Source organism: Luteibacter sp. Sphag1AF (assembly GCF_014192715.1).
In the GTDB taxonomy this organism is placed as follows: Bacteria; Pseudomonadota; Gammaproteobacteria; order Xanthomonadales; family Rhodanobacteraceae; genus Luteibacter.
Window position 1 is genome coordinate 1 of record NZ_JACHYH010000002.1, and the last position, 113877, is coordinate 113877.

The window sequence follows — 113877 nt, forward strand, 5'->3', positions numbered from 1 at the left end:
CCAGTCGACAAACCCCGCCCGAACGTCCGGGTCGCGTAGCGACCGCGCGACGTGCTCATGGGGAGGGCGGCGGGGGCTTTCCCTCGACACGCCACGCTGTGCCGGCCTCGCGAGAAGCTAAAGGACGCTAGCCGAACCGCCTGGAACCCGTCGACAAACCCGCCCGAACGTCCGGGTCGCGCAGCGACCGCGCGACGTGCTCATGGGGAAGACGGCGGGGGCTTTCCCGCGACACGCCCCGCTGTGCCGCGCTTGCGAAACACACCCACAGCTCGCTCACACAGCATCCATAAGGTTTGCAGGCAGGTTTATTCGACCTCGTCGGACCCCTCATTGACCCCTTCAAAGAGGAACGTCGACAGATAACGCTCGCCGGTATCCGGAAGCATCGCCAGAATCACCGCACCCTCTTGCGCCGTCTTCGCCACCTCCAGCGCAGCCGCCAGCGTCGCGCCAGCCGAAATGCCCACAAAGATGCCTTCCTTCTGCGCGAGCGCACGCGACGTATCGCGGGCAAGCACATCGTCCACGGGCACGATCCTGTCCGCCACGGAACGGTTGAGCACCGCGGGCACGAAGTCCGGCGTCCAGCCCTGAATCTTGTGCGGCTGCCACTCGGCGCCCGACAACAGCGCCGCGCCCGCAGGCTCGGTCGCAATGATCTTCACCTCCGGCCGCGCCACCTTCAGCACCTCGCCCACGCCAGTCAGCGTGCCGCCCGTACCCCAGCCCGTCACGAAGTAATCCAGCCGGCGTCCGGCGAAATCGCGCAGGATTTCCGGGGCAGTGGTGTTGCGGTGATAAGCCGGATTGGCCGGATTCTCGAACTGGCGCGCAAGAAACCAGCCGTGCTTCTCCGCAAGCTCCTTCGCCTTTGCGACCATGCCGCTGCCACGTGCCGCTGCCGGCGTGAGGACCACCCGGCCGCCATAGGCGCGGATGAGCTTGCGGCGCTCGATCGAGAAGGTTTCGCTCATGACGGCCACAAACGGATAGCCGCGCGCGGCACACACGGCCGCCAGCGCCACTCCCGTATTGCCCGAAGTGGCCTCCACCACCGTCTGCCCCGGCTTCAGCGCACCCGTGCGCTCCGCATCCAGAATGATGGCCAGCGCCAGGCGATCCTTCACCGAGCCGGCCGGATTGAAGGCTTCCACCTTGACGAAAATCTGGCAGTTGGCGGGCGCCAGACGGTGCAGGCGGACAACCGGCGTGTTGCCGATGGTGTCGAGAATGCTGTCGTAGATCATGGGTTAGCTCCGGACGGCCGTATGGACGGCTCATGATGCACCCCCGCGAGGCCGATGACGACCGCTTCCGTGGCTACAATAGGGAATGGCCATCTCCCAACCCTCCCGCAAGCCCCTCCCCATCGAAGTGCGCGGCAGCGCGAAGCAACCGCTCGGCATGAGCCCGGCGCAGTTTCTCCGCGACTACTGGCAAAAACGCCCGTTGCTGATCCGCAACGCGTTTCCCGACTTCGAGCCGCCCATTCAGCCCAACGACCTCGCCGGCCTGGCCTGTGAAGAGTCGGCGCTCGCACGCCTTATCTTTCACGATGAAAAGCGTGACCGCTGGACCGTGAAAACCGGCCCGTTTGCAGAGGAAGAGTTCGGCAAGACCCCGAAAAGCCACTGGACCCTGCTGGTTCAGGACGTGGACAAATGGGACGTCGACGTGGCGGCCCTGCTGGAATCGTTTGATTTCCTGCCCACCTGGCGCATGGACGACATCATGGTGTCGTACGCCGAAAACGGTGGCGGCGTCGGTGCGCACGTTGACCAGTACGACGTATTCCTTATTCAGGGCATTGGCGAGCGCCACTGGGCGATCAGCGATGATCCGGAAGCCCCGCTGGAATTTCGCAACGATGTGGAACTGAAGCAGCTCAAAGTCTTCGAGCCCACACACGAGTGGGTGCTTGAACCGGGCGACATGCTGTATCTGCCACCGGGCGTCCCTCACGACGGCGTGGCACTGGGCGACTGCATGACCCTCTCGGTCGGCATGCGCGCCCCCTCGCAGGCAGAGCTGACCGGCGATCTGGCCGACTTTCTCGCCGAGCGCATGCCCGAAGAGCTGCGCTATGCCGATCCGGACCTGACCCCGGCCAAACATGCGGGCGAGATCGACCTCTCCGCCATCAACCGCCTGCGCCAGGCCCTGCCCTTTGCCGTCGCACTGGATCGCGAGCTGCTGGCCGACTGGTTCGGCCGCTTCATCACCCGCTACCGCAATGCGCAGATGGCCGCCGCCCCGGCGAAGGCCACCACCCGCGCCGCCCTGGACAAGGCACTGGACGGCGGCGCGCGCATCCTGCGTCATCCGTACGCGCGTCTGGCCTGGGTGCGCCAGCGCAAGGGCGCCACACTCTATGTCAGCGGGCACGGCTATGCCTGCCCGGCCGACCTGGCGGAGCGTCTGTGCCAGCGCCGCATCCTGGACGAGGTGCCGGTCGCCGACCGCGAACTCGTGCTCACCCTCATCAATGACGGCCACCTGGCCGTTCAGAAGGGTCGCCGCCGTTGAGTGCCCCGGACGATGCCGCCCTGATCGCGCAGGATCGGGCCAGCCTCGCGCTGGCTTACCAGCGCGTGCTCGATCAGGCCCGGCATCGTCTGTGCATGTATCTGCCAATATTCGAGGCGGGGCTGCTGGATTCGGAAGATGCCCTCGCCGCGCTGCGTCGCATCGCCACCAGCGGGCGGCGCGCATCCATCCGCATCCTGACCCACGATGCGGCCCGCGCACTGCGCGAAACCCATCGCCTCATTCCATTGGCCCAGCGGCTGCCGTCGGTCATTCAAATACGCATGCCCACCGATGAAGACGACCTGCGGTACACAGGATCGTTTGTCACCGACCACGCCAGTGGCTTTCTGTTCAGGCCACAGGCCTCCCGCTTCGAGGCTCGCGGACACCTCGACGCTGCGGGCGAAGCCTCGCATTTACAGTCATATTTCGACGAAGTGTGGGATCGCTCGGAAGCCGCGTGGGAAATAAGACCACTTGGCATCTGAATGTGAATAGAAGTTGGCGCGACGCAGCACCGGGGGGCTATAATTAACGAATTCTTTGCCACCATCCATCCTCTTTCGATGGTCGGCAAGCCATTTCCCCGTGTGTGCCGGTGGTGACGTGAGCGCAAACCTGATCCGCGAGTTTTCTGAATCCTCCCAGCTCGCCGGCGGCAACGCCGACTACGTCGAGCAGATTTACGAGTCCTGGCTGGCTGACGCCGCCTCGGTCCCCACCGAATGGGACGCGTATTTCAAATCGTTCAAGGGCCGCGAGGCCGGCGACGTTCCCCACTCGGACGCCATCGCCCGCATCGAAGCCGCACAGCGCCAGCGCCGTACGGCAACCGTAGCCACCGCTCCCGGCGATGATGTCTACGCACAGAAACAGGCCGGCGTTCTCCGCCTGCTTACCGCTTATCGTTCGCGCGGCCATCTTGCCGCCGACCTCGATCCGCTCGGCCTCACCGTTCCTTCGGTGGATGCCCCGGATCTCGGCCTGGCTTTCCATGGCCTCAGCGAAGCCGATTTCGATACCGAATTTGACGCAGGCACCTTTGCCGGCGGCGGCCAGCGCCTGAAGCTGCGCGAGCTGCTGACTCGCCTGAAGAAGATCTACACCGGCACCGTCGGTGCCGAGTTCATGTACATCAGCGACCACGACCAGCGCCGCTGGATCTACTCGCGCCTGGAGAAGGCCGGTGGCAACCCGGGCCTGGATACGAAAGAAAAGGTCCGCGTCCTCGAAGCCCTGACGGCAGCCGAAGGCCTTGAGCGATACCTGCACACCAAGTACGTCGGCCAGAAGCGTTTCTCGCTGGAAGGCGGCGACAGCCTCATCCCGATGGTGGATGACGTGGTGCGCGCCGGTGGCGACAACGGCGTGAAGGAACTGGTCATCGGCATGGCCCACCGCGGCCGCCTGAACGTGCTGGTCAACATCCTTGGCAAGCCGCCCGGCCAGCTCTTCAATGAGTTTGAAGGCAAGTTCGAGCACGTGGACGACGCCATCCACTCCGGCGACGTGAAGTACCACATGGGCTTCTCGGCCGACGTCAAGACGCCCAAGGGTGGCGTGCACGTCGCGCTGGCGTTCAACCCGTCGCATCTGGAAATCGTCAATCCGGTGGTCGCAGGCTCCGTGCATGCGCGCCAGTGCCGCCGCGGCGACACCACCCACGACAAGTCCATCGCCATCCTGATCCACGGCGACGCCGCCTTCGCCGGTCAGGGCGTCGGCATGGAACTGATGCAGATGTCGCAGGCCCGTGGCTTTGCCATCGGTGGCACGCTGCATCTGGTGGTCAACAACCAGGTGGGCTTCACCACGTCCAAGCGCGATGACGCGCGTTCCACGCTGTACTGCACCGACCTGGCCAAGATGGTCAACGCCCCGGTCTTCCACGTGAATGGCGATGACCCGGAAGCCGTCATCCAGGTCACCCGCCTCGCCTATGAGTTCCGCAAGGAGTTCAAGAAGGACGTCGTGGTCGACCTGGTCTGCTACCGCCGCCACGGCCACAACGAGGCTGACGAACCGTCGGCCACGCAGCCGCTGATGTACCAGGTGATCCGCAAGCGTCCGACCACCCGTGATCTGTACGCGCAGCGCCTGGTCAAGGAATCGGCCATCGGTGCGGACGACGGCCAGAAGATGCTCGACGCTTATCGCGCACGCCTCGAAAAGGGCGAGCCGCTGATCGCGATCGACCCGAATCCGACCCGCGACATCCCCGTCGACTGGACGCGCTTCCAGAAGAACAAGCTGTCGATGGTGGTCAACACGGGCGTGCCGCGCACCGAGCTGGCGAAGATGCTCGACGTGCTGCTGGACATCCCGGCCGACGTCACACTGCACCCGCGTGTTGCGAAGATCTACGAAGACCGTCGCAAGATGGCTGCCGGCGAACTCCCGGGTGACTGGGGCTTCGCGGAAAACCTCGCCTACGCCACGCTGATCAACGAAGGCAACGACCTTCGCCTGGTGGGTCAGGATTCCGGCCGCGGCACGTTCTTCCATCGCCACGCCGTGCTGCACGACCAGAGCACCGACAACACGTTCATGCCGCTGTCGAACGTGCGCAAGGACGCCCGCGTCGAAATCGTCGACTCGCTGCTCAGCGAAGAAGCGGTCATGGCATTCGAGTACGGCGAATCCACCACCTCGCCCGACCAGCTCACCATCTGGGAAGGCCAGTTCGGTGACTTCGCCAACGGCGCCCAGGTCGTGATCGACCAGTTCATCAGCTCCGGCGAAGCGAAGTGGGACCGCCTGTGCGGCCTCACCCTCTTCCTGCCGCACGGCTACGAGGGCCAGGGTCCGGAGCATTCGTCCGCACGCCTTGAGCGCTTCCTCCAGCTGTGCGCGGTCGACAACATGCAGGTCTGCGTGCCGACCACCCCGGCGCAGGCGTTCCACATGATCCGTCGCCAGCAGGTGCGCCCGGTGCGCAAGCCGCTGATCGTGATGACGCCCAAGTCGCTGCTGCGCCACAAGCTGGCGGTGTCCTCGCTGGACGATCTGGCCAACGGCAGCTTCCAGCTGGTGATCCCGGAGCATCGCGACCTGGCCGCCAAGAAGGTCAAGCGCGTGGTGTTCTGCTCGGGCAAGGTCTATTACGACCTGCTGGAAGAAGCGACCAAGAGCGACATCAACGATGTGGCCATTGTCCGCGTCGAACAGCTCTATCCCTTCCCGCGCGCTGAAGTATCGGCCGAACTGGACAAGTACACCTCCGCGAAGGAAGTGATCTGGTGCCAGGAAGAGCCGATGAACCAGGGCGCATGGTTCCAGATTCGCCACCACCTCCAGGCCTGCATCAGCGCCAAGCACAGCCTCTCGTACGCGGGACGCGCCCGCTCGGCCGCACCGGCCGCAGGTCATCTCAATTCTCATGTCGCCGAACAGGCGGCGCTCGTCGAGCAAGCGCTCACGGCGCCCGTCGGCACCGATCACGCAGCGGAGTAAGACAAGCATGTCCATCGAAGTCAAAGTCCCGGTCCTGCCCGAGTCCGTCTCCGACGCTCTTATCGCCACGTGGCACAAGAAAGCCGGTGAAGCGGTCAAGCGCGACGAAAACCTTCTCGATCTTGAGACCGACAAAGTCGTGCTCGAAGTGCCGTCGCCGGTCGACGGTGTGCTGAAAGAAATCAAGTTCGCTGAAGGCTCCACGGTCGTCAGCTCGCAGGTCATCGCCGTGATCGAGGAAGGCGCCGCTGCTGCCGCCCCGGCCGCTGACGCGAAGACCGCCGAGGCTGCTGCGCCGGCCGCCGCGAAAACCGAAACCAAGTCGGCTCCGGCTGGCGTCGAAGACCTCTCCCCGGCTGGCCGTCGCGTGGCCACGGAAGAGAACATCGACCCATCGAAGGTCGCCGGCACCGGCCGCGATGGCCGCGTGACCAAGGAAGACCTGGTCAACTACGGCAAGGGTGGCGCCGCTGCTCCCGCCGCTTCGTCCGCGCCGGCTGCCAAGCCGACGCCGGGTTCGCGCCCGGAAGAGCGCGTGCCGATGACGCGTATCCGTACGCGCATCGCCGAGCGCCTGATGCAGTCGAAGAACTCCATCGCCATGCTCACCTCGTTCAACGAAGTGAACCTTGCCGAAGTGGTGAAGCTGCGCAAGTCGCTGGGCGAGCAGTTCGAGAAGGCCAACGGTGTGAAGCTGGGCTTCATGAGCTTCTTCGTCAAGGCTGCTACCGAAGCGCTGAAGCGCTACCCGGTCATCAACGCCTCGGTGGATGGCAGCGACATCATCTATCACGGTTACCAGGACATCTCGATCGCCGTGTCGACCGAGAAGGGCCTCGTCACCCCTGTGCTGCGCGACGTGCAGGACATGAGCTTCGCCGATGTCGAGAAGGGCATCATCGGTTACGCCAAGAAGGCGCGTGACGGCAAGCTCGGCCTGGACGACCTCCAGGGCGGCACGTTCACCATCACCAACGGCGGCACCTTCGGTTCGCTGCTGTCCACGCCCATCGTGAACCCGCCGCAGAGCGCGATCCTCGGCATGCACACGATCAAGGAGCGTCCGGTGGTCGAGAACGGCCAGATCGTTGCCGCGCCGATGATGTACATCGCACTCAGCTACGATCACCGCATCATCGACGGCCGCGACGCCGTGCTGTTCCTGGTGGACATCAAGAACCAGCTGGAAAATCCGCAGCGGATGCTCCTCGGCCTGTAAGGCCGGTCAGTTCCTCAGACGGGAGTCGGCAACGACTCCCGTTCTGGTGTTTTGACCCCCGATTTTCGACCCCACATACATCGGTATTCCCCTATACCGAAGCTTCCCGGAGTGATCATGAGCGACACATTCGACGTCATTGTCATCGGTGCAGGCCCCGCGGGTTACGTGGCAGCGATTCGCGCCGCGCAGCTGGGCCTCAAGACCGCCGTGGTCGACGCTTTCGTCGGCAAGGATGGCAAGCAGGCCCTCGGTGGCACCTGCCTCAACATCGGCTGCATCCCGTCCAAGGCCCTGCTCGATTCGTCCAAGCAGTTCCACAACCTGACGCACAACTTCGCCCTGCACGGCATCACTGCCGATAACCCGAAGATCGACATCCCGACCTTCACCGGTCGCAAGGACAAGATCGTCAAGCAGTTCACCGGCGGCGTGGCCCTGCTGTTCAAGGCCAACAAGATCACCTCGTTCTTCGGCAAGGGCAAGCTGCTGAAGGGCAACCAGGTGGAAGTCACCGGCAACGACGGCACGAAGCAGACCATCGCCGCGACCAACGTCATCCTCGCGTCGGGCTCCGTGCCCATCGAGCTGCCGTTCGCGAAGTTCGATGGCAAGCACATTGTGGACAACGCCGGCGCACTCGACTTCTCCGAAGTGCCCAAGCGCCTGGGCGTCATCGGCGCAGGCGTGATCGGCCTTGAGCTGGGCAGCGTCTGGAAGCGCCTGGGTTCGGAAGTCACCATCATCGAAGCACTGCCGGAATTCCTGGCAGCTGCCGACACCGACATCGCCAAGACGGCTGCGCGTGAATTCGCCAAGCAGGGTCTGGACATCAAGCTCAACGCCAAGCTGTCCAAGGCCGAGATCAAGGGTGACGAAGTCCACCTCACCTACAACAGCGAGAAGGACGGCGAGCAGTCGCTGGTCGTCGACAAGCTGCTGGTAGCCGTGGGTCGCCGCGCCTATACCGACGGCCTGCTGGCCGACGACACAGGTGTGAAGGTCGATGAGCGCGGCCGCATCGTGGTCGATGAGCATTGCCACACCGGCGTGGATGGCGTGTGGGCCATTGGCGATGCCGTCCGCGGCCCGATGCTTGCGCACAAGGGTTCCGAAGAAGGCGTTGCCGTTGCCGAGCTTATCGCTGGCAAGCCGGGCCACGTGAATCTCGACATGGTGCCGTGGGTCATCTACACGGAGCCGGAGATTTCCTGGGTCGGCAAGACCGAAAAGCAGCTCAAGGACGAAGGCGTGCCGTACAAGACCGGCTCGTTCCCGTTCGCTGCCAACGGCCGCGCGGTCGCCATGAACGAAGGCGTCGGCATGGTCAAGGTCATTGCCCACGCTGAAACCGACCGCATCCTCGGCGTTCACATGGTCGGCCCGGTCGTTTCGGAGCTGATCCACGAAGCCGTGGTCGCCATGGAGTTCAAGGGCTCGTCGGAAGATCTGGCCCGCATCGTTCACGCTCACCCGGCCCTGTCCGAAGTGGTGCACGAAGCGGCGCTGGCCGTCGACAAGCGCGCCATTCACAAGAGCAACTGATCGCCCTTGTGACACGAAAGCCCGTCCATGTTCTGCATGGGCGGGCTTCTTCTTTTGAGGTATCACGGAGTATCCATGCGCAACATCAAGTCCCTGTGCGTCTACTGCGGTTCCAACAGCGGCACGCACCCCGAATACGCCGAACAGGCTGCTGCCTTTGGCAAGCGCCTCGCCGATGAGGGCATCGCTCTGGTTTACGGCGGTGGCAAGGTGGGGTTGATGGGCGTCGTCGCCGATGCCGTGCTTGCGGCCGGTGGTCGTGTGATCGGCGTGATTCCGCGCCAGCTGGTGGAAAAGGAAGTGGCCCACCAGGGCCTGACCGAAATCCACGTGGTCGAGACCATGCATCAGCGCAAGACGCGCATGTATGAGCTGTCCGACGCATTTGTCGCCCTGCCCGGCGGCTTCGGCACGATGGACGAAATGTTTGAAATGCTGACGTGGGCCCAGCTCGGCCTGCACACCTTCCCCTGCGCGTTCCTCGACGTACGCGGCTTCTACACGCATGTGGCCGCTACCATGGACCACATGGTCGCCGAGGGTTTCGTGCGGGCAGAACAGCGTGAAGGCGTGTGGTTTGGCCCGTCCATTGATGCGCTGTTCGACTGGATGAAGTCCTATGAATCGACCTATGCGCCGAAGTGGATCACGTCAAACACGGTCGGGGCGTAAGGCTCCTGACCCACGTAAATACCCGCCAGCGCACGGATTGAGCCATTAAGCATTGATGTACGGGCGGGTCACAGTAGAATGGCCCCTCGCTACAGGGGTGTCGCCCGGGCGTTGGACCCAAGGTGTTCCGCGCGGCGACACGGCACACGAAGTCAGCCCACTGATGGGCGGCGAAGAATAACTGACGGGCTCAGGCCCGGGGGAAAGTATGGCGCGTATCCTGATCGTCGACGATTCGCCGTCGCAGTTGCTTGGCATCAAGCGAATTGTCGAGAAACTGGGACATGAGGCCGTCACGGCCGAAGACGGCGCCGCAGGTGTCGAAGCGGCGAAGCGCGAGCTTCCCGACCTCATTCTCATGGACGTGGTCATGCCGAACCTCAACGGGTTTCAGGCAACGCGTACCATCAGCAAGGAAGCCACCACCGCGCACATCCCCATCGTCCTGGTCACCACCAAGGATCAGGACACCGACAAGGTGTGGGGCCTGCGTCAGGGCGCCAAGGCGTATGTGGTCAAGCCGATCAAGGAAGAAGAACTGATCCGCACCCTGAAGGAACTGCTGCCGGCCTGATGGCCCGCAGCCAACGGGGCTCGCCGCAAGGGCCAGCCCCGTCCGCCTCGCATCAGCGACGCGGGTCGAAATCCGGAAACGCGTCCTTCAGTTCTTCGAACGCCGCCTTTTCCTCGTGCGTGTCGGCGACCGGCACGCGGATTTCCAGCATCACGATCTGATCGCCCGGCTCCGAACCCGGCAATCCACGCCCCTTCAGACGCAGCTTGCGGCCCGACTGCGAGCCCGCCGGAATGCGCAGGTCAACGTGCCCACCCAGCGTCGGCACCGGCACCGTGGCACCCAGAGCAGCCTCCCAGGGGGAAATGGGTAGCGTATGCAGCACCGTGCGGCCTTCCAGACGGAAGCGTGCGTCGTCGCGGATGCCCACTTCCAGCAACAGGTCACCCGACGGTCCACCCCCCGAGCCCTGATGTCCCTGCCCGCCCAAGCGGATGACCTGGCCGGACTGGATGCCTGCCGGGATCTTCACTTCCAGCACGCGCTCGCCACCGGCCGAATCGTTGAGCACCACCCGGGTCTTGCCGCCGTTGTAGGCCGTTTGCAGGTCGGTTTCGATACGGGCCTGAATGTCACGACCGCGACGCGGCTGGGCCTGCCCGCGCGCGCCCGCGCCGCGACCGCCGCCAAACAGGCTTTCAAAGAAGTCACTGAAGTCGCCGCCACCGCCGCCACCGCCGCCAAAATCGAAGCCCTGGCCCTGCTGCTGGCCCCAGCCCGGCGGCGGACGGAACTGCTCGCCGGAGCGATAGCCGCCAGCACGTACCTGATCGTACGCACGGCGCTTTTCGGGGTCCTTCAGGACCTCGTTCGCTTCGTTGATGGTTTTGAATTTCTCTTCCGCCCCGGCTTCCTTGTTTTTGTCGGGGTGGTATTTGCGCGCAAGCTTGCGGTACGCCGACTTGATCTCGGCATCCGTCGCTTCAGGCTTCACGCCCAGCGCATCGTAGTAATCCTTGAACTCCACAGGCTCTCCCGGGCTTGTGTCACACCATCAGAAACAGAAACACCCGCGGCGAAACAGCTTCGCCGCGGGTCAGGTCAACCAAGATAAGGCATTCAGCCCGCGGCGTTAATCGAAATTCGACGCGGAGCGGGTTCCGCCTTCCTCGGAATGGCGATTTCGAGCACGCCGTGCTTGCCCGTGGCCGTGATGCCCTCGGCATCCACGCCCTCCGGCAGGGCAAAGCGGCGGTGGAATGTACCGTATGAACGCTCGATGCGGCTCAATTTGCCGGATTCATCGGCTACCGCAGCAGGACGCTCACCCTTGATGGTGAGGACGTTCTTGTCCATCTGGATGTCGATGGTGGCCGGATCGACGCCCGGGATGTCGGCCAGGATCAGGAAACGACCGGCCTCTTCGCGAATGTCGACGCGGGGCGCCCACGACGGGTTGGCCTGCGCGGCGGGCGCTGCCTCTTCCTGGCTGAAGAAACGGTCGAACACCTGGCGGATATCGCCCGGAAGGACCTGCGCGTGGCGCCACGAAGCCTGACGAGAATGACTCATCGCATTGTCTCCAAAAGATTTTCCGGTCCCACGACCGTCTGCAAAACAAGATTGGTTCGCCGCGCCACGATTCAAGGGAGCGCCTTCGTGCGCATGTGATTGGTTGCCTTTCCTTCAGCCACACGGGCGGCCTACACTCGACGCATTTCCACCCAACCGATGAGTACCCCATGACGATCCAGACCGGCGACCGTATTCCGGACGCAGTACTGAACATCTTCGACGATGGCGTGAAGCAGGTTTCCAGCAGGGAGTTGTTCGACGGCCGCAAGGTGGTGCTGTTTGCGGTGCCGGGCGCGTTCACGCCCACCTGCTCCAACCGCCACCTGCCCGGCTTCGTTACCCATCGCGAAGACTTCCGTGAGCGCGGCATTGATGTGCTGTGCATGTCGGTCAACGATGCATTCGTGATGCATGCGTGGGGTGAGTCGCAGGGCGTGCCCGAGGACCTGGTGATGCTGGCCGATGGCAATGCCGAGTTCACCCGCGCACTTGGGCTGGAGCTTGATGGCAGCAAGCACGGCATGGGCGTGCGCGCGAAGCGCTTCGCACTTTATGCAGAAGACGGCGTGGTAAAGGTGCTGAACATCGAAGCGCCCGGTGAGTTCCGCATTTCCGATGCAGAGACGATGCTGGCCGCCGTAGCCGACTGAGCTGCGTGAGTGACATTGAAAAGGCCCGGCATTTGCATGCCGGGCCTTTTGTTTTCATCTGCGAAGCCGCTTATTCCTGCGGCTCGCCGTCCGTCGATGTGTCCTCTGCCGCTGCGTCGAAGGTGCTGTCTTCGACAGCCTCTGACGGGTTTGCCACGACATCTGCACCCGCCTCGACATCCGCCTCCACTTCCTCGTCGGCATCCAGACGCACAACACTGACCAGCGTCTCGTCCTTCGGCAGGCGGATCAATGTGACGCCCTGGGTGTTGCGACCCAGCTGCGAGACTTCTGCAACGCGCGTGCGCACCAGCGTGCCCTGATCGGAGATCAGCATCAGCTCCTGCGAATCACCCACCTGGGTGGCCGCCACAAGGTTGCCGTTGCGCTCCGAGCACTGGATGGCGATGACGCCCTGCGTGCCACGCCCCTTCTTCGGGAATTCGCTCAGCACCGTGCGCTTGCCGTAGCCACGCGCCGTGGCCGTGAGAATGTCGCCCTCGGCGGCCACGATCAGCGAAACCACTTCCGCATCGTCAGCCAGACGCATGCCGCGCACACCCGTGGCCGTACGGCCCATGGAGCGAACGGTGTCTTCATCAAAGCGAACCGACTTGCCGTTGGAGGCAAACAGCAGCACGTCGCTCTTGCCGTCAGTGAGCGCCACATTGACCAGCGCATCACCCTCATCGAGGTTGATGGCGATCTTGCCCTTCTGTAGCTGGAACGCGAACTCGGTAAGCGGCGTCTTCTTGACCGTACCGCGACGCGTGGCGAAGAACACGAAGCTGTCTTCGGTGTATTCACGCACCGGCAGCACGGCCTGGACCTTTTCACCCTCGCCCAGCGGCAACAGGTTGACGATGGGCTTGCCACGCGCGCCCGGGCCCGCTTCAGGCATCTGGTACACCTTCAGCCAGTACACGCGGCCCGTGCTGGTGAAGGTCAGCAGCGTGTCGTGCGTGTTGACCACCCACAGCTGCTCGACGACGTCTTCGTCTTTCAGTGCCGACGCCGAACGACCCTTGCCACCACGCTTCTGCGCGCGGTACAGGCTGGCCGCCTGACGCTTGACGTAGCCGGTGTGCGACAGCGTGACAACCACGTCTTCCGGAGCGATCAGGTCCAGCGCATGCAGATCTTCCTGCGAATGCAGGATCTCGGTGCGACGCGCGTCGCCGTAATCGGTACGGATCTGTTCCAGCTCGCCGCGGATCACTTCAAGCAGACGCACGGGGTTCTCAAGGATTTCGATGAGGCCGCGGATCGTTTCGAGAATCTGGCGGTATTCGTCGGAAAGGCGATCCTGCTCCAGACCCGTGAGGCGATGCAGACGCATGGCCAGAATTTCGAGCGCCTGTGCTTCGGACAGCTGATAGCCATCCGCATGCAGACCGTCGCGCGGGTCCATTTCTTCCGGACGCGACGAGGCTGCGCCCGCGGCCGACAGCAACGCGCTGACCAGACCCGGATCCCAGCGACGCTGCGTGATGCGTTCACGTGCTTCTGCCGGCGAGGCCGAGGTCTTGATGAGCTCGATCATCTCGTCGATGTTGGCCAGCGCAACGGTCAGGCCTTCGAGGATATGCGCGCGGGCACGTGCCTTGCGCAGCTCGAAGATGGTGCGGCGCGTGACCACTTCACGGCGGTGACGGATGAACGCCTCAAGGATGTCCTTGAGGTTGAGCAGACGCGGCTGGCCATCCAGCAGTGCCACCATGTTGATGCCGAACGTGACCTGCAGCTGGGTCTGCTGGAACAGGTTGTTCAGCACCACATCACCCATCGCATCGCGACGGATTTCGATGACGACGCGCATGCCGTCCTTGTCGGACTCATCGCGCAGGGCACTGATGCCTTCGAGTTTCTTTTCCTTCACCAGCTCGGCGATCTTCTCGATCAGGCGAGCCTTGTTCACCTGATAGGGAAGCTCGTGAACGATGATGGTTTCGCGACCGTTGGCCTCGGTTTCGATCTCGGCGCGTGCGCGGACCAGAATGCGGCCGCGGCCCGTGCGATAGGCTTCGATGATGCCCGACGAACCATTGATGATGCCGCAGGTCGGGAAATCCGGACCCGGGATGAAGGTCATCAGGTCATCAATGCTGAGCGAGGGCTCATCAATGAGCGCAAGCGTCGCATTGATGACTTCGGTCATGTTGTGCGGCGGAATGTTGGTGGCCATGCCCACCGCGATACCGGCCGAGCCATTGACCAGCAGGTTAGGCACGCGGGTGGGAAGCACCAGCGGCTCGTGCTCGCTTTCGTCGTAGTTGGGACCGAAGTCGACGGTTTCCTTGTCGATGTCGGCCAGCAGCTCGTGCGTGAGGCGCGCCATGCGCACCTCGGTATATCGCATGGCTGCGGCGCTGTCGCCATCGACGGAACCGAAGTTACCCTGGCCATCCACCAGCATGTAGCGCAGCGAGAACGGCTGGGCCATGCGGACGATGGTGTCGTAAACGGACGCGTCACCGTGCGGGTGATATTTACCGATGACGTCACCGACCACGCGGGCCGATTTCTTGTACGGCTTGTTCCAGACGTTGCCGAGCTCGTTCATCGCGAACAGGACGCGTCGGTGCACCGGCTTCAATCCGTCGCGCACATCGGGTAGTGCGCGTCCCACGATCACGCTCATGGCGTAATCGAGGTAGCTCTGGCGCATCTCGTCTTCGATGTTGACGCGGATGATTTCTTTGGCGAGTTCTGCCATCAATCGGCTTCCCTTAAGTCCATGAATGACCCCCCGGGCCACGCGGATCGCGTGATCTGGTCGGAGGGTCCACGCAAGCGATCAATAGTACCACAAAGCCGCCTTTTAAGACAGTCTTTTGTGCTTTATAAACAACAACTTACGCGGGGGTTTTGGTGCCCCTGAAAAGCAGCGTGCGCGCGAGGCCATAATTGGCGATGGCACCGGCCAGCGAGCCTGCTGCCACGGCGACCACGGGCCAGGGTTTCAACGACGGAATGCCCTGCAGCAGCGCCACGTAAACGCCATTGTTGAGCACGGCGCCCAGAGCCATCAGCCCCATCCAGCGCAGCCACTCAGCCTGCGCGCCCATGCCGCTGTCGCGCCCCTTGAACGTATGCCGGCTGTTCCACCACCACGTGGAGGTCGCGGCGGCCAGGAAGGAGACCGCACGCGCCGCGTAGACATTCCAGTGCGCCAGGCTGACCAGCGATTGCGCGATGCCGCCGTCCACGACGAAGCCGATGAGGCCACCCGCCGCGAAAAGGAGGATTTCGCGCCCGATCCGCATCAGCCGAAGAGTGCGCGCATCTGGGTTTCGTCCGGTCGCAGGATCACGCCGCGCTCGGTGACAATGGCGTCGATAAGCGCGGCCGGGGTGACATCGAACACAGGGTTCCACGCATCGGCACCTTCGATCACCGTGCGCGTGCCCGCCACGGACAGGAGCTCGGTCGCTTCGCGAAGTTCGATCTCGATGTCTTCACCGGTTTCGGTCGCCATGTCGACCGTGGTGGACGGAGCCACGACCATGAACTTCACGCCGTGATGGCGCGCCGCAATGGCCAGCTGATAGGTGCCGATCTTGTTGGCCGTGTCGCCATTGGCGGCAATGCGATCCGCACCCACGATCACCCACTTCACCTGACCATGCTTCATCAGGTGCGACGCGGCGGAGTCGGCGACGAGTTTCGCGGGAATGCCATCACGCACCAGCTCCCACATGGTGAGACGCGCGCCCTGCAACCAGGGGCGCGTTTCACCCGCATAGACCTGGCTGACGCGGCCCGCTTCCACGGCTGCGCGAATCACACCCAGCGCGGTGCCGTAGCCGGCCGTGGCCAGCGAACCGGTATTGCAATGAGTCAGCACGTGGGAGCCCGGCTCGATCAGCGCAGCGCCGAGTTCACCCATGCGACGATTGGCAGCCAGGTCTTCGTCCTGGATAGCCTGAGCTTCACGCTCCAGCGCAGCGGCGTCAGCCTCTTCGGCGATGCGCGCACGCATGCGATCCAGCGCCCACATCAGGTTGACCGCCGTGGGTCGTGCGGCGCGCAGCGTGACGAGCACAGGTTCCAGCGGAATACCGGCTTTTGCTGCGAGCACAACGCCCCAGGCCGCAGCGATGCCGATGGCCGGCGCGCCGCGAACAGCCAGCACGCGGATGGCGTCAGTCACTTCGTCGGCGGTGGTGCAGTTGAACCAGCGCTCTTCAAAGGGAAGTAGCCGCTGATCCAGCAGCGCAAGGTGATCGCCATGCCATTGCACGGCGCGAATGGTGTCGTGAGAAGCGTGTTCGTTCATCCCCGCATTATCGCGCAAATCCCGGGATGGGTGCGGGATGTGACGGCAAGGGCCTTGCGAGTGCCTGAAACGAAGGGGCGCGGTCTGGAGCCGCTCTTTCCGGCAAAGTCTGGCGGTTAGCCTTGCAGCCGGGCAAGCCCGCGCCGGCGTTACCGCTCGGCCAGCCACTCATGAATGGCCGGAGGCACTTCACGCTGCGCGCGACCGGACACATAGATGCCGATGTGCCCGCCCTTGAAGGCAATGGCGGTGTAGTCGTCGCTGCCAATCAACTCACCCATCGGCCGCGACGCTGCCGGCGGAACCAGGTGGTCCTGTTCGGCAAAAATATTGAGCACTGGCTGATGAATGTCGCCCAGGTCGATGGTGCGCTGGCCAATCGTCGCGGTGCCTTTCATCAAACGGTTCTGCTGGAAGAAGTCCTTCGCAAACTGCCGGAACGCCTCGCCCGCCTGGTCGGGGGAATCGAAGATCCACTTCTCCATGCGCAGGAAGTTCTCGACCTCCTTCGGGTTATCCAGGATGTCGACAAGACCCACATATTTCTGCTGATTGAGGCGCACAGGCTTCAGTGTGAGGTAGGCCCAGTTCATGATGTCGGCAGGCACATTGCCCACCGTGTCCACGAACAGGTCGATGTCCACGCCACGCGTCCAGTGCGAAAGCATATTGTCTGGCGTATGGAAGTCGACGGGCGTCACCATCGTGATGAGGTTGCGCACCTTGTGCCCGTGCAAAGCCGTGTAGCAAAGCGAGAACACGCCACCCTGACAGATGCCCAGCAGGTTGATCGCCTCCAGATCATGGCGCGTGCGCACCACGTCCACGCAGCGATCCAGATAGCCGTCTATATAGTCTTCCAGCGTCAACCATCGATCTGCCCCATCGGGGTAACCCCAATCGATGAGATAAACATCCTCGCCCTGCTCCAACAGATTGCGCACCATGGAGCGATCCGCCTGAAGGTCGATCATCCAGGGCGTGTTGACCAGTGCGTAGCAGATCAGGATCGGCACTTTGGCAGTGGGCTTCTTCTCGCCAAGGAAGTGCCAGAGCGTGAGCTTGTCTTCGCGATACACCGCTTCGCGAGGCGTCACGCCCAACTCGATGGGGCCAACCTCGCGCAGCGTTTGCATGCCCGATTCGAGCTTGCGACGGAAGGTTTCGACTTCATCGCGCGCGCGCTGCGGGTCAATGTTGAAAGGATTGGGATTCACTTCCCGGCCTTTTTTGTTGCTGGCTTGCGCGGCGCCGACTTCTTCGCCGCAGGTGCGGCTGCTGCCGCACGCAAAGCGGCCACTTCGGCACGCAATTGCCGGACTTCCTCGGCGAGGCCACTCATGTGCCTGACTTCGCGACGCATCGCCTGAAGGCGTTCACCCATGCTGTCCACTTCCTTGCGCGTGGGCATGCCCATCTGCTGGGCCAGCTTTTCTACCTGGCGCTGTTGCAGCACTTTCAGCCGCATCTGTGCATTGACCACAGCGGCATACACTTCACGGAATTCATCCGAGAGGGCGGCCTGAGCGTGAGCCTGCTCTGCCAGGTTGACCCAACGGTCGTAGAGGGCGCGCAATGTTTCCGGGTCCGAAGGAGTGCCCATCGGACCCTGCGCCTTGAGTGCTTCGACAGCGCGTTCATGCACGCGACCCAGCAGTGCCTGATAACGCGCGTAATGTTCCGCATAATCCAGCGCCGCACGCAGCAGAGCCTGCTGTTCCTCGTGCTGCTCACGCCCCACGCCGAGGCCGGGCATGCCCAGCGCATCGCGGGCGCTTTTCAGCCACTCTTCAAAGCGCTGGGTGATGACTTCGGGTGAGTCGCCCAGCGGGGGCGCGGCAAACGGGGGAAAACCACCCATGCCCGCGGCCATACCGGGACCCGCGCCCTGCGGCATGCCGCTGAACGGGCCGCCGCCGGCCATGGAGCGCAGCCACTCGCCATAGCCGTCCAGACCGCCAAACAGACGCCCCATCGCCTCGCTGCCAGGCAGTTCGGCCCCGGGGCCTTTTTGCATCTGGCGTGACCAGGCATCCCAGCCCTCGCGAACGAAGTGCTGATACTGATCGACGAAATCGGGGCCCTTCTCCGACATGTGCTTACGATCCAAAGTGTGGGTTGCCTGGATGATCCTACATGGCCCCTGCCCTGCAATCACGCAAGGAGCCACAAAAACGCGAAGCCCGGCATCTCGCGATGCCGGGCTCCGGAGCTACACAGTGGTCCTCAAGGATCAGCTGGCGGCGTTTTCATCTTCGGTAACAGCCTTCATCGACAGGCGGATGCGGCCCTGCTTGTCAACTTCCAGCACCTTCACCTTGACGATGTCGCCTTCCTTGAGCTTGTCCGAGACCTTCTCGACACGCTCGCTGGAGATCTGCGACACGTGAACCAGACCGTCCTTGCCCGGCATGATCGTCACAAATGCACCGAAGTCCATCAGCTTGGCGACCTTGCCCTCGTAGATGCGACCCGGCTCGACGTCGGAGACGATCTGCTCGATGCGCTTACGGGCGGCTTCAGCGGCTTCACGGTTGACCGAGGCGATAACGACGTTGCCGTCGTCCGTGATGTCGATCGTGGTGCCGGTCTCTTCCGTGATGGAGCGGATGGTTGCGCCGCCCTTGCCGATCACTTCGCGGATCTTGTCCGGGTGGATCTTGATCGTGAGCAGGCGCGGTGCGAACTCGCTCATTTCCGAGCGGGCTTCAGTGATGCACTTGGCCATTTCGCCGAGGATGTGCAGGCGACCACGCTTGGCCTGGGCCAGCGCCGTGCGCATGATTTCTTCGGTGATGCCGTCGATCTTGATGTCCATCTGCAGCGCGGACACGCCATCAGCAGTACCGGCCACCTTGAAGTCCATGTCACCGAGGTGATCTTCGTCACCCAGGATGTCGGAGAGCACGACGAAGTCGTTGCCTTCCTTGACCAGACCCATGGCGATACCGGCAACCGGCGACTTCAGCGGAACGCCCGCGTCCATCATGGCCAGCGAGGAACCGCAGACCGAGGCCATCGACGAGGAACCGTTCGACTCGGTGATTTCCGAGACGACGCGAACGACGTACGGGAACTCTTCGATCGTCGGCTTGACAGCCTGCACGCCGCGCTTGGCGAGACGGCCATGACCGATTTCGCGACGCTTCGGGCTACCAACGCGACCGGTTTCGCCCACCGAGAACGGGGGGAAGTTGTAGTGGAACAGGAACGTGTCCTTCCACTCGCCTTCCGGCGCGTCGATGATCTGCGAGTCACGGGTGGTGCCGAGCGTGGCAACGACCAGCGCCTGGGTTTCGCCGCGGGTGAACAGCGCCGAGCCGTGCGTGCGCGGCAGGACGCCGACGCGGACGGAGATCGGACGCACGTCGTCCAGCTGACGGCCGTCGATGCGGATCTTGGTAGCCAGGACGCCGTCACGCAGCGTGCGGTACTCAACTTCAGCAAAGGCAGCGCCGATGTCGCCATCGGTCCAGCCATTGGCTTCGGACTGGGCAGCCAGCGCGGCCTTCACTTCGGTCTTCAGCGCACCGACGACGTCGCGACGGGCCAGCTTGTCGCGGATCTGGAAGGCTTCGACGAAGCGGTTGCCGACAGCCGCCTTGACGGCGTCGTACAGCGCGGTCTTGGCAGCCGGAGCTTCCCACTTGAAGGTCTTCTGACCGGCTTCGGCGACGAAAGCATTGATCGTGTTGATCGCGGCCTGCATCTGCTCGTGGCCGAACACCACGGCGCCGAGCATCACCTCTTCGCTGAGCAGCTTGGCTTCGGACTCGACCATCAGCACCGCACCGGAGGTGCCGGCGACGACGAGGTCGAGGTCCGAGGTCTTCAGCTGGGTGGCCGTCGGGTTCAGGATGTACTGACCCGCAGCGTAACCGACGCGGGCAGCGCCGATCGGACCCTTGAAGGGAACGCCAGCCAGGGCCATGGCGGCCGAGGCACCGAGGAGCGCCGGGATGTCACCGTCGACTTCCGGGTTCAGCGACATGACGGTCGCAATCACCTGGATTTCGTTGCGGAATTCTTCCGGGAACAGCGGACGAAGCGGACGATCAATCAGACGCGAGGTAAGCGTCTCCTTCTCCGTCGGACGGCCTTCACGCTTGAAGAAGCCACCCGGGATGCGACCTGCGGAGTAGAACTTCTCCTGGTAGTCGACCGTGAGCGGGAAGAAGTCCTGGCCTTCGCGCGCCTTGGGGGCTGCGACAACCGTGACCAGGACGACAGTGCCGCCCATGCTGACCATCACTGCGCCGGACGCCTGGCGGGCAATTTCGCCCGTCTCCAGTGTGACTTCGTGACTACCGTACTGGAATGACTTGGTTACTTTCGCCACTTTGATCTCCTCGGTTCTGTTGCTTAGCGGCGCAGGCCGAGGCGTTCGATCAGGCTCTGATAACGACCCAGATCGTTTTTCTTCAGGTATGCGAGAAGGGACTTGCGCTTGTTGACCATTTCCAGCAGACCACGACGCGAGTGGTGATCCTGCTTGTGATCCTTGAAATGGTCCTGCAGACCCGTGATCTTGGCGGAAAGCAGAGCGACCTGGACTTCGGTCGAACCGGTGTCGTTGGGCTTGCGACCAAATTCTTCGACGATCTTGCTGGACTGTTCAGCGGTGAGCGACATGTGTATCGATTCCTTAAAAGCAGGTGCGAAGCTTGCGCAACCTCAGCACGGGGATGAAGTTGCGCAAGCTTCGCTTTTGAGTGAAAAGCATGTAACGAGCAAACTATTGTAACGGTGTGACCACCACCGCAACAAGCCCGTCACGACAAGCGGTTAGGAGGTCTCAATCGGCGGGCAGGTTGAAGCCCCGGCTCACTTTGAGCAATCCCTCATCCGAAATGTCTGCCAATGCCATGAGACGACCGTCCGAACCCCACGCCGCGCAGCGTCCGCGCACGTGGGTGGACGGAAGCGGCACCGGCTGGCCAAAGGCCAGAATGCGGGACTGCTCAGGGTCCAGGTCGATACGGGGGATGTGCTCAAGGCCAGCAGAAATGGGCAATATCGCGGCCTCCAGCGCATCGGGGCCGGTTTCGGCCACCCCTATCAGGTCATCCAGCGTGACCATCCGGGGCGTCATGAAGGGTTCGACCCACAGCCGGCGAAGGCCCGTCAGGTGAGCGCCGCATCCCAGGTGCTCACCCAGGTCCACGGCCAGACTGCGCACATACGTACCTGAACCGCATTCCACGAAAAGGCGCAGGGTGTCGCCGTCCCGGCTGATGACCTCCAGCCGGTAAACGTCCACCTCACGGGCAGGCACATCCACAACTTCGCCACGGCGAGCACGGACATACAGCGGCACGCCGTCCTGCTTGATGGCCGAATAGGCGGGCGGAATCTGCACGATATGACCACGCAGCGGCGCCAGCGCGGCCTCAATGGCTGCATCGTCCAGCGCAGGCACGGGTCGGGTTTCGACCACATCGCCTTCCAGGTCCGCCGTGGTCGTGGTCACGCCCAGGCGCACCTGCGCCTCATAGGCCTTGCGCGAACCCAGCAGCCAGCCTGCAATTTTGGTCGCCTCGCCGAAGCACAGCGGCAGCAAGCCGGTCGCCAGGGGATCGAGACTGCCCGTGTGACCGCCCTTGGCGGCGCCCACAAGTCGCCGCGCCGTCTGCAATGCCTGGTTGGAACTCAGGCCAAGCGGCTTGTCGAGAAGAAGGATGCCGTGAATGTCACGAAAGGTTCGACGGGACATGGGTACCTGAAAACAGGGCGGACCCGCCCTGCCGTAATGCTGAAGATGAGACGAAGAGCGCTTACTGCTCTTCGTCGTCCTGCTTGATGACCGGGCCACCATCGCGCAGAAGAAGCTCGATGCGCTCGCCCTTGTCGACCGAATCGTCGTACTTGAAGCGAAGCTCGGGCACACGACGCAGCCGCATGACCTTGGACAGGGCATGACGGAACTCCGGACCCAGAAGCTTCAGGCCCTTGACGGCCTCGGCGGAACGTTCCGGCTGCAATGCGGTGATCCACACGGTCGCCCAGTCCAGTTCACGGGTTACTTCAACGTCGGACACGCTGACCGACGGGAGGTGATGGTCGCGCACGGCGGCATGCACCAGAAGACCGATCTCGCGGCGAAGTTCGGCCGAAACGCGATCGGTACGCTTGAAATCACGGGATGGCATAACGCCTCCTCAAAAAGTAACGCCGCCCCTGTCGGGGCGGCGTCTGTCGCTGTTACAGCGTGCGGGCGACTTCGATGCGCTCGAAGCACTCGATCTGATCGCCGGCCTTGACGTCGTTGTACTGCTTGACGGCGATACCGCATTCCATGCCGTTGCGTACTTCGTCCACCAGTTCCTTGAAGCGACGCAGCGATTCCAGTTCACCCTGGAAGACCACAACGTTGTCGCGGAGCACGCGGATCGGCTTGTTGCGCTTGACCACGCCCTCGACAACCATGCAGCCCGCGACCGCGCCGAACTTGGAGCTGCGGAACACTTCGCGAACCTGCGCCACGCCGATGATCTCTTCGCGCACTTCCATGCCCAGAAGGCCGGAAGCGGCCTGCTTCACCTGGTCGATGACGTCATAGATGATCGAGAAGTAGCGGACATCGAGGCCGTGGGTATCAATGACCTTGCGTGCCGAAGCATCCGCACGGACGTTGAAGCCGATGATGAGGGCCTTGGATGCGGAAGCCAGCGTGGCCTCCGATTCCGTGATGCCGCCCACGCCGGACGCGATGACGTTGACCTTCACCAGATCGTTGCCGATCTGGGTCAGCGAATCGCGCAGCGCTTCCACCGAGCCCTGGACGTCTGCCTTGACCACGATGTTGAGGGTCTGCTGGCCTTCACCCTGGCCCATCTGCGCCATGATGTCTTCGAGACGGTTGGTCTTGCTGACCATGCGCGTTTCGCGACGCTTCTGCTGACGCTCCTGAGCCACCTGGCGAGCCAGGCGCTCGTCTTCCACGGCCACGAAGTCGTCACCCGACTCCGGCACGCCGGAAAGACCCAGCACCTGCACGGGGATGGACGGACCTGCTTCGTTGACCTGCTTACCGGTTTCGTCGATCAGCGCACGCATGCGGCCGTATTCCACGCCGCACACCACAAAGTCGCCCTTCTTGAGGGTGCCCTGCTGCACAAGAACCGTGGCCACGGGACCGCGACCGCGATCAAGGCTGGATTCGATGACCACGCCCGAAGCGCGGCCATCGGCCACGGCGCGCAGTTCCATGATTTCAGCCTGGATGGAGATCGTGTCCAGCAGGTTGTCGATGCCGTCGCCCGTCTTGGCGGAGACCGGCACGAACGGCGTGTCGCCGCCCCAGTCTTCCGGCACGACTTCCAGCTGCACAAGACCCTGCTTGACGTTGTCCGGGTTGGCGTCGGCCTTGTCCATCTTGTTGACCGCAACAATCAGCGGCACCTTGGCGGCGCGCGCATGCTGCACGGCTTCGATGGTCTGCGGCATGACGCCGTCATCGGCAGCGACAACCAGCACCACGATATCCGTGGACTGCGCACCGCGGGCACGCATCGACGTAAACGCCGCATGGCCCGGGGTGTCGAGGAACGTGATGACGCCCTTGGGCGTTTCCACGTGGTACGCACCGATGTGCTGGGTGATGCCGCCGGCTTCGCCGGAAGCAACCTTTGCGCGACGGATGTAATCAAGCAGCGAGGTCTTGCCGTGATCGACGTGACCCATGATCGTGACCACCGGCGGACGCACGACCTTCTCGCCCTCAAGCTCGGCGGCCTGAGTCTGCGACTGGAGCGTGGTCTCGGCATCGTCAGCGGCGGCGCGAACCGGGTTGTGACCCAGCTCTTCCACCACCAGCGACGCGGTGTCGAAATCAATGACCTGGTTGATCGTGGCCATGACGCCCATCTTGAAGAGCGTCTTGACGACTTCAGCGCCCTTCACGGCCATCTTCTGAGCGAGATCAACGATGACGTTGTTATCGCCGATCACCACATCACGCACGACCGCGGCCGTGGGACGGGAGAAACCGTGCGGACCCGACGGGGCGCCGCCGCCACGGGGCGAATCCATGCGACCACGGACCTTGTTGCCACCGCCACGACGATTGTTGCTGGAGCGGCGTGCGCGATCGGCATCGGACAGATGCAGTTCGCCACCGGCAAAGCGCTTGCCACCCGCTTCGCGATCGCTGCTGCGGCCGCCGCCGGCGTTGTTGCCGCCGCCACCGCCGCCATGCTTCGGACGTGCGTTGCCGCGCGTGTCGTTGGCCGCAGCCACTGCACCCGGAGCCGGACGCGCCGCCGGAGCAGCCGGACGCGCAGCGGCAGGAGCCGGTGCGGGAGCCGGTGCCGGCGGGGGCGGCGGCGGAGCGGGTGCCGGAGCGGGCTTGGCGACGATGCGCTCGCGCTTACGCGGTTCGTGAATCGTCGGCAGGATCATGCCGAGCTTGCGGGTGTCGAGCTTGGCCGTGACATGCCCCGGACCATCGTCCGTGGACGTGGCGGCCGGAGTAGCCGGAGTAGCGCTGGCGGTCGTGCTGCCAGCCTGGGCGGCAGCCGCCGCTTCAGCTGCTGCGCGGGCCTGCGCTGCGGCAGCCTCGGCTTCCGCCTGGCGACGCGCTTCCTCGGCAGCGGCTTCCTTGCGGCGAGCCTCTTCCTCGGCATCGCGACGAGCCTGCTCAGCCTGACGCTGCTCAGCTTCTTCGCGACGTGCGGCTTCCTCACGCTCGCGCTGCTCGTTGGCCTCAGCCAACTGACGCGCGGATTCGTCGTGCTCGGATTCTGGCGCGCCCGCATCGTTTTCGATGGTGCCGCGCTTTACATAGGTACGCTTGGTACGGACTTCCACATTCACCGTCTTGGCAGCGCCAGCTCCGCGACCGGTACCCGAGCTGACTTTCAGCTCGCCTACGGTGCGGCGCTTGAGCGTGATCTGACGCGGGCTGGAATCATCCATTTCGGGAGAAGCCTCGCCTTTGCCATGCGTACGACGAAGGAAGCCCAGCAACTTCACCTTTTCGGTGCTGCTGATGACCTGACCTTCGTCGGAAAAATTCATTCCGGCCTCGCCAAGCTGACCAAGCAGCTTGTCGACCGGCATACCCAGAACCTGGGCGAGCTGTTTAATTGTGACGTCCGACATCTATATTTCTCCGCCGTTCCCGCGCGTAACCTTACGTGCCGACGATGACCCGTACGGCTGCCTCCATCCATGGCGGGAAACCTGACGGCTTCCCTCGGGGCGTCCGTCCAGGACGCCGCCGCCTACCGCGGTTAGCCGCCCTTCTCCAGCCGGGCGATCATCGGTGCGCGCGCTGCCATGATGATCTGCGCTGCGCGGTCTTCATCCATCCCCTCGATATCGATCATCTCGTCGACCGCGAGGTCGCCAAGATCATCCAGCGTGTCGATGCCGCGCTCCGCAAGAGCGTATGCGGTGGCCTCGTCCATGCCTTCGAGATTAAGGATCTCCTCGGACGGACGGTGATCTTCGATATCTTCTTCGACCGCAAGCGCCGCGGTAAGCAGAGCGTCACGGGCACGAGCGCGCAGTTCCTCGACGATGTCTTCGTCGAAGCCTTCCACCGCCAGCAGCTCCGCACTGGGTACGTATGCAATTTCCTCGACGCTGGAGAAACCTTCCTGCACGAGGATGCTTGCGATTTCCTGATCGACTTCCAGGCGCTCCATGAACAGCTTGAGCGCAGCTTCCTGTTCGGCGGCACTCTTGGCGGCGACCTGATCCTGCGTCATCACGTTGAGCTGCCAGCCGGTGAGCTTGCTGGCAAGACGAACGTTCTGACCGCCACGGCCGATGGCCTGGGAGAGCTTGTCTTCAGCAACCGCGATGTCCATCGAGTGCTTTTCTTCGTCCATGATGATGGACTGCACTTCGGCGGGCGCCATGGCGTTGATGACGTACTGGGCCTGGTTTTCGTGCCACAGGATGATGTCGACGCGCTCGCCATTGAGCTCGTTGGACACGGCCTGCACGCGCGAACCACGCATGCCGATGCATGCGCCGATGGGATCGGTACGGCTGTCGTGTGCGACCACGGCGATCTTGGCGCGGTCACCCGGATCACGGGCGCAGCCCTTGATCTCAACCAGACCCTGGCCAACTTCCGGCACTTCAAGCTTGAACAGTTCGATCATGAATTCCGGTGCGCTGCGCGAAACAAACAGCTGCGGACCACGGACTTCCGACTTCACTTCATAGAGGTAACCACGCACGCGGTCACCCACGCGGGCCGATTCGCGGGGAATCGTCTTGTCGCGCGGAATGAATGCCTCGGCGTTGCTGCCCAGGTCGAGGTAGACGTTGCCGCGCTCAACGCGCTTGACGATGCCCGTGACCAGTTCGCCGACGCGGCTCTCAAAAGCTTCGACCACCAGCGCGCGTTCCGCTTCGCGGATGCGCTGCACGATGACCTGCTTCGCAGCCTGCGCCGTGATGCGGCCGAAATCGGCGTTGGGAATCGAGCGTTCGATCGTGCCGCCGACTTCAACCGGGCCGCTGACGAAGACCGAGCCGGCGGCTTCCGCTTCGGCTTTGGCCTCCGCAACTGCATCCAACGCGTCCATGAGACGGAGGTGGGTGTGCGGCTCCATATCGCGCTCGTCGTCAGCCACGATGTCCCAGGTACGGAATGTCTCGTAGTCGCCGCTCTTGCGGTCGATCTCGACGCGGACCTTCGGCTCTTCGCCCGGATAGTTCTTTTTGGCAGCCGAGGCCAGCGCAGCTTCCAGTGCTTCGAAAATGATTTCGCGCGGCACGCCCTTTTCATTGGCGACCGCATCGACTACCTGCAACAGATCATGGGACTGGGACATCGCCGCTACTCCGGGGGCGCTCACTGCGCCCCATCGTTTCATTGTTTTGGTTTTTTCTCGCCGCCTTTCTTGGGCTGCGGGGCATAGCCCAGCGCCACCCAATCAGGCACCACACGGGCGCTTTCCACGTCCGCATGATCGAATTCGAATCGACCCGCTTCACCTTCAAGGACGATTTTCTCGCCAGCGACCTCAATGACATTGCCCTTGAGACGGCGACGTCCTTCCATCGGTGCCTTCAGCAACACCTTGACCACCTGACCGGACACGCGGGCGAACTGCTCCGCGGTGAACAGCGGACGATCAATACCGGGCGAAGATACTTCCAGTACATAGTTGCCAGGGATCGGATCTTCAACGTCAAGCATGGCCGACAACTCGCGGCTGGCAGCCTCGCAGTCTTCCACGGTGACTTCCCGCCCCTCTGCATCCAAATACACGCGAAGCGTGTTCTGGCCATCAGACGGACCATATTCCAGACCGAGTACTTCCACGCCGGTATCGACGAGAATCTCGGAAAAACGCTTTGCGAGTGCTTGGGTATCCACGGTGCCTTTACTTTTCCGGTCGCCAGAAACAAAAAATGGGCTCCAGCGGCCCATTCCCTTTCGTCGCCGATGTATCCCGACACTTTCCCGCCGTAGCCACTTCCATTCCTTGACGGAGAGGGAAGAAATACCACGCGACGCATCCTTGCGCCCAACAAAAAAGCCTCACGAGGAGGCTTTCTTGCGAAAGAAAGATCTGGGCAACGGGCCTGCCCGATGGTGCCTGGGCGAGCGTGTTTCCGTTACAGAAGATGCGCTGATTATAACGACCTCTGCGCGCCAGACGCAAGGCACGGGTTGGCTAAACGACTGTTCACAAAGCCCGGCCACCCGGGATGGATTCATCGCCGAACGCGGCAGCGCAGCCAGCACAACGCCCTTGGCGGGCAAGGTTGCGCCCTCTACCATGGCCGGCCGCCTGCCCCACCGATCACTCTCATGCGCTGCAAAGACTGCCAGTCGGGCTACCACGCCCCTTATGACCGCTTCGAGCGGCTGGGCCTGCGACCGGACGGACCTTCGTTTCTGATGAAGTGCCGTCAGTGCGGCGCCCTGTGGAGCGAAGCCCCGAAGGGTGCCACTCTCATCCATCGGGCGGACGCCCGGCTTCTGTATCCGGACGCCCGCCTCTGAGCCTGTCTCAGCGCTGCTCAGCAGACGCCTGCTCCTGCTGTATCTGAGCCTCGGCAAGCTGTCGGCGAACCACTGCCTCGAATGCCAGCGTCGGCCGCATGGGCTCGCCACGAAGCGCTCCGAACAGATTGCGGGTCACCTGAATGGGCGTGACGATGAGCCCCCAAGGCACACCCCACCAGCCCAGAAGGCCCGAATAGGCCAGACCAGCCAGCTGCGACTTGCGCCCGCAACTGCGGCAGCTTACTGCGCGCCGGCTGCTCCACTGGGTCATCAACAAAAACGAGTGGACGCGGTGCTGCGAGTAGACATCCACGCTCCCGGTGACCCGCTTGCAGCGGGGGCACGGGCCATTGCGCCACTTTTCCACGTACTGCTGCAGGACGTGGACAGGAATGCGATCGGCCACAACCAGAATGGGATGGGCCTGCGCGCAGTCACCGCTGCAATAGCGACGACCTTCAATCGTGTGCCGCGCGAAAAGCATGGTCTTTCCGCAATTACTGCATTCGCTCATGTTTCTTCCTTGTGTCCCCCCGGGGAGTCGCAAGGTAGCTGATACAGCTCAAATGTCCAGATCAGTAGTTGAGTCGCCACGCCAGCAGATGCCAGCCCACCGCGAAACACGACGCCGCCACGCAAGCCAGCAACAGCAGCACGCTCCCCACCTTCCCCGTGAACTGGCCCGGCATCCGCCAGGCCTGCCAGGCATGCAATGCGGCGGCCAGGGAACCGATCACTGCCAGAAGCGTCAACACCTGTACCGCTCGAATCCATCCGTCAGCGTGACCGGTGGGCTGCCACATCAGCAACGCCCAACCCGCCGCAGCCAGCAGGAACAGCAGCGCCACCACGCGCGTGGCCGTATACCAGCGCGACGCTACCGTAACGCCGCCATCAGCCTGTCGGCGGCGGCGCGCGGCCGTGATCGGCCAGAAAACCAGCGCCACCAGGAAGCTGGCCATGATGGCCCCCAGCGCGATCAGCATCGCGACGGATTTCGCACCAGACGTGGCGGGCAGAAACACCTCACCGGGCGCCAGTTCGTCAATCGACAGCCAGCGCACCTTGCCGTCAACCACCGAGGCGGCCAGGTGCGAACCGGTCGCGTCGTCAAGCCACACGAAGGGCCGCACTTCGCGCCAATGGCGCGGCTTGCCTGCGGCGTCGGGGAACATCGGGGTAATCAGCGTGCCATCGGCCGCCAGGTCGATGCGGTTCGCCGGGTATTGGGAGCGCGCGGCCAGCCAGCTGGCGCGAGGCTGTCGGCTGGACACCCAGAACCCTTCGAGAAGACGGCCATGCGGCACAGCCGTGCCCAGCGTCGGTGCCTTCTGTTGAGGCAGCGGGGGGAAGTACCGGTCGGCAAATCCGTCCAGCAGACGCTGGCGAAGACAGCAACTCGCGCGCCCGCTCACGGCAATGAAGAGGCCGGTATCTTCGGCCGGAAACCATGCCAGCTCGCTTTGCGCGCCAGCCATGTCGCTGCGCTGCCCCACGATCACCTGGCCGTTGCGATCCATGCGCTGAAGACCGAGCGCCATGGGCGACAGGCCGGGCACCGACACTGAGGCGAACTCGCGCATGGCCTGCGCGGTGCCGGGGCGAAGAAGGCCCTGGCTGCCGTCCATATGGGCAAGCACGAAACGCCCCATGTCCTCACCGCTGATCGACAGACCGCTGGCGGGCACGGCCGAGCGCACTTCAAACGAGGTGCCTGCCACGTGGGGCGCAAGCGCGGGCGGCAGGGGTTGCAGGAACGAAGCGTGCTGCATGCCCAGCGGACGGAAGATGTGTGTGTCCATGTACGCAGCGAAGGCCTGGCCGGAAACGCGCTCCACGATGTAGCCCGCCAACGCCACGCCATAGTCCGATTGCGCCGCGACCTCTCCCGGCGGATACACCCGCTCGGGCAGCGATGCCTTCACCCACTGCCCGAGCCACGCGGGGTCATTGGTGGATGCATCGGCGGCCGTGCGCACCACGTCCTTGCTGACGGCATCGAAGCCGGAGGTCTGCGTCAGCAACTGGCGCAGCGTGACCGGCTTGCCGTCGAACGCCGGGATGGAAAAATCCAGATACCCGTTGATGTCGGCATCCAGATCCAGCCGCCCATCACTCACCAGTTGCATCACGGCGGTGGCAGTGAATGCGGTAGACGTTGTGCCAGCACGAAACATCGTGATGGCCGGGTCCACAGGCGTCTTGCGTGATGGATCGGCCAGTCCGAAGCCGCGCGCCGAGATCACCTCGCCGTGTCGCACCACCACGATCACCCCGCCATCGGTGTGGGCGCGGCCGGGATCGCTCGCGATCAGCTCGTCCAGCCATGTGTCCAGATCGGCCTTTGCAAGCACATGCCCGCCCAGTGGCACGGCGACGGCCGCCTTCTGCTCCGGCAGCGGTCGTATCTGGATCTGCGCCAGCACGGGAACAGCAACACATGCGGCCACACCAGCCAACACTACGCTTAACGCCTGCTTGAGCACGGTCTCTCCTTTTCGCCGCAGCGGCGCGGAACGCATCGGGGTCGGAAAGAATGGTGCCATGCCCGTCGCCCTGAAAGGCGTGAAACAGATGAACGGGTGTGGACCGTGGCAAGGCCATCACATTCTCATCCGCTACCATGCGCGCCCACCACGCTCACTCAAAGGTTCCGCGCTCGTGCATCGTCTTGTTTTCCTGCTAGCCTCGCTGGCCTTTCTGGCCGGCTGCGAAGGTGGCAGCCAGAGTTGGTCCGTGGACAATCCAACTGGCGCGCCGCTGTCGCTGATGATCGACGACAACGACATTGATGTACCGCCACGCGGACATGTGGAGGTGAGCCTGTCGCCCGGCGAACACACGATGAAGGGCGCGACGACAGGCGCGCTGACGTTTATTGTTTATGTGCGTGGCAAGGGCGGCATCATCAATCCCACGCTTGGCGATTACGTCATTGCGCAGGAAGCGTACGTCACGGACGCCTCCAGGCTGAAAAACTTCGCACAGCTCAAAGACCGCATCACGCTGGACGGCGTGCCGTTCGAGGGCGGATTCCGCCAGTCCAATGCGCTTTTCATCGACAAGGCCTGGACGTTCGGCATCGATGAAGATTTCCCCGATAGCGTCACCGGATACGACGCAGGCAACGGCGGCAACTTCTTCGTCAAAGTATTTCGCGCATCCGATTTCGTCGCGTACTACCAGATGCGCTACGACGCGCCAGACTATGTGACGACCCATCGCCCGGCCGTACCGGCACCCATCGAGAAACGCCATCCTGAGCCGCCGCCGGCCACCCTGCCCGTTATCGGTGCTGCCGCTTACGACGATCACACAGGCCCGTTGCGCGCCATCTACACGCAATACCTTCAGGCGTCGGAACCTGCGCAACAGAAGACGTTGCAGAAGGCCGCGTTCGACGCGCAGATGGCCTATATCCACCAGATCGCCACGGCAGGTTCGCAGGAAACCCGCGAGGTCAACGAACGGGCCAACGCGTTTACCCAGGCGTTTGACAACGTGCTGGGCGCCTCTGCGCTCATCAAGCGCTGAGCGACGCGAAATAAATTGCGTGTCGAAGGAAGGCTCTTGATACCTATTGCGGTGCGGCACGATGGAAGACGAATCGGCGGCACGCCCCAATGCGCCCATGATGCAATGCAGCGAAAGCATCACTTACGGCCAGGCATGAGCAATATGCATAACTGAAACCCCGGGTTTTCCGTTGTTCCCATCGAGGGCCAACCGCAGCATCCGCTTCCATTGCGCCCATCCGGGGCGGTGTTTGTGGGGTTGCTGTCTGATGATCGTTCGTCGCGTCGCTATGTGTTCGTTTGCGCTGGCCTCCAGCTCGTTTACCCCTGCGGTGCTGGCTCAGTCCACTGCCGACTCGGTTGCATCCACCGGGTCCGCGAAAGGCCCCGTAGACAAGTTGCGTGACGAAGGCATCGCACTGCGCTTCGTGCTTTCCAATGACTATGCAGCAAGCGTGCGTGGCGGCGAACGCTTGGGCGGAACGAACGGCGGCGGTGCCGTTGGCGGCGCCGATCTGGACATGCAAAAGCTGTTCGGCATCACCGGCGGCAAGATGCACATCACCTTTTCCCGTTATTACGGCCACAGCGTGGCCGCCGATGATGTGGGTGTGTTGCAGAAAATCCAGGGTTACTGGTACCCGAAGCGTCAGTGGGAACTGGCGCAACTGAGCTGGGAACAGCAGTTCGCGCAAAGCCATCTGAACCTGCTGGTGGGACGCATCAACGCAACGTGGCAGTTCGCGCGCTCCACGTATGGCTGCCGCTTCGTTGCTGCACAGGACTGCCCCTTCCAGCTCACCAACACCACTGGCGGCTTCAGCGGCTTTCCCTATGTGAACTGGGGGGCCCGCCTGAAATACCAGCCTGACGCGCGCTACATTTCCATCGGTGCGTTTGAGGTCAACCCGGATCGGCGCAACAACAATGGCGTGAACTGGGGTCTGAACAACGCCACGGGCGTGATGATTCCGGTGGAAGTCGGTTATGAAACGACATTCGCCTCCGATCCGTATCCGCGCCACCTGAAGATCGGCGGCTGGTACAACTCGGCCGCGTTCACCGATCCGCGCTTGAATACACGGGGACTTCCGCGCGCACTGGCGGGCGGTACGGCGCGTACGTATGCCGGCGGCCGTTACGGTTTGTATGTGCTGGGCGACAAGGTCATCTACAAGCCAGATGCCAACAGCAACACACGCAACGTCGCGATCTTCGGCTCGGTGACCGGCCCGCTCGACAACGCGGAAACCTATTCGATGCAGGCCACCGGTGGCGTGATCTGGAACGGCCCCATGGCCAGACGCCCGAATGATTCGCTGGGCTTCCAGGCAACGCTGTTCCGCTTCAGCAAGAAAGAAGTGGGCTACGAGAACGACCTGATCGCGAAACAGGGATCAAGCGAGCGCTTCTCGCGCAACGAAACCATGCTGGAACTCAACTACAGCTACAAGCTGTTCCCGGTGGTGAGCATCGTTCCCAACGTGCAGTACATCATTCATCCGGACATCCTGGGCAACACCGCCGGCATGAACCGCGTACCAGCCAACGCGCTGGTCGTCGGCCTCCGTGCGATGCTGAACATGGGCGGCCCGGGCAGCCAGTGACATAATCGACTTTCCCATTCCAACGTGGCCTTCACGTGGACCTGAAACACCTTCAGAGTTTCATCCGCATTGTCGAATTCGGCAGCCTCACGCGTGCCGCCGCGACGCTGGATGTATCCCAGTCGCTGCTCAGCCGTCAGGTGCGCCAGCTGGAAATGGAACTGGGCACGCATCTGCTGGAACGCAACGGACGCGGCGTCAGCGCCACCGAGGCGGGGCGTCAGCTGGTTGAACATGGCCGCGGCATCCTGCGTCAGGTGGAAGTGGCCCGGCTTCAGCTGGGCCAGGCACGTGGTGCGCAGGGCGGCAAACTGGCCATCGGGCTTCCGCCCAGCGTGGGTGCGTTGCTGACCGTTGATCTGGTGATGCGCTTTCGTGAGCGTTATCCGGCAGCGCAAATCAGTGTGGTGGAAGGACTGAGCGCCAGCCTGCTTGAATGGTTGCAACTGGGACGCCTGGACTGCGCGCTGCTGTACAACCCGCCCGTGAATACCAACATGCGCTATCGCCATGTGCACTCCGAGCCGCTGTATCTCATCGGCAGTCCGCGTTCCGGACGCGATCTCCCCGACAGCGTGCCGCTGGCCACGCTGGGCGACTATCCCATCGTGATTCCGTCGCAACTGCATTCGGTGCGTCAACTGATCGAGGCAGACGCCGCGCGCTATGGCGTTTCCCTCGACATCACGCTGGAAATTGATTCGGTGCGTTCGCTGCTGGATCTGGTGGAACGTGGCGTGGGATACGGCGTGCTTTCGCGCAACGCCGTGCTGGCCCGACGCGGTGCGCATGGGTTGCGTGCCGCACCCATCGTGAAGCCGAACATCGTCACGCGCCTGGTGGTTGCCACGCCCACGCAGCGCCCGGTCAGCACCATCACGGAAAGAACGCTCGAACTGGTGGACGAAGCCATCGCCCGCGGCATTCTGGACCCCACGTTCGGCGCCATACCTGACGCGTGAGCGCCATTGTTGCGATGCAGCATATGCATGTCTCGCACCACGTCATGCAGATTGCGCATAGCAGATAGTTTGGCTATCGCGTTGTTCGACACGTACCGCCGGAACACCATCGACACGGTCACCCCTCCCCGGATCGTCGCGCGATGGCTTATGAAATTCCCTGCTGGTACATGCGTGGTGGCACATCGAAAGGGCCGTTTTTTCTGGCCCGCGATCTGCCCTCCGACACGGCGCTTCGCGACGCGGTCATCCTGGCGGCCATGGGTTCACCCGACGCGCGGCAAATCGACGGCCTGGGTGGCGCGCACCCCCTGACCAGCAAAATCGGCATCCTGTCACTTCCCACAGACGGCGTTGCCGATCTGGATTTCCTGTTTGCACAGGTAGGCATCGCAGAAGGCACGGTCGATACCACACCCAATTGCGGCAACATGCTGGCCGCCGCGCTGCCTGCTGCACTGGAAGCCGGCCTGCTCCGCGGTGACGAAGGCACGACGACGCGCCGCGTGCGCACCCTCAATACGGGCGTCATCGCCGAAATCGCCGTTCTCACTCCCGGCGGCACGCCCACGTACGACGGTGTGGCCAATATCGACGGGGTACCGCATCCCGGGTCACCGATCTCGTGCGGGTTCCTGGATACCGCAGGTTCGCTGACCGGCAGCCTGCTGCCCACGGGCAACACACGCGATGTAATTGATGGCGTGCCCGTCACGCTTATCGACAACGGCATGCCCGTGATGCTGATTGCAGCGGCCGACGTTGGCGTGACGGGGTACGAATCCCGCGAGGAACTGGATGCCAATACGCCTCTGAAAGCCCGCATCGAATTACTGCGTCTTGCCGCCGGTCCATTGATGAATCTGGGCGATGTGTCGCGCAAGCCGGTACCGAAAGTAACACTGGTCGCTGCGCCTCGTGCTGGCGGTGCACTTTGCACGCGCACCTTCATTCCTCACGACTGCCACGCCGCCATCGGCGTACTGGGAGCCGTCACCGTGGCCACGGCAGCCGTGATGAAAGGCTCCGTGGCGCACGACGTTGCGAAACTCGTCGATGACGTTGACCACGTCCGCACGCTGTCCATCGAACACCCCACGGGTGAGTTCAGCGTTGAGCTTGCGCTCGACGGCGACCGCGTCGTCCGTGCCGCTCTTTTGCGTACCGCTCGTCTTCTGATGCGCGGCGGCGTGCCTGTTTCCCCTTCCCTCTGGCGCGGCCCGCGCGCCTGACGCCATCTCTTCAAGGAGTTAACCGATGTCCGATCAAAAGACCGCGCTGGTCGTCAGCGCTCACTCCGCCGACTTTGTCTGGCGCGCTGGCGGAACCATTGCGCTGCATGCCGCCCAGGGATGGAAAGTCCATATCGTCTGCCTGTCGTTCGGCGAGCGCGGCGAGTCCGCCAAGCTGTGGCGCCAGCCCGGCATGACGCTGGAACGGGTGAAAACGGATCGCCGCCGCGAAGCCGAAGAAGCCGCCGCGATCCTTGGTGCGGAAGTGTCCTTCCTCGACATCGGCGACTACCCGATGCGGGCGGATCTGGACGTAGTATTCAGGCTGGCAGCGATCTACCGCGAACTTCGTCCGTCGTTCGTGCTCAGCCATTCACTGAAAGACCCGTACAACTTCGATCACCCGCTTGCCACACACGTGGCGCAGGAAGCGCGCGTGGTGGCGCAGGCACACGGCCACGAGCCGCAGCAGGCCGTGATCGGCGCACCGCCGGTGTTCCTGTTCGAGCCGCATCAGCCCGAGCAGTGCGAGTGGAAGCCCGAACTCTTCCTGGACATTTCGCCGGTATGGGAGAAGAAACGCGCCGCCTTCGAAACGATGCGTGCGCAGGAACACCTGTGGGAGTACTACACCCGCGTCGGCCTCCAGCGCGGTGCGCAGGCCACGCGCAACTCCGACTTCAAGATCCAGTACGCCGAAGCATTTCAGCGCATCTTCCCCCACGTCACGCAGGACACACTGGCATGACCGGCATCGTTGTCCGTCACCGTCCCGATGTGGCTGCCGGACAGGCCTCTGCCTTGTCCGCGCTGGGCGTCGCCACGGTACACGAAGCGCAGGGGCGCACCGGATTGCTGCATCCGCATATCCGTCCGATCCAGCAGAACGTCGCGGTGGCGGGCGCTGCGGTGACGGTGCTGGCTCAGCCGGGCGACAACTGGATGCTGCATGTCGCGGTCGAGCAATGTCGTGAAGGCGACATCCTTGTGGTGGCCTGCACCACCGAAAACCTCGACGGCATGTTCGGCGACCTGCTGGCCACCTCGCTCATGGCCCGTGGTGTGCGCGGCCTGGTGATCGACGCCGGTGTACGCGACACGGCGGAACTGCGCCGCATGGGCTTCCCTGTCTGGTCGCGTGCCGTCAACGCACGCGGCACGGTCAAGGCCACGCTGGGCTCGGTCAATGTGCCCGTAGTGATCGCCGGCCAGGTGATTCGTCCGGGCGATGCCGTGGTCGCTGACGATGATGGTGTGGTGGTCGTTCCTCACGAAGACATCGACACCACCATCGACGCCGGCCAAAAGCGCGAAGCCAACGAGACGTCCAAACGCGAACGCCTCGCCGCAGGCGAACTGGGACTGGACATCTACGACATGCGCCCGAAGCTCGAAGCCATGGGCCTGCGCTACATCGACCACCTTTCCGAAGAGAAGAACTCATGAAGAGCTGCCTTCCTCCCGATCCGAATCCGACCGCTCCACTGACCGCGCTTCCGGCAAATTCGTGCGATGCCCATTGCCATGTATTTGGCCCCGCCAACGTCTTCCCGTACGCGGATGACCGCAGCTATACGCCTCCTGATGCGCCCCTGGAACACCTTGTGGCGCTGCACGACTTCCTCGGATTCGACCGTGGCGTGATCGTGCAGGCAAGCTGCCACGGCACCGACAACACCGCCATGATGGATGCCATCGCGCGCGGCGCGGGTCGCTATCGCGGCGTGGCCATCGTGGACGATCACATCGACGAGCGGGGCCTGACCGCCCTGCACGACGGTGGTGTGCGTGGTGTGCGCTTCAACTTCGTCAAGCACCTCGGGGGCGCGCCGGACATGGCGGTGTTCTGGCGTGTACTGGAGCGCGTGAAAGCGATGGGCTGGCACGTGGTCCTGCATCTGGATGCCGGCGACATCGTGGAACTTCAGCAAGTTCTTTCGCGCATTGAAGTGCCGTTCGTGATTGACCACATGGGCCGCGTGCTGGCCTCGCAAGGCGTTGAACAGGAACCGTTCCGCCTGCTCGTGGCCCTGATGCGGGATAATCCGCTCGCGTGGGTCAAGGTATGCGGCGCTGAACGCGTATCCGTCGGCAAGCGTCCTTTCGACGATGCCATTCCTTTTGCCTCCACGCTTATTGAAGCGGCACCCGACCGGGTGCTGTGGGGCACGGACTTCCCCCACCCGAACATCTCCAAAGACATGCCCAACGACGGCGGCCTGGTCGATCTGATGTTCCGTTTCTGCCCCGACGAAGCCTTGCGCCAGCGCCTGCTCGTCGAGAATCCGGCACGTCTTTACGACTTCGCCTGATCGTTTCGCCTGACCCTGAAGAGAAAGCGCATGTCCGATATCGCCACGCCGCAAGTCACCCCTCCCCCGGTAAAGCCGCGAAAGCCCCTGTACCGGCAGCTGTATATCCAGGTGCTTGTCGCGGTAGTGATCGGCGTGATACTCGGGTATCTGTCGCCGCATTACGCCGTGGCGATGAAACCGCTGGGCGATGCCTTCATCGCATTGATCAAGATGGTGATCGGCCCGATCATCTTCTGCACCGTGGTGACTGGCATCGCCGGCATGCGTGACATGCGCAAGGTCGGGCGCGTGGGCGGCAAGGCGCTGATCTACTTCGAGGTCATCTCCTCGGTGGCCCTGCTGTTCGGACTGGTGGCAGGACACATCTTCCATCCGGGCAGCGGATTCAACGTGGACAAGACCACGCTCAACCCGGCCGATGTGGCATCCATTGCAGCTCAGGGGCACAACATCGAGTCGATCGGGTTTGTGCTTTCCATCATCCCCACTACCTTCGTCAATGCGTTTGCACGCGGCGATGTGTTGTCGATCCTGCTGATCTCCGTGCTGTTCGGCTGCGCGCTGGCATCGGTGGGTGAGCGCGGAAAGCCCGTGTTCGATGTGATCGAGGCCGGCGCACAGGTCTTCTTCAAGATCGTGCACTACATCACGGCCATCTCGTCCATCGGCGCGTTTGGCGCCATCGCATTCACCATCGGCAGCTATGGCGTGGTTGCCCTGTTGCCGCTGGTGAAGCTGATTTTCAGCTTCTATATGGTGTGCGTCATCTTCGTGCTGCTGATACTCGGGCTCGTGGCGCACCTCACGGGCTTCAGCATTCTTCGCTTCTGTTCGTACATCAAAGACGAGTTGCTGATCGTACTGGGCACGAGTTCCTCGGAGGTGGTGCTGGCTCCGCTCATGCGCAAACTGGAGGAGCTGGGTTGCCCGAAGTCCACCGTGGGCCTCGTGGTGCCGACCGGTTATTCATTCAACCTGGATGGCACCAACATCTACCTGACCATGGCCATTCTCTTCATCGCCCAGGCGCTCAACATTGACCTGACGCTGGAGCAGCAGATCACCGTGGCCATCGTGGGCATGCTCACGTCCAAAGGTGCCAGCGGCGTAGCGGGCGCGGCACTGGTGATGCTGGCCTCCACCCTCAGCGTGGTGCCGGTCGTGCCGGTGGCGGGCATGGTGCTCATCCTTGGCATTCACCGCTTCCTGGGAACCGGACTTGCCATGACCAACCTGGTCGGCAACGGCGTGGCCGCCATCGTGGTGTGCGCATGGGAGAAGGAACTGGACCGCGGCAAGCTGGCAAGCACGCTCGACGCCCGCACGTAACGCCTTTACCCAGCGCGCCTGCCTTCGAAGCCCGCCCCGCGCGGGCTTCGTTTTGTTTGGGCCGCTGTCCGGTACGTCGCGCGTACATGTCCGCGGACACATCGCCGGTTCGCGCAGCCCTGTGTTTATGCGGCATGCAAGGCACACGAGGCTTGGCACATCCGTTGCAGAGATGAATTCGCAAAGCCCGGGGGACCGGAACGAATTCGCCTCATGCCCACCGCTCGCCTCCGCGTGCGGCAAAGGACGCTCAACGATGCCACGCTTGACGCTGTTACCGCTCGCCGCTGCCTTGGGTCTGCTCTGCGCACCCGTCCACAGTGAAGACCTGCTCGACGCTTTTCGCCAGGCCGTGGCGAACGATCCCGTGCTTGCCACGGCACAGGCCACGCAGCGCGTCACGGCCGCCGGCGTTCCGATTGCGCGGTCGGCCCTGTTGCCGCAGGTGTCCGCCACCCTGGGCCTGACCCAGTACCACGGCGGCGACGGCTCGACCACGAGCACGGGCGGCACGGGAAACATCATTGACACGGGTGCGGGTGGACACGTTCGCGAACGTGCGGCCGGTGTAAGCCTCCAGCAGCCGATCATCAATCTGCCCAACATTGCCAACTTGCGCGCGGCGCAGTCGGCTCGCGATTCGCAGGATGAGACCGAACGCGCGGCGCTCCAGGCGCTGTACGTGCGCGTGGCCACCGCGTACTTCAATGTGCTGATTGCCGAGGATGAACTGGACGTCGCCAAGTCTTATGAAGACGCCTATAAGCAGGAGTTCGATCAGTCTACCGAGCGCTTCGCCGATGGCCTCGCCGCCGCATCCGACGTGGCGCAGTCGCGTGCTTATTACCACTACATCAAATCGCAGCGCGTCAGTTCGGAAACCGCGCTCAAAGATGCTAACCGCGCGCTCCAGCAGATCACCGGGCAGACCACGCCGGTGCTCAAGAGGCTGAAAGAAGACATGCCGATGGAACTGCCCGTACCCAACGATGCGAAGGCATGGGTCGACGCGGCCATGCAAAGCAACCCGAACATCCTGGCCGCCAACCACACCGTAGACGCCGACGAGCACCGCGTGAACGCTGCTCGGGCCGGTCACGCGCCAACGCTGGGCCTTGGTGTGGGCTACAACAAGTACGGCAGTTGGTCCAACGTGCGTGCCGGCGCGGCAGGTTATGGCCCGGGCACTACATCCATCGGGCTGAATCTGACCATTCCCATTTTCAGCGGCGGCCTGACCCAGGCGCAGGTGCATCAGGCGATCGGTCAGCGCGACGCCGACGCAGGCCTGCTCGAAACACAACGGCGCCAGGCCGCACGCGACGCGCTCAACTACTACAACCAGATTGTCGATGGTGTGGACCAGGTGGCGAGCGCCCGCGACGCCGTGGACGCCGCCGGCAAGGCACTGGAATCCATGCGCGCAGGTAACGACATCGGCACGCAGAGCCTGACCAACGTGGTCGTGGCCATTCAGCTGCTGGCGGAAGCGAAAAGCGAATACACCGTCGTCCGCCACAACTTCGTGCTCAATCACCTGCTGCTCAAGCAGGCTGCCGGCACTATCGAACTGAAAGATCTGGAGGACGTGAATCGACTGCTTCAGTAAAGCGAACGCTGACACGACGTGGCCCAATCAACCCCGATATTACGCTTGACGTAATACGTCAAACGAAATATTCTCGCCAGCACCAACAGCCTACGCATTCTGTCGAGGCGCATCGCCTCGTCCCACACGTGCAGGCCCCGTCCAATGAAGCCTCATTCAGGAAGAACGGGGCATCACATGATCAGGAGCTTCAAGGGCAAGCGCGCAGCCGAGTTGTTTGCGGGGCGATGCCCCAAAGTCATGGAGTCCTGCCGCGGCACAGCCGAGCGCAAGCTCGCTTACCTGGATGCGGCAAGCACGCTGGAGGACCTGCGCGCCCCACCCGGCAACGCGCTGCATGCACTGACGCACGACCGGGCAGGACAACATAGCATCCGCATCAACGGACAATATCGGGTGTGCTTTCGCTGGGATCAGGGCGACGCCTTTGACGTCGAAATCGTCGACTATCACTAGACAAGGAATTTACCGTCATGACCAAAAACACCATGCGCCCCGTGCATCCAGGCGAAGTGCTCCGGGAAGATTTTCTCCGCGCACTGGGCATCACCCCGAATGCACTTGCCCAGGCACTGCGTGTTCCCGCCACACGCGTGCACGAGATCGTGAAAGAGCGCCGTGCCATCACCGCCGATACGGCAGTGCGCCTGGCCCGCTATTTTTCCACCAGTGCAGAACTGTGGATGAGTCTGCAGACCACCTACGATCTGCGTCTGGCAGAAGAAAGTGTGGGCGCCAAAATTCTTCAGGAAGTGCAGCCGCTCAATCCCGCGTAACCGGTTCCGGCGCGCACACCAGGGAGCCCAGAAAGGTCAGCACGTGCTCCGCAGCCGCAACAGCTGCCACCTGCAACAGGAAATGCGGTGCCGTCACGTCAATCACCTGCGTGTCGGGCTTTGCCCGCAACACGGTATCCATGGCCACGGCCGGCACCACAGCATCTTCGGTCGCGCGCATGTAAAGCACCGGCACCATGGTGGCCTGAAATTCACGGGTAACGTCCACCTTCCCCACTGCCAGCAAACGATGCCGGATAACGGCCGGTCGTACCGTCTTCATGGCCCTCTGAAACAGCGCACGGCCCGACGCGGTAGAAAAGCGGCCAAAGAACGGACGTGAAGGCAACAACGGCAACGCCGGCGGCATCCACACGCGACGCACCACCCCAGCAAGGAACCCGAGCCGGGGACGCGGATTGCGCAGGAAGGTACAGCACAGAATCACCCCTCGCAGTGAGCGCGGCCGTTCGCCTGCAAGCAGTATGGCCACCGGGCCGGAGAATGATTCGGCAAGCAACACGAAAGGGCGATCCAGTGGCAACAGCGGGCGAACCACATCGGCCAGCTCTGGATAGCCCAGCAGCCTGTCTGCGGGGTAGCTGACGACCGTGACGTTCGCCCTGCCCCCCAGTGCATCAATAAAAGGCCCGAACAGCAGACCGGAGCCATCCATGCCGGGCAAAAGAATCACTTCAGGCAGATCGCCCGCCCCGTCCTGCGACAACCTATGCACCGCAAGCTCCTTCTCTTAGCATGGGTTCATTGTCACATTGAAGGCATCGCCATGGTCTGGTCGATCTTTGCCCGCTTTCACGAAAGGGCCGACATGACGCCGCACCTGCCCGTGACCACCGATTTTCCGCCAGGCGCTCAATTCATCATCAAGGAATTTGACGTACCGTTGGTTCACATTCCGGGCGAGGGCTACTTCAACTGGTTCGGGGGCAACCCACGAACATATGACCCAACCAACCTGAAGGTCGACAACCATTGGCCAGCCACATCCTTTGAAGAATGGGTCGCGTTGATTGCCGATTCCATGTGAGTTCGATGGTTAGCGAAACAGGTCTGGAGGCTTCACCATGACATGGTCCCGCACATCGCTGGTTGCCGCCCTGGCAATCCTTGCCCTGCCCCACACGGGCATGGCCCAGGAGAAAGCGACGCTTTCTGCCTCGCAGTCCGACCCGCAACGCATGGGATGGATGCAGGGTTCGCCTCCGCCTGACGACAAGATCATCCGATTCTCCGACCCGGACTATTTCAGCTTCCCGAAACTGCGCTGGACGGTATGCCATATCCGCCAACTCATGCCCACCATGGGGGTCAGCCGCGGTTCGGGCGCGCCCGTGATGCTGGAAAGCAGGAACGACCCGGCGATTGACGCGCTCACGTTCACACCGCTCGGCAACTCTGCAAAGATGACGTGGCACGAATCGCTTTCTGCCAACTACACCGATGGCATCGTTGTGTTGCACAAGGGCAAGATCGTTTACGAACGCTATTCGGGCTGCCTCAATGACGAAGGGCAGCACAGTGCCATGTCGGTGACCAAGTCGGTCACCGGCCTGCTCGGCGAAATACTGGTGGCCGAAGGCAAGCTGGACGACACTGCGCGCGTCAAAAGCATTGTGCCGGAACTTGCCAACAGCGCATTCGGTGATGCCACCGTCCGTCAGGTGCTCGACATGACCACCGGCCTGAAATACAGCGAAGACTATGCTGACCCCGACGCCGATGTCTGGACGTATTCAGCGGCCGGCAACCCTCTTCCCAAGCCAGCCGATTACACCGGACCACGCACGTATTTCGACTATTTGAAGACGGTCACTAAAGAAGGCACGCATGGCGCCGCCTTCGGATACAAAACCATCAACAGCGATGCACTTGGCTGGATCATTGCGCGGGTGTCCGGAAAGTCGGTTGCGCAACTGCTGTCCGAACGCATCTGGAGCAAGATGGGTGCCGAACAGGACGCCTATTACACCGTCGACTCCATCGGCACGCCGTTCGCTGGCGGCGGTCTCAATGCCGGCCTTCGCGACATGGCACGCCTGGGCCAGCTGATGCTCGGTGGCGGCGTCATCCATGGCCAGCGCCTCTTTCCGCAAAGCGTCGTTGACGACATTCGCCGGGGTGGCGATAAGGCCGCATTCAAGAAAGCCGGCTATCAGCCCCTGCAAGGCTGGAGCTATCGTGACATGTGGTGGGTGACGCACAACCCGCATGGCGCCTTCATGGCGCGCGGCGTGTACGGCCAGGCCATCTACGTTGACCCCGCGGCCGATATGGTTATCGCCCGATTCTCATCCCATCCGATCGCCAGCAATTCGGCGAATGACCCGACCTCGTTGCCCGCATATGACGCCGTGGCAAACTATCTGATGACACGCTGATGCGTGTATCGCGAACAAGCTCGCTCCACAAAAGGCGACTGCTCATTGGCGGGGAAACGCGCCCACCTTGATGCGGATATAGACGGCCATACCCAGGGGCACGTAGCTCCAGAAGAACACCGTCACCGGATACCCCGCATACGCGGTGGCCAAAACGGGCACCCATGGCATTACCAGTGCGAGCGGCCAGATCATTCCCAGATATCGGTTGAACGATACGAGCACAATCAACAGACCCACGGCCGTCGTGGATGCGTTGTCGGTGATGATGGCGCCCCAGTCCACGACACGCTCCTTCTGATGCGATGCAGAACCGAAGTTTATTGCGCGACGCGCTCCAGCTTCCAGCCACCGTAACCCATGGACGCCACGCTTGCATGAAGGATGGGCTTTGAGGTGCTGGACACATCAATGGCCAGTTCGTTGTCTGGCACGAGGGCTTCGGGAACGCCATCGTCGGGACCAACGCCAATCGAATGCCGCCCTTCTTCGATATACATCGTCACCATCTGACCACCACCCACCGTAGCAACGAGCTTGCGGTCAACGTAGACGCCCAGCGGAAGCGAATCCACACCCACCCACGTGCCCCGTTCAACGGTCACCGGGTAACGCCCTGCTGCCGGCGAAAGCATTGCCTGATCCTTGATCGAAGGTCGAACCGGCGCACACGCTGTCACCAGCATGGCCACTACCACGATCCATTCCTTGCGCATGTCGCCCCCCGCTCAGTGATCCGCAGAGCCTATCTTATGGCGACAGGCGAACTTGTTCCACGAGCGCCTGCGCTGCGGCCGCAACGTGGAAAATGGCGAGTCGATCACAAGCGCGCTTGTTGGGACGTTCGTGTGGACGAATATCGCGCGCAAAGAAAAAGGCGCGAACCGGTGGTTCGCGCCTTTTAGAAAACTGGTAGCGGGGGCAGGATTCGAACCTGCGACCTTCGGGTTATGAGCCCGACGAGCTGCCAGACTGCTCCACCCCGCATCAGATTCAGCAATTATAGGTAGGTGGCTCGATTGTTGCAAGCCATTTGTTGCGATTGCACGAAACTATTTTTGCGACGGTGTGGCGACGTTGCATCACGCATAAAAAGAAGGCGCCTTTCGGCGCCCTCCTCTCACTTTATACAAATGCTTTCTGACACCACGCGAACAGCGGACCCCAGGTAAAACCGAGGACCAGCAGCGCGAGTGCATTGAGCGAAAGCACCCAGCGAACCGACAAGTCAGACTGCGGACGAACGTCCGTGCCTTCGGTCGGCTTGTCGAAGTACATGACCTTGACCACGCGCAGGTAGTAGTACAGACCGATGATCGCGGCAACCGCACCCACGATGGCGAGCCACAGCATGCCTGCGTTGATGGCCGACTCCAGCACCAGCAGCTTGCCGTAGAAGCCAAACAGCGGCGGCACGCCAGCCAGCGAGAACATCACCAGCAGCATCAGGAAGGCGAACCACGGCGAACGCTGGTTCAGGCCCTTCAGGTCGTCGATCTCTTCGCATTCAAAGCCGGCACGAGCCAGGGCGAGAATGATGCCGAAGGCTGCGGCGCTGGTGAGCGCGTAGCTGATCGCATAGAACATCGCTGCCGAATAACCTTCCGGCGTGGCGTTGACCAGGCCGATGAGCAGGTAACCCATGTGCGAAATGGTGGAGTAAGCAAGCAGACGCTTGAGATTCGTCTGCACGATGGCCACGAGGTTACCGATGGCCAGCGAAAGCACCGCCAGCACGGCGATCATCAGCTGCCACTGGTGCACCAGCACTTCGCTGCCACCTGCCACGCCGACGCTGCCCATGCCGGTTGCCAGCAGGCGGTAGGCCATGGCGAATGCAGCGAGCTTCTGTGCCGAACCGATGAAGATCGTGACCGAGGTCGGGGCGCCCTGATAGACGTCCGGAATCCACATGTGGAACGGAGCCGCGCCCAGCTTGAAGCCGATGCCCACGATCATGAAGATCAGGCCGAAGGTCAGCAGCTGCGGCCATTCCGTGCTGCCAACGGCGGCATGGATGGTGGCCAGATCAAGGCTGTGCGTTGCGCCGTAAACCATCGACATGCCGTACAGCAGCGAACCGGAAGCCAGCGCGCCAAGCACGAAGTACTTGATGGCCGCTTCGGACGACAACGGGGAGTCACGATTCAGTGCCACCAGTGCATACGACGACAGCGTCAGCAGTTCCAGGCCCAGATACACGGTGACAAGGCTGCCAGCCGAAATCAGGAACAGGATGCCGACCGTCGCAAAGATGGTCAGCGTGTAGAACTCGCCGAACGGAATCGCACGGTCGCGCAGGTACGGACGGGCATAGACGAAGATCAGTGCCGTGACCAGAAGCGAGAAGACCTTCAGGATTTCGGCAACACCGTCGCGGATGAACATGCCACCAAAGGCGGTCACGCTCTGCGGCGGCTGGCCGTCGATCACCAGCCAGGCGGCGACCAGCAGGACAATGATGCCCAGCCAGTGGATAACGCCCTTCTGGGCAGGCTTGAGAAACGCGTCCAGTAGCAGCAGCACGCACGCTGCGACCACGAGATAAATCTCGGGGAGCAGGATCAGGATGTCATTGACGTTGGGCATGAATACTTCCTGCTCAGACTTTGGTCAGCGCCAGCTGCTCGACAATGCGAGCGACGGACGCGTCCATCAGGTGCACGAGGGGCTGCGGCCAGATACCGAACAGCAGGACGGCGGCGGCGAACGAGGACAGCACGAAGATCTCGCGACCGTTGATGTCCTTCATTTCCGCGACGTGCGGGTTGGTGATGTCGCCCCAGAGAACGCGCTTCACCATCCACAGCGTGTACGCCGCGCCAATGATCAGCGTGAACGCTGCAAACAGTGCAATCCACGGGTTCGCGCTGAACGCGGCCAGGATGACCATGAACTCGCCGACGAAACCGCTGGTGCCCGGCAGGCCGCTGTTGGCCATGGCGAACAGCACATAGAACAGGCCAAACCACGGCATCACGTTGATGACGCCGCCGTAGTCCTTGATCTGACGGGTGTGCAGGCGGTCATACAGCACGCCGATACAGGTAAACATCGCGCCGGAAATGAAGCCGTGCGAAATCATCTGCACCATGGCGCCCTGCATGCCGAGGCGCGCGGCCTCGGTGTTGCCGGTTTCGCGAACCAGCAGGAAGGCGATGAAGATACCCAGCGTCACGAAGCCCATGTGAGCGATGGACGAATAGGCCACCAGCTTCTTCATGTCGCCCTGCACCAGCGCAACGTAGCCGATGTAGACCACGGCCAGCAGGCTGAGCACGATGATGAGCCATGCATACGCTTCCGACGCATCCGGCACGATCGGCAGGCTGAAGCGCAGGAAGCCGTAGCCACCGATCTTCAGCATGATGGCGGCCAGCACGACCGAACCACCGGTGGGTGCTTCCACGTGGGCGTCCGGCAGCCAGGTGTGCACCGGCACCATCGGCACCTTGACCGCGAAGGCGATCAGGAACGCGAAGAACAGCCAGCTCTGCTCGGTCATGCTGAGCTTCACCTGCGCCATGTCGGCCAGGGCAAAGCTGCCGCCGGTCTTGTGGTGCAGGTAGATGAGGCCAACCAGCATGAAGATGGAGCCGAAGAACGTGTAGATGAAGAACTTCAGCGTGGCGTATACGCGACGCGGACCACCCCAGACACCGATGATGATGAACATCGGGATCAGCATGGCTTCGAAGAACACGTAGAACAGCAGCGCGTCGGTGGCGCAGAACACGCCGATCATCAGGCCTTCGAGCACCAGCATGGCAGCCATGTACTGGTGGGTCTTGACCTGGATGACTTCCCAGGCGCCGACGATCACGAGGATCGTGACGAAGCTGGTCAGCACGATCAGCGCGACGGAAATACCGTCAACGGCGAGCGCGTAGTGGATGCCAAGCGACGGAATCCAGCTGACGTTTTCCGCCAGCTGCATGGTGCCGGTGGCGGCGTCGTACCCGGGCAGCAAGGCCAGGCTGGCGGCGAACGTGGCAACCGAGACCAGCAACGCGACCCAGCGCGCCGCGGACGGACGGTTGGAGCCACATAGCAGGACCGGCACGGCGCCGAGCACCGGGAGCCAGATCAGCAGGCTGAGCAAATGATTCATAAAGCTCGTTTCCCTTATTGCCCGATCAGCCAGAACCCGCCGAGGAGCAGGATGAGACCGAGGATCATGGCGAACGCATAGTGGAAGAGGAATCCGGACTGCACCCGGCGGACACCGCCGGCGATGCGCTGCACCAGGTTTGCCGAACCATTGACGATGGCGCCGTCGATGATGGCGGCCTCGCCGACCTTCGACAGGCCCTTGCCCAGGGCAACACCGCCCCTGGCAAATACCGCGAAGTAGAGTTCGTCGATCCAGTACTTGTGGTTCAGCAGTTCATAGATCGGCTTGAGGCCGTTCTTGATCTTGCCGGCCAACGCGACATTGAACAGGTAGATATAGGTGGCGACGGCGAAGCCTGCAAAGGCCAGCCAGAACGGCCACGCGCTGAAGCCATGGATACCGGCCGCGAACGCGCTGTGGAATTCATGACTGAGCTCGGCCAGCACATCGTTGGCCTCGTTCACATGGATCGCCTTCCCGAACCACTTGCCGTAAAGCATCGGGCCTGCGGTGAGGAAGCCGATGGCGATGGACGGAATGGCCAGCAGCAGCAGCGGCAGCGTCACAACCCACGGCGACTCGTGCGGTGCATGTTCCAGCACGCCAGGCGTGTGGTGACCGTGGTCATCGTCATGGTGAGCGTCATGGCCGTGGCCATGCTTCTTGTGCTCGACCCTGAAGCGCTCCTTGCCGTGGAAGGTCATGTACAGCAGACGGAAGCTGTACAGCGACGTGACGAACACGCCGGCCATCACGCAGAAGTAAGCGTAGCCATGACCCCAGCGATGCGACTCGCCCACGGCCTCGATGATGGCGTCCTTCGAGTAGAAGCCCGAGAAGAACGGCGTACCGGCCAGAGCCAGCGAACCGATCCACATAGTGATCCAGGTGATCGGCATGTACTTGCGCAGGCCACCCATGTAGCGCATGTCCTGCTCGTGGTGCATGCCGATGATGACCGAACCGGCGCACAGGAACAGCAGCGCCTTGAAGAACGCATGGGTCATCAGGTGGAACACGGCACCGCTGTAAGCAGACACACCGAGCGCTACGGTCATGTAGCCCAGCTGCGACAGCGTGGAGTACGCGATCACGCGCTTGATGTCGTTCTGCACGATACCGATCAGGCCGGTGAACAGTGCCGTGGTGGCACCGATGACCATGATGAAGCTCAGTGCCGTGTCGGTCAGCTCGAAGATGGGCGACATGCGCGCCACCATGAAGATGCCGGCCGTGACCATGGTCGCGGCATGGATCAGCGCGGAGATGGGGGTCGGGCCTTCCATCGAGTCCGGCAGCCACACGTGCAGCGGAACCTGGGCGGACTTGCCCATGGCGCCGATGAACAGCAGGATGCCGATGACGGTGGCAGCGTCCCACGCATGGTTCTGCGTGATCTGCAGCGTCTTGCCCACCAGGGTGGGAGCAGCGTCGAACGCGGTCTGGTAGTCCAGCGTGTTCAGGAAGAACAGGATGGCCGAGATGCCCAGCAGGAAGCCGAAGTCACCCACGCGGTTGACCAGGAACGCCTTCATGTTGGCGAAGATCGCGGTCGGACGCTTGTACCAGAAGCCGATCAGCAGGTACGACACCAGGCCCACTGCTTCCCAGCCGAAGAACAGCTGCATGAAGTTGTTGCTCATGACGAGCATCAACATCGAGAAGGTGAAGAGCGAGATGTAGCTGAAAAAGCGCTGGTAGCCCGGGTCGTCGCTCATGTAGCCAATCGTGTACACGTGCACGAGCAGCGACACGAAAGTGACCACGACCATCATCATGGCAGTGAGGCGATCAACCATGAAGCCGACGCTGACGTGAAGCTTGCCGATTTCAAACCAGGTGTAGACATCCTGGTTGAAGTTTTCGGCGCCGCCCCAGACCAGCTGGTAAAGCACATACATCGACAGGCCACAGGCGATGCCCACACCAAGAATGGTGACGGTGTGGGACCCTGCCCTGCCGATCACCCGGCCAAGGAGGCCGGCCAGCACGGCGCCGGCCAGCGGCGCGAGTGCAATGATCAGAAGGATCGAAAGCGAGAGACTCATCGGTTCAACCCTTCATGCTGTCGATTTCGGCGACATTGATCGTGCTGCGATTACGGAACAGCAGGACCAGGATCGCCAGGCCGATGGCGGATTCCGCCGCAGCCACGGTGAGAATGAAGAACACGAACACCTGGCCGCCCACATCGCCGAAGAAGCGCGAGAAGGCAACGAAGTTCGTATTCACCGCAAGGAGCATCAGCTCGATCGCCATGAGCAGCACGATCACGTTCTTGCGGTTGATGAAGATGCCGGCGACGGCAATGCAGAACAGAATGGCGCCGAGCACGATGTAGTGGGAAAGCGTAATCACGGTGCGTTCTCCTGCGTCGGTTCGACGACCGGGGCCGGCAGCACGGAAGCGGGCTGCTCAACAGCCATCTTCACGACACGGACGCGGTCGGTAGCCCGGACGGCAACCTGCTGCGATGCGGTCTGGTGACGGACACCTGCGCGCTGGCGCAGCGTCAGCGCCACGGCGGCGACGATACCCACGGTAAGAATGAGTGCGGCGATTTCAAACGGCAGCAGGAACTGCGTGTACAGCGCCTTGCCCAGCCAGGCCACATTGGATGCACCTGCGGGGTTGGCACCCAGCGTGTGGGCGTGCATCGCACGGACGCCGATCATGGCCAGCATTTCGACCAGCATGACCACCGCCACCACGACACCCACCGGCAGGTAACGGATGAAGCCCTCGCGGACGACCTCCTGCTTGATGTCGAGCATCATCACCACGAAGAGGAACAGCACCATGACCGCGCCGACGTAAACGACGACAAGGGCGATGGCAAGGAACTCCGCTTCAGCCAGCAGCCAGACGCAGGCCATGCTGAAGAAGGTCAGCACCAGCGACAGCACGGCGTGAACCGAATTGCGCAGGGTGATGACCATCAGGGCGCCAATCACGGCGACGCCACCGAAGAGGTAGAAACAGAGGAGTTGAAGCAGGTCGGTATTCATCGGCTCTTATCCTCGGCGCTCAACGGTACGCCGCGTCTTGAGCGCGGGCAGCGGCGATGTCCTGCTCGAAACGGTCACCAATGGCCAGAAGCTGCGCCTTGGTGACGACGTTCTCGCCACGCTGTTCGAAGTGGTACTCGTGCACGGCGGTTTCGACGATCGAATCCACCGGGCAGCTCTCTTCGCAGAAACCGCAGAAGATGCACTTGAACAGGTCGATGTCGTAACGCGTGGTACGACGCTGGCCGTCCGACTCGCGCGGAGCGGAGTCGATGGTGATGGCCAGAGCCGGGCACACCGCTTCGCACAGCTTGCAGGCGATGCAGCGCTCTTCGCCATTGGCGTAGCGACGCAGCGCGTGCAGACCGCGGAAGCGGTTCGACTTCGGAATGTGCTCCATCGGATAGCGCACGGTGTACTTCGGCTTGAACATGTAGCGCATGGTCAGACCCATGCCCTGGAACAGTTCAATGAGCAGAAGGCTCTTAAAGTAATGAGTTACGCGGGACATGGCTTAATCAGGCTCCCGTGCCGATGGTGACCCAGCCGAAATACTTCATGCAGCCGGCGACGAGGACCCAGACGATGGTGATGGGAATGAACACCTTCCAACCCAGACGCATGATCTGGTCGTAGCGGTAGCGCGGGAAACTGGCGCGGAACCACAGGAAGAGGAAGGCAAAAAGGAAGGCCTTGATGAACAGCCAGTGGAAGCCACCGTGACCCAAATAGGGCACCGATGCGGGGATCGGCGACAGCCAGCCCCCCAGGAACAGGATCGAAGCCAGGAAGCTGATCAGGATCATGTTCGCGTATTCGGCGAGGAAGAACAGCGCGAACGCCGAACCCGAATACTCCACGTGGAAGCCGGCGACGATTTCCGACTCACCTTCGGCCACGTCGAACGGGGCGCGATTGGTTTCGGCCACACCGGAGATGAAGTAGATGACGAACACCGGCAGCAGCGGGATGAAGAACCAGTCGAGGATGCCCTTCGAGCCGGCCTGCGCGTCCACGATGGCCGTGAGGTTCAGGCTGCCCGTCAGCACCAGCACGCACACGATGGACATGCCCATTGCCAGTTCGTACGAGATCACCTGTGCCGTGGCACGCAGTGCACCGAGCAGCGCGTAGCGCGAGTTCGATGCCCAGCCTGCCAGAAGGATGCCGTACACGCCCATCGAGGTCATCGCGAGCAGGTAGAGCACACCGGCGTTGACGTCTGCCAGCACCACACCCGGGCTGAACGGAAGCACGGCCCAGGCAGCCAGCGCCGGCACCAGTGCCAGCATCGGTGCCAGGTAGTACAGGAACTTGTTCGCGTTGGTCGGAAGGACGACTTCCTTGATCAGCAGTTTGACGACGTCAGCAAAAGCCTGAAGCAGGCCGAGCGGGCCCACCTTGTTGGGCCCCATGCGCACGTGCATCCAGCCGAGGACCTTGCGCTCCCAGTACACGAACATCGCCACCGCAAGCACCAGCGGCAGAACGATGGCCAGGATGTAGACGACCGGGAGAAGTACGTGATCAATAAGTTGCGCGCCCATGGATTACGCCTTGCTCACAGTGATGGCCGCGCCGTACGGGGGCAGCATGGCGGTTTCGATATGTGCGCTTTCCAGCCAGATCGCGCCAGCCGGAACGGCCTTGTCGATGACAACCGGCAGCACCACGTTTTCGGCGATGCGGGCCTGACCACCATCCACCAGACCCAGACGCTGCGCGTCGTCCGCATTCATGCGGGCGGCGGCGGCGCGGTTAAGCGGGTGGGAGTTCAGGGCGCCGGCACGACGAAGCACAGCGTCAGCACGGTAGATCGGAAGCGTGGCCAGACGCGAGAACGTGACGTCGGCGCTACTGCGCGATGCCAGTTCCTGACGAGCCTGCGAGGGACGCTCGGTAAGGCCTGCACGCAGACCCGCCAGATCGTCGAACTCGAAGCCAGCCACGCCCAGCATGCCGCCCAGCGCGCGAAGCACGCGCCAGCCCGGACGTGCGTCGCCCGGGGCTTTCGCACCGGACTGCAGCGTCTGCACCGTGCCGTCGACGTTGACCAGGGTCGCGTCGATTTCCGGCGTGAGACCGATCGGCAGGATCACATCGGCCGAGTCCTTCAGTGCATCCGACGCGTAAGCGGCGAAAGCAACGACGGTCTGTGCCGAGTGCATGGCCTGCTGCGCAAGGGCGCCATCCGCGAAGTCATGCGGCGGCTCCACGTTGAACAACACATAGCCCTTGCGAGCCTGCACGAGCATGCCACGCGCATCCAGGCCGCCAGCCGTCGGCAGCACGCCCACCGAAGCCAGGCCCAGCGCGTTGGCGCCGACCGGAATTTCGTTGAACGCCGCGCCGCTGGCCGTGGCGATGAAGCGGGCGATGGCACGCAGCCAGGAGGCTTCCGGATGCGTGGCAGCGGCATGGCCGAACAGCACCACACTGCCCTCACCGGACAGCGCCTTGAACGCAGCGCGGTGAGCGTCGGTGGTTTCCACACCGGCGAATGCCGAAGCCAGCGACTCGGGCACCGACGAACCGGCCTCCGAAGCAGCCTTGCCGAGCAGGGCCAGTTCGCGTACCAGGGCGTGCGGCGCCGCGACGGATTCACCCGCCAGCGGATAGTTGAAGTTGAAGTGGGCCGGGTTGACCGCGAAGACCTTCGCGCCCTTCTTCACGGCCTGACGCAGGCGGTGGTTGAGCAACGGCACTTCGTGGCGCAGATCCGATCCGACGAGCAGCGCTGCGTTCACCTTGTCGATGGCGGCGACCGGCATCGCAAACGGACGCGCAAACGCGTTGTCGGCGAAGTCGAGCTGACGCAGGCGATGGTCAACGTGCGCGCTGCCAAGACCGCGGGCCAGGCGAACCAGCAGTTCACCTTCTTCGTTGGACGTGGCGCCGTTGACCAGGAAGCCGAGTTCCGAACCGGCAACGCTGCGCAGTGCTTCAGCGGCCACGCTCAGCGCATCTTCCCAGGTCGTTGCCGACCAGGTGCCGTTGCGCTTGACCATCGGCGACTTCACGCGATCTGCCGAGTACAGGCCCTGATGGCTGTAGCGGTCACGGTCGGAGAGCCAGCATTCGTTGATGTTTTCGTTGTCGCGCGGCACCGCACGCAGCACTTCGCCACGACGGGTGTGCATCCACAGGTTGGAGCCCAGCGCGTCGTGGTAGCCCACGCCCGGACGTGCAACGAGTTCCCAGGCGCGTGCCTGGAACTGGAACGGCTTGTTGGTCAGCGCGCCCACGGGGCAAACGTCGATGATGTTGCCCGACAGTTCGCTTTCGATGGTCTTGCCGATGTACGTGCCGATCTCAAGGTTTTCGCCGCGGCTCATGCCGCCCAGTTCGTACGTGCCGGCGATTTCGCTGGTGAAGCGGACGCAGCGCGTGCACTGGATGCAGCGGGTCATTTCCGTTGCGATCAGCGGCCCGAGGTTCTCGTCAGCCACCGAGCGCTTGCGCTCGTTGTAACGGGACACCGAACGGCCATAACCCAGCGACACGTCCTGCAACTCGCACTCGCCGCCCTGATCGCAGATCGGGCAGTCCAGCGGATGGTTGATGAGCAGGAATTCCATGACGTTGCGCTGCGACTTCAGCGCCTTGTCACTCTTCGTGAACACCTTCATGCCCTCGCCTACCGGCGTGGCACATGCCGGGGCCGGCTTGGGCATCTTCTCGATTTCCACCAGGCACATGCGGCAATTGGCGGCAATCGGAAGCTTGCGGTGATAACAGAAACGCGGGATGGCGATACCGACCGCATCAGCGGCCTGGATGATCATCGACCCTTTGGCTACCTGCACCGGAACGCCATCGATCTCGATGTTGACCAGATCCGGCGCGGTGTTGGCTACGGGCTGCGCACTCATGCAGCGACTCCACGGTTGGCTTCGGAGGGCGCGTCCACAATCGAGTGGCCGTGTTCGATGTAGTACTCGAACTCGCTCCAGAACTTGGCAAGCATGCCCTGCACCGGCCACGCGGCGGCTTCGCCGAACGCGCAGATGGTGTGGCCTTCGATCTGGCCGGCAATGGCTTTAAGACGGTGCAGGTCTTCCTGCGTGCCGCGGCCTTCCACGATGCCGGTAAGCACGCGGTACATCCAGCCGGTGCCTTCACGGCACGGGGTGCACTGACCGCAGGACTCAGCCTTGTAGAAGCGCGAAATGCGCTGGGTGGCGCGCACCATGCAGGTGGTGTCGTCCATCACGATCACAGCGCCGGAACCCAGACCCGAACCCGCCTTCTGCAGCGAGTCGTAGTCCATGGTGCAGGCCATGATTTCGTCGGCCGTCAGCACTTTCATCGACGAACCGCCGGGGATGCACGCTTTCAGCTTGCGACCCGGACGCATGCCGCCGGCCATGGCCAGCAGGTCTGCGAACGGCGTGCCGAGGCGGATCTCGAAGTTGCCCGGCTTGGCGACGTGGCCAGACACCGAGAAGATCTTCGGGCCACCGTTGTTCGGCTTGCCCAGATTGAGGAACCAGTCGGCACCGTTGCGCAGGATGGCCGGCACCGAAGCATACGTTTCGGTGTTGTTGATGGTGGTGGGACGGCCATACAGACCGAAGCCTGCCGGGAACGGCGGCTTGAAGCGCGGCTGGCCCTTCTTGCCTTCCAGCGACTCCATCAGCGCGGTTTCTTCGCCGCAGATGTAAGCGCCTGCGCCCAGTGCACCGTAGATGTCCACGTCAATGTCGGTGCCGTCGATGCCCTTGCCCAGCAGACCGGCTTCGTAGGCTTCCTTGAGCGCTTCCTCGAAGTGCTCGAACGGCTCGTGGTGGAACTCACCGCGCAGGTAGTTGTAAGCGACGGTCGAGCCGGTGCAATAGCACGCAATGGCCAGGCCTTCGATCACGGCGTGCGGGTTGAAGCGCAGGATGTCGCGGTCTTTGCACGTACCCGGCTCCGATTCATCGGAGTTGCACAGGATGTACTTCTGACCCGGCGCCGTACGCGGCATGAAGGACCACTTCAGACCGGTGGGAAAGCCTGCGCCGCCGCGGCCGCGCAGCGAGCTTTTCTTGATTTCTTCGATCAGGGCAGCCGGGTCCGGCTTCTCGGCCAGAATCTTGCGCCACGCCTTGTAGCCATCCATTTTCAGGTAGCTGTCGAGCGCCCACGGCTTGTCGAAATGCAGGGTCGTATAAACGACCTGGTGGTCTTGCGGTGCGGGACCGACGGGTCCGGTTGTCGTTGCCATTACCGTAACCTCACTTCAGACCGTCAAGAATCTCATCGACCTTCTGGGTCGTGAGATGCTCGTGGTAATGACCGTTGACGACCATCATCGGCGCGCCGCAGCACGCCGCAAGGCACTCTTCTTCCTGCTTGAGGTAGATGCGGCCATCGGCGGTGCTTTCGCCCGACTTGATGCCGAGCTTGCCTTCGCAGTGACGCACCAGGCCTTCCGCACCGTTCAGCCAGCACGAGATGTTCGTGCAGATGGCCACGTTGTTGCGGCCAACCGGCTTCGTCTCGAACATCGAGTAGAAGCTGGCAACCTCATAGGCCCAGATGGTCGGCAGGTCGAGGTACTTCGCGACGGCGGCGATCAGCTCGTCGGTGAGGTAGCCGTTGTTCTGCTCCTGCGCGCCCATCAGCGACTGGATCAGCGCCGAGCGCTTGCGATCCGGCGGGAACTTGGTCACCCAATGGTCGATGTGCTGACGGGTGTGATCGTTGAGCACGGCAAGAGGATCGACATCCTTGACCTGCTCGAAATTTCCGGTGGCTTTCATAGTCTTTTACTCCATCGCCTCAGCGATCGACTTCGCCGAAGACGAGGTCGTAGGTACCGATCATGGCGACCACGTCGGCCAGCATGTGGCCCCTGACGACAGCGTCCATGGACGACAGATGCGCAAAACCCGGCGCGCGCAGATGCACGCGGAACGGCTTGTTGGCACCGTCGGAAACGAGATAGCAGCCGAATTCACCCTTGGGCGCTTCGACAGCCGAATAGATTTCGCCGGCCGGCACGCCATACCCTTCGGTGAAGAGTTTGAAGTGATGGATCAGCGCTTCCATGTCGGTCTTCATTTCTTCGCGGCTGGGCGGCGCAACCTTGTAGTTCTGCACCATCACCGGGCCCGGGTTGGCCTTGAGCCACGCCACGCACTGCTGAATGATGCGGTTGGACTGGCGCATTTCCTCGACGCGGACCAGATAGCGGTCGTAGCAGTCGCCATTCACGCCAAGCGGAATGTCGAAATCCATATCCGCATAGGCGGCATACGGCTGCTTCTTGCGCAGATCCCATTCGATGCCCGAACCACGCAGCATCGCACCGGTCATGCCCCATGCCTTCGCCTTCTCCGGCGAAATGACGCCGATGCCGACCGTACGCTGCTTCCAGATACGGTTGTTGGTGAGCAGGCTTTCGTATTCGTCGATGCGCTTCGGGAAGTCCGCCGTGAACTCGGTCAGGTAGTCGAGCATCGAGCCTTCGCGCCATGCGTTCAGGCGCTTCAGATCAGCGCCCTTGTGCCACGGCGACTCGCGGTACTTCGACATCTGGTCCGGCAGATCGCGGTAGACGCCGCCCGGGCGGTAGTACGTGGCGTGCATGCGCGCGCCCGACACTGCCTCGTAGACGTCCATAAGCTCTTCGCGCTCGCGGAACGCGTAAAGCATCACGGCCATCGCGCCCAGATCGAGCGCATTGGAACCGACCCACATCAGGTGATTCAGGATGCGGGTGATTTCGTCGAACATCGTGCGGATGTACTGCGCACGAATGGGCGCCTCGATGCCCATGAGGCCTTCGATGGCGCGCACATAGGCGTGCTCGTTGCACATCATGGACACGTAATCCAGACGATCCATGTAGCCGATCGACTGGTTGAAGGGCTTGGACTCAGCCAGCTTCTCGGTGCCGCGATGCAGGAGGCCCACATGCGGATCGGCGCGAACCACGGTTTCGCCATCCATCTCCAGCACCAGGCGCAGCACGCCGTGGGCCGCGGGATGCTGCGGGCCGAAGTTCATCGTGTAATTGCGGATCTCTTGCATGGCTCAGTTCTCCCGCCAGCGATCGGCGGCTTCCGCCTTGGCCTGATCAAGATCGGCGTCGTTACGGATCGTGCGCGGGACAAGCACGCGCGGTTCGATCGAAACCGGTTCGTAGACAACTCGCTTCTGCTCGGCGTCGTAGCGCACTTCGACGTTTCCGATAAGCGGAAAGTCCTTGCGGAACGGGTGGCCGACAAAACCGTAGTCGGTAAGGATGCGGCGAAGATCGGGGTGACCTTCGAAGATGATGCCGAACAGATCGAACGCCTCGCGCTCGAACCAGTCGGCACCCGGCCAGATCGCGGTCACGGACGGAACGACCGGGAACGCATCGTCGTCGCAGAACACGCGAAGGCGGATGCGCTGGTTGTTGTCCAGCGACAGCAGATGAATGACGGCAGCAAAGCGGCGCGGCTGCTCGACGTTGCGCGGACGCTCCGCCCATGTGAAGCGACCGACGGTCTGGCCTTCAACGCCACGGGAGAAGCTGTCGCCCTGTGCGGTGTCGGTGTCCCATTCGGTCTGGCCGTAGCTCAGATAGTCGATGCCGCACACGTCAATGAGGGTGCTGAAGCGGAAATCCGCTTCATCACGCAGTGCGGTAGCGACGGCGATCAGGTCAGCGGCGGCGAGTTCGGCAGTGACTTCGTTGCGGGCAACGGTCACGGCCAGCATGTCGCCGAAACGCGCGGCAAGCCGTTCGACCAGCGAGGTCTGTGGAATAGCGCTCATGACAGCCCTTTATCGCGCGATCGTGTGGGTGCGACGGATCTTTTTCTGCAACTGCAGAATGCCGTGGATCAGGGCTTCGGCCGTGGGCGGGCAGCCCGGCACGTAGATGTCCACAGGCACGATGCGGTCACAACCGCGAACCACGGAATAGGAATAGTGGTAGTAACCGCCACCGTTGGCGCACGACCCCATGGAGATGACCCACTTCGGCTCGGGCATCTGGTCATAGACCTTGCGCAGCGCGGGAGCCATCTTGTTGACCAGGGTGCCGGCCACGATCATGACGTCGGACTGACGCGGGCTGGGACGGAAAATGACGCCGTAGCGGTCAAGATCCAGACGCGCAGCGCCCGCGTGCATCATTTCAACGGCACAGCAGGCCAGACCGAAGGTCATGGGCCACATGGAACCGGTACGCGCCCAGTTCATCAGCGCGTCGATGCTGGTGACGCCAAAACCGCGCTGGACGACGGGGTGCTCACCGTTCGGACGAAGGATGTCGTCAACGAGATTGAGCGGCTCCGGGTTGTGCATCACCCGGTCGATGCTGGACATCACTCCCATTCGAGCGCTCCCTTCTTCCACACGTAAGCAAAACCGACCACCAGCAGCGCCAGGAACAGCGCCATCTCAATCAGCGCAATCGCGCCGATCTTGTCGAAGACCACGGCCCACGGAAACAGGAACGCGATTTCGAGGTCGAAAATAATGAAGAGGATCGCTATGAGGTAATAGCGCACGTCGAACTTCATGCGCGCGTCTTCAAACGCCTCAAAGCCACACTCGTACGGCGAGAGCTTTTCAGCGTCGGGTCGGCGGGGACCGGCAAGCAAGCCGATCAGAAGCAGAACGATGCCCAGGCCGGCAGCAACGGCGATGAACAACAGGACGGGCCAGTATTGGGCAAGCACGATTCAGCGTACCTCCGCGCCATGCGGCGCATCAGTGACCGTCGGCGGGGGACGAGCGGTCCGGCTAGGGGCGCTGGAGTCGTCCGATCGGATCGATCCAAAAAAGGAACGACCCAGTCACGCGCCCTAGGCACGCTGACGGCTCCAGATATCCACAATCAAAGTTGGGAACCGATCTATTGTACCAGTCCGTGCAGGTATTCCGACAAGCCTTTAACGCGGAAAAAGCGCATCTTTTCTGCTGCAAATGCGTGATTGGCCAAACGTAAATGCGTCTGGCTCGCAACTACTCCGTGTTACACCTGCGGATGTGACGGAAACGGTTACATCGTCTGGGTCGGACGCTCGGAAGAAAGGGTGCCTGCAAGCAGGGCTTCGATGCGTGCGCGGGCCGCTTCGCCGTCGCCCGTTTCGTTGAACTGCACGCCAATTCCCGCAGTACGGTTGCCCTGAGCGCCAATCGGGGTGATCCAGACCACCTTGCCAGCCACGGAAAGTCGCTCGTTCTCGTCGATCAGGGTCACCAGCAGCACGACCTCATCGCCAAGGTTGTAACGCTGCGCCGTGGGTGCGAACAGGCCGCCACCCTTCAGGAAGGGCATGTAGGCAATGTAGAGGGCGTTCACGTCCTTGATCTTCAGGGACAGAATGCCCTGACGAGGCGCGGCTACTGGATGAGTCATTCGAAAGGGTCCCCGGGGTCACAGCCATCGTAGCGACGGGGCAGGCCTGCCGACAAGCGCCGCGTATCCCCTGCGCCGCCAGCCGGCCAGATCAGCCCTGCCCTTCGACCCAGCCAAAGTGGTCGAAGATCCAGGGCGAGGCGATGTCGGCGGTGAGCTTCACAAAAGAGGGCCCCGGGGCATCGCGCAACAGAAGCACCCAGTCCTCCCCTACCCGCTCCAGCGGTGCCTCGTGCCAGGCCATGTCGCGCACACCCAGATCGTCCGCAGCAATGAGGCGCAGCCGCTTCTGCCACCACGCCGAAGGCCGCCAGGGCAGCACAAGCCGCCGGTTCGCCTTCTGCGCGACGAGGCTGGCGAACGCCTCCGGCCGCCCGGCCAGGGCCAGCATGCGCCGACGACTGAGGGTGACCTGGCTGACGTGGGCAAGCACAGCCTGACGCTTGGCCGACTGAAGCGCTGCGTCATGCGGCAGCACCAGGGTGACCGGATCGGGCGTCTTGCCATGCACGTGGAAGGTAAGCACGCGCGCAGCCATGCCCTTGCGCGCAAGCGCCAGGCGGGCGAGCACGTGACCGGCACTGTGATCGGGGTGGGTGTCTTTCAGGGACGGCAGCACGATGAGGTCCGGCCGGATCGACTCCAGCAACCGCCCGATGGCGTCTACCGATTTGCCGTGGCGCTGGCGCAGCTCGGTCGTCACGCCCATGTCGTGCCAGCCAAGGGCATGCAGGGAGTCTGCCGACAGGCCAAGGGTCGCGAGCGCGCCCTCCACCTCGGCGCGCCGCCGCACGCCCCAGCGTTTGCGCGCAGCGGCATCGATGACCAGGCGGCGCTCCATCCAGCGCTGCGGCCATGGGTTGTCGTCCCCATCGGTGAGCAACAGCACGTCGACCCGACCGCCGGCCGCCAGTACACGCTGGATCAGCACACCAGCCGCCAACGACTCGTCGTCCGGATGAGGCGACACGACCAGCAGACGGGTCGAGGCGTCCAGCATGAGATCGGGAGTTGGCATCAATGCCAGGCCGCGAGCAATTCCAGCAGCACCAGATCCGCGCGAAGCGGGCCACGCAATGACTCACGCGCCCGGTTGGCGAGGCCATACCAGTCATCCAGCGCTTCGTCACTGAGGGCGCTGTCGAGCGGCGGTTTGCGCCCTTCGGCCCGGGCACGCAGTTCGTCGGTGGCCGCCTGTGCCGCAAACCAGAGGTAGCGTGCCGGATCGGCACCTTGCCAGCGCCTGGCCATTTCGACCGCGTCACCACGGCCCGTCGCCAGGGCCTGAAGGTCACCGCGCACTTCAGAACGCTGCTTGAGGGCGCCATCGGCAGCCCAGGCCTGCGCCAGCCCTGGATTGCCCCCCGCCGCGAGCAACGCCGCCGACGGATCGCGCACGCCCTGCGCCGTGAGCCACGCCAGCGATTCTTCCGGCGAGGGAGCAACAAAGTCGATGCGCTGGCAACGACTGCGGATCGTGGCAGGAAGCCGCGACGGCGCATCCGCCACCAACACCAGCAGGGTGGCCGTGGAAGGCTCTTCCAGCGTTTTCAGCAACGCGTTGGCGGCCGCCGCATTCATGGCGTCTGCCGGGTCGATGGTAGCGACCTGCCAGCCACCGAACTGGCTGGACATGGCCAGCCGCTGCGACAGCTCGCGAATCTGATCGACCACGATCTCGCTGCGCTGCACACCATCCTTGCGCAGGCCGAAGCTCAGGCGGACAAAGTCAGGATGCGTGCCTGCCACGAAGAAGTGGCAGCTGCGGCACTCCCCGCAGGGCATGCCGTCGTGCGGATTCTGGCAGAGCAGCCCCTGGACGAAGGCGGTCAGGAATTCGCGTTTGCCAAGCCCCGCAGGGCCGGCGAGCAACAAGGCGTGCGGCAGTGCATCGCGCTGGCGGCGCGCCTGAAGGCGCTGCCAGGCTTCGTCGTGCCACGGTCGCAATGTCACGGCGTTACCTCGTCAAAAAGTGGCGCCAGTGCCAGGGCTGCCTGCGAAAGCACGCCCAATGGCGTGTCGCTGGCGTCCAGCAGGCGGAAACGGGCGGGGTCGGCATGGGCGCGGGCGCGATAGGTTTCGCGGATGCGTTCAAAGAAGGAGTCGCCTTCCACCTCGATGCGATCCGCCTCACCGCGACCCGCAGCACGCGCGCGGCCGTCACTGACGGGCAGATCAAGCAGCAGCGTGACATCGGGCACGACGCCCGCCACTGCCCACTGCTCAAGATCGGCAATGCGCTGCACAGGCTGTCCGCGACCACCACCCTGATAGGCATAACTGGCATCAGTGAAGCGGTCGCAGAGCACCCAGTGGCCTGCGGCCAATGCCGGCTCGATGACCTCGCGAACCAGTTGCGCGCGCGACGCGAACATCAGCAACAGCTCGGCTTCGGCAAACAGGTGAGTCTGCGCCGCATCCAGCACGATGGCGCGGATGGCTTCGCCGACGGGCGTGCCGCCCGGTTCGCGGGTCATGACCGGCTCTACACCGTGAGCGCGCAGGTGCTCGCGCAGCCCCGCCAGCAGCGTGCTTTTGCCCGCGCCCTCGCCGCCTTCCAGCGTGATGAGACGACCGCGTGTGATGGATTTCGATGAATTCACTGGCAACGCTTCAACTGGAAACAGGCGACGGCCTTATTGTGCTCGTCGAGAGTGGATGAGAACACATGACTGCCGTCGCCTTTCGCGACGAAGTACAGCTCCGTGCCGTCAGCAGGATGCAACGCCGCCTCAATCGCCGCCTTGCCCGGCAAAGCGATGGGCGTGGGCGGCAGGCCCGCGCGGGTATAGGTGTTGTACGGCGTGTCGGTGGTCAGGTCGCGCTTGTGCACGTTGCCATCGTAGCTGGCGCCCAGTCCATAGATGACACTGGGATCGGTCTGCAACAGCATGTGCAGGCGCAGGCGCCGCACGAAGACGCCGGCGATGCGCGGGCGCTCGTCGGCCCGGCCGGTTTCCTTCTCCACGATGGACGCCAGAATCAGCGCCTCGTAGGAGCTGGCCAGGGGCAGGTCCTTGTCGCGCTTGTCCCACGCTGCATCCAGCGTTTTGGTCATGGCGACATACGCGCGCTTCATGATGGCCGATTCCGTATCGCCCTTCACATACGCATAGGTCTCAGGCAGGAAGCGCCCTTCGGGCATGTCACCTTCGGCACCCAAACGCTTCATGATCGCCGCATCATCCAGGCCAGCCGTGTCGTGAGCAATGGTGTCGACCGAGGCAAGCGCACGACGCATGTCGGCAAATGTCCAGCCATCCACAATGGTGAGATTGCGCTGCATGACCTTGCCGCTGGCCATGTTGGCCAGCAGGTCGCGCGGCGTCATGCCCGGCACCAGGGCGAACTCGCCGGCATGCAGGCGCCCGGATACATGCATCTGAAACGACAGTGCACGCCAGTACAGCGGCGAGGCCGTGGAAACATGGCGCTGGCGCAACTCGCGCACGATGTCCTTGAACGACGCGCCGCGCGGCACGTCAATGCTCTGCCCTGTCGTGCCAATGGCCAGCGGCGCCTGCGAAAAGCGATGCCAGTCGTAACCCAGCCACGCACCTGCGGCCACGAGGCCCAGGATCACCACTACTGCAACGACACGCCAGGCGGCGATGCCACGTACTTTCATTCGGTCAATCCCTGCGCTACGCCCGGTAACGGCAGGCCAAGATCCCCCCAGTGCGCCTGCAATCGACGCACCACGGAACCGGGCTGCCACTGTCGGGCCTCAAAAACCCGGACAGGGAGAATGCCCCGAACCGCCGACGTGAGGAAGACCTCGTCGGCATCGCGCAGTCGATCCAGGTTCAGATCGGCCACCCGGGCACCAGCCAGCGCGAGCACTTCAGCCCGCGCAACACCCGCCACACCGCAACGTTCAACCGGCGGCGTGACAATGTCATCGCCAAACACCGCGAAAATATTCGCTGCGGTGGCGCAGACAAGACGACCATCGCCATCAAGCAGCAGACCTTCGGTAACGGATGCATCGCTCCACTCGGAGCGGGCAAGCACCTGCTCCAGCCGATTGAGGTGTTTCAGACCGGCCAGTGCCGGCTGCTGCGCCAGCTTGAGGTCACACAGGCGAACGGCCACGCCGTTGCGGTAGTCGTCCGCCGAGGGAAGACGGGACGGCTCAGCGGAAAGAAACACGCCGGGCAGGGATGCCGGGGGAATGGCGTAGCCACGCGTGCCTTCGCCGCGGGTCACGGTCAATCGCGCCGTGGCATCGTCCCATCCACCGACCAGCGTCTTCAGTGCATCGCGCACCTCGCCGACATCGGGACACGGAATGCGCAATCGACGGCATCCCTCGATCAGCCGCTGTTCGTGGCGATGCCATAGCGGCGCTGCACCACGCACCACGCGTATCGTTTCAAACAAACCGTCGCCATACAGCAATCCGCGATCACGGGCGGATACCTCCGCCGCCATCCACAGCCGCGGCGCGTCGTCACTCACGACGTGTGGCCAAACGCGCGGAGCAATCCGCGCGCCTTCGCACGCGTTTCGGCGAGTTCGCGCGCCGGATCAGAGTCCGTCACGATGCCCGCCCCTGCCCGCCACGTAACCCGCCCTTCATCCAGCGTGAAAGTGCGGATGAGAATGTTCAGATCCATGTCGCCATTGCGATCAAGGTAGCCCAGCGCCCCCGTATACGCACCCCGCGGCACACCCTCGATGGCGCCGATGATTTCCATGCATCGCACTTTGGGGCAACCGGTAATCGTGCCACCGGGGAACGTGGCCGCGATGACCTGTCCCGGCGTGACATCCGCACGGGCCACGCCACGCACGTTCGACACGATGTGATGCACGTGGGCGTAGCTTTCCACGACCATCAGCTCGTCCACTTCCACCGTACCCGGCACACAGACGCGGCCCAGATCGTTTCTCTCCAGGTCGATCAGCATGACGTGTTCGGCGCGCTCTTTCGGGTGCGCAGTCAACTCACGGATGCGCGCGTCGTGATCGTCGCCTTCCACGCGCGGACGCGTGCCTGCGATGGGCCGTGTTTGCAGCACGCCGCGGCGTGATTCCACAAGACGCTCGGGCGACGAACTGACCACCGCCCAATGTGCGCCCTGAAGCATGCCCGCAAAAGGCGCGGGATTCGCCCGACGCAGTGCAAGCATCAATGCCGCAGGCGAAGGCGTCACATCAAACGAGGCGGACCATTGCCGGGACAGGTTGACCTGAAACACGTCACCGGCACGAAGGTGCTCGTGAATGCGCACGACACCATCAAGAAAAGCCTGCGGCTCATCTTCCGATACGGTTGGTGCGGGCACGTCGGCAGAAGGCAAGCGGGCCTCCTCCAGATCGCGCGCCATCACATCCAGCAGATCCTCCCTGCCCTCTTCGGCGATCAGGACCGTCATGTCACGCGCGTGATCCACGATCATCGCAGCGGGCGCACACAGCGCCTGCGCTACCGGCACCGAGCCGGTCGAACGCGGCAACGTCAGCGATGGCTCGATCTGGCCAATCAGCTCATAGGCCAGATACACCGCCCATCCGCCATGGAACGGCCACGCATCATCGGCCTGGGCGATGCGTTCGGCACTCCATGCACGATCCAGCGCATCAAGGAAGGAACCTTCGATGACCTCACCGCGCTCGTCACGCACCACGCCATCGGCATGAAGGGAAAACGAGCCACCATCGTGCAGAAGAAGGAGATCAAAACGCGCCTGCTTCGTGCCCTGCGTAACACTGGCCAGCAGGCACGGATAGCGCTCCGGATACGACGCGGCCGGCGCGAGGAGATCGCGCCGGCCGGCCAGTTCTTGCGTTACGAAGCCCAAGGGGCGATCAGACCCGCCTGAAGGCGAGCGTGCCGTTGGTGCCACCAAAGCCGAACGAGTTCGACACCACAACATCGAGCTTCGCGTTGCGCGCTTCGTTGGGTACGAGGTCCAGACCCAGCGCTTCGACTTCCGGGTCAACCTTGTTGAGGTTCATCGTGGGCGGGATAACGCCGTCGCGAAGAGCCATGACGGAGAAGATCGCTTCCACACCGCCAGCGGCGCCGAGCAGATGGCCCGTGACCGACTTGGTGGAGCTGACCGCGAACGAACCGTGGTTCCGGGCGTGCTCGCCAAACACATTGCTGATCGCGCGCGCTTCGCCACGGTCACCCACGGGGGTAGACGTGCCGTGGGCGTTGACGTACTGCACGCCGGACGCATCCAGGTGAGCGTCGTGCAGCGCATTGCGCATCGCCAGTTCGGCACCGTCGCCGCTCGGCGCGGTGATGTGAAACGCATCGCCGCTCATGCCGAAGCCGATGATCTCGGCAAGGATGTTCGCGCCACGTGCCTTGGCGAACTCGTATTCCTCAAGCATCAGCATGCCTGCGCCGTTGGACAGCAGGAAGCCATCGCGATCCACGTCCCACGGACGGCTGGCGTGCGTCGGGTCGTCGTTGCGAACAGACATGGCCTTGGCCGAGCAGAAGCCCGCCATCGCCGTCGGCGTGGTGGCGAATTCCGAGCCGCCCGCGATCATCGCATCGGCATCGCCGTACTGGATGAGACGCATGGCCATGCCGATGTTGTGCGCAGCCGTGGTGCACGCGGAAACCAGCGCAATGTTCGGGCCCTTCAGGCCGTGATAAATCGACAGGTTGCCCGCCACCATGTTGATGATGGAGCTGGGCACGTAAAACGGCGACACCTTGCGCGGACCATCCTTGGCCAGCTCAATCGCGGTAGCTTCGATCGTGTGCAGACCGCCGATGCCGGCGCCGGCAGCGACGCCGATGCGACCTGCATTGGCGTCCGTCACGACGAGGCCGGACTCGCGGAACGCATGAGTGCCCGCAACAATGCCGTAGTGGATGAACGGGTCCATCCGGTTGAAATCCTTGCGGATGGAGCGACGATCATCTTCCGGAGTATCGGTGCCCTGGAAATAGGCAGCCACGGGATCGAAACCCCGAACCTCACCCGCAATACGCGTTGCGTATTTTTCAGAGTCGAATTGAGTGACCGGGCCGATGCCGCTATGGCCTTCGACGACATTCTTCCAGGCGGTGGCGATATCGTTACCGACCGGCGAGACAATGCCCATACCGGTCACTACCACACGTCGTTTACTCATGCGTCTTAATCCTTCGAGGGAACCTGTACCCGGTCGCTGCGACCAGGAAACGCGGTAACCATACGCTGGCGCAGGTTACGGTATGCAGAAACGAAAACTGCGCCCTTATGGCGCAGCTTCCGCATGACTTCAGGGAGTGGAAGGAAAGCCCCCCGCTCCCTGACACCGATGTACATCAGGCCGTCGTATGCGACTTGATGTAGTCGATAGCCTGCTGGACATTCGTGATCTTTTCGGCGTCTTCGTCCGGGATTTCGCATTCGAACTCTTCTTCGAGCGCCATGACGAGCTCGACAGTGTCCAGCGAATCGGCGCCCAGATCGTCCACGAACGATGCGTTCGCCGTGACCTCATCTTCCTTGACGCCCAGCTGCTCGACGACGATTTTCTTGACGCGTTCTTCGATGGTGCTCATGTTGCAAATACCTCCCGAGGGAAAAAGCCGGCGGCATTGTAGTGGCTAGCCCTTGAGGCTGCCAATGCCACCGATGCGCAGTAAACGCTCCGACCGAATGGTCGGCGCGAAATGACGATTGTCTCCTAAAACCGTGCGGCTGGCGACTACCCCACCCTTACCTGAACGAATATTCGTCGGAAGGCGGGCGCCAGTCCACGGGACTTACGGCATGTACATGCCGCCATTCACGTGCAGAGTCTCGCCCGTGATGTACTTCGCCGCCGGCGAGGCCAGAAAGGCCACCGCGTCAGCAATGTCCTGTGCTTCACCCAAAGTGCCCAGGGCAATCTGCCCCAGAAGGCTCTGGCGCTGCTCTTCAGGCAGCGCGCGGGTCATGTCCGTATCAATGAAGCCCGGGGCCACCACATTCACGGTGATGCCGCGCGAGCCAATCTCACGGGCCAGCGATTTGGAGAAGGCGATGATGCCGGCCTTGGCGGCCGCATAGTTGGCCTGGCCCGGGTTGCCGGTGAGGCCGATGACCGAGGCAATGGAAATGATGCGCCCCCTGCGGGCCTTCATCATGCCGCGCATCACCGCCTTGGAAGTGCGGAATACCGAGGTCAGGTTGGTCTCGATGATCGCGTTCCAGTCATCTTCCTTCATGCGCATGAGCAGCTGATCGCGCGTGATGCCCGCATTGTTCACCAGGACGGACACCGCACCGAATTCCTTCGCAATACCGTCGACCAGCGCTTCAATGTCGGCCGGCCGGGTCACATCCAGCACCCGACCGTGGCCACCATGGGCGGCCAGGCGGGAACCGATGGCTGCGGCACCGCTTTCGCTGGTTGCCGTGCCGATGACAGTAGCGCCCTGGGCGGCCAGCGTGTCTGCAATCGCCGCACCAATGCCGCGACTGGCGCCGGTGACCAGCGCAATCTCGCCTTTCAAAATGCTCATCAGGTAATCCCGGTAAAAGTGACTCAGAGCGCCCAGTCGGCCAGCGCCGCATCCAGATCGGACGGCGCAGCCACAGGACGGGCCTCAATGCTCTTGTCGATGCGCTTGATCAGGCCCGACAAGACCTTGTTCGGACCACACTCGACAGCCTGGATCACGCCAGCGGCCGACAGTGCCTGCACGCATTCGGTCCAGCGCACGGGCAGGTAGAGCTGACGCTGCAGCGCCGAGCGAATATCGACGAGGTTGTCGTAAACACGTGCTTCGGCGTTCTGCACCACCGGAATCGACGGCAGCGTCCACGCGATGGACTCCATGCGCTCGCCAAGCTTGTCGGCGGCGCCACGCATCAACGCGCAATGGGAAGGAACGGAAACAGCAAGCTTCACCGCCTTCTTCACGCCCAGTTCGGCCAGGCGCGCCAGCGCGCGATCCACCGCAGCCACATCGCCTGCGATGACGAGCTGGCCAGGCGAGTTGTAGTTGGCCGGAGCCACCACTTCATCACCGGCCACTTCAGCGCACACCTGTGCGATCTGCGCATCGTCGCCGCCCAGGATGGCAGCCATGGCGCCCGTGCCCGCCGGCACCGCCGCCTGCATCAGGCGACCGCGCTCCGCCACCAGGGCAGCAGCGTCATGCAGCGACAGCGCACCAGCACAGACCAGAGCACTGTATTCACCCAGGCTGTGGCCCGACAGCAGGGCGGGACGCGGGCCACCTTCCTGCATCCACACACGCCAGACAGCAACGCTGGCGGCAAGCAATGCCGGCTGCGTATTGTCGGTGCGATTCAGCGCTTCCTCGGGGCCGTCCTGACTCATCGTCCACAGATCGACGCCCGCACCAGCGGAGGCTTCATCAAAGGTCTTTCGCACGATGTCGTGCGCGCCAGCGAGGTCGGCAAGCATGCCAACCGACTGCGAACCCTGGCCGGGGAAAACAAAGGCGAGCGAAGAAACGGATGAGGTCATCAGGTAGTCGCTGAAGCAGGAAAGCGCGAATGGTGCCAGCTAGGTGGCCGTACGTCACCATTCGTAGGCGTGTGGTGCACAGCACAAAACGCAAACGACCGCCACGGCAAGCCGGGGCGGTCGTCTTCGGGAGAGCGCATCGCTCGGTGCGATGCCCCGCCTGCGCCGGATCAGTAACGCAGCAGCGCAGACGCCCAGGTGAAACCGCCACCGAAAGCTTCCAGCAGCAGGTTATGGCCGCGCTGGACCTTGCCCGAACGCACGGCGTAATCGAGCGCCAGCGGCACGGAGCCTGCGGACGTATTGGCGTGCTTGTCGACGGTGACGATGACCCGATCCATCGACAATTTCAGCCTCTTGGCGGTGGCTTCGATGATGCGCAGGTTGGCCTGATGCGGAATCAGCCAGTCGATTTCCGACTCCTTCATACCCGCGGCCTGAAGCGTCTCATCCACCAGGGAGTCGAGTGTCTTCACCGCCACCTTGAACACTTCGCGACCGCTCATGTGGATGCGCACACCGTGGTTCGGCGCGTCGGTGAAACCTTTGGATACACCCACCGGGTTGAACAGCAGATCCTTGAAGCCACCATTGGCATGCATACGCGTGGCAAGGATGCCTGGCTCGTCAGAGGCTTCAAGCACCACGGCGCCAGCGCCATCACCGAACAGCACGCAGGTTTCGCGCTCCGTCCAGTCGACCATGCGGGTGAGCGTTTCAGCGCCAACCACCAGCACCTTCTTCGACTGGCCACTGCGGATGAAGCTGTTGGCCACGCCCAGGGCATAAACAAAGCCCGAGCAAGCCGCGTTGACGTCAAACGCAGCGCAGCCGTTGGCACCCAGACGATGCTGGATCAGGCAGGCGGTTGACGGAAAGATGATGTCGGGCGTGGTGGTGCCCAGGACAATGAGGTCGATCTCGGACGCTTTGACGCCAGCGGCTTCCAGCGCGCGCTGCGCGGCAAGAAAGGCCAGGTCGCCCGTGGTTTCGCCGTCGGCGGCAATGTGCCGCTCCTGGATACCCGTGCGCGAGCGGATCCACTCGTCGGTCGTATCGACGATTTTTTCGAGGTCGGCATTGGTGACCACGCGCTCGGGAAGCGCACTGCCGGTGCCGATGATGCGGGCATATTTCAGAACCGTTTCCCCCTGCAAGGGCGAAATGCCTGCTTCGCGGCGCAGGTGCTGCGACGACGCAGGGCCTTGATGAGATGGTGCTCTTGAAACGCAAAGCGGCGCGTTACCGCGCCGCCTGCGTGATCAATCATCGCAAGCGATGATTAGTCCTCGACTTCAACCGCACCGCGGGTGTCGATGACCTTCTTGCCACGGTAGAAGCCGTCTTTCGTCACGTGGTGACGCAGATGGACTTCGCCGCTGGTCGGATCGGTCGACAGCTGCACGGTTTGCAGCGCGTCGTGCGAACGACGCATGCCGCGGGTGGACGGGGTTTTGCGGCTCTTGGCAACTGCCATGACTCAATCTCCAGCGATTCTAACGATTCTTGAGTTCGCGCAGAATCGCGAACGGGTTTTCGGACGTATCCCGCGGGGCGTCTTCGGCCTCGTCGGGTCCAACGATGTCGTCGGGCAGCTCGGCATCCGGGTTGATCGGAACCAGGGGCAGCACCAACAGCAATTCATCTTCGATCACGGCAAGCGGATCGAGTTTCCCGTCTTCCTCGACGAGCAGCGGCTCGTAACCAGGCGGAAGACCGGCTTCTTCACTTTCCTTGACGATCAGACCGAGACGCGTATCAACGAGGACGGTCATCACGAACGGTTCGAGCGAGCGCTGGCAGATCAACGTCAAGGGAGCATCGATGCGGACGGCAACGTATCGCACGTTGAACTCGTCACGACCGAAATCCAGTTCGTAGCTGATTTCGCCTTCCGAAGACGCAATAACCTCGCCCAGTCGGGAAAAACCCGATACAGGAAGGTTTCCGGAAAACGAACGCCGCGCCGAAACCATGCGCCAAGCGTCCACGGACGAGGGCAGTGTCACGGACATAATCGCGAAATGGTAGGCATGAACACCCTTGAAGTCAACCGTTTAGCGTTACTGCACGGTCACGGGGAACGTTTTGCCTGCACACAGGGCTTTCGGGCAGACTGAACGCCTTGCCGCCGAGTGTGGGGCATCCTGCCGCCCGAGGGAAGCTTTCCGAGTGTTTTCTTATGCGATTTATGCACTTGCCGCCCTCGCCGTGCTGGCCATCGGCCTGCTTGTGTGGGTCACGGCAGGGCACCGGTCCCGTCGTCGGCACGGCGCCCTTCAGGATTTGCTGGACCACGCCGACCGCCTGGAAATTGATCTGAAGGACTGTCGCGACCGCCTGCAACGGGCGCATGCCGTGATGTCGGTGAGTCCGGACGTTCCTGCTGCAGGCGAGGTGGAGGCCCAGCATGCACTGGACTCCGGCCTGCGCGCCCTGCTCCAGCAGCGCCTGTGGATTCGCGACAAGGCCCCGGCCGCCAGCCAGCGCGAGCTGGATGACGCGGTGGACGCCCTTGCCCGCGCCCGCCAGCAACTGGAACCGCGCCTGCGGGCGCTGGACGATGCCCAGCACGCACTGGATGTCGCCGTCCGCGAACACATTCACAAGGATTTTCAAGCATGACCGCCCCACCCCGCGTGCTGCTGGCCTCCACATCACGCTACCGCGCCCAGATGCTGCAACGGATTCTTCCCCGCTTCGATCAGGCAGCGCCCGGTACTGACGAAACCGCGCTTCCCCATGAGGCACCCGCGGCGCGGGCAGCGCGCCTTGCCCGGGCGAAAGCCCGCGCAGCCGCCGACCTGCATCCCGATGCCGTGGTGATCGGCTCCGACCAGGTGGCTGACCTCGATGGACACGTGCTGGACAAGCCCGGCTCCATCGAGCGCGCCCACGAACAACTGGCAGCCAGCTCGGGGCGCCAGGTCGTTTTCCACACCGCCGTTTGCGTGCTGGGCCCTTCGGGTTTCGAAGAAACCGTGACCGACGAGACCCGCGTGTTCTTCCGAACGCTGTCGCGTGAAGACATCGAGCGCTACGTCGCGGCCGAGCAGCCGCTGGATTGCGCAGGTAGTTTCAAGTGCGAAGGCCTCGGCATCGTGCTGTTCGAGCGCATCGAAAACAACGATCCCAGCGCACTGATTGGCCTGCCCCTGATTGCCACCGCACGCATGTTGCGCGAGGCGGGCGTCACTCTTCTTTGACGCCCTCACCTGCGCGCCACGCATTCATCCAGATCAGGCAATCATCCGGCGACGGAGCATCGTGCACCGCAGGCGCGACAGTTCCGTCATAAAACGCCATGCGACGCCGGCCACCGAACAGATCAACGCGCGCCAGCAACACAGGACCATCCACACGCGCACACACCGACGTAAGCCACGGCTTGCGTTCGCGGTTGCGCAGTGAGGTTTCATCCACCGCCAGCAACACATGCTGACGCGCTGCCAATACACGCAGCGCGTTCTCGTCGATCTGCCAGATGGCCAATTGCGCCGCACGCCCGTGTTTTGTGTTGAGGGGACTGTCGAGCACATAGATCACCTGCTGTGCGCCCAACTGAAAACGCAGCTCGGCGGCCAGCATGAAATTGTCCGCGACGAGTACCGCACCGGGATGCCTGGCGAGCAGTGCTGCCGCTTCGCTACCGCTCTGGCGCCATCCGGTGAAGTTGGCAGGAAACGCCTTGTAGCGTGCAAGCATGGCCGGGCCTGTCGGCGATGCTGCCAGTGCCAGATAACCGAATCCGAGCGCCAGCCCGACACCCGACATCAACAACGCCACCATGGCGAAACGTCGCCATGCCACCGAAGCACTCGCCAGCAACGCCGGTAGCGCGGCACAGAGCACGAGGTAGCCTGGCAACGGCCAATGCGCGCGGAAGCGGACGTCGTCAGCAAATAGCCCCAGCACGAAATAAGCGACGACAAACGTACCGCCAATCACGGCGGCCGCATCCCATCCCGCCTGTTTCCGGCGACGCCATGCCTGATACATCGCCCACAGTAGAAGCCCATACATCAGCGGCGTGCATGCCACCGCCTGCTCCAGCGGCTGCACAAGCGCGCCGGGCTGAAACCGCCACGGATTGCGATCCACCACCTGGAAACCCACACCCACGCCGTGCTGCTGTACGTTGAAGACGATCAGCGGCAGTAACCCGATCGTGGCTACTGCCAGCGCCAGCCAGAGTCCCGGACGGCGCCACGCGGCGCGGCCACGCTCGGTGATGCAGAGAAACACGAGCCCGGCCAGCATCGGCATCGCCGCCCGGTAATGGGTGAGCCAGCACAGCGCCAGCGCCACGCCAAGCAACAGCCAGTCGCGCATGCGCCCCTCATCGAGCGCGGCGGCAAGCCCCATCGTGGCCAGCACGATGGCAAAGGTCAGCGGCACATCCGGGAGTGCCAGCACACCGAGACTTCCCGCCAGCGGAAGCAGCAGCGCAAACGTTGCCGCTTGCCATGCGTGGCCCGGCGAGCCAAGCCGTCGCGCCAGCGCCCACACCTGCCAGGGGATGGCCGCACCGATGAGAAGAAACGGCAGTCGCATGGCAAAGACGCCGTGCCCGGCCACGCTTTCACCCGCGCGAATCAGCCATGCTGTCAGCGGCGGAAGGTCGCTGTAACCCCATGCAGGCCGCAGGCTCTCCTGCCAGTAGAACGCCTCGTCACCAAAGGGCGACAAAAAGCACGCTATAGCGATCTTCGCCACGAAGACCGCGACGAACAGAACCACGAACACGGCTCGCCACACCGCGACGGGCGCCGCTACACTGGCCCGATGACGGAACGTCAAGTCCATGCCCCGGGGGCGCACGCATCAATCATGTCAGCAACGACTCCACTTCGTGATGAAACATTGCAGCAGCGCCTGGACAACGCACTGGCCCAGGTCAATGGCGTGCTTCTTGGCAAGCCCCGTCAGGTCAAACTGGCGTTCACCTGCCTGATCGCCGGTGGACATCTTCTTCTGGAAGACGTGCCAGGTGTCGGCAAGACCACGCTGGCCCATGCGCTGGCAGCCACGTTCGACCTCGAATTCCAGCGCATCCAGTTCACCAGCGACCTGCTTCCGTCGGACATTATCGGCGTCAGCGTGTACGAGCGCGAGACGGGCACCTTCCGCTTCCACCCCGGCCCGATCTTCACCAGCCTGCTGCTGGCCGACGAAATCAATCGTGCCACGCCCAAGACGCAGAGCGCGCTGCTCGAAGCGATGGCCGAAGGACAGGCAACGGTCGACGGGCAAACCCACGACCTGCCCCGCCCTTTCTTTGTGGTGGCCACGCAAAACCCACTGGATCTGGCGGGCACCTTTCCGCTGCCCGACTCGCAACTTGACCGCTTCATGCTGCGCCTGTCGCTGGACTATCCCGACCCCGCCGCCGAACGCGCACTACTGACCGGCACCGACCGACGCGACCTGATGGCCACGCTGCGCCCGCAACTGGATGGCGCGACCATTGCGGCCCTGCACGCGGCAGCGCAGAAAATCACGGCCAACAGCACGCTGCTGGATTATCTACAGGCACTGCTCACCGCCAGCCGCAAACATGCCGACGTGCGCGTGGGCCTGTCACCGCGTGCCGGCCTCGCCCTGCTGGCGGCCGCACGCGCCTGGGCGATGATCAGCGGTCGCGAGTTCGTGGTGCCCGAAGATGTGCAGACCTTGTTTGTTCCGGTGGCCGCGCATCGCCTCGTGCCGGGCAAAGGCAGCCATCGCGAAGCGATTGCTCGCGCCATCCTTGCCGAGGTGCCGGTGCCCTGATGAGGCCAGCCAGTCCCTGGCGCCGGATCATGGCGCAGGCCGAGCGCCGCTTGCCGTCGCTCACCCGCCTGCGTGCCCGCGAACCGCTGCCCATCGTGCTGACCCGGCGCCGCATCTATATCGTGCCAACGGCATTCGGGGTGGGCTTCACCGTGCTTCTGGGCGTCATGCTGATCGGCGCACTCAACTATGCGAACAATGCGGCACTGATGCTCTCCTGCCTGCTTGGCGCCGCCAGCGCGGGAAGCATGCTGGTCGCGTTTCGCGTATTGAACGGGCTGACCATCGGAACGCTGCGCAGCGACAGCGCCGTAGCCGGCAAGCCCATCCGCATTTCACTGGATGTATCCAGCAGCGACAGCGCCCGCCAGGGTGTGCACCTGGAAATCGGTGCGCGGATACTGGGCGCGCAGGTGCCCTCGCGCGGCGCCACCACACTGGAGTTCGAGCTGCCCACAGAATTTCGTGGATGGCTGACGCTGCCGCGTATGCGCATCTTCACCACCTGGCCGCTGGGCATGTTCCGCGCATGGAGCTGGCTGTCGCCCGATCACCCCGTACTGGTCTATCCGCGCCCCGAGGTGTTCGGGCCGCCGCCGTTCGAGCCGCAGGGTGATGCCGACCGTGGCCGACCTCGGCAAGGCGACGAACTGGCCGCGCTGCGCGACTACCGGCCGGGCGATCCACGGCGGCATATCGCGTGGAAGCTCAGTGCGCGGCATCACGGCCTGCTGGTCAAGGATCTGGAGCAACCGGCGCCCCAGCATGACTGGCGCCTTGCATGGGACAGCATTCGCAACCTGGACAGCGAGTCGCGCATCGCGCGCCTTGCACGATGGATCGACGAAGCACATCAAAGCGGCCGGCGCTGGAGCCTGCAACTTCCGGACGGCTATTTCGATATTGCCCAGGGCGACGAACACTATCACCGCTGCATGACTGCATTGGCCCTTCAGCCATGACCGGCTTCCGCCTGTCGTTGAAGTCCCGCGTCGCGCCAGGCCAACCGCGCCTGGATACGCGATCTTTCGATCTGGTCTGCCTGACCATGGCCGCCGTGCTGGCCAGCCATGCCATGCATCTTCCGTGGTGGCTGACGCTGGTGCTCGGGGTGATCCTGGCGCTGCGCTGGCATCAGCGCCGCACAAATGGCCGGCCGGTGTCCGCGTGGCTGAAACTGCCGCTGATCGCGCTCCTCATCAGCTCGATCGTGGCCACTTACGGGTCGATCTTCGGCCGCGATCCCGGCAGCGCGTTCGCTGTGGGGCTTCTGGTCCTGAAGTTGCTGGAAAGCGAACATGCACGCGATGCGCGCGTCAGCATCGCCTTCGCCTGCTTCGCCCTCATGAGTGCCCTGCTGTTTGACCAGAGCATGCTTGCCACCGCATGGGTTGCGCTGTCGCTGGTTCCCGCGCTGGCCGCCCTTCGCTCACTGGAAAGTGCGCGCGACGAACCACGCCGCATCAGCGGGGAATTCCGGGCGCCGCTGCTGATGCTGGCCCTGTCCATTCCCCTGGCCCTGTTCGCGTTCCTGTTCGTGCCGCGCCTGAGCAGCCCGCTGTGGGGTGCGCCGTCCAACACGCAGTCCACCACCGGGCTATCCAACCGGATGGCGCCGGGCGAGATGACGGATCTGCTGACCGACGACACGCCCGCCATGCGCGTCACCTTTGACGGCGGCCTGATGCCGGATCGGCCGCAGCGCTATTTCCGCGCGTACGTGCTCTGGAAGTTCGACGGCAAGGAATGGAGCGAAGGTGCCGCCCCGATGCGAAGCACCGCCGACACGCTGCAACCTTCGCTGACGATCTCCTACGAAATATCGCTGGAAGCCACCCACGAGCGCGTCATGCCCGTGCTGGATATGCCCGTTGCGCCGCCCGACGACGCACGCATGTCGGCCGATCGCACGGTCACGGCACGCCGGCGAATGGACGATACGACCCGCTATCGCGTGGTATCCAGCCCGCAATACCGCCTGGACGTCGACCTGCCGCAGGAGGTGCGCGACCGCGCACTGCGCCTTCCCGACAACGTGGGGCCGAAAGCGCGGGCGCTGGCGGCAAGCTGGCGCGCGAAGGAAGGCAGCGACGATGGCGCCGTGGCGCTGGCGGCCCTCGCGCTGTTCCGCAACGGCGGCTTCAGCTACACGCTCGCCCCCGCCCCGCTGGGCACAGATCGCATCGACGACTTTCTGTTCGGCACCCATGAGGGCTACTGCGAACACTACGCCTCATCGTTTACCTTCCTGATGCGCGCGGCGGGCATTCCGGCGCGCGTGGTCACCGGCTACCAGGGCGGGTACTGGAACTCGCTGGGCAATTACCTTCTTGTTCGCCAGTCCGACGCTCATGCGTGGAGCGAGATCTGGCTGGAAGGACGCGGATGGGTGCGTTACGACCCGACAGGGGCCGTGCGCCCTCAGCGCGTCAATCAAGCCGGAGCGTCAGCGGCGCAACCGGGCCAAGACACCTTCGGCGGCCAGTGGCTGCGCGACGTCCGCAACCGCCTGGACATCGTCAACCAGTGGTGGGGGCGCGGCGTTATCGGCTTTGACGCGTTCCGGCAACGCGGCCTGCTTCGCCCGTTTGGCGTTGAAAACGCGGATATTGGCAAGCTGTCGTTGATCCTCGTTGCCGGTTGCTCACTGCTGGTGGCCATTGCCCTGGCCTGGGCCCTGTTCCGTCCCCGCGACGGAGATGCACTGGACCGGACAATGCGGCGACTGGAATCGAAGCTGGCCCGCGCTGGTATAAAACGGCGCACCAGCGAAGGTCCCCGCCACTTCTTCGCGCGTGCCGCGCGGGCTTTGCCGGCCCAGCGCGAAGCGCTCGAAGAGCTGTCCCGCAGGTACTTGCGACTGCGTTATGGCTCTGACAAACCGCCGCCTGAACCGCTGCGTGAATTTTCTGGAAAAGTGAGGGAATTCACGACGCGTCGCGTGGTCAAATAGTTCAAAGCGCCGGGAATGCCCGGCGCGGTTCCGCTGGGAGATATCACATGTCGATGTACAAACCGTTGGCCATCGTTGCGGCAACCTTGGCTCTTGGCGCATGCGCCACGGTGCCGCAGCCGTTGCAGGGCCAGTTCAACGACGTATCCACGGCGGGCGCCCAGCAGGGCGGCGCGCCAGGTGCGAAAGTTCGCTGGGGCGGCGAAATCATCAAGACGGAGCCGGGTCCTCAGCAGACCTGCTTCTTCGTGCTTTCCGAACCGTTGGACAGCGAAGCGCGTCCGACGGCGCAGAAGAACGAAAGCCAGGGCCGTTTCGTAGCCTGTCGGGATGGCTTCTATGATCCGGAAGTCTTCACCCGTGGCCGGGAAATCACGGTTACCGGTACGGTGCATGGCGCCGTCTCGCAGAAGGTGGGCGACTTCGATTATGCCTACCCGCGTGTTGAGGCCGATGTGGTTTACCTGTGGCCCAAGCGCGTACCCATCAATCGTTACCCGCCAGGCTTCTATGACCCGTTCTGGGGTCCTGGCTTTGGTCCGGGCTGGGGCGGTTACGGTTATGGTCCGTGGGGCGACCCGTTCTGGTACCGCCCGCGTGTGATCGTGGTGCCGCGCCCGGTGGGTCCGCCGCCGCCGCGTCCGCACTGACGCATCAAGAAAAACGCCGGCTTTAAAGCCGGCGTTTTTTTGTGGGCAAACCTGCCACAGAAGATCAGCCTGGCGGCCAGTGCATCTGGCGGCCGGCAAGAAGATGCACGTGCAGGTGGAAAACAGTCTGACCGCCGTGGTCGTTGCAGTTGATGACCGTGCGGTAGCCATCCTTTGCCAGACCCTCGTTACGCGCATATGCAGCAGCGGCAAGCAGCAAGGTGCCGAGCAAGGCGGCGTCCGAAGGCTGGGCGTCATCCAGCGTGGCAATGGCCCGCTTCGGAATGAACAGCACGTGCACCGGCGCCTGTGGATTGATGTCGCGGAACGCCAGCACGTCGTCATCTTCGTAAACGATGTCGGCCGGAATTTCGCGCCGGATGATCTTGCCGAACAGGGTGTCGCCCATGGAGAAATCCTTGACGGGAGAAAAAGGTCAGCCCAGCGACTGCCGGCTTCCGAAGGCGTGGGCGAGCGTGCCGCGGTCAACGAATTCAAGTTCGCCGCCCAGCGGAACACCGTGCGCCAGACGCGTGGCCCGGATGCCTGCGGCGCGGGCCAGCTGGCCGATATAGTGCGCCGTGGCCTCGCCCTCCACGGTGGGGTTCGTGGCGATGATCATTTCTTCGATCTCGCCCTCCCCCAGTCGTTCGGCCAGCAACGGAAGGCCCAGTTCGTCCGGACCCAGGCCGTCCAGCGGCGACAGGCGGCCCAGCAGCACAAAGTAGTGCCCCCGGAAGCCTGTGGCCTGCTCGATGGCCGCCAGGTCGGACGCCGACTCCACCACGCACAGCACGTGCCTGTCGCGGCTGGCACTGGAGCACAGCGAACACACCGGCGTTTCACTGAAATTGCGGCAGCGCCCGCAGTTGCCCACATCGCGCATGGCAGATTCCAGCGCGGACGCCAGACGCAGGCCACCCTCCCGCTCGCGCTCAAGCAGATGGAAGGCCATACGCTGCGCACTCTTCGCCCCCACGCCCGGAAGGCAGCGGAGCGAGTCGATCAGTTCGCCCAGAAGGCGGGAGCCGGTGGTCATCGGTAACTCAGAACGGCATCTTGAAGCCGGGCGGCAGATTCAGGCCAGCGGTGACACCGCCCAGCCGCGTCTTGCTCACTTCGGCAATCTTGTTGACGGCATCGTTGACGGCGGCCGCCACGAGGTCTTCTGCCATTTCCGGATCTTCGGCAAACGTGGCGCGGTCAATGCTGACCTTGCGCACTTCATGGCCGCCCGTCATGGTCACGGTGACGGTGCCGCCACCTGCCGTGCCCGTGACTTCGAGCTTGGCGAGTTCATCCTGCGCACGCTTCATTTCGTCCTGCATGCGCTGGGCCTGCTGCATCAGCTGACCGATTTGTCCTTTCATGTTCTGGGCTCCACGGGTTTAACGGATTGCGGAATGACGCGCGCATCAAATTCGCGCTTCAGGGTTTGTATGAGCGGGTCGCTGTCGATGGAGGCCTCGGCGGCCGCCTGTGCATCATCGCGCTTCTGCGCAATGCGCTGCGCGGGTGTTTCGTGGGACGCCGCATCGGCCGCGGCCACGAAACGAAGGCGCACGCGACGGCCCAGCGCCTGGGTCAGCTTCTCTTCCATCTGACTGGTAAGCGGCTCAACCGCCAGATGCAGATGCGACGGCTTGAGCGCCAGCGTCATGCCTTCGCCGTCCACATCGCGCAGCGACGCATTCTGCGCCAGCTGCCCGATGGGGCCGCGCAGTCCGGCACGCTCCACCAGCTCGGCCCAGTCAGGCATGCCATTGGCATGCATGGTGATGGGTGCGGATGGACGCGGGGCGGGCGCGGGTGCAGGCGCTTCCACTGGCGCAGCGGCACGCGCAGGAGCTGCCTGCGGCATCGCCGGAGCGCTGCGGGGTGCGGGTGCTGCCGGGGTGGGCGACGGCGCGCGGGCCACCGGAGCCGATGCCGCTACGGGCGTGCCGCCTTCAGCAGGCCGGAAGGCCAGCATGCGCAACAGCGCCATTTCAAAACCGATGCGGGCATCGGGTGCCTGCGGCAGTTCCCGGCGACCGCTGGTTGCGATCTGGTAGTAAAGCTGCACGTCTTCGGGCGCGATGCGGCCGGCCAGTTCGGCCAGACCCGCGTCGCTTTCTTCGCCGCGATAACCCGGCACCAGTTGCATCAGCTGTACACGATGCAACACGGTGGCCAGGTCGTCCAGCACGCCGCCAAAGTCAGGCGAAAACGACGCGATGCGATCGCACTCGCCCATCAAGGCATTGCCGTCGCCGCTGGCCAGGGCATCGAGCAGGCCGAGCACCTGGCCACGCTCCACACTGCCCAGCATGGCGCGCACGTCGGAAGCGCGCAGCGAACCGCCGCCATAGGCGATGGCCTGATCCAGCAGCGACAGAGCATCGCGCAGCGAGCCATCGGCGGCGTGCGAGAGTTCGCCAATGGCCTCGCCTTCGTACTCGATGCCTTCCGCCGCAAGAATGTGGCGCATCTGCCCGGAAATCTGTTCCGGCAGCAGTCGCTTCAAATTGAATTTCAGGCAGCGCGACAGCACGGTGACCGGCAATTTCTGCGGATCGGTGGTGGCAAGCAGGAATTTGACGTGCGGGGGCGGCTCTTCCAGCGTTTTCAGCAGCGCGTTGAACGCCGGCTTGGAGAGCATGTGCACCTCATCGACGAGGTAGACCTTGAACCTTCCGCGCGACGGCGCGTACTGGGCGTTCTCGATCACCTCGCGAACGTCGTCGACGCCCGTGTTGCTGGCCGCGTCGATTTCCAGCAGATCGACGAAACGGCCCGCATCCACCGCCGTGCAGACCGCGCACTCGCCGCACGGATCAGCCGATTCGCCGCGCTCGCAATTGAGCGATTTGGCGAAAATACGCGCGATGGTGGTCTTGCCGACGCCGCGCGTGCCCGTGAACAGGTACGCGTGATGCATGCGGCCGGAGTCCAGCGCATTGGTCAGCGCGCGGACAACGTGTTCCTGACCCACCAGTTCAGCGAACTTGCGGGGGCGCCACTTGCGTGCGAGGACCTGATAGGACATGCGAGGATACCTTGGGGCGACGGGGGATTGTGCCAAGGTGCGCCGGGTCGCGGTAGCTTGTTTCGCCGCATGAAGCGTGCTGGACAATGGCGGGCCGGAAAAGCGGCGGCCCTGCCAGCCACACCCCGGCACCCGAGTCGTCTACTACCGTTGCTTCCTTCCGGACCTGGCGGGATTTGCAGACTATCGTCGCGGGGGGACCGACAGGGCCACCATAAGACAATTCATTGGAAGCTGGCGGAGAGAGAGGGATTCGAACCCTCGATACGTTTTACCGTATACACACTTTCCAGGCGTGCTCCTTCAACCACTCGGACACCTCTCCACAACTTCACTTCTTCCCTGCGGGACCATCCGAGTCCGGCAAAGAAGCGGAAGGATAACGTCAGCGGCGCATTCAGACAAGCGTCTTCACTTACCCGGCGCCATCCCGCGTGGGGGAGGGAGGCGGCAATGCCACGCGCTCGCCCGTCCGGGCCACACGATAGCCGCGCGCCTCAAGCGCCAGGCCGTCGGCGTGGCTGCCGTAGTGGTAAAGCACCATGCGCTGCCGGAATGCCGCGCCGTATTCGCGATCCACGTCGTCCACGCCGGTGTGAGATGGATTGCCCACCAGGCCGCAGTCGTGCGCGATCACTTCCCCGCCAGCCCCGAAAAGCGCCAGCGCTTCGGGGACCGGACGCGTATCGCCGGTAAATACGAAGCTTCCGCCGAGCGCGAGGCCGTAAGAAGTGCCCTGCACGTGGTGGCGCGTGGGGAATACGTCGAACCAGACGCCGTCGTGCCAGAAGCCGCGCGAACAGGGGATGAGATGGAAAGCTTCCCAGTAATTCACCCCGCCTTCGGCAAGCACCCCCGGATAGTCCGCCACCCTGCCCTGCAACCACGGCAGCAATGCCGCGTGCAGGTACAGCCGCGTCTTGCCCCGCAGGGCTTCGTCAAACCAAAGGCGGAAGAACAGCCGCTCCATTCCCGCGACGTGATCCATGTGAATGTGCGTGATGTACAGCGCGCGCGGCGGCTCGCCGTACGCCGCCTGATAGCGGTCCAGCGTGTCCGGGCCACAGTCGATCAGCAGGCTGGGACGCCCGTCCCGCTCGATCACGGCGGCGGACGACCCCAGTTCCACGGCATGGGCCGCGCCGGTACCAAGGAAATGCAGATGCCAGTTCATGCGGCGAACGCCCGTTCGTAGTGATCAATCAGCGCCGGCCACTGGGTGGCTTCAAAGGCGGGCTGCCGGCCGGCGCCCACCTTGATGAGCGAGCGCTTCAGACGCTGCAGGTTACCCCGCCGCCAGCCCTGCGCAGGCGTGCGCAGCTGGCCGCGATCAAAGTCGATCAGATGCAGGCCCTGCTGATTCAGCAACACATTGTGGGCATTCAGATCGGCGTGCCAGACGCCTTCACGGTGAAAACGCGCCACCAGCTCACCCACTCGCCCGGCCAGAGCCACGTCAAACTCGCCGCAAGCGACCTGATCGGCCAGCGTGGAGGCTCCCGGAATGGCCAATGTGATGAGGTCGGCGGTATAGCGCATGCCATGGCGCACATAGCGCGACGCAAGCGGTGGGGAGACCGGCAAGCCGCGACGCATCAGCTCGGCCAGCAAACGGAATTCACGCACGCTTCGGGTGCGATCACGCCCCGTCCACAGATATCTGTCGCCAAATAGTTTCGCAACCATGCCGCCACGACGATAATGGCGCAGGGCCGCCACGCCGGCAGGGGTGTCGATAAACGATACGCCGCCACGGCCACCAGACTGCACGCGCAGGCCACCGCGGGCTCGCCAGTAGTCGGCAAGGAACCAATGGGCATCGACTTGTGGGACCCGGGCGCCGTCGAACAGAATCGTTCCGCTGGCGTCCTCTTCAATTCGTTCGTTCGTCATCGCTTCGGTCGCCCTTCGCGGCCTTCCACCGGGTATTCATAAGATCGTGAGCAGTCTACCAAGCCGTCCGCTACCTTCGGGCGAATCCAGCATCTGCATTCTGCGCACATCGGCTATTGGCGACGTGACGCACGTTGTGCCGCTGATCCGCACACTGAAGGAAAAGGCGCCCCGGGTGGCCGTCACGTGGATCGTCGGCAAGCTGGAGCGCAAGCTGGTGGGCGACGTGGCGGGCGTGGACTTTGTGACGTTCGACAAGTCGCGCGGCCGTGAAGGCATGACCGAGGTGCGCCGCGCACTGGCCGGCCGCCGCTTTGATGCGCTGCTGCACATGCAGGTGGCGCTGCGCTCCAATCTGCTGAGCCTTGCGGTGAAGGCAGATCGGCGCATCGGCTATGATCGCGCCCGCTCAAAGGACCTGCACGGCCTGTTTGTCAGCGAACGCATCCCGGCGCGCAGCGGCGAACACGTGCTGGACGCCATGGGCAGCTTTCTGGAACCACTGGGCATTCGCCAGACCGAAGTGACCTGGGATATTCCCGTACCGGATGACGCTCACGCATGGGCCGCCGAGCAGTTGCCAGGCAACGCGCCGACGTTGCTGGTCAGCCCCACGTCGAGCCACGCCCTGCGCAACTGGCGACCGGAACGCTATGCGGCGGTGATCGACCACGCCATGGCACGCGGTCTGCGGGTGGCGCTTGTGGGAGGGCCGTCAACCGGCGAACGCGAGATGGCCGATGCCGTGCTGGCCGCCACGAAAACCGCGCCGATGGATCTGACGGGCAAGGACACATTGAAGCGGTTCATGGGCCTGCTGGGCCGCACCGCCATGATCCTGACCCCCGACTCCGGGCCGATGCACATGGCCAACACGCTGGGCGTCAAAGTGCTGGGGCTTCACGCGCCGAGCAATCCGCATCGCTCCGGCCCGTATTCCGACCGGCGCTGGTGCGTGGACAAATACGATGAGGCGTCACGCCGCTTTCTGCACAAGCCCGCTGCGGACATTCCGTGGGGCACGAAGATCGAGAAGCCCGGCGTGATGGACCTGATTGGCGTGGACGAGGTGGTCGACCGGCTGGAAGCCTGCGCCGCCCACCTCAGGTTGCCGCTGGGCGCTTAAACGCTGGGAGCGGCGCCTTCGGAGGAGTAATCCTGATAGGACTTCTCTTCCACCAGTTGCGAACCCAGAGTGACGTTGATGTCCTTCTTGGCCGCAGCGCGCTCGTCGTTGCGGAAGTACACGGCACGGGCCAGTTCAATGAACTCCTTGTCGAATGCCTGCGCGCGCTCTTTGACGCGGATGCGGTCTTCGATATCCCACAGCTGCTGGTTCACTTCGCGCAGACGGGTCCACTGGGCCGTGATGTCGGTCTCAGACGCGCTATTGTTGGCCCAGGTGGCCTTCAGCAGGTCAAGCTCGTTGAGGACGTTGGCAAGCTTGGTCTCGTCCTTGATCTGCTGGGACTTGATCTCAAGAATGGTGATCTTGTCGATGAGTTCCCCGTACGACACGGGAACCTGAATAAGGCTCATGGCATATCTCTCCGATGCGTTAGCCGCGCGAGGTTAACAGGTCTTTACATCCGCGCAACGCGCTTCCGGGGAGGCTGTTCACTCAAGGATTAGCTGGGGAGCGATACGTGTCCGACCCATCCATACTCATTGCAGGAGCAGGCCCCACCGGTCTGGCCGCCGCCCTTTTCCTGAAGCGGCTTGGCATCACGGCACGCATTGTCGACCGCTCACCTGAGCCTGCTGCGCACTCCCGCGCGTTGGTGGTCAACCCGCGCTCGCTCGACATGCTTAAAGCCTCCGGCGTCACCGATCGCATGCTGGCCGAGGGGCGCCCGGTCTCCGGGCTGACCTTCTACGACAACTGGAAACGCATCGCTGCGTTCGACACCAGCGCCATCCATCCGCGCTACCAGCTCACCGTGCTGTCGCAGGAGCGCAGCGAAGCATTGCTGACCGACGTGCTGGGCATTCTGGGTGTGCACCCGGAGCGGGGTGTCTCGGTGTCGGTAAAGGGACAGGCCGATACCGTGCGCGTCACACTTGAACACGGCAACGGGACGCGGGAAGAGGCCACCTTTGACGGACTGTTTGGCGCAGATGGTGCGCACAGCACCACGCGCGAAAATCTGGCCATCCCCTTCCCCGGCACGTCGTTCCCCGAGATATGGCCGCTGTTCGACATCGAGCTGGAAACATCACTGGCGCCGGATCGGGCGCATGTGGCCTTCTTTCCGAAGGGCCTGATGTTCATGATCGCGCTGGACAAACATGTGTGGCGAATCGTGTCCAACCTGAGCGACCCGCTGGACCATCTGCCGCCCGGCGCACACCCGGGCAAGACCATCTGGTCATCGTCGTTCCACATAGCCCATCGGGTAGCTTCGGTCTGCTCGCTGGGTCGCGTGGCACTGGGCGGCGACGCCGCGCATATTCATTCGCCGCTGGGTGCGCGCGGCATGAATCTGGGTATTGAGGACGCTTACGCTTTCGCGCTGCGCATGGCCGACTCGTCCCGCGACGTGCCGGCGCGTTTCGCGCGGTATGGCGCCGAGCGCCATCCGGTCCACGTGAATGTGGTGCGGCGGGTGCAGATGCTGACGACCATGGCCCGCGGGGACTCCCGGGCTACCCGGCTGCTGCGGCGCTATGGCATTGCGCTGATCGGCGAACTGGCGCCTATCCGGCACCTGATGATCGGCACGGCCGCCGGCCTGGATCATCCCAAACCCGCACCCTGAAACGCCAAAAAGCCGTGAGGAAGCGCGCCGGCCTGCAAAAACCGCCCTGAGGAGCCACTCCCGGGACGCACTTCGCGTGCAGGCGCGCTGCCGCACGACTCTTCCCAAAGGACGAGGGCCGGGCAAAGCGCCCGGCCCTCGTCGGGTCCGACGAACCTCAATCCCGGTCGCGACGGCACCAGGCAAGCAGGACGGCACCGGCCACGGCACCGATGGCCACTGCGGTAGCCGGCTTGCGACGGGCAAAATCGCGGACGCAGTCCAGCGCCTCGCCGTACATGCCAAGCGCCTTGCCGCCGGCCTCCCGGACGGCTCCTTCGGCCTTCAGGCCCTCGTCACCCGTCAGGGCGCCAGCAGCCTGCTGGACCTTGCCAGCCACATTTTCATACGCACCACGGAAGCGTTCTTCAGACATGTACTGCTCTCCCTAGGAAATGGCAGGGGTGAAGCTTAGGAACGGGGTTGTGAGGAAAGCGCAGGCAAGATGTTGGATTCGCGCTCACAGTTGCCTCCGGAACGCTGTACGAGCGGGGTCCATATGTACATAATCCCGCATGCCCGCCCCTACCGTACTTATTGTGGACCCCTACCCCGAGCTGGCCGACATGGCCCGCGAGGCATTGGCAAGCAAGGGGCTGACCGCACTTTCAGCGGAAACGTATAACGACGCCGTTTCCCTGCTGCGCACCACACCGTCACTTGACGTGGTGGTATGCCATGCACGCATGCCTGTGGCCGGGGACGATGAGTCCACCCGGTTTCTGGATCAGGTGGGCAACAACAATGCCATGGGCCTGGTCGTGATCTCGTCCCGCCCGTTTTCCGAAGTGGGCAGCTTGCCCGAGCGCGCAGTGCGCCTGATGAAGCCATTCGATGTGGCCGAGCTGATCAACGCACTGGTCAGCGCCGGCCTGGATGCCTCGGCAGCACGCGCCCTCCAGGCCACCAGCCAGCGTTAAGCCGGCTCTTCCAAAGCATCAGGCCTTGCCCGAGGTATGGACCCAGTCGAGCACGACTTCGTCCGCGCCGCGCCGGGCGGGACCGGTGAGTTGCGCCATGTGCGCGAACGCTGCGGCATTCTTCAATTGGGCCTGCCGCGCCTGATTGGACGCCTGTCGGGCAGCCGCCTGCCGCTGACGCATCTGCACCACGTGCGGCGAAGGTTGACCCGGCCGCGCAAATTTCTGAAAGCGACGAAGTTCGTCGGCCGCCAGTTCCGTATCAAAAGCGGCCTGTAGCGCGGCGTCCCGCGCCTTGAGAAAATCAACAAGCAACGACACCGCTTCCGTTGGCCGCCACTGGCCATCATCGCCTCGGGAAACAAGCATCGCGGGCAACCCGGGATCGTCCTCCGACGCACCCGCTTCCCGCAGTGCAAGCAACTGCGCGAGCAATGCCGCTTCGGGCAATGGTTTTCGGATGGCCATGCAAGTGATTTCCAGATGACCCGACAGGGGCCTCACGCTGGCGCATTCTAGGACCAAACACGTCCGGGCATTCACGCCTGCGGCATCGACACCATCACCACCCGGGGAGCCGCGCGCGGAACAAATGCCGTTTCCGCCGCAGCGCGAAGCATTACCGGGCTGACGTACCGCCTGTGCACGCCGTCGATCAGACGCAGGTACAGACGTCCGAACGTATTCTTGCAACGGACCCGCGTGCCCAGCATCAGGTCAACACGGCCATCCGTCACCCGCACGGCCACGCAGGAGCGGAAGCGCAGATGCTTGTCGTCAGCGCCGAGAATCACCTCAGCGTAGCGATCCTTGTCGCTCACGCGCTGATCAATGACCGGGAAACGACCCGCAAAGAGGGCACGGTCGGAATGACCGAGCAGTGACGATACCGGGCAAGCAAGTGACGAGGTGCGCAAACCCAGCGGGCGCACAAGCATATTGCGCAGCGCCATCATGCGCGAAACGCCCACGGGCGGGTGACTGACAAACGCGTCAAGCAACGAGGCCAGCAACGCCGACGCACTCGCATCCGTTGCCTGCTTCGCCGCCAGCGTCAGAACAAAGGCGTCTTCATGGTCAAAGCCTTCCGTGAACTGATCGCGCAACAACGAGCCATCCGCCGGATGATCCATCTCGATGACGGTCTGCCGGCCGCCACTCTCCCGAAGAAAGCCGCCGGCGCGACCAAAACGCGCCAGAGCAGCACGCGATGCACCCACCACCCGACGGGCAAAGCCGCACAACTTCCCCTGAAGGGAACCGGGAGCCGCCTCAAGCGACAGCGCAACAGTGGGAACATGTAGCTGTCCTGCCGACATGCTGGCCATCAGCTGGGTGACGCACTCGGGCAACACCTCGGTAAGCGCCGGAATCGACGCCTCATTGGCCATGACCTGACGCAGCAGCGATTCGGAAAGATCACCGCCCAGCTCGTTCGTATGGCACGACAGAGCGAAAAATGCCGGATGCGTCGATGCACCTCCCAGGGGTGCAAACTGATGCCACGTGCCACCACCAAAGCGCACCGTGAACAGAGAATCCGGTGGCACGTCGATAAAGCGCAGCGAGCGCAGGAAGTTTGCCGGATCCGCCGCCATGTCTTCCAGCGTGGCCGTGGAAAACCGGAGTTGTGCGCCTGCACTGCCCGACACCGCGGTAAACACGCGATGCCCTGCGTGCCGATGAAACGGATGGCCATTTGCTCCCACGGCGAAGGTATACAGCGACGTCGCGTCACCGTGCTCCAGATGCGTGCCGCCCAGTCTTGCAGAGGGCTCGTCCAGCTCATCAATGAAGTGCGCATGGGCCTGCTGACGCAAGAGCGACGACGCCACGAGCTGACTGCCCGCCCCATGTCCCAATTGGGCGATCAGGGAAACTTCCACCGGTAAACCGCCTGCCGGGGAAGAAATGCGTGCGGTAGGAAACGATGCGGTGACGTGCGAACGGTGCGACATGGAACTCCCCTGTATCCAGTGCGAAGAACGCCGGTCGATCAGGCGCCCTGTTTTTTTGCCGCGAGCTTGCGGCTCTCACGCTTCAACGGCCCGGCCTTCGGGCAGATTTCAAAGGCAAACCCCGTCAACGTGTTTACCAGGCTGTCCCGGTTCAGCCGGTAAACGATGAACTGCCCCTGCCGTTCGCTGGATACCAGCCCCGCTCCCTCCAGCACCGACAGGTGGCGGGAGATGGACGGCGCGCTCATCTCGAACCGGCTGGCGATCTCGCCCGCCGTCAGCTCCTGGGCAGACAGGTAGGCGAGAATTTCGCGGCGGGGGCGGGAAGCAAGCGCTTCAAAGAACTTGTCGGCGGCCATGATCTTCGTTAATTAGCTCAGTAGCTAATTATCTACTTATCGAAAGACATCACGTCAAGTGCCCACGCCCATGTCAGGGCGCGGCAGGCAATACCACGGTGAAGCAGGCACCCTGCCCCGGCGCGGAAACCACCCGGACCGTGGCCTGCAAGGCGTCTGCGGTCTGGCGCACAATCCACAGACCGATACCCAGACCTTCGGACGCCGCGTCCGCCTGACGGAACGCGCCGAACAGATCTTCAACTTGCGAGTCGTCCAGGCCAATGCCCGTATCCACCACGTCGATATGCACCGTATCGTCGCGCAGACCCGAGACGATGCGAACGCTGCCGCCCGCAGGCGTGTACTTGATGGCATTGGAAACCAGATTGCCAAGCAAGGTTTCCAGCAGGCCCGCGTGAGTGAGGGCCACAGCGTGCGACACTTCCGTCGCAAGCGTCACGCCCTTGCGATCCGCTGCGCGTTGCCAGGCCTCCTGCACCGACTCCACCACTCCTGACACGTGCACCGGGCCCAGTACCGGCTGCGCGCCACCGTGCGAGCCGCTGGCTGCGGCAACCAGTTCGCCAAACGTGGCATCAATGGTCAGCAATTCGGAAGCGGCCTGATCGAGGTGACGGATCTGCTCGGCACTGGCCTGCGCACGCGCCTTGGTCATGGAATACATCGCGGAGCGAAGCGGTGCTTTCAGATCGTGGCCGGCGGTGGCGAGCATGCGTGCACGATGCTGGCCAACGCTGTTGGCGGCCGCCAGCATCTTGCGCAATTCAAGCTGCACCATCACCTGACGTGCCAGCGCACGCAGCGTATCCACCTGCGTCTGATCGAGCACACGGGGAACCGTGTCCAGCACGCACACCGTACCCAACGGCAAACCATCGGCCGTCTTCAAGAGAGCGCCAGCGTAGAAACGCAGACCCGGATCGGACACGACCAGCGGATTGCTCGCAAAGCGCGGGTCGGTCGTGGTGTCGGGCACTTCCAGAAAGTCGTGCTGCAAGATGGCATGCGCGCAGATCGACGTGGCAAGCGGCGTTTCACGCACGCCCAGCCCGATTTCGGACTTGAACCACTGCCGATCCGCGTCAATCAAATTCACGACCGAGATCGGCGTGCCGCAGACCGCTGACGCAATACGCGTGATGTCGTCGAACGCAGATTCGCGCGGTGTGTCGAGAATGTCGTAAGCATGCAGGGCCCCCAGACGACGCGACTCTTCGTGTGCAGGCAACTTGGGGGCGGGATGGTGCACGCGATGCTCCGGTAAGAGCCTGGATTCTCGCATGTTCATGCGGAAGCAGCCTGAACGCGGCTTTTTAACCCCGCATCGGATCCCATCCAGGGAGCCGGCTTTCATGCAATGGCGTGATGAGCACGTTGCATCCGGATAGATGCATCAAACCAGCCTCCCAACGATTCGGCGCAGATCAGTAAATCGGTACAGGACAGGTTGAATCAGGCGCGGCCTGGCGCACGGTCATGGCCACGGCGAGGATCGCCTTCCGCTCTTGTTTGTCAGGAGGATGGCTGGCCGATAAGGCATCCATTACGGTGCAACGCGACTGGGCCATCCCCAGCGATTCTTCACCTTGCCCCGGCAGCGGTATCGCCGCAGCAAACGCCGGTGCCACGCTCGCAAGCTGCTCAATCGCCTGCTTTCGGGCAACAGCGTCCGGGGTGCGCAACTGGCGCAACAACACAGGCATGTCGGCCTGATAGTAAGCCGCCAGCGCAGGCGTTGCGGCCACGTACCACGCCCACTGGAGAGCCCGCTCGTACGCTTGCCGGCCCGGGTCGGACGAATCGGCCAGCCGGGACAGCAACACGGGCACAGCCCAAACGCCGGAACGGCCGAGCGCCAGCACGGCACGTGCGCTCCTCTGCGGGTCCTTGTCACCCACCAACCGTGCCAGCACGGGCAAACGCTGCGGTGCCGCGACATGACTGATGGACTCGATGGCATCCCGCGCAGCGCGCGGGTCATACAACGGAATGCGCTCCAGCACCTGCTGGAGAACAGGCAATGCCTCCGGCGGCAAAGGCCCGAGCGATGCGACGGTCGATATAAGCGCCTCTCCGTCCAGCGATGCAGGGTTCGTTTCTTCGAGACGTTTCAACAGCGTCGTCGTCAACGCGGGCGAACGCGGCTGAATGGTCGTCAGCGCATAGAGAACCATCGCACGCACCCTGCCACTGGGATCGTCCAGCGCGTGCTCAAGATCCGGTGCGGCGGATATCGCCTGCTCGCGCATGAGCCCGAGTCCACTCGCGGCATTGACGCGCCCCAGTTCCGAGTCCGAGCGCAACAACGCCACCAGCGGAGCCAACGCACGCTCACCAAACCTGGGCAACTGCATTTGCAGGCAATAACTCTCCCTGTCTCTGCTGCTGCGCAGCTTATCCATCACCTCTTCCAGCGAGGCATGACTGAAGGCGGGATAGACCGTCTCGCAGGGAGGCCACACGGGCCTCATCGCGCGAACTTCGCACGCATGAAACGCGCCGAGCAGGATGATCGCGACGAAGACAACCCACCGTCGCACCCCTACCCCGCGAACGTTCCGCCAGTCGCCGTGCCTGCTCATAGATTGCCCCCTTCCCCAGAACGTAAACCTAGCACCAAACGAGATCGCGGCGAGAAGAAAACAGAGCACTACAGTTCGTCCCACGTGATACATGCCTGGTCCCTGCAAGCGTGTATTCGCGACGACCTCCTGCGACGATCAGGAACCGGACACGCGGGCCCCTCGGCACGCCCCACACAGGAACGTTGCGATGCCCTTCTTCCTTGAACATGCCCTGCGAATCACCTGGCTTGCCGTTCTGGGCTACTGGCTATGGGCCGCACGCTCGGCGAAACCGGCCCAGCAACAGGAATCGGGGGCCAAGCGCCTGCTGATGTACTGGCTACCGCTCATCTTCGCCGCACTGCTGTTGGGGCCGAGCGAATGGTTCGCCGGAAACATACTCCGCGAACAGTTCGTACCGCACAGCACGCTGGTCTACTCCGTGGGTCTTGCTCTATGCGTATCGGGTGCCACGCTGGCCATCCTTTCCCGCGTGATGCTCGGCCGAAACTGGAGCGCCACCGTCCAGTTGAAACAAGAACACGAACTCATCACCCACGGCCCCTACCGCTGGGTCAGGCACCCCATCTACACAGGCTTCCTCCTTCTGTTCCTCGGCAACGCCTTCATGGTCGGCGACTGGCGCGGCCTGCTTGCCGTAGCCATCGTGCTCATTTCGTTCTGGCGCAAGCTCCGCCTCGAAGAGACATGGCTGGCTGCGCACTTCGGGCAGGTCTACCGCGATTACCAGAGCCACACCAAGGCGCTTATTCCTGGGGTTCTTTGAGGGGGCTGGGGGGATCGCTCGCTTGGCACGCTTACGTTCTTTGCACAGGCGATTCGATCACGCAGACCAACAATAAAGCGGGCTGCCAAAAATGCCAGGCGCGCTGAGGGCCTCCTGACTAGTGCCCCAAAAGCAACAAAAGCGATCATGTTCTGGCTGATAAACCAACCAGTAACCCGCACTTCGCGCGACACACAATCCCGAAATGACACTTCCGTCCTTTGCGTCCGGGAAACCTGGCGGTGCAACTACGGCGCTGACTTGAAATGGCTCGCAGACATGACGCCGAATATCATTAGCCAGATTGAAAAAATAAATTTCTGCGTCCTCTGACGCGTCAACGTAAACTCCCGACACATCGGAAAGAGCCGCTTCTAGCCTTTCGATTGGTGAAATATTGGTCATATCCTAAGGAAACTCTGATTTTGCCCCGCGGTTGAAACGAAGCTCCCACCCACAGAGTGTAGAAGATGCCCGATCAGCTGACGTTAGCCACCCAGGCAGACCGTGGTTTCGAAGCGCATCGCAAGCCCACGCCGCGGGACGGGTTCCTGGCCGAGATGGACAAGGTGGTGCCGTGGTCGGAGGTGTGCGCGGCGGTGGAACATCCCTTGCGGGTAGTCAGACGCCAGTTTGGCCATGTGAAAGCCCGCTATCGCGGCTTGGCCAGGAACGGGGCACCGATGTTGACCTTGTTTACGCTGAGCAATGTGTGGATGGTGCGCGAGCGTCTGCAAGCGCAGACAGGGTAAGTGCGCCTGCTGCAGACATCGCAGTGGTATCACGCAGCAAAACGGGGTGCGAAATCGCCTCGTGACGAAGCAAATATCCGTTGGTGATCGTCAAGCGAGAGCGGGCACGATCACTGCCGTCAAAAAAGCGGGATGATCAGACCATCCCTAGAACGCCTATTTGTGGCAAAGCGTCGATCGCGTCGTGATTCCAATCAAGGTCAGCGGTGAGCCATCGAGCTTATCCGGTGGCCCGCCGCAGGCCAGGCCTTTGCGCACCGAAACCGTGCAACGGTTCCCGTGCGGGATGCCGCCTCGGTCGTTATCATCGACCCATGCCCCATCGCCCATGCGATGCCTCACGGAATCAGGGATGCCACCCCGATGAGTTTGCGTTCCCTGGCCCGCTCCATCGTGCTGCTGACCGCTTCGGTGAGCTGCGCGTGTGCCGCCTCAACCCCGCCCCCTGCGCCTAGCTCCTCTACCGTGCGCGTGCCCGTTCAAGGACACCCCATGACCTCCGTCGCATCGTCGCACTCGCCGGCGGCTGCGCGCGTTGCGCAGCAGCTGATGACCTTCCTGACCACCGTGCCCTCCAGCGAGGCCCTGACGGCCGACTATGTGGGTCAGCAGTTCGGGGCGACGCTCGCCGGGGACGGCGAGCGATCCGTGTATCGCAGCAGCGACCTGGGCAGCGGCTGGAACTATGGTGTGGCGGTCACGCCGGGCAACCGGACTATGAAACGCGGGTTTGAGTTTTGGTTCTACAACCCAATGCCGGGCGCTGACCCCACGCCGATTTGCGCCCTCAATCTGGATGCACTGCGCCAGCAGCTCGTGGCACACGGGTTTGTGGAACGCGTGGTCCCCTCTGAGAGGGGCGGCACCGACGGGAGTGACTTCTTGAAAGGCGACCTCGTGCTGACAGTCACCAGCCGAGATCTGGTGAACGCGCCCAACGGCGACGAATGCATCACCCGCTTGCAAACCACGGACGGTCGCTGAGCGACACGGAGGGAACCATGGCTACGTCCCACCCCTCCCTCGAGGCGGCCGTTGCTCAATTTGCCCAACAAGCCGACGCTGCGGGACGTGTTCCTGGCCGAGATGGACAAGGTGGTGCCGTCGTCGGCGCTGTGCGCGGTGATCGAACCGTTCTATCCCAAGGCGCGTACTGAAGGTGGCCGTCGCCCGGTGGACCTGGAGCGCATGCTGCGCATACCACTTCTTGCAGCAGTGGTATGCGTTGAGCGACTCGGCCGTGGAAGAAGTCCTGTATGCCTCGGCGTAGATGCGCCGATTCGTGGGCATCGACGTGGGCCGCGAGCCGGTGCCGGACGAAACGACGGTGTGTAAATTCCGGCATCTGCTGGATAAGCACCGTCTGGCCGAGCGCTCACCACGCTGTGGCACACCCTCATCCATGATGCGATGAAAAACGGCGTCATCGCACCAGAGGATCGTCTTGCTATCCAGGACGCCAAGCGCAAGGACGTCACCGATACCACCGGCGAGCGCGCTGCGAAAAAGGCAGGCAGCGGACACAAGTCCGATTCGATGCTTGGCTTACGACAAGAGCGTGCCCCGCGTCAGCACGCCGGGAGGTGTGTGATGGCGGGCGACCTTTCCGGCTTATGGTTACTTTCGTACCGTCTGCGAGGACCGCGTTTCCGTGCCGGACAAGGTGCGCGAGGACGCACAGGCGCTGCACGTGGTGCCGCCAAAACGGCGCTGAATATTATGCGGATTATTATGCAACGCAAAAAAAACGAAGGCCCCGCATCGCTGCGAGGCCTCGTAACTTACTGTTTCTGGCGGAGAGGGAGGGATTCGAACCCTCGGTACGCTTACACGTACGCCTGATTTCGAGTCAGGTACATTCGACCACTCTGCCACCTCTCCGTGAACGGTCGACGGCAGGGGTTGAACCCTGCCGGGCCCGCAATGATACGGCGTGAAATGCTCCGTGACAACAGGGATCGCATGGGGCATGCTCACCGTCGCGGGCCGGGGGGTTCCGCGGCGCCCTTTTCCCTACGTTTTCAGGCAACGCCAGACATTCATGATCGAGTTCGGACACGGCACGCATGCAGGCCTTCGGCGCACGCGCAACGAAGATACATACTATGCGGACGCCTCCCTCGGGCTATTCCTCGTGCTGGACGGCATGGGCGGCCATCGCCACGGCGAAGTGGCGGCGGCGGTCGCGCGTGATGGCGTGGTTGAACAGGTCAACAGCGGGCAGTCGCTGGCCGATGCCATCCGGCTGGTCAACGAGCAGCTGATTTCGAGGTCGCGCGGCCTCAGCGAGCAGCGTCCCATGGGTACGACCATTGCCGCGGTACGCATCGACAACGGAAGTTTCGAGGCGGCGTGGGTCGGCGACAGCCGGATTTACCGCTTTGACAGTCAGCTGGAACAGCTGTCGCACGACCATTCGCTGGTCGAGGCGCTGGTGAATGCCGGTGAGTTGACCGAAGCCGAGGCGCGCAGCCATCCCCAGCGCAATGTGCTGACCCAGGCGCTTGGCATCACGGCGCCCGGCCAACTGCATATCGGCCTGTGTCGCGGAACGCTGGCGCCGGGCATGCGTCTGCTCCTGTGCACCGATGGCCTCACCGATGAGGTGAATGAGGCACGGGTGGCCGGCATCGTCTCCCGCACCGACATCGCGGCGCAGGAGTGTGTGGATCATCTGCTGCTGGAAGCGCTGTCGGGTACGGCGCGCGACAACATCACGGCCATCCTGGTACGCGCTGCCACCTGATTCAGGCCTGCACCACGTCCGCAGCTTCCGCCTCAAGCTTGCGCCACATGCTGGTGCCGCCTGCCGCCTTGTCCAGAGCATCCAGACGCGCCATGTGTGCCGCCAGCTCTTCGGCATTGGCGCGCAGCACGCGCGGACGCGCGGTAATGGCGATGTCGTCGAGCACTGCCGTGTTGTTCTGGTTTGCTGACGGGTCGAACGCGAGATCCAGGGCAACCTGCCCCGTGGTCATCGCGATATAGACGTCCGCCAGCAACTGGGCATCGAGCAAGCCGCCGTGCAGGTCACGATGGGTGTTGTCTACACCCAGGCGCTTGCACAATGCGTCGAGGCTGTTGCGCTGCCCAGGATAACGCTCGCGCGCCATCAGCAATGTATCGAGCACACTCGCATGATCGCGCACGCGTCCGTACGACGCACCCGCACGCTTGAGCTCCGCATCCAGGAAGCCGATATCGAAGCTCGCGTTATGGATGATGAGTTCGGCGCCGGAAATGAACTCGATGAAATCGTCGACAATGTCCTTGAAAAAAGGCTTGTCGAGAAGAAACGCATCCTCGATGCCTGTCACCGCACGCGCACCTTCGTCGATGGCGCGCTCAGGATTCAGGTAGGTATGGAATGTGCGACCGCTGGGGCGGCGACCCACCATCTCCACCGCACCGATTTCGATGATGCGATGACCCAGGTGCGCTTCAAGACCGGTGGTTTCGGTATCGAGAACAACCTGCCTCATGCCACCTGCCCCTTTGCTTTATAAGCGATGGCCTGGTCGCGCGCGGCGACGTCCACGCGTTCGTTTTCCACGTGGCCGTTGTGGCCTTTTACCCATTCCCACGTCACCGTGTGTGCAGCGGCAGCCGCATCGAGGCGAATCCACAGATCCTGGTTCTTCACCGGCTTCTTGTCGGCCGTTTTCCAGCCGTTCTTGCGCCACTTGGGAACCCACTCCTGCACGCCCTGGATCACGTATTTGGAATCAGTCATCAGGTGCACGGCGCACGGGCGCGACAGGGCTTCAAGCGCCGAGATGGCGCCCATCATTTCCATGCGGTTGTTCGTTGTATCAGCTTCGCCACCGGCCAGCATTTTTTCGACGCCCTTGGCCCGCAACAAAGCGGCCCAGCCACCGGGGCCGGGGTTGCCGAGGCATGCGCCATCGGTGAAAGCAGCTACTACGTCAGTCATGGATGGTGTGTTTCCTGAGTATCAACGCGCGTTGCGACGCGCGCCTGAAGCAAGAGAGCCCGGCATGGGGGTAGGCACCGCTGCCAGACGGGGGCGTAAGGGTACGGTAGATGGGCGGCTCTTGCGCGCAATCACCACATATCCACCGCCGAAAACGGATTCCCCCACCCGGGTACTGTCGCTGCGCGGCAGGAAATGGCCAATGCGCCGCACGGGCTCCAGCTTCATGTCGTCACTGGCGAGGCGCTGACGCCACCACCAGGGCCAGGTCAGTCGCGGCGGTGCGGCGCCACCACGCCAGTGCACCCACGGAGACCACGGGCCCAGCGGGTGGACGCCGGCAATGGCCAGGGTGCCACCGGGCTCCAGCACGCGGATGGCTTCCGCCAGGAGCGCCGACGGGCGGGCGCTGACTTCCAGCGCGTGGCGCAGCAGCACCACGCCAAAGGCATCGTCGGCAAAGGGCAAGGGCTCCAGCCCGCTCGCCTGGATGTCCCCACCAAGCCGGGTGCCCTGAACCTGCACGCTCGCCCAGTGGCCCAGCAGCGGCAACGGCGGCGGCTCGGCGGCCACGGCGGGCAGCAGATGCAGCCCGTGCTCGCCCGTGCACCGCGCAAGGACGGGGCTCAAGGCGACCGCCTCATCGGCAAACAGGGCCTTCAAAGGGGCGCTGGAGTAGATATCTGGTTCAAATTTCGGCATTGGCTCGCCGGCCCGAGCGTACATGACTGCCAGTGTAGTGGCCCTTGGATGTCGGTTGCACGGTTAACAACTCACTAACGATCGGGATATACCCGGCTGATATAGTCCGGCCACCCCGCCGGCCGGATCCCGGATCGCGGGCGCCCAAGGCAGGCGACAAGCGGATGCTTCTCGCCACCGATGCGCAGGACAGCGCGAACGCTGGAGTGCTTCATTGCAACTGTTACCCGTACCGGCCCTGGCCGACAACTACATCTGGCTGGCTGCTGACGACGCGGGCAACGCGCTGGTAGTAGACCCCGGTGAGGCCGCTCCCGTGGAAGCGGCCCTGGCCGCGCGCGGCTGGACGCTGCGCCACATCCTGCTGACGCATCACCACAACGATCATATTGGCGGCGTGTTCGATCTGGTACGCGATCACGACGTTGAAGTGCATGCCCCGTTTGATACGCGCATTCCCTACGCCAGCCTGCGTGTGGAAGACGGCGAGGAAATTGTGCTGACCGAGCCTGCGGCGCGCTTCCGGGTCATGGCCGTGCCGGGTCACACCACCACTCATATTGCTTATTACGGCGAAGGGCTGCTTTTTTGCGGCGACACGCTGTTCAGCCTCGGCTGCGGCCGCCTCTTCGAAGGCACGCCCGAGCAGATGCTTCATTCGCTGGACGCGTTCGCCGCACTTCCCGGCAACACGCTGGTCTGCTGCGCGCACGAATACACCGCATCCAATGCCCGTTTCGCGCTCAGCGTCGATCCGGAAAATCCGGCGTTGCTTGAACGCAGCGCTGAAGTCACCGCGTTGCGTGACAAAGGACTGCCCAGCGTGCCGGACACCCTGGAGCGCGAACGCGCCGCCAATCCGTTTTTACGAGTGGACAGCGATGCGCTGGCGCGATGGGCGCAGGCACGCGGGGTCACTCCCTCGCGTGTTGAACGATTTGCGGCATTGCGTGCCGCCAAGGACGACTTCCGATCATGACCTCCACGTCGCACCACCGCCTTCTTGGCTTGCTTGTTCCCTGCGTTCTCACGGCGTGCGCCGGCGCTCCTCAGCGTCCCGCCCACCCGCCGCAGGTCAAACCGCCAGAGCCCGTGGTCAGCGATGTGGATGTCCGCCCCAAAATGCTTCGCGCTGCGCCGCCGGAAGACTTCTGGGCTGGCATGCGCGAAAGCTTCGCCCTGCCAGGTTGCAGCGCCGATCCGGCCGTCATGTCCTGGGCGCGCACCTATACGCGCAACCCGGCACGCTTTGAACAGCAGGTCAATGAAGTGCTGCCGCTGATCGTCTATGCGCACAAGTCGGCGATGCAGCATGGCGTCGCGGGTGAGTTCGCTCTGCTGCCCTGGGTGGAAAGCCAGTACCGTCACGTACCGGGGGCAAAGAACCGGCCCGCAGGCATGTGGCAGATCATGCCGCAAACAGCGCATACGCTGGGCCTGCGCGTTGAAAAGAACTACGACGAACGCCTGGACATCGCCGTGTCCACCGAAGCGGTGATGAACATGATGCGCCGGTACTACGACGATCTGGGCGACTGGCGTCTGGTGGATGTGGCGTACAACGCCGGTGAGTTTGGCCTCAAGAAGAAGATTGATGTGCACGGCACGCCGCCGGAAGAACCCGCCATTCCACAGTTGCCGATGAAGGCCAACACCCGTGAGCACCTGGTCAAGCTGATGGCCATTTCCTGCGTGGTGCGCAATCCCGAAAAATTCAACGTGCACCTGCCGCAGCAAAGCCTGGACGATGCGTTGCAGGTGGTGAAGGTCGACAATCCGCAGTCGTTGCAGACAGCGGCACGACGCTCGGGCCTGTCGATGGATGACCTTCGCGAATTCAATCCCGCGTATCGCACCACCAAGGGCACTATCGCTTCGTCGATGCTGCTGCCGAACTCTGCCGCCGAGCAGTATCGCGACGCGGTCAGCAGCGGCGACAACGCGCCTGACGCCGCTGTTGCGGAAGCCGCGGCGCCTGAAATCACCGCACCGAAAAGCAGCACCGCGAAGAAGGCCAAGGCGGACATCGCGGAAACCACGCATCGCGTCGGTTCCGGCGAATCGCTATGGACCATCGCGCGTCGCCACGCGGTCAGCGTGAAGCAGTTGATGCAGTGGAACGATCTGCACACACAGAACGTGAAGCCCGGCCAGGTACTGCGCCTCACCGCTTCGCGCTGACGCATGCGCAGGCGCGCCGCCCCCCGCGCGCCTCATCTGTCATCGCCAACGTTAATCCGGAGAATCTGACCATGGGCTTTCTTCACGGCAAGCGCGCCCTCATTGTGGGCATCGCCAGCAAACGCTCCATTGCATGGGGAATCGCCGAGGCCATGCATCGCGAAGGTGCGCAGCTGGCTTTCACCTATCAGAACGAACGCCTGAAAGATCGCGTGGATGAAGCGGCCAATGAGTTCTCGTCCAACATCGTGCTGGAGTGCGATGTGGCCAACGACGAGCACATCGAGCGCGTATTCCGGGATCTGGGTACGCACTGGGATGGTTTCGACATCCTGGTGCACTCCGTGGGTTTCGCTCCTCGCGAAGCGTTGCAGGGCGAGTATCTGGACAACCTTACGCGCGAGAATTTTTCCGTCGCGCACGACATTTCCAGTTACAGCCTGGCGGCACTGGCCAAGGCCGCGCGCCCGCAGATGAAGGGACGCAACGGCGCGATCCTCACGCTGAGCTATCTCGGTGCGGAACGCGCATTACCCGGCTACAACGTGATGGGTCTGGCCAAGGCCAGCCTGGAAACGAACGTGCGCTACCTCGCTTATAACCTCGGGCCGGAAGGCACGCGCGTCAACGCCATTTCTGCCGGCCCCATCAAGACGCTGGCCGCGTCGGGCGTCGGTGGCTTTGGCGGCATCCTCAAGGTGGTCAGAGAGGTGTCGCCGCTTCGGCGCAACGTCACGCAGGAAGAAGTCGGCAACGTGGCCGCGTTCCTTTGCTCAGACCTCGCCTCGGGCGTGACTGGCGAAGTGACCTACGTGGATGGCGGATTCAATATTGTGGGGATGACCGGCGTTTCATAACGCCCCGACGCGCGTCACCGCAACAAAAAAAGACGCCCCTCGTACGAGGGGCGTCTTCTTATGTGACGCAGCAATTGCGAGGCTTACATGCGATCTTCAGCAATCTTCACTTCGGCCTTGGCCTTCAACGCATCAATGTATTCAAGCGTGGCGGCGTAAGCATTCAGGTCCATCATCTGGCCGCGAACAGCGTCGCGCTGGGCCTTCTCGACCTTGGACGGATCACCCTCGGTGACCTTGTCGACGGCCAGCACGGCGTACGTGCCGTTGCCCGTGGCCACAGCGGTCCAGCTCGGCTTGCCTGCCACCGGACGCGGAGCCGTGAACACCACCGGCAGCAAGGCGGGCGGAAGCGTGGCCGCGGTGGCGCGGTCACGGCGATCAAGCTCAGCAACGGTCTTGATCGGTGCCTTGATCAGCGTGGCAGCATCGCCACCCTTCTGCAGTTCGGCCAGCAGCGCGTCGGACTGCTTCTTCGCAAGCACTTCCACGCGCTCATCAAGGATGCTCTGGCGGACGGCATCGCGAACGTCGGCAAGCGCCTTGGGCGTGGCCGGCACGTGCTTGGCAAGATGCATCACGATGGCGTCGTCGTTGGACAACTGCACCAGCGACGAGTTGTTGCCCTGAACCAGCACGTCGTCCGCAAAGGCAACGGTCACGAACTTGGGATTGGCTGCCAGGCCTTCGCCGCCCGTACGGGCAAACATCGGCGAGGTCTGGATGGTCAGACCCATTTCCTTGGCGGTCGGCTCAAGCGAACCGGCGTTATGTTCGGTCGAATCGGCCAGCTGACCTGCACGCTCGTTGTACAGACGGGCACGCTCGGCCTTCGTCCAGTCAGCCGCCAGTTCACCGCGGACTTCTTCAAACGGCTTGGCGTTGCCGGTGCGCGCATCGCGCAGCCAGATGATGTGATAACCCTCGTCCGGCGACAGCACCGGCTTGGAAATCTCGCCCTTGTGCATGGAGAAAAGCGCGGTATCGAACGCGGCATTGGCCACGCCCTTTTCCAGCCAGCCCAGATCGCCACCAAGGCGACGGGAGCCCAGATCTTCGGAGTTGTCCTGCGCGAGCTTCGCGAAGTTTTCCGGCGTGGCTTCCGACGCGATCTTCGTCGCCTTGTCGAGCGCGGCCTTCTGCTGCTCCGGCGTGGCGTTCTTCGGCACGTTGATGAGGATGTGTGATACCTCGCGCTGTTCCGGCTGTGCGTAGCGCTGCTTGTTCTTCTCAAAGAACTCGTGCAGCTGAGCATCCGTCGGCTCATCCAGCTTCAGCTCCGAGCCCTTCACCTCCAGGTACTGGACCGACACCTGTTCGGGCGTGGTGTACTGGGCAATGTGGGACTTGTAGTACGCCTCAAGCTCGGCATCGGACACGTTGCTGTCCGGCAGTTCCGGACGCGGCAGCTCGGCATAGCGCAGGTCGCGCTTCTGACCGGCAATGCGGAAGTACGCATCCAGCTCGGCATCCGTGGCGATGGTAGTCGCCGAGATGGCGCCAGGCAGAAGGCTGACTTCCAGCGAGTTGCGGGTCTTGGTTTCGTAGCCAACCGGCGTGAGGCCCATGTTGGCCAGCACAGCCTGATACACCTTCGGACTGAAAGCGCCATCGACCTGGAAGCCCGGATCGCTGGCGATGACATCGCGCACGGCGTCATTGGTCACGACCAGACCGAGGTCGGTGGCTGCCTGGCGCAGCACCACCTGGTTGATCAGGCGGTCCAGCACCTGGCGCTTCATTTCCGGCTTTTCGAAATCAGCAGGCGTATAAGGCGAGTTCGGTGTCTGGGCAGCATTCTGTCGCGCGTCGTTCAGCGCCGACTGCATGTCTTGCTGGGAGATCTCGTGATCACCAACCTTGGCGACGAAGGTGTCGACACGGTTCATGAAGTACGACTCGATACCGAAGAAGGCGACCGCAAATACGCAGACGCCGAGCACCAGGATCGAGGGCCATCCGGACAGCTTGTTACGCAGTGCTTGCAGCATGATGCGACTCGCGGTTCATGCCATCGTTTTATCGACGGCTGTAGACAAAACAAAGGCGCCACACGGGCGCCTTTGCAGACTATGGCGGAGTGGACGGGACTCGAACCCGCGACCTCCGGCGTGACAGGCCAGCATTCTAACCGACTGAACTACCACTCCGCGTCCGTTGGTGGGTGCTGAGGGGATCGAACCCCCGACCAGCGCCGTGTAAAGGCGACGCTCTACCGCTGAGCTAAGCACCCAATAACGGGGAGCTGGTTAGTTTAGGTGATCCTTGAGCGCCTTGCCAGCCTTGAATGCCGGAACGTTGGACGCGTTGATCTTGATTTCTTCATTCGTGCGCGGGTTGCGACCCGTGCGGGCAGCGCGCTTGCGCGCCGTGAACGTGCCGAAGCCGACGAGAGCAACGTCTTCGTTATGCTTCAGGCGATCCTTCACGATTTCCATCAGGGCATCGAGAGCACGGCCAGCGTCCGCCTTGGTCAGCTCGGAGCGTTCTGCGATGGCGGTGATGAGTTCGGATTTATTCATTACGTGAGACTCCCTTGAACAGTGATTCGGCCCGCGTGGTTCGTTTGGGACGAGAAGACATCAGGTCGGATGAGCACGTGGCGGCAGATCCGACCCCGCTATCTGAAACGTACCGTTGCGATACGGCATGATTGCGGTGCCGCCTTTATACCAGCGCCCCGGAACCATCGCAATACGAGCAATGCCAAGGCTTTCAGCCCGGATGCATATATCGGCGGCCCTTGCGGCGAACGCAAAAAACGGTTAATGGCGCATTGCAACACGCACATCCAGATGCAAACGAGGACGTGCTGATACACGCCCTCGTTTGCTGATTACAACGCCATCAATGACGCACGGAAGGTGAGCGCTTTCCATCAGCGGGAGGCTCGTCACGTGCCACCTCGACCTTCTCACCCGATGCATTGGGGCTGAGCGGACGCTCCAGTGCCAGATCAAGCACTTCGTCGATCCAGCGTACCGGGTGGATGCTGAGCGAACCGGTGATGTTCTCCGGAATATCGACCAGATCCTTCCGGTTCTCGTCCGGAATGATGACCGTGGTGATGCCGCCACGATGAGCCGCCAGCAGCTTCTCTTTCAGGCCACCAATCGGCAGCACGCGACCACGCAGCGTGATCTCGCCTGTCATGGCCACCTCCGAACGCACAGGCACCTTGGTCAGGGCCGACACCAGCGCCGTGCACATGGCGATACCGGCACTCGGACCATCCTTGGGCGTTGCACCTTCCGGCACGTGGATGTGGATGTCGAACTTCTGGTGGAACTCCGGATCAATGCCCAGGGCATCGGCACGCGCACGCACCACGCTGAGGGCCGCCTGGATGGACTCCTTCATGACGTCGCCAAGCTGACCGGTATGCACCAGTCGACCCTTGCCCGGAACGATGGACGCTTCGATGCTGAGCAGATCGCCGCCCACCTGCGTCCAGGCCAGGCCCGTGACCAGGCCCACTTCGTTCTGCAGTTCCGCCCGACCGAAGTCGAAACGACGCACACCCAGGTAATGATCGAGGTTCGACGCATCCACCTTGACGGCGGCAGGTGCAACTACCTTGCTCTTCGCCGCGGCAGCTTTCGTTGCCTTCTTCGGCTTGGCCTTCGCATGTGCAGGCACCGTACCCAGCGCAATCTCCTTGACCACCTTGCGGCAGATTTTCGAGATTTCGCGCTCAAGGTTACGGACGCCCGATTCGCGCGTGTAGTAGCGCACGATGTCGCGCACGGCGTCCGGTGCAATGGACAGCTCGTCCGGATTCAGACCGTTGGCCTTCAACTGCTTCGGCAGCAGATAACGCTGCGCGATGGCCATCTTCTCGTCTTCGGTGTAACCCGGAATACGGATGACTTCCATGCGGTCAAGCAACGGGCCGGGAATATTCAGTGAGTTGGCCGTGGCAATCCACATCACTTCGGAGAGGTCGAGATCCACCTCAAGATAGTGATCGTTGAATGCGTTGTTCTGCTCCGGGTCCAGCACTTCCAGAAGCGCGGACGACGGATCGCCACGGAAGTCCATCGACATCTTGTCGATCTCGTCCAGAACAAAAAGCGGGTTCTTCGTGCCGACCTTCGTCAGATTCTGCACGATGCGGCCCGGCATCGAACCGATGTACGTGCGGCGATGACCGCGGATTTCAGCCTCATCGCGCACGCCGCCCAGGCTCATGCGAACGAACTTGCGGTTGGTTGCTTTCGCAATGGACTGACCCAGCGATGTCTTGCCCACGCCGGGCGGCCCGACGAGGCAGAGGATCGGACCCTTCATGGTGTTCACGCGCTGCTGTACCGCGAGGTACTCAAGGATGCGCTCCTTGACCTTCTCCAGGCCAAAGTGATCGGCATCGAGCACTTCCTGCGCCAAGGCGAGATCCTTGCGAACCTTGCTGCGCTTTTTCCACGGCACGCCAACCACCCAGTCAAGGTAGTTGCGCACGACGGTCGCCTCGGCAGACATCGGCGACATCTGCTTGAGCTTGTTGAATTCCTGGCGAGCCTTGGCCAGCACAGCCTTGGGCATGCCGGCAGCTTCAATCTTCTTCTGAAGCTCTTCAACCTCGTTCGTACCCTCTTCGCCCTCACCCAGTTCCTTCTGGATGGCCTTCATCTGTTCGTTGAGGTAGTACTCGCGCTGACTCTTTTCCATCTGCGACTTCACGCGACCGCGGATGCGCTTCTCGACCTGCTGCAGATCCATCTCGCCGTCGACCAGGCCGATCAGCAGCTCAAGACGCTGACCAACATCCGCCGTTTCAAGCACGCGCTGCTTGTCAGCCATGCGCACGGAAAGATGAGCCGCAATGGAGTCGGCCAGACGCGACGGATCGTCAATGCCGGACAGCGTGGCGAGAATTTCCGGCGGCAGCTTGCGGCTCTGCTTCACCAGTTGCTCGAACAACGACACGAGCGAACGCGATACGACATCCAGTTCGCGTTCGTTGCTGCTGTATTCCGGCTCAACCACGTGCGCTTTGCCGCTGAGCATGCCGGCGTCGTCCACGAAGGAATCAATCGCCACGCGCGCCTGCCCCTCGACCAGCACCTTGACGGTGCCGTCGGGCAATTTCAGCAGTTGCAGGACGCCCGCCAGCGTGCCGACCTTGTGCAGGTCGTCGATAGCCGGGTCGTCGATGTCGGGGCTCTTCTGCGCCACGAGAAGAATCTGGCGCTCACCCTCCATCGCGCTCTCAAGAGCGCGCATGGATTTGTCGCGGCCAACGAAAAGCGGGATCACCATGTGGGGGTAAACCACAACGTCCCGCAGCGGCAGCACGGGCAGCAGATCCAGTTCGTTGGCGGTCGACGTAACAGGCCGGTTCTTCGCCATGTGTATTTAATTCCCTGGGAATGATGGGCTCGCCCCGACACTGCGCCGGGGCCGCATAGACGTCAAGTGGTGGCGGCCAGTAATCGCATCAAGTGCGCGGCGCCATAAGAAAATTCGCAAAACAAAACGGCCCCGGAGCCGTGAAGCGCCGGGGCCGTTCATTCACGCTACAGCAGGACGCGGGATCAGGCCGCGTCACCACCCTCACCCGCCACACGCTGCTGTTGCAGGTTGCCGCGGTAGATGAGGTAGGGCTCTGCCTGGCCGTCGATGACTGCGTCATCCACAACCACCTTGCTGACATGCTCCAGCGAGGGCAGCTCAAACATCGTGTCCAGAAGCACCTGCTCAAGAATGGTGCGCAGACCACGTGCACCCGTCTTGCGCTTCAGGGCGCGCTTGGCGATGGCCGACAGGGCCTCGGGGCGGAATTCGAGCTCCGCACCTTCCATGTCGAACAGCTTTTTGAACTGCTTGGTGACGGCGTTTTTCGGCTCGGTAAGAATCTGCACGAGTGCAGCCTCATCGAGCTCGTCCAACGTGGCGACGACCGGCAGGCGACCGACAAACTCGGGGATCAGACCAAAACGCACCAGATCAGCCGGCTCCACTTCGGAAAGAAGCTTGCCCACATTCTCCGTGCGCTCCTTGCTGCGTATTTCCGCACCAAAGCCGATACCCGTGGTCTCGGAGCGCTGCTGAATCACTTTCTCAAGGCCAGCAAACGCACCACCCACGATGAACAGGATGTTGCGCGTGTCCACCTGCAGGAATTCCTGCTGCGGATGCTTGCGACCGCCCTGCGGCGGCACCGAAGCGAGCGTGCCTTCGATCAGCTTGAGAAGTGCCTGCTGCACACCTTCGCCGGACACATCGCGGGTGATCGACGGGTTTTCGCTCTTGCGCGAAATCTTGTCGATCTCGTCGATATAGACGATGCCGCTCTGCGCCTTTTCGACGTCGTAGTCGCACTTCTGCAGAAGCTTCTGAATGATGTTTTCGACGTCTTCGCCAACGTAGCCGGCCTCGGTCAACGTCGTGGCATCCGCAATGGTGAACGGCACGTTGAGCAGGCGCGCCAGCGTTTCCGCAAGCAGCGTCTTGCCCGAACCGGTCGGACCAATCAGGAGGATGTTGGACTTGCCAAGCTCGACGTCGTCGCTCTTCTGACGCGATTCCATACGCTTGTAGTGGTTGTATACCGCCACCGACAGAGCTTTCTTTGCACGAGTCTGACCCACGACGTACTGGTCGAGGGCTTCCATGATCTCGCGCGGCTTCGGGAGCTGGGTACGGCCAGAGGCCGCCTTCTCTTCGAGCTCTTCGCGGATGATGTCGTTGCACAGTTCAACGCATTCATCGCAGATGAATACGCTGGGACCCGCAATCAGCTTGCGCACTTCGTGCTGGCTCTTTCCGCAGAAAGAGCAGTAAAGAATTTTGCCGCTGTCGTTGGAACGGCCCTGCCGCTCGTCGCTCATGCTGTAGGCCCTACTGTCAATCTAGATGCGCTTTGAGAATAGCACAGCACTTCGCCCCTGGGGTTCAGGGGCGAAGTGCCGGATTGCAAAGCGAAAAGTGTCAAGCGGAACGGACGGTTTCGACCGGACGCTTGCCGAGAACCAAGTCGATCAGGCCATAAGCCTGAGCTTCTGCGCCGCTCATGAAGCGGTCGCGCTCGGTATCACGGGCAATTTCCTCGACCGGCTTGCCGCTGTGGTGCGCCATGATCGCATTCAGGCGCTCACGCATCGTGAGAATTTCACGGGCGTGAATTTCGATATCCGTCGCCTGACCCGAGATGCCGCCAGCCCAGGGCTGGTGGATCATGATGCGCGAGTGCGGCAGCGAATAACGCTTGCCAGCCGCACCGGCCGAGAGCAGCAACGCACCCATGCTGGCCGCCTGGCCGATGCACATGGTGCTGACATCCGGCTTGATGAACTGCATCGTGTCGTAGATCGCCATACCCGCGGTGACAGAACCACCCGGGCTGTTGATGTACAGATTGATGTCTTTGTCCGGATTTTCGGATTCGAGGAACAGCAGCTGGGCAACGACCACATTTGCCATGTAGTCGTCGACCGGGCCGACCAGAAAGATCACGCGCTCTTTGAGGAGGCGCGAGTAAATGTCGTACGAACGCTCGCCGCGTGCGGTCTGCTCGACGACGATGGGCACCAAATTGAGGTTCTGGATCGGAGCCATGGACATGTCACTCTCTCCTGGAGATGGGGCCCTGGGGATGGGGACAACCGGTGGAATTAACCACCGATCGGACGCATCACCTCGTCAAAGCTCAGGTTCTGGTCGGTGGACCTGGCATGATCTGCCACCCATTCCGCCACCTGATCTTCCATAACGCGATTCTGCAGTCCCGACATCAGTTGGGGGTCGCCGCTATAGAGTTCAATGACCTTTTCCGGCTCTTCATAGGTCGAGGCAATCGCATTGAGCATTTCTGCCATGCGCTTGCGATCAACGCGGATCTCGTTCTTGCGAGCGATTTCACCCATCAGGAGGGCGGCAGCCACGCGCTTGCGGGCAATCGGCTCTGCCTGGGCCACCAGCTCGGCCGGCGGGGTCTGGCCGCGCGGCACGTTGGAACCGGCAAGGCTCTCAGCCTCGGCCTGGACCATCAGCTCGGGAACGTCCAGATCCGAGTAGGCGCCGGCCAGCTTTTCAGCCACTTCGGACTTGAGGCGGGCCATCAGCGTCGCCTTCAGCTCACGCTCGAGGTTGGCGCGCACTTCCTTGCGGAAGGTCTCCAGGTCACCATCGACCACGCCGAAGGTCTTCACGAAGTCGGCGTCGACGGCCGGCAGGTTCGGCTCCTGCACCTTCACGATCTTGAAGGTGACGCTGGCGGTCTTGCCAGCCAGATCGGTGTTGCGGAAGTCAGCCGGGAAGGCGACGTCCTGCACCAGGTCTTCGCCGGCCTTGCGGCCAGTCAGGGCCTCGTCCAGCGCCTTGAACAGCGTGCCGGAACCCAGGACGCTGCCAGCGCGCTCCAGACCTTCGGCGGGGAAACGGTAGCCATCGGTCTGCGCGGCGTATTCGAACATCACGAAGTCGCCGTCCTTCGAGGCACGATCCACTTCGTCAAAGCTGCGGCGCTGCATGCGCAGGGTTTCGATCATCTTGTCGATGTCGGCATCTTCCACCGTCGCCTTCGGGCGCGCGATTTCCAGCGCAGCAACGTCGATAGCCGGGAATTCCGGCATGATTTCGAAGCTGGCGGTGTAGGAGATTTCGCCATCCACAGCCTGGCCGGTCGTGTCTACCGAGGGATTGGCGATCGGACGCAGATTTTCCTTTTCCACCGCTTCGCGCAGCGTGCTGCCGATCAGGTCCGAAAGGGCCTCACCGTGAACCTGCTGACCAAAACGCTGCTTCAGGACGGTGAGCGGAACCTTGCCCGGACGGAAGCCCTTCAGGCGCACCGTGCGACCCATTTCTGCAAAACGCTCGTCAACCTGCGCGTCGAGGCGCCCGGCGGGGATCTTCACCGTGAGCTTGCGCCCGAGCTTGCCGACCTTCTCAACCGAAACCTGCATGACATCTCCTGAAGCCGCCATCGACCTGGCGTGATGGCGACGTTCCGTCGCCGTAACCGAATATAGGGGATTGGTGCGAAGGGAGGGACTCGAACCCTCACGGGTTACCCCGCCAGAACCTAAATCTGGTGCGTCTACCAATTCCGCCACCCTCGCATACCAATGAGGAACGTCAGTGGTGACGGGAAACCCCCGCCCTCCACCTGGCGCCCCTCGCAAAACTCCGCCCAAGTGGATGATTCCCTTGAGCGAAAGCGGTCCATTTTAAGGCCCGCGCCTCACCCGGCACAAGCGGTGTGAAAAGCTAAAAAAAAACGCCGGTTGCGATGCAACCGGCGTTCTGATTGGTGGGCCGTGAAGGATTCGAACCTTCGACCAATTGATTAAGAGTCAACTGCTCTACCAACTGAGCTAACGGCCCTGGAAACGTTGAAGCACATTGTAAGTGGGGTGGACGATGGGACTCGAACCCACGGCATCCGGAATCACAATCCGGTACTCTAACCAGCTGAGCTACGCCCACCATAAAACGACATCTGGCGCGCCCGACAGGAATCGAACCTGCAACCGTCGGCTTAGAAGGCCGATGCTCTATCCGATTGAGCTACAGGCGCAAAGCGCTGTACGTAGAACGCCACTTGGTCGGGGCAGAGGGATTCGAACCCCCGACATCCAGCTCCCAAAGCTGGCGCTCTACCAGACTGAGCTATACCCCGTTACTCAAAAAACCTGACCGGCGTTACCACTGATCTAAGCCTTCAAAGGTTACGGGTCAAGCTCGAGCCCGTCAATCCGTAGAACACACACCACACTTTCAACTACTTCTGTTTTCAGGAAAGGCGCAATGCCTTTTTGAAAACCGACTCAATAAAACTGCGTTGAGCCGCTTTGTAAATGGTGCGCCCGGAGAGATTCGAACTCCCGACCACCAAGTTCGTAGCCTGGTACTCTATCCAACTGAGCTACGGGCGCACACTTAAAACTTTCCATTCTCTGCCGCGGCGCGTTTGCGTGTTGGCGTTGAATCGAGAAGCGGAATTATTCAGATATCGAGGGTGTGCGTCAACACTTTTTTGAAATTATTTTTCACATCGTTGTAGCAATTGATGTTTTGGACGGCTGAATCAGCACTCCGCTGCCACCCTGCCACGCTCAACGCACTTTCGCACTCGTCCACACCACCGCTTCCGACAAAAGAAAAGGCGACCCTCAAGGCCGCCCCTTCCCTCCACTCGCGACGCCTTACAGCTGCGTCGCGGGATTTCCCACCTTGTCCGTTGCCGAGCCTGCATCGCCCCGCGGAGGCGGCGGAGGCGGCGGCGTGGAACCGGGCTTCTGCCAATCCGCCGGCGGGCCGGGCTCACGATTGTTCATGATGTCGTCGATCTGTCGCGCGTCGATCGTTTCGTACTGAAGCAGCGCATCGGCCATGATGTGCAACTTGTCGATGTTGCTGGTCAGCAGCTCCTTGCTGCGCGCGTAAGCGCGATCAAGGATCGTGCGCACCACTTCGTCGATCTTGCGCGCCGTTTCATTGGAGACGCTCTTGTGCTGCGTCACCGAGCGACCGATGAACACTTCATCCTCTTCCTCGCCGTAGGTCACCGGGCCGAGTTCGTCGGACAGGCCCCACTTCGTCGCCATGTTGCGCGCCATCTTCGTGGCCCGCTCGATGTCGTTGGATGCGCCCGTGGTGACCTTGTCGTGACCGAAGATGATTTCCTCCGCCACGCGTCCGCCATACAACGAGCACAGCTGCGATTCGATGGCGACCTTGTTGATGCTGTAGCGGTCGCCTTCGGGCAGGTACATGGTGACGCCCAGTGCCCGGCCGCGCGGAATGATCGTGACCTTGTAGACCGGATCGTGCTCCGGCACCAGGCGACCGATGATTGCGTGACCCGCTTCGTGGTACGCCGTCAGACGCTTCTCTTCTTCGCTCATGGCCATGGAGCGACGCTCCGAGCCCATGAGGATCTTGTCGCGTGCACGGTCCAGATGGCTCATGCGCACTTCGCGTGCGTTCTCACGTGCAGCAAACAGCGCCGCCTCATTGACGAGGTTGGCCAGGTCCGCGCCGGAGAACCCGGGGGTGCCTCGCGCAATGGTCATCGGCTCGACGTCAGCAGCCGTGGGCACTTTGCGCATGTGCACTTTCAGAATCTGCTCGCGACCCTTCACGTCCGGCAGGCCAACTACCACCTGGCGATCGAAACGGCCCGGACGAAGCAGCGCCGGATCGAGCACGTCAGGACGGTTGGTCGCCGCGATGACGATGATGCCTTCGGTGCCTTCAAAGCCATCCATTTCAACCAGCAGCTGGTTGAGGGTCTGCTCGCGCTCGTCGTGACCGCCGCCCATGCCGGCGCCGCGATGGCGACCGACGGCGTCGATTTCGTCGATGAAGATGATGCACGGAGCGTGCTTCTTGGCCTGCTCGAACATGTCGCGCACGCGGCTTGCGCCGACGCCGACAAACATTTCGACGAAGTCCGAACCGGAGATCGAGAAGAACGGCACCTTGGCCTCGCCCGCAATGGCCTTGGCCAGCAGCGTCTTACCCGTACCCGGCGGACCCACCATCAGCACGCCGCGCGGAATCTTGCCGCCCAGCTTCTGGAACTTGCCCGGATCGCGAAGGAACTCGACAAGCTCGCCGACTTCTTCCTTTGCCTCATCGCAACCTGCGACGTCAGTGAAGTTGACCTTCACCTGGTCCTCGCCCTGCAACTTGGCGCGGGAGCGGCCGAAACTCATGGCGCCACGACCACCCGAGCCCGCCTGCATCTGGCGC

The 113877-nt window shown here is 62.9% G+C and carries 109 protein-coding genes, 11 tRNA genes, 1 other RNA gene and 2 pseudogenes (1 of these 123 only partly in view); 39 read left to right on the forward strand and 84 right to left on the reverse strand.

The features are described from left to right. Window positions 1-308: 308 nt before the first annotated feature. Window positions 309-1250 (reverse strand): cysteine synthase A, encoded by a 942-nt coding sequence (gene cysK / locus FHW69_RS06790; RefSeq protein ID WP_183422318.1) that lies wholly within the window; start codon window positions 1248-1250, stop codon window positions 309-311. An 85-nt stretch (window positions 1251-1335) separates the two neighbouring features. Between cysK and FHW69_RS06795 the strand changes: the two genes are divergently transcribed. The 7 genes from FHW69_RS06795 (at window position 1336) to pilH (ending at window position 9995) form a co-directional block, all read left to right on the forward strand. Then, on the forward strand, window positions 1336-2529 hold the full coding sequence (locus FHW69_RS06795) for a cupin domain-containing protein (RefSeq protein ID WP_183422319.1): 1194 nt from the start codon (window positions 1336-1338) through the stop codon (window positions 2527-2529). After that, complete coding sequence (locus FHW69_RS06800; RefSeq protein WP_183422320.1) at window positions 2526-3020, forward strand: hypothetical protein; 495 nt, start codon at window positions 2526-2528, stop codon at window positions 3018-3020. The genes FHW69_RS06795 and FHW69_RS06800 overlap by 4 nt, the downstream gene beginning before the upstream one ends. A 118-nt stretch (window positions 3021-3138) precedes the next feature. Beyond that, window positions 3139-5985, forward strand: coding sequence for a 2-oxoglutarate dehydrogenase E1 component (locus FHW69_RS06805; RefSeq protein ID WP_183422321.1), 2847 nt, complete (start codon window positions 3139-3141; stop codon window positions 5983-5985). Between the two features lie 7 nt (window positions 5986-5992). After that, window positions 5993-7204, forward strand: a complete 1212-nt coding sequence (gene odhB, locus FHW69_RS06810; protein ID WP_183422322.1) for a 2-oxoglutarate dehydrogenase complex dihydrolipoyllysine-residue succinyltransferase — start codon at window positions 5993-5995, stop codon at window positions 7202-7204. 117 nt (window positions 7205-7321) lie between these two features. Beyond that, the gene (gene lpdA / locus FHW69_RS06815; protein WP_183422323.1) at window positions 7322-8749 is read left to right on the forward strand and encodes a dihydrolipoyl dehydrogenase; all 1428 of its coding nucleotides are present in this window, start codon (window positions 7322-7324) and stop codon (window positions 8747-8749) included. 75 nt (window positions 8750-8824) lie between these two features. Continuing rightward, window positions 8825-9421 (forward strand): TIGR00730 family Rossman fold protein, encoded by a 597-nt coding sequence (locus FHW69_RS06820; RefSeq protein ID WP_183422324.1) that lies wholly within the window; start codon window positions 8825-8827, stop codon window positions 9419-9421. Between the two features lie 208 nt (window positions 9422-9629). After that, window positions 9630-9995, forward strand: coding sequence for a twitching motility response regulator PilH (gene pilH, locus FHW69_RS06825; protein ID WP_183422325.1), 366 nt, complete (start codon window positions 9630-9632; stop codon window positions 9993-9995). A gap of 52 nt (window positions 9996-10047) precedes the next feature. On the opposite strand, the gene FHW69_RS06830 is transcribed toward pilH, so the two are convergent. Then, window positions 10048-10962 carry a DnaJ C-terminal domain-containing protein gene (locus FHW69_RS06830; protein ID WP_183422326.1) on the reverse strand — a complete coding sequence of 305 codons (915 nt, stop codon included), beginning with the start codon at window positions 10960-10962 and terminating at the stop codon, window positions 10048-10050. A 92-nt stretch (window positions 10963-11054) separates the two neighbouring features. Next, a complete protein-coding gene (locus FHW69_RS06835; protein WP_183422327.1) occupies window positions 11055-11507 on the reverse strand; it encodes an Hsp20/alpha crystallin family protein in 453 nt (150 codons plus the stop codon). Between the two features lie 170 nt (window positions 11508-11677). Here FHW69_RS06835 and FHW69_RS06840 point away from each other — a divergent pair, with 170 nt between their 5' ends. Beyond that, complete coding sequence (locus FHW69_RS06840; RefSeq protein WP_183422328.1) at window positions 11678-12160, forward strand: peroxiredoxin; 483 nt, start codon at window positions 11678-11680, stop codon at window positions 12158-12160. A 70-nt stretch (window positions 12161-12230) separates the two neighbouring features. On the opposite strand, the gene gyrA is transcribed toward FHW69_RS06840, so the two are convergent. The 12 genes from gyrA to rimP form a co-directional block, all read right to left on the reverse strand. Then, window positions 12231-14876: a DNA gyrase subunit A gene (gene gyrA, locus FHW69_RS06845; RefSeq protein ID WP_183422329.1), complete on the reverse strand. Its 2646-nt coding sequence runs from the start codon at window positions 14874-14876 to the stop codon at window positions 12231-12233. A gap of 139 nt (window positions 14877-15015) precedes the next feature. Then, window positions 15016-15426 carry a GtrA family protein gene (locus tag FHW69_RS06850; protein ID WP_183422330.1) on the reverse strand — a complete coding sequence of 137 codons (411 nt, stop codon included), beginning with the start codon at window positions 15424-15426 and terminating at the stop codon, window positions 15016-15018. Next, on the reverse strand, window positions 15426-16457 hold the full coding sequence (gene mtnA / locus FHW69_RS06855) for an S-methyl-5-thioribose-1-phosphate isomerase (RefSeq protein WP_183422331.1): 1032 nt from the start codon (window positions 16455-16457) through the stop codon (window positions 15426-15428). Before mtnA ends, FHW69_RS06850 begins: the two co-directional genes overlap by 1 nt. A 131-nt stretch (window positions 16458-16588) precedes the next feature. Then, entirely contained in the window at window positions 16589-17656 is a 1068-nt protein-coding gene (phaC, locus tag FHW69_RS06860; RefSeq protein ID WP_183422332.1) for a class III poly(R)-hydroxyalkanoic acid synthase subunit PhaC, read from the reverse strand. Further along, window positions 17653-18534 carry a poly(R)-hydroxyalkanoic acid synthase subunit PhaE gene (locus FHW69_RS06865; RefSeq protein WP_183422333.1) on the reverse strand — a complete coding sequence of 294 codons (882 nt, stop codon included), beginning with the start codon at window positions 18532-18534 and terminating at the stop codon, window positions 17653-17655. The genes phaC and FHW69_RS06865 overlap by 4 nt, the downstream gene beginning before the upstream one ends. 138 nt (window positions 18535-18672) lie before the next feature. Beyond that, entirely contained in the window at window positions 18673-20778 is a 2106-nt protein-coding gene (gene pnp / locus FHW69_RS06870; RefSeq protein ID WP_183422334.1) for a polyribonucleotide nucleotidyltransferase, read from the reverse strand. Window positions 20779-20801: 23 nt separating this feature from the next. Beyond that, window positions 20802-21071: a 30S ribosomal protein S15 gene (rpsO, locus tag FHW69_RS06875; RefSeq protein ID WP_183422335.1), complete on the reverse strand. Its 270-nt coding sequence runs from the start codon at window positions 21069-21071 to the stop codon at window positions 20802-20804. A 163-nt stretch (window positions 21072-21234) separates the two neighbouring features. After that, window positions 21235-22152 carry a tRNA pseudouridine(55) synthase TruB gene (gene truB, locus FHW69_RS06880; RefSeq protein WP_183422336.1) on the reverse strand — a complete coding sequence of 306 codons (918 nt, stop codon included), beginning with the start codon at window positions 22150-22152 and terminating at the stop codon, window positions 21235-21237. A gap of 61 nt (window positions 22153-22213) precedes the next feature. Then, window positions 22214-22588: a 30S ribosome-binding factor RbfA gene (gene rbfA / locus FHW69_RS06885; protein ID WP_183422337.1), complete on the reverse strand. Its 375-nt coding sequence runs from the start codon at window positions 22586-22588 to the stop codon at window positions 22214-22216. Between the two features lie 52 nt (window positions 22589-22640). Next, window positions 22641-25541: a translation initiation factor IF-2 gene (gene infB / locus FHW69_RS06890; RefSeq protein ID WP_255494699.1), complete on the reverse strand. Its 2901-nt coding sequence runs from the start codon at window positions 25539-25541 to the stop codon at window positions 22641-22643. A gap of 131 nt (window positions 25542-25672) precedes the next feature. Beyond that, window positions 25673-27232 carry a transcription termination factor NusA gene (gene nusA, locus FHW69_RS06900; protein ID WP_183422338.1) on the reverse strand — a complete coding sequence of 520 codons (1560 nt, stop codon included), beginning with the start codon at window positions 27230-27232 and terminating at the stop codon, window positions 25673-25675. A 38-nt stretch (window positions 27233-27270) separates the two neighbouring features. After that, on the reverse strand, window positions 27271-27780 hold the full coding sequence (gene rimP / locus FHW69_RS06905) for a ribosome maturation factor RimP (protein ID WP_183422788.1): 510 nt from the start codon (window positions 27778-27780) through the stop codon (window positions 27271-27273). Between the two features lie 438 nt (window positions 27781-28218). Here rimP and FHW69_RS06910 point away from each other — a divergent pair, with 438 nt between their 5' ends. Beyond that, the gene (locus FHW69_RS06910) at window positions 28219-28413 is read left to right on the forward strand and encodes a hypothetical protein (RefSeq protein ID WP_183422339.1); all 195 of its coding nucleotides are present in this window, start codon (window positions 28219-28221) and stop codon (window positions 28411-28413) included. A 7-nt stretch (window positions 28414-28420) separates the two neighbouring features. Here FHW69_RS06910 and FHW69_RS06915 read toward each other — a convergent pair whose 3' ends face one another. Together FHW69_RS06915 and FHW69_RS06920 are read right to left on the reverse strand one after the other, a co-directional pair. Continuing rightward, a complete protein-coding gene (locus tag FHW69_RS06915) occupies window positions 28421-28930 on the reverse strand; it encodes a hypothetical protein (protein WP_183422340.1) in 510 nt (169 codons plus the stop codon). Between the two features lie 61 nt (window positions 28931-28991). Next, window positions 28992-30962: a serine hydrolase domain-containing protein gene (locus FHW69_RS06920; protein ID WP_183422341.1), complete on the reverse strand. Its 1971-nt coding sequence runs from the start codon at window positions 30960-30962 to the stop codon at window positions 28992-28994. A gap of 115 nt (window positions 30963-31077) precedes the next feature. Between FHW69_RS06920 and FHW69_RS06925 the strand changes: the two genes are divergently transcribed. The 11 genes from FHW69_RS06925 to FHW69_RS06975 all read left to right on the forward strand — a co-directional run bounded on the left by FHW69_RS06925 (window position 31078) and on the right by FHW69_RS06975 (window position 41761). Further along, window positions 31078-31950, forward strand: coding sequence for a hypothetical protein (locus FHW69_RS06925; protein WP_183422342.1), 873 nt, complete (start codon window positions 31078-31080; stop codon window positions 31948-31950). A gap of 250 nt (window positions 31951-32200) precedes the next feature. Continuing rightward, window positions 32201-33538 carry a carbohydrate porin gene (locus FHW69_RS06930; protein ID WP_183422343.1) on the forward strand — a complete coding sequence of 446 codons (1338 nt, stop codon included), beginning with the start codon at window positions 32201-32203 and terminating at the stop codon, window positions 33536-33538. Window positions 33539-33573: 35 nt separating this feature from the next. Further along, window positions 33574-34500 carry a LysR substrate-binding domain-containing protein gene (locus FHW69_RS06935; RefSeq protein ID WP_183422344.1) on the forward strand — a complete coding sequence of 309 codons (927 nt, stop codon included), beginning with the start codon at window positions 33574-33576 and terminating at the stop codon, window positions 34498-34500. Window positions 34501-34643: 143 nt separating this feature from the next. Continuing rightward, a complete protein-coding gene (locus FHW69_RS06940) occupies window positions 34644-35732 on the forward strand; it encodes a 4-oxalomesaconate tautomerase (protein WP_183422345.1) in 1089 nt (362 codons plus the stop codon). 25 nt (window positions 35733-35757) lie between these two features. After that, the gene (locus tag FHW69_RS06945) at window positions 35758-36480 is read left to right on the forward strand and encodes a PIG-L deacetylase family protein (protein WP_183422346.1); all 723 of its coding nucleotides are present in this window, start codon (window positions 35758-35760) and stop codon (window positions 36478-36480) included. Beyond that, on the forward strand, window positions 36477-37178 hold the full coding sequence (locus tag FHW69_RS06950; RefSeq protein ID WP_183422347.1) for a 4-carboxy-4-hydroxy-2-oxoadipate aldolase/oxaloacetate decarboxylase: 702 nt from the start codon (window positions 36477-36479) through the stop codon (window positions 37176-37178). Before FHW69_RS06945 ends, FHW69_RS06950 begins: the two co-directional genes overlap by 4 nt. Continuing rightward, window positions 37175-38044 carry an amidohydrolase family protein gene (locus FHW69_RS06955; protein WP_183422348.1) on the forward strand — a complete coding sequence of 290 codons (870 nt, stop codon included), beginning with the start codon at window positions 37175-37177 and terminating at the stop codon, window positions 38042-38044. The genes FHW69_RS06950 and FHW69_RS06955 overlap by 4 nt, the downstream gene beginning before the upstream one ends. A 30-nt stretch (window positions 38045-38074) precedes the next feature. After that, window positions 38075-39376 carry a C4-dicarboxylate transporter DctA gene (gene dctA, locus FHW69_RS06960; RefSeq protein WP_183422349.1) on the forward strand — a complete coding sequence of 434 codons (1302 nt, stop codon included), beginning with the start codon at window positions 38075-38077 and terminating at the stop codon, window positions 39374-39376. Window positions 39377-39632: 256 nt separating this feature from the next. Next, window positions 39633-40985, forward strand: a complete 1353-nt coding sequence (locus FHW69_RS06965) for a TolC family outer membrane protein (protein ID WP_183422350.1) — start codon at window positions 39633-39635, stop codon at window positions 40983-40985. Between the two features lie 177 nt (window positions 40986-41162). Continuing rightward, on the forward strand, window positions 41163-41441 hold the full coding sequence (locus tag FHW69_RS06970) for a type II toxin-antitoxin system RelE/ParE family toxin (RefSeq protein ID WP_183422351.1): 279 nt from the start codon (window positions 41163-41165) through the stop codon (window positions 41439-41441). Window positions 41442-41458: 17 nt separating this feature from the next. After that, window positions 41459-41761, forward strand: a complete 303-nt coding sequence (locus tag FHW69_RS06975; RefSeq protein WP_183422352.1) for a HigA family addiction module antitoxin — start codon at window positions 41459-41461, stop codon at window positions 41759-41761. Here FHW69_RS06975 and FHW69_RS06980 read toward each other — a convergent pair. Beyond that, window positions 41748-42497 carry an alpha/beta hydrolase gene (locus FHW69_RS06980; RefSeq protein WP_183422353.1) on the reverse strand — a complete coding sequence of 250 codons (750 nt, stop codon included), beginning with the start codon at window positions 42495-42497 and terminating at the stop codon, window positions 41748-41750. The two genes, FHW69_RS06975 and FHW69_RS06980, sit on opposite strands and share 14 nt — an antisense overlap. A gap of 51 nt (window positions 42498-42548) precedes the next feature. Here FHW69_RS06980 and FHW69_RS06985 point away from each other — a divergent pair, with 51 nt between their 5' ends. After that, window positions 42549-42809, forward strand: coding sequence for a hypothetical protein (locus tag FHW69_RS06985; protein WP_221195452.1), 261 nt, complete (start codon window positions 42549-42551; stop codon window positions 42807-42809). Between the two features lie 37 nt (window positions 42810-42846). Then, window positions 42847-44160, forward strand: a complete 1314-nt coding sequence (locus FHW69_RS06990; protein ID WP_183422354.1) for a serine hydrolase — start codon at window positions 42847-42849, stop codon at window positions 44158-44160. Window positions 44161-44202: 42 nt separating this feature from the next. Here FHW69_RS06990 and FHW69_RS06995 read toward each other — a convergent pair whose 3' ends face one another. From FHW69_RS06995 to FHW69_RS07145, 31 genes are all read right to left on the reverse strand, one after another. Next, a complete protein-coding gene (locus tag FHW69_RS06995) occupies window positions 44203-44445 on the reverse strand; it encodes a hypothetical protein (protein WP_183422355.1) in 243 nt (80 codons plus the stop codon). Window positions 44446-44480: 35 nt separating this feature from the next. Next, complete coding sequence (locus tag FHW69_RS07000; protein ID WP_183422356.1) at window positions 44481-44876, reverse strand: hypothetical protein; 396 nt, start codon at window positions 44874-44876, stop codon at window positions 44481-44483. Window positions 44877-45070: 194 nt separating this feature from the next. Beyond that, window positions 45071-45147 (reverse strand) — tRNA-Met (locus tag FHW69_RS07005). A 138-nt stretch (window positions 45148-45285) separates the two neighbouring features. Beyond that, complete coding sequence (nuoN, locus tag FHW69_RS07010) at window positions 45286-46749, reverse strand: NADH-quinone oxidoreductase subunit NuoN (RefSeq protein WP_183422357.1); 1464 nt, start codon at window positions 46747-46749, stop codon at window positions 45286-45288. A 13-nt stretch (window positions 46750-46762) separates the two neighbouring features. Continuing rightward, window positions 46763-48271 (reverse strand): NADH-quinone oxidoreductase subunit M, encoded by a 1509-nt coding sequence (locus FHW69_RS07015; protein WP_183422358.1) that lies wholly within the window; start codon window positions 48269-48271, stop codon window positions 46763-46765. Window positions 48272-48285: 14 nt separating this feature from the next. Further along, window positions 48286-50322, reverse strand: a complete 2037-nt coding sequence (nuoL, locus tag FHW69_RS07020; protein ID WP_183422359.1) for an NADH-quinone oxidoreductase subunit L — start codon at window positions 50320-50322, stop codon at window positions 48286-48288. A gap of 4 nt (window positions 50323-50326) precedes the next feature. Then, window positions 50327-50632: an NADH-quinone oxidoreductase subunit NuoK gene (nuoK, locus tag FHW69_RS07025; RefSeq protein WP_183422360.1), complete on the reverse strand. Its 306-nt coding sequence runs from the start codon at window positions 50630-50632 to the stop codon at window positions 50327-50329. Next, a complete protein-coding gene (locus FHW69_RS07030; protein WP_183422361.1) occupies window positions 50629-51282 on the reverse strand; it encodes an NADH-quinone oxidoreductase subunit J in 654 nt (217 codons plus the stop codon). The genes nuoK and FHW69_RS07030 overlap by 4 nt, the downstream gene beginning before the upstream one ends. Window positions 51283-51301: 19 nt before the next feature. Next, the gene (gene nuoI, locus FHW69_RS07035; protein ID WP_183422362.1) at window positions 51302-51793 is read right to left on the reverse strand and encodes an NADH-quinone oxidoreductase subunit NuoI; all 492 of its coding nucleotides are present in this window, start codon (window positions 51791-51793) and stop codon (window positions 51302-51304) included. Window positions 51794-51800: 7 nt separating this feature from the next. After that, window positions 51801-52829, reverse strand: coding sequence for an NADH-quinone oxidoreductase subunit NuoH (gene nuoH / locus FHW69_RS07040; protein WP_183422363.1), 1029 nt, complete (start codon window positions 52827-52829; stop codon window positions 51801-51803). A gap of 3 nt (window positions 52830-52832) precedes the next feature. After that, a complete protein-coding gene (gene nuoG / locus FHW69_RS07045) occupies window positions 52833-55154 on the reverse strand; it encodes an NADH-quinone oxidoreductase subunit NuoG (RefSeq protein WP_183422364.1) in 2322 nt (773 codons plus the stop codon). Next, window positions 55151-56491 (reverse strand): NADH-quinone oxidoreductase subunit NuoF, encoded by a 1341-nt coding sequence (gene nuoF, locus FHW69_RS07050; RefSeq protein WP_183422365.1) that lies wholly within the window; start codon window positions 56489-56491, stop codon window positions 55151-55153. The genes nuoG and nuoF overlap by 4 nt, the downstream gene beginning before the upstream one ends. A gap of 10 nt (window positions 56492-56501) precedes the next feature. Further along, the gene (gene nuoE, locus FHW69_RS07055) at window positions 56502-57029 is read right to left on the reverse strand and encodes an NADH-quinone oxidoreductase subunit NuoE (protein ID WP_183422366.1); all 528 of its coding nucleotides are present in this window, start codon (window positions 57027-57029) and stop codon (window positions 56502-56504) included. Between the two features lie 19 nt (window positions 57030-57048). After that, window positions 57049-58302 carry an NADH-quinone oxidoreductase subunit D gene (locus FHW69_RS07060; protein WP_183422367.1) on the reverse strand — a complete coding sequence of 418 codons (1254 nt, stop codon included), beginning with the start codon at window positions 58300-58302 and terminating at the stop codon, window positions 57049-57051. Window positions 58303-58305: 3 nt separating this feature from the next. After that, window positions 58306-59034, reverse strand: a complete 729-nt coding sequence (locus FHW69_RS07065) for an NADH-quinone oxidoreductase subunit C (protein ID WP_183422368.1) — start codon at window positions 59032-59034, stop codon at window positions 58306-58308. A 9-nt stretch (window positions 59035-59043) separates the two neighbouring features. Next, window positions 59044-59598, reverse strand: coding sequence for an NADH-quinone oxidoreductase subunit B (locus tag FHW69_RS07070; RefSeq protein WP_183422369.1), 555 nt, complete (start codon window positions 59596-59598; stop codon window positions 59044-59046). Beyond that, window positions 59589-59945 (reverse strand): NADH-quinone oxidoreductase subunit A, encoded by a 357-nt coding sequence (locus tag FHW69_RS07075; protein ID WP_183422370.1) that lies wholly within the window; start codon window positions 59943-59945, stop codon window positions 59589-59591. Before FHW69_RS07075 ends, FHW69_RS07070 begins: the two co-directional genes overlap by 10 nt. A 323-nt stretch (window positions 59946-60268) precedes the next feature. Then, window positions 60269-60628 carry a PilZ domain-containing protein gene (locus tag FHW69_RS07080; protein ID WP_183422371.1) on the reverse strand — a complete coding sequence of 120 codons (360 nt, stop codon included), beginning with the start codon at window positions 60626-60628 and terminating at the stop codon, window positions 60269-60271. Window positions 60629-60719: 91 nt separating this feature from the next. After that, window positions 60720-61646 carry a PIG-L family deacetylase gene (locus FHW69_RS07085; RefSeq protein ID WP_221195453.1) on the reverse strand — a complete coding sequence of 309 codons (927 nt, stop codon included), beginning with the start codon at window positions 61644-61646 and terminating at the stop codon, window positions 60720-60722. Further along, entirely contained in the window at window positions 61646-62581 is a 936-nt protein-coding gene (gene holB, locus FHW69_RS07090; RefSeq protein WP_183422372.1) for a DNA polymerase III subunit delta', read from the reverse strand. The genes FHW69_RS07085 and holB overlap by 1 nt, the downstream gene beginning before the upstream one ends. Further along, window positions 62578-63231: a dTMP kinase gene (gene tmk / locus FHW69_RS07095; RefSeq protein ID WP_343203991.1), complete on the reverse strand. Its 654-nt coding sequence runs from the start codon at window positions 63229-63231 to the stop codon at window positions 62578-62580. The genes holB and tmk overlap by 4 nt, the downstream gene beginning before the upstream one ends. Continuing rightward, window positions 63228-64256, reverse strand: coding sequence for an endolytic transglycosylase MltG (mltG, locus tag FHW69_RS07100; RefSeq protein WP_183422373.1), 1029 nt, complete (start codon window positions 64254-64256; stop codon window positions 63228-63230). The genes tmk and mltG overlap by 4 nt, the downstream gene beginning before the upstream one ends. Continuing rightward, window positions 64253-65089 carry an aminodeoxychorismate lyase gene (pabC, locus tag FHW69_RS07105; protein WP_343203992.1) on the reverse strand — a complete coding sequence of 279 codons (837 nt, stop codon included), beginning with the start codon at window positions 65087-65089 and terminating at the stop codon, window positions 64253-64255. Before pabC ends, mltG begins: the two co-directional genes overlap by 4 nt. Then, window positions 65086-66414: an aminodeoxychorismate synthase component I gene (locus FHW69_RS07110; protein ID WP_255494724.1), complete on the reverse strand. Its 1329-nt coding sequence runs from the start codon at window positions 66412-66414 to the stop codon at window positions 65086-65088. The genes pabC and FHW69_RS07110 overlap by 4 nt, the downstream gene beginning before the upstream one ends. Before the next feature lie 28 nt (window positions 66415-66442). Further along, window positions 66443-67732 (reverse strand): beta-ketoacyl-ACP synthase II, encoded by a 1290-nt coding sequence (fabF, locus tag FHW69_RS07115; protein ID WP_183422375.1) that lies wholly within the window; start codon window positions 67730-67732, stop codon window positions 66443-66445. Between the two features lie 175 nt (window positions 67733-67907). Beyond that, a complete protein-coding gene (gene acpP / locus FHW69_RS07120; protein WP_183422376.1) occupies window positions 67908-68147 on the reverse strand; it encodes an acyl carrier protein in 240 nt (79 codons plus the stop codon). Window positions 68148-68351: 204 nt separating this feature from the next. Beyond that, window positions 68352-69095 carry a 3-oxoacyl-ACP reductase FabG gene (gene fabG, locus FHW69_RS07125; RefSeq protein ID WP_183422793.1) on the reverse strand — a complete coding sequence of 248 codons (744 nt, stop codon included), beginning with the start codon at window positions 69093-69095 and terminating at the stop codon, window positions 68352-68354. Between the two features lie 20 nt (window positions 69096-69115). Continuing rightward, a complete protein-coding gene (gene fabD, locus FHW69_RS07130) occupies window positions 69116-70066 on the reverse strand; it encodes an ACP S-malonyltransferase (RefSeq protein WP_183422377.1) in 951 nt (316 codons plus the stop codon). 170 nt (window positions 70067-70236) lie between these two features. Beyond that, window positions 70237-71205 carry a beta-ketoacyl-ACP synthase III gene (locus tag FHW69_RS07135; protein ID WP_183422794.1) on the reverse strand — a complete coding sequence of 323 codons (969 nt, stop codon included), beginning with the start codon at window positions 71203-71205 and terminating at the stop codon, window positions 70237-70239. Window positions 71206-71348: 143 nt separating this feature from the next. Continuing rightward, window positions 71349-71543, reverse strand: a complete 195-nt coding sequence (gene rpmF, locus FHW69_RS07140) for a 50S ribosomal protein L32 (RefSeq protein WP_183422378.1) — start codon at window positions 71541-71543, stop codon at window positions 71349-71351. A 19-nt stretch (window positions 71544-71562) separates the two neighbouring features. Further along, window positions 71563-72042 carry a YceD family protein gene (locus FHW69_RS07145; RefSeq protein WP_183422379.1) on the reverse strand — a complete coding sequence of 160 codons (480 nt, stop codon included), beginning with the start codon at window positions 72040-72042 and terminating at the stop codon, window positions 71563-71565. A 196-nt stretch (window positions 72043-72238) separates the two neighbouring features. Between FHW69_RS07145 and FHW69_RS07150 the strand changes: the two genes are divergently transcribed. Then, window positions 72239-72691, forward strand: a complete 453-nt coding sequence (locus FHW69_RS07150) for a hypothetical protein (protein WP_183422380.1) — start codon at window positions 72239-72241, stop codon at window positions 72689-72691. Beyond that, window positions 72688-73272, forward strand: a complete 585-nt coding sequence (locus FHW69_RS07155) for a Maf family protein (RefSeq protein WP_183422381.1) — start codon at window positions 72688-72690, stop codon at window positions 73270-73272. Before FHW69_RS07150 ends, FHW69_RS07155 begins: the two co-directional genes overlap by 4 nt. On the opposite strand, the gene FHW69_RS07160 is transcribed toward FHW69_RS07155, so the two are convergent. Further along, on the reverse strand, window positions 73259-74866 hold the full coding sequence (locus FHW69_RS07160; RefSeq protein ID WP_255494703.1) for a glycosyltransferase family 39 protein: 1608 nt from the start codon (window positions 74864-74866) through the stop codon (window positions 73259-73261). The genes FHW69_RS07155 and FHW69_RS07160 overlap by 14 nt on opposite strands. Window positions 74867-74896: 30 nt before the next feature. Between FHW69_RS07160 and FHW69_RS07165 the strand changes: the two genes are divergently transcribed. Genes FHW69_RS07165 through FHW69_RS07180 form a run of 4 tightly spaced genes read left to right on the forward strand, consistent with a single transcriptional unit; the run spans window position 74897 to window position 79441 of the window. Next, window positions 74897-75838, forward strand: a complete 942-nt coding sequence (locus tag FHW69_RS07165) for an AAA family ATPase (RefSeq protein WP_183422383.1) — start codon at window positions 74897-74899, stop codon at window positions 75836-75838. Then, window positions 75838-76800 (forward strand): DUF58 domain-containing protein, encoded by a 963-nt coding sequence (locus tag FHW69_RS07170; protein WP_183422384.1) that lies wholly within the window; start codon window positions 75838-75840, stop codon window positions 76798-76800. Before FHW69_RS07165 ends, FHW69_RS07170 begins: the two co-directional genes overlap by 1 nt. Further along, a complete protein-coding gene (locus tag FHW69_RS07175; RefSeq protein ID WP_183422385.1) occupies window positions 76797-78791 on the forward strand; it encodes a DUF3488 and transglutaminase-like domain-containing protein in 1995 nt (664 codons plus the stop codon). The genes FHW69_RS07170 and FHW69_RS07175 overlap by 4 nt, the downstream gene beginning before the upstream one ends. A gap of 47 nt (window positions 78792-78838) precedes the next feature. Continuing rightward, the gene (locus FHW69_RS07180) at window positions 78839-79441 is read left to right on the forward strand and encodes a Slp family lipoprotein (RefSeq protein ID WP_183422386.1); all 603 of its coding nucleotides are present in this window, start codon (window positions 78839-78841) and stop codon (window positions 79439-79441) included. A gap of 64 nt (window positions 79442-79505) precedes the next feature. Here FHW69_RS07180 and FHW69_RS07185 read toward each other — a convergent pair whose 3' ends face one another. The 8 genes from FHW69_RS07185 to FHW69_RS07220 form a co-directional block, all read right to left on the reverse strand. Further along, a complete protein-coding gene (locus tag FHW69_RS07185; protein WP_183422387.1) occupies window positions 79506-79850 on the reverse strand; it encodes a histidine triad nucleotide-binding protein in 345 nt (114 codons plus the stop codon). Between the two features lie 27 nt (window positions 79851-79877). After that, the gene (gene recR / locus FHW69_RS07190) at window positions 79878-80480 is read right to left on the reverse strand and encodes a recombination mediator RecR (protein ID WP_183422388.1); all 603 of its coding nucleotides are present in this window, start codon (window positions 80478-80480) and stop codon (window positions 79878-79880) included. Window positions 80481-80487: 7 nt separating this feature from the next. Then, window positions 80488-80811, reverse strand: coding sequence for a YbaB/EbfC family nucleoid-associated protein (locus tag FHW69_RS07195; protein WP_183422389.1), 324 nt, complete (start codon window positions 80809-80811; stop codon window positions 80488-80490). Next, entirely contained in the window at window positions 80808-82469 is a 1662-nt protein-coding gene (dnaX, locus tag FHW69_RS07200) for a DNA polymerase III subunit gamma/tau (RefSeq protein WP_183422390.1), read from the reverse strand. The genes FHW69_RS07195 and dnaX overlap by 4 nt, the downstream gene beginning before the upstream one ends. A 109-nt stretch (window positions 82470-82578) precedes the next feature. Then, window positions 82579-82675: signal recognition particle sRNA small type (ffs, locus tag FHW69_RS07205), an RNA gene on the reverse strand. Between the two features lie 29 nt (window positions 82676-82704). Beyond that, window positions 82705-82794 (reverse strand) — tRNA-Ser (locus FHW69_RS07210). A gap of 90 nt (window positions 82795-82884) precedes the next feature. Next, the gene (locus FHW69_RS07215) at window positions 82885-83643 is read right to left on the reverse strand and encodes an MBL fold metallo-hydrolase (protein WP_183422391.1); all 759 of its coding nucleotides are present in this window, start codon (window positions 83641-83643) and stop codon (window positions 82885-82887) included. Continuing rightward, window positions 83640-84362: a 3-deoxy-D-manno-octulosonic acid kinase gene (locus FHW69_RS07220; RefSeq protein WP_183422392.1), complete on the reverse strand. Its 723-nt coding sequence runs from the start codon at window positions 84360-84362 to the stop codon at window positions 83640-83642. Before FHW69_RS07220 ends, FHW69_RS07215 begins: the two co-directional genes overlap by 4 nt. Window positions 84363-84408: 46 nt before the next feature. On the opposite strand from FHW69_RS07220, the gene FHW69_RS07225 reads away from it, so the two are divergent. Beyond that, window positions 84409-85488, forward strand: a complete 1080-nt coding sequence (locus FHW69_RS07225) for a glycosyltransferase family 9 protein (protein ID WP_343203993.1) — start codon at window positions 84409-84411, stop codon at window positions 85486-85488. On the opposite strand, the gene FHW69_RS07230 is transcribed toward FHW69_RS07225, so the two are convergent. After that, complete coding sequence (locus tag FHW69_RS07230; protein ID WP_183422393.1) at window positions 85485-85901, reverse strand: DUF6165 family protein; 417 nt, start codon at window positions 85899-85901, stop codon at window positions 85485-85487. The genes FHW69_RS07225 and FHW69_RS07230 overlap by 4 nt on opposite strands. 107 nt (window positions 85902-86008) lie before the next feature. Between FHW69_RS07230 and FHW69_RS07235 the strand changes: the two genes are divergently transcribed. Beyond that, window positions 86009-87121, forward strand: a complete 1113-nt coding sequence (locus FHW69_RS07235) for an NAD(P)/FAD-dependent oxidoreductase (protein ID WP_183422394.1) — start codon at window positions 86009-86011, stop codon at window positions 87119-87121. A gap of 157 nt (window positions 87122-87278) precedes the next feature. Here the strand turns inward: FHW69_RS07235 and FHW69_RS07240 are convergent, their stop codons facing one another. Further along, window positions 87279-87536, reverse strand: coding sequence for a CsbD family protein (locus FHW69_RS07240; protein ID WP_183422395.1), 258 nt, complete (start codon window positions 87534-87536; stop codon window positions 87279-87281). Window positions 87537-87675: 139 nt separating this feature from the next. Here FHW69_RS07240 and FHW69_RS07245 point away from each other — a divergent pair, with 139 nt between their 5' ends. Next, on the forward strand, window positions 87676-88080 hold the full coding sequence (locus FHW69_RS07245) for a response regulator (RefSeq protein WP_183422396.1): 405 nt from the start codon (window positions 87676-87678) through the stop codon (window positions 88078-88080). Between the two features lie 18 nt (window positions 88081-88098). On the opposite strand, the gene FHW69_RS07250 is transcribed toward FHW69_RS07245, so the two are convergent. From FHW69_RS07250 to FHW69_RS07270, 5 genes are all read right to left on the reverse strand, one after another. Then, entirely contained in the window at window positions 88099-88548 is a 450-nt protein-coding gene (locus FHW69_RS07250) for a hypothetical protein (protein ID WP_183422397.1), read from the reverse strand. Window positions 88549-88619: 71 nt separating this feature from the next. Then, the gene (locus FHW69_RS07255) at window positions 88620-90038 is read right to left on the reverse strand and encodes a DUF2867 domain-containing protein (RefSeq protein WP_183422398.1); all 1419 of its coding nucleotides are present in this window, start codon (window positions 90036-90038) and stop codon (window positions 88620-88622) included. A gap of 38 nt (window positions 90039-90076) precedes the next feature. Beyond that, window positions 90077-90397 (reverse strand): metalloregulator ArsR/SmtB family transcription factor, encoded by a 321-nt coding sequence (locus FHW69_RS07260; RefSeq protein WP_183422399.1) that lies wholly within the window; start codon window positions 90395-90397, stop codon window positions 90077-90079. Between the two features lie 73 nt (window positions 90398-90470). Further along, complete coding sequence (locus tag FHW69_RS07265) at window positions 90471-91649, reverse strand: GAF domain-containing sensor histidine kinase (protein ID WP_343203994.1); 1179 nt, start codon at window positions 91647-91649, stop codon at window positions 90471-90473. A 175-nt stretch (window positions 91650-91824) separates the two neighbouring features. Next, complete coding sequence (locus FHW69_RS07270; protein WP_183422400.1) at window positions 91825-93075, reverse strand: HEAT repeat domain-containing protein; 1251 nt, start codon at window positions 93073-93075, stop codon at window positions 91825-91827. A 97-nt stretch (window positions 93076-93172) separates the two neighbouring features. Here FHW69_RS07270 and FHW69_RS07275 point away from each other — a divergent pair, with 97 nt between their 5' ends. From FHW69_RS07275 to FHW69_RS07290, 4 genes and pseudogenes are all read left to right on the forward strand, one after another. After that, entirely contained in the window at window positions 93173-93751 is a 579-nt protein-coding gene (locus tag FHW69_RS07275) for an isoprenylcysteine carboxylmethyltransferase family protein (protein ID WP_183422401.1), read from the forward strand. Between the two features lie 581 nt (window positions 93752-94332). Next, window positions 94333-94503 (forward strand): annotated as a pseudogene (locus FHW69_RS19000) (IS5/IS1182 family transposase); the annotation flags it as partial. 492 nt (window positions 94504-94995) lie between these two features. Beyond that, complete coding sequence (locus FHW69_RS07285; RefSeq protein ID WP_183422403.1) at window positions 94996-95487, forward strand: hypothetical protein; 492 nt, start codon at window positions 94996-94998, stop codon at window positions 95485-95487. 51 nt (window positions 95488-95538) lie between these two features. After that, window positions 95539-95875: pseudogene (locus FHW69_RS07290) on the forward strand (transposase); the annotation flags it as partial. A 419-nt stretch (window positions 95876-96294) separates the two neighbouring features. Here the strand turns inward: FHW69_RS07290 and FHW69_RS07295 are convergent. Next, window positions 96295-96384, reverse strand: a tRNA-Ser gene (locus FHW69_RS07295). A gap of 160 nt (window positions 96385-96544) precedes the next feature. Here FHW69_RS07295 and FHW69_RS07300 point away from each other — a divergent pair. Continuing rightward, entirely contained in the window at window positions 96545-97249 is a 705-nt protein-coding gene (locus FHW69_RS07300; RefSeq protein WP_183422404.1) for a protein phosphatase 2C domain-containing protein, read from the forward strand. Window position 97250: 1 nt separating this feature from the next. On the opposite strand, the gene dnaQ is transcribed toward FHW69_RS07300, so the two are convergent. From dnaQ to FHW69_RS07315, 3 genes are read right to left on the reverse strand one after another with little or no spacing between them, the layout of a single operon-like run. Beyond that, window positions 97251-97985, reverse strand: a complete 735-nt coding sequence (gene dnaQ, locus FHW69_RS07305) for a DNA polymerase III subunit epsilon (RefSeq protein ID WP_183422405.1) — start codon at window positions 97983-97985, stop codon at window positions 97251-97253. Next, complete coding sequence (gene rnhA, locus FHW69_RS07310; RefSeq protein ID WP_183422406.1) at window positions 97982-98437, reverse strand: ribonuclease HI; 456 nt, start codon at window positions 98435-98437, stop codon at window positions 97982-97984. Before rnhA ends, dnaQ begins: the two co-directional genes overlap by 4 nt. A 21-nt stretch (window positions 98438-98458) precedes the next feature. Beyond that, the gene (locus tag FHW69_RS07315) at window positions 98459-99139 is read right to left on the reverse strand and encodes a methyltransferase domain-containing protein (protein ID WP_183422407.1); all 681 of its coding nucleotides are present in this window, start codon (window positions 99137-99139) and stop codon (window positions 98459-98461) included. Window positions 99140-99353: 214 nt separating this feature from the next. On the opposite strand from FHW69_RS07315, the gene gloB reads away from it, so the two are divergent. From gloB to FHW69_RS07330, 3 genes are all read left to right on the forward strand, one after another. After that, the gene (gene gloB, locus FHW69_RS07320) at window positions 99354-100118 is read left to right on the forward strand and encodes a hydroxyacylglutathione hydrolase (protein WP_183422408.1); all 765 of its coding nucleotides are present in this window, start codon (window positions 99354-99356) and stop codon (window positions 100116-100118) included. Continuing rightward, window positions 100115-101320 carry a transglycosylase SLT domain-containing protein gene (locus tag FHW69_RS07325; protein WP_183422409.1) on the forward strand — a complete coding sequence of 402 codons (1206 nt, stop codon included), beginning with the start codon at window positions 100115-100117 and terminating at the stop codon, window positions 101318-101320. The genes gloB and FHW69_RS07325 overlap by 4 nt, the downstream gene beginning before the upstream one ends. Window positions 101321-101391: 71 nt before the next feature. Beyond that, on the forward strand, window positions 101392-102177 hold the full coding sequence (locus FHW69_RS07330) for an enoyl-ACP reductase (RefSeq protein WP_183422410.1): 786 nt from the start codon (window positions 101392-101394) through the stop codon (window positions 102175-102177). Window positions 102178-102260: 83 nt separating this feature from the next. Here the strand turns inward: FHW69_RS07330 and FHW69_RS07335 are convergent, their stop codons facing one another. The 15 genes from FHW69_RS07335 to ftsH form a co-directional block, all read right to left on the reverse strand. Then, window positions 102261-104168, reverse strand: a complete 1908-nt coding sequence (locus FHW69_RS07335) for a SurA N-terminal domain-containing protein (protein WP_183422411.1) — start codon at window positions 104166-104168, stop codon at window positions 102261-102263. 82 nt (window positions 104169-104250) lie between these two features. Beyond that, window positions 104251-104327: transfer RNA gene (locus FHW69_RS07340), tRNA-Asp, on the reverse strand. A gap of 8 nt (window positions 104328-104335) precedes the next feature. Then, window positions 104336-104410 (reverse strand) — tRNA-Val (locus tag FHW69_RS07345). A gap of 16 nt (window positions 104411-104426) precedes the next feature. Then, window positions 104427-104699, reverse strand: coding sequence for an HU family DNA-binding protein (locus FHW69_RS07350; RefSeq protein WP_183422412.1), 273 nt, complete (start codon window positions 104697-104699; stop codon window positions 104427-104429). Between the two features lie 325 nt (window positions 104700-105024). Continuing rightward, window positions 105025-107526: an endopeptidase La gene (gene lon, locus FHW69_RS07355; protein ID WP_183422413.1), complete on the reverse strand. Its 2502-nt coding sequence runs from the start codon at window positions 107524-107526 to the stop codon at window positions 105025-105027. A gap of 185 nt (window positions 107527-107711) precedes the next feature. Further along, window positions 107712-109007 carry an ATP-dependent Clp protease ATP-binding subunit ClpX gene (gene clpX, locus FHW69_RS07360; protein WP_183422414.1) on the reverse strand — a complete coding sequence of 432 codons (1296 nt, stop codon included), beginning with the start codon at window positions 109005-109007 and terminating at the stop codon, window positions 107712-107714. A 100-nt stretch (window positions 109008-109107) separates the two neighbouring features. Further along, window positions 109108-109740, reverse strand: a complete 633-nt coding sequence (gene clpP / locus FHW69_RS07365) for an ATP-dependent Clp endopeptidase proteolytic subunit ClpP (protein ID WP_221195455.1) — start codon at window positions 109738-109740, stop codon at window positions 109108-109110. A gap of 50 nt (window positions 109741-109790) precedes the next feature. Further along, window positions 109791-111083 carry a trigger factor gene (tig, locus tag FHW69_RS07370; protein ID WP_183422415.1) on the reverse strand — a complete coding sequence of 431 codons (1293 nt, stop codon included), beginning with the start codon at window positions 111081-111083 and terminating at the stop codon, window positions 109791-109793. Window positions 111084-111154: 71 nt separating this feature from the next. Beyond that, window positions 111155-111239: transfer RNA gene (locus tag FHW69_RS07375), tRNA-Leu, on the reverse strand. Between the two features lie 189 nt (window positions 111240-111428). Next, window positions 111429-111504, reverse strand: a tRNA-Lys gene (locus FHW69_RS07380). A gap of 25 nt (window positions 111505-111529) precedes the next feature. Then, a tRNA-His gene (locus tag FHW69_RS07385) sits at window positions 111530-111606 on the reverse strand. A gap of 14 nt (window positions 111607-111620) precedes the next feature. Next, a tRNA-Arg gene (locus FHW69_RS07390) sits at window positions 111621-111697 on the reverse strand. Window positions 111698-111722: 25 nt separating this feature from the next. Next, a tRNA-Pro gene (locus tag FHW69_RS07395) sits at window positions 111723-111799 on the reverse strand. A gap of 179 nt (window positions 111800-111978) precedes the next feature. After that, window positions 111979-112055: transfer RNA gene (locus tag FHW69_RS07400), tRNA-Arg, on the reverse strand. Window positions 112056-112325: 270 nt separating this feature from the next. Next, window positions 112326-113877, reverse strand: partial view of an ATP-dependent zinc metalloprotease FtsH gene (gene ftsH / locus FHW69_RS07405; protein WP_183422416.1) — the 3' portion only. The gene runs 386 nt beyond the window's last position; 1552 of the gene's 1938 nt are visible here — the last part of the coding sequence; its start codon lies beyond the right edge, outside the window; it ends in the stop codon at window positions 112326-112328.

Coding starts and splice junctions, on each gene's coding strand:
- FHW69_RS07240 (WP_183422395.1), bottom strand. CDS start 87,536: ATGTCTGAAGAACGCTTCCGTGGTGCGTATGAAAATGTGGCTGGCAAG.
- mltG (WP_183422373.1), bottom strand. CDS start 64,256: ATGAAAGTACGTGGCATCGCCGCCTGGCGTGTCGTTGCAGTAGTGGTG.
- FHW69_RS07060 (WP_183422367.1), bottom strand. CDS start 58,302: ATGCAAGAGATCCGCAATTACACGATGAACTTCGGCCCGCAGCATCCC.
- FHW69_RS06945 (WP_183422346.1), top strand. CDS start 35,758: ATGTCCGATCAAAAGACCGCGCTGGTCGTCAGCGCTCACTCCGCCGAC.
- nuoG (WP_183422364.1), bottom strand. CDS start 55,154: ATGAGTGCGCAGCCCGTAGCCAACACCGCGCCGGATCTGGTCAACATC.
- FHW69_RS07245 (WP_183422396.1), top strand. CDS start 87,676: ATGCCCGCCCCTACCGTACTTATTGTGGACCCCTACCCCGAGCTGGCC.
- acpP (WP_183422376.1), bottom strand. CDS start 68,147: ATGAGCACCATCGAAGAACGCGTCAAGAAAATCGTCGTCGAGCAGCTG.
- FHW69_RS07250 (WP_183422397.1), bottom strand. CDS start 88,548: ATGGCCATCCGAAAACCATTGCCCGAAGCGGCATTGCTCGCGCAGTTG.
- clpP (WP_221195455.1), bottom strand. CDS start 109,740: ATGTCCATGGCTCCGATCCAGAACCTCAATTTGGTGCCCATCGTCGTC.
- nuoN (WP_183422357.1), bottom strand. CDS start 46,749: ATGCCCAACGTCAATGACATCCTGATCCTGCTCCCCGAGATTTATCTC.
- FHW69_RS07275 (WP_183422401.1), top strand. CDS start 93,173: ATGCCCTTCTTCCTTGAACATGCCCTGCGAATCACCTGGCTTGCCGTT.
- FHW69_RS07015 (WP_183422358.1), bottom strand. CDS start 48,271: ATGAATCATTTGCTCAGCCTGCTGATCTGGCTCCCGGTGCTCGGCGCC.
- lon (WP_183422413.1), bottom strand. CDS start 107,526: ATGGCGAAGAACCGGCCTGTTACGTCGACCGCCAACGAACTGGATCTG.
- nuoH (WP_183422363.1), bottom strand. CDS start 52,829: ATGGGCGCGCAACTTATTGATCACGTACTTCTCCCGGTCGTCTACATC.
- FHW69_RS06840 (WP_183422328.1), top strand. CDS start 11,678: ATGACGATCCAGACCGGCGACCGTATTCCGGACGCAGTACTGAACATC.
- FHW69_RS06965 (WP_183422350.1), top strand. CDS start 39,633: ATGCCACGCTTGACGCTGTTACCGCTCGCCGCTGCCTTGGGTCTGCTC.
- FHW69_RS07065 (WP_183422368.1), bottom strand. CDS start 59,034: ATGAGCGCTATTCCACAGACCTCGCTGGTCGAACGGCTTGCCGCGCGT.
- FHW69_RS06835 (WP_183422327.1), bottom strand. CDS start 11,507: ATGAGTCATTCTCGTCAGGCTTCGTGGCGCCACGCGCAGGTCCTTCCG.
- FHW69_RS07195 (WP_183422389.1), bottom strand. CDS start 80,811: ATGAAAGGACAAATCGGTCAGCTGATGCAGCAGGCCCAGCGCATGCAG.
- FHW69_RS07215 (WP_183422391.1), bottom strand. CDS start 83,643: ATGAACTGGCATCTGCATTTCCTTGGTACCGGCGCGGCCCATGCCGTG.
- FHW69_RS06915 (WP_183422340.1), bottom strand. CDS start 28,930: ATGAGCGAATGCAGTAATTGCGGAAAGACCATGCTTTTCGCGCGGCAC.
- nuoL (WP_183422359.1), bottom strand. CDS start 50,322: ATGAGTCTCTCGCTTTCGATCCTTCTGATCATTGCACTCGCGCCGCTG.
- FHW69_RS06970 (WP_183422351.1), top strand. CDS start 41,163: ATGATCAGGAGCTTCAAGGGCAAGCGCGCAGCCGAGTTGTTTGCGGGG.
- FHW69_RS06990 (WP_183422354.1), top strand. CDS start 42,847: ATGACATGGTCCCGCACATCGCTGGTTGCCGCCCTGGCAATCCTTGCC.
- nusA (WP_183422338.1), bottom strand. CDS start 27,232: ATGTCCCAGTCCCATGATCTGTTGCAGGTAGTCGATGCGGTCGCCAAT.
- FHW69_RS06820 (WP_183422324.1), top strand. CDS start 8,825: ATGCGCAACATCAAGTCCCTGTGCGTCTACTGCGGTTCCAACAGCGGC.
- FHW69_RS06950 (WP_183422347.1), top strand. CDS start 36,477: ATGACCGGCATCGTTGTCCGTCACCGTCCCGATGTGGCTGCCGGACAG.
- FHW69_RS07165 (WP_183422383.1), top strand. CDS start 74,897: ATGTCAGCAACGACTCCACTTCGTGATGAAACATTGCAGCAGCGCCTG.
- recR (WP_183422388.1), bottom strand. CDS start 80,480: ATGACCACCGGCTCCCGCCTTCTGGGCGAACTGATCGACTCGCTCCGC.
- FHW69_RS07230 (WP_183422393.1), bottom strand. CDS start 85,901: ATGAGCCTTATTCAGGTTCCCGTGTCGTACGGGGAACTCATCGACAAG.
- FHW69_RS07155 (WP_183422381.1), top strand. CDS start 72,688: ATGACCGCCCCACCCCGCGTGCTGCTGGCCTCCACATCACGCTACCGC.
- FHW69_RS06910 (WP_183422339.1), top strand. CDS start 28,219: ATGCGCTGCAAAGACTGCCAGTCGGGCTACCACGCCCCTTATGACCGC.
- fabD (WP_183422377.1), bottom strand. CDS start 70,066: ATGACCTCATCCGTTTCTTCGCTCGCCTTTGTTTTCCCCGGCCAGGGT.
- FHW69_RS07335 (WP_183422411.1), bottom strand. CDS start 104,168: ATGCTGCAAGCACTGCGTAACAAGCTGTCCGGATGGCCCTCGATCCTG.
- FHW69_RS06920 (WP_183422341.1), bottom strand. CDS start 30,962: ATGGCACCATTCTTTCCGACCCCGATGCGTTCCGCGCCGCTGCGGCGA.
- FHW69_RS07145 (WP_183422379.1), bottom strand. CDS start 72,042: ATGGTTTCGGCGCGGCGTTCGTTTTCCGGAAACCTTCCTGTATCGGGT.
- rpmF (WP_183422378.1), bottom strand. CDS start 71,543: ATGGCAGTTGCCAAGAGCCGCAAAACCCCGTCCACCCGCGGCATGCGT.
- FHW69_RS07350 (WP_183422412.1), bottom strand. CDS start 104,699: ATGAATAAATCCGAACTCATCACCGCCATCGCAGAACGCTCCGAGCTG.
- rpsO (WP_183422335.1), bottom strand. CDS start 21,071: ATGTCGCTCACCGCTGAACAGTCCAGCAAGATCGTCGAAGAATTTGGT.
- lpdA (WP_183422323.1), top strand. CDS start 7,322: ATGAGCGACACATTCGACGTCATTGTCATCGGTGCAGGCCCCGCGGGT.
- FHW69_RS06865 (WP_183422333.1), bottom strand. CDS start 18,534: ATGTCGGAGAAGGGCCCCGATTTCGTCGATCAGTATCAGCACTTCGTT.
- FHW69_RS07315 (WP_183422407.1), bottom strand. CDS start 99,139: ATGCCGAAATTTGAACCAGATATCTACTCCAGCGCCCCTTTGAAGGCC.
- FHW69_RS07270 (WP_183422400.1), bottom strand. CDS start 93,075: ATGTATCACGTGGGACGAACTGTAGTGCTCTGTTTTCTTCTCGCCGCG.
- FHW69_RS07300 (WP_183422404.1), top strand. CDS start 96,545: ATGATCGAGTTCGGACACGGCACGCATGCAGGCCTTCGGCGCACGCGC.
- FHW69_RS07070 (WP_183422369.1), bottom strand. CDS start 59,598: ATGGGAGTGATGTCCAGCATCGACCGGGTGATGCACAACCCGGAGCCG.
- FHW69_RS07325 (WP_183422409.1), top strand. CDS start 100,115: ATGACCTCCACGTCGCACCACCGCCTTCTTGGCTTGCTTGTTCCCTGC.
- fabF (WP_183422375.1), bottom strand. CDS start 67,732: ATGAGTAAACGACGTGTGGTAGTGACCGGTATGGGCATTGTCTCGCCG.
- FHW69_RS07085 (WP_221195453.1), bottom strand. CDS start 61,646: ATGCCAACTCCCGATCTCATGCTGGACGCCTCGACCCGTCTGCTGGTC.
- FHW69_RS07030 (WP_183422361.1), bottom strand. CDS start 51,282: ATGAATACCGACCTGCTTCAACTCCTCTGTTTCTACCTCTTCGGTGGC.
- nuoE (WP_183422366.1), bottom strand. CDS start 57,029: ATGAAAGCCACCGGAAATTTCGAGCAGGTCAAGGATGTCGATCCTCTT.
- rbfA (WP_183422337.1), bottom strand. CDS start 22,588: ATGCCATCCCGTGATTTCAAGCGTACCGATCGCGTTTCGGCCGAACTT.
- FHW69_RS06850 (WP_183422330.1), bottom strand. CDS start 15,426: ATGCGGATCGGGCGCGAAATCCTCCTTTTCGCGGCGGGTGGCCTCATC.
- FHW69_RS06940 (WP_183422345.1), top strand. CDS start 34,644: ATGGCTTATGAAATTCCCTGCTGGTACATGCGTGGTGGCACATCGAAA.
- FHW69_RS06985 (WP_221195452.1), top strand. CDS start 42,549: ATGGTCTGGTCGATCTTTGCCCGCTTTCACGAAAGGGCCGACATGACG.
- FHW69_RS07080 (WP_183422371.1), bottom strand. CDS start 60,628: ATGACTCATCCAGTAGCCGCGCCTCGTCAGGGCATTCTGTCCCTGAAG.
- FHW69_RS07285 (WP_183422403.1), top strand. CDS start 94,996: ATGACCTCCGTCGCATCGTCGCACTCGCCGGCGGCTGCGCGCGTTGCG.
- FHW69_RS07000 (WP_183422356.1), bottom strand. CDS start 44,876: ATGCGCAAGGAATGGATCGTGGTAGTGGCCATGCTGGTGACAGCGTGT.
- clpX (WP_183422414.1), bottom strand. CDS start 109,007: ATGAGCGACGAGCGGCAGGGCCGTTCCAACGACAGCGGCAAAATTCTT.
- FHW69_RS07260 (WP_183422399.1), bottom strand. CDS start 90,397: ATGGCCGCCGACAAGTTCTTTGAAGCGCTTGCTTCCCGCCCCCGCCGC.
- FHW69_RS07185 (WP_183422387.1), bottom strand. CDS start 79,850: ATGGGCGACACCCTGTTCGGCAAGATCATCCGGCGCGAAATTCCGGCC.
- dnaQ (WP_183422405.1), bottom strand. CDS start 97,985: ATGAGGCAGGTTGTTCTCGATACCGAAACCACCGGTCTTGAAGCGCAC.
- tig (WP_183422415.1), bottom strand. CDS start 111,083: ATGCAGGTTTCGGTTGAGAAGGTCGGCAAGCTCGGGCGCAAGCTCACG.
- dnaX (WP_183422390.1), bottom strand. CDS start 82,469: ATGTCCTATCAGGTCCTCGCACGCAAGTGGCGCCCCCGCAAGTTCGCT.
- nuoF (WP_183422365.1), bottom strand. CDS start 56,491: ATGGCAACGACAACCGGACCCGTCGGTCCCGCACCGCAAGACCACCAG.
- FHW69_RS06955 (WP_183422348.1), top strand. CDS start 37,175: ATGAAGAGCTGCCTTCCTCCCGATCCGAATCCGACCGCTCCACTGACC.
- FHW69_RS07175 (WP_183422385.1), top strand. CDS start 76,797: ATGACCGGCTTCCGCCTGTCGTTGAAGTCCCGCGTCGCGCCAGGCCAA.
- FHW69_RS07170 (WP_183422384.1), top strand. CDS start 75,838: ATGAGGCCAGCCAGTCCCTGGCGCCGGATCATGGCGCAGGCCGAGCGC.
- infB (WP_255494699.1), bottom strand. CDS start 25,541: ATGTCGGACGTCACAATTAAACAGCTCGCCCAGGTTCTGGGTATGCCG.
- FHW69_RS07255 (WP_183422398.1), bottom strand. CDS start 90,038: ATGTCGCACCGTTCGCACGTCACCGCATCGTTTCCTACCGCACGCATT.
- FHW69_RS06930 (WP_183422343.1), top strand. CDS start 32,201: ATGATCGTTCGTCGCGTCGCTATGTGTTCGTTTGCGCTGGCCTCCAGC.
- pilH (WP_183422325.1), top strand. CDS start 9,630: ATGGCGCGTATCCTGATCGTCGACGATTCGCCGTCGCAGTTGCTTGGC.
- truB (WP_183422336.1), bottom strand. CDS start 22,152: ATGTCCCGTCGAACCTTTCGTGACATTCACGGCATCCTTCTTCTCGAC.
- nuoI (WP_183422362.1), bottom strand. CDS start 51,793: ATGTCCCGCGTAACTCATTACTTTAAGAGCCTTCTGCTCATTGAACTG.
- FHW69_RS06975 (WP_183422352.1), top strand. CDS start 41,459: ATGACCAAAAACACCATGCGCCCCGTGCATCCAGGCGAAGTGCTCCGG.
- rnhA (WP_183422406.1), bottom strand. CDS start 98,437: ATGACTGACGTAGTAGCTGCTTTCACCGATGGCGCATGCCTCGGCAAC.
- FHW69_RS06795 (WP_183422319.1), top strand. CDS start 1,336: ATGGCCATCTCCCAACCCTCCCGCAAGCCCCTCCCCATCGAAGTGCGC.
- FHW69_RS07330 (WP_183422410.1), top strand. CDS start 101,392: ATGGGCTTTCTTCACGGCAAGCGCGCCCTCATTGTGGGCATCGCCAGC.
- odhB (WP_183422322.1), top strand. CDS start 5,993: ATGTCCATCGAAGTCAAAGTCCCGGTCCTGCCCGAGTCCGTCTCCGAC.
- dctA (WP_183422349.1), top strand. CDS start 38,075: ATGTCCGATATCGCCACGCCGCAAGTCACCCCTCCCCCGGTAAAGCCG.
- cysK (WP_183422318.1), bottom strand. CDS start 1,250: ATGATCTACGACAGCATTCTCGACACCATCGGCAACACGCCGGTTGTC.
- gyrA (WP_183422329.1), bottom strand. CDS start 14,876: ATGGCAGAACTCGCCAAAGAAATCATCCGCGTCAACATCGAAGACGAG.
- FHW69_RS07180 (WP_183422386.1), top strand. CDS start 78,839: ATGTCGATGTACAAACCGTTGGCCATCGTTGCGGCAACCTTGGCTCTT.
- FHW69_RS07220 (WP_183422392.1), bottom strand. CDS start 84,362: ATGACGAACGAACGAATTGAAGAGGACGCCAGCGGAACGATTCTGTTC.